We start from the raw sequence: 110,846 nt of genomic DNA, 5'->3' as shown, positions 1-110,846 counted from the left end.
GCCCAGACGCTCGGCAAGATCGTGCGGATCGACCCCGATGGCGCGGTGCCCTCCACCAACCCGTTCGTCGGGCGCAGCGGCGCCAAGGCGGAAATCTGGACGCTGGGCCATCGTAACCCGTACGGCCTGGTCTTTGCCGCCGATGGCCGGTTGTTCGAAAGCGAGCAGGGGCCGGAGGGTGGCGACGAGTTCAACCTGATCGAAGCGGGCCGGAACTATGGCTGGCCGAACGTGTCGGAAGGGAACGACTATGGCGGGGCGCCGATCCCGCGGCATTCGACCAACACCGCCTTTACCGCACCGCTCGTCAGTTGGACGCCGGTGATCGCGCCGGGCGGGATGATCCAGTATACCGGCACGCGCTTTGCCGGCTGGACCAACGATTTCGTGCTGGCCGGGCTGGTCAGCCAGGGACTGGTGCGGGTGCGGGTGAACGGCACGACGGCGAGCGAGGTCGGCCGGCTGGCGCTGGGCGCGCGCATCCGCGAGGTGGAACAGGGCCCGGACGGCACCTTGTGGGTGCTGGAGGACGGCGCACGAGGGCGGCTGGTGCAACTGACCCCGGCGGGGTGATAGGGCCGGTCAGGCGACCGGCACCGCCTCGCGCTCGTCGTCGAACTGGTGCTTGGGCGGCAGCGGCACCGGGCGGGGTTCCTCCTCCGGCTTGAAGTTCGCCTGTCCCCAGGCGGCGACGAGCAGGAAGAAGTGGACGATGCCGACCGAATAGCGCCTGGCGAGGCGCTGCGGCTCGCTGGCCAGGCGATAGGCCCATTCCATGCGCGCGTCGCGCACCCATTGCGGCGCCCGCTGCTTGGCGCCGGTCAGCCATTCGAACAGCGCGCCGACCCCCATGGCGAGCGGCACCTCCAACCGGTCCGCATGGTCGAGGATCCAGCGTTCCTGGAGCGGATTGCCCATGCCGACGATCAGCACGTCGGGTCTCGCATCGCGGATCCGCTCGATCACCGCGTCCTCGTCCTGCCACAGCGAAAAGCCGTCCTGCGTGCCGACGACCTCGGTCGACCAGCTTTCGGCAAAGATGCGCGCTGCCGCCTCGACATTCTCGGGCGTGCCGCCGACCAGGAACAGGCGCAGCTTGCGCCCGAGCCGCTCGAAGAAGAATGGCGTGAAGTCGGTGCCGTTCAGATTTTCGACGAAACCGCGCCCGCTGACCAGCCGCGCGCCGATCTCCGCTCCGATTCCGTCGCTGACCACCAGCACGTCCCGGCGCGACGCCATGCGGCGGCCGATCTTCTGGCATTCGACGACGAAATTCTGATTGGCGAAGAACAGGATCGTCCGCCGCCGGAGCGCGAGACGATGCCGTAGCGCTTCCGCCAGAACATGACGGTCGCAGTTGATGACCGGGAATCCCCCGATCGACCTTTTCGTGCTTGCCCCCTGCATACCTGCCCCCAGGTCCGCTTTCGTTGTGAGGCAAAGCTTAGATGTGGCGCGGGGTTCGGTTCCAGCGCGAAGAGGGGCTAGGCCGGGTGCGGAGATACTACTCCGAAAGAACGGGCTCCGGCCGGCTGATCCGGTAGGTCATGCGGGCGGCCGCGATCGGGCGGTCGCGGTCGTCCTGCCAGGCGATCGCCTCGACATTGGCGATGCGGCGGCCCAGGCGCACGATGCGTGCCGCGGCACGGGTGGTGTGATCGCGCCCGCCGCGCATGAAATCGACGGTGACGGTGACCGGCTTGATCCGGCCCCCGCCCTCCTCCTCCAGCCCGTGCGCCAGCATCGCGATCGCCGCCACCTCCAGCAGCCCCGCGATCGCACCGCCATGGAGAAAACCGGGACGGCCGATGACGTCGTCGGCGAAGGGGAGGACGAGTTCGGGCGCGCCATCAGGCGTGCGTTCGATCGTGCAGCCGAGGAGGTGCGCATAGGGCGGCAGCGTCTGGGGCGGGTTCATGATTGGCGGGTATCGCGCAGGCCGGTGGTCATGAAGGTGCCGGTGACGTGTGCGACGGGATCGTCGGGGTTGCCGTCATGCGCCTGTCCGCGGACAAAGGCGATGGAGTGGGTGACGCGGTAGCATTCGCCGTGGCCGATGACGGTGGCGCCGGGGGTGGCGGGGCGGAGATAGTCGACGCGCAGATCGAGCGTCGCATGGGCCACGAAACGCCCGCGTTTCAGCCAGACCGCCAGGCTGGTCGCCATGTCCATGATGGTGATGATCGGCCCCGATGCGATGACGCCGCTTTCCGGATCGCCGACCAGCGCCGGATCATAGGGCAGCGCCAGTTCCGCCCAGTCGGGCCCATGCGCATGATAGTGCATGCCCAGCCGGCCGCCATGGCCGCCAAAGCCGCCCGCTGCGGCGAAACGGTCGATATCGAACCTCATCGCGACATGCTGTACACCGCTGGGCATGCGGCGCAATCGGCGCCAGGCATGCGTGGAGAGTGGTGATGGAAGACCGGGTGGCGATCACGCTGGCCGATGGCGTTGCCGAGGTGCGGCTGGCCCGCGCCGCCAAGATGAACGCGATCGATGCGCCCATGTTCGCGCAGATCGCCGACACGATCGCGGCGCTGGCAACGCGGGCCGAGGTGCGCGTCGTCATCCTGTCGGGTGAGGGCAATGCGTTTTGCGCCGGGCTGGACATGGCGGCGATGGCGGGCGGCGGATCCGGCCTGTTGACCGAGGAGCGGACGCACGGCGCGGCAAACCTGGTGCAGCAGGCGGCCTGGGGCTGGCGGACCCTGCCGATGCCGGTGATCGCGGCGGTGCACGGCGTCGCCTTCGGCGGCGGGTTCCAGATCATGTCGGGCGCGGACATCCGGCTGGCGCACCCGGCGACGCGCTTCGCCATTCGCGAGATGCACTGGGGACTGGTGCCCGACATGGCGGGCGTCGCCTTGTGGCGGGGCATGGTGCGCGACGACGTGGTGCGCGAGTTGACCTATACCGCACGGGAATTCTCGGCCGAGGAAGCGCAAGCGTTCGGCTTCGTCACCCGCCTGACGGAGGATCCGATGGGGTCGGCGCGCGATCTGGCGCGGGTGATCGCGGCACGCAGCCCCGATGCGGTGCGCGAGGCCAAGGGCCTGCTCGCGGTTGCCGCGGACGGTGATGCCGCCACCATCCTGCGCGCGGAAAGTGCCGCACAGTTGCGGCTGATGCGAGGGGCGAACCAGCGGGAGGCGGTGATGGCGAATCTGGAGAAGCGGGCGGCGCGGTTTCTTGATTGAGTAAAGTTTGGTTCACGCGAAGCCGCGAAGCCGCGAAGAAGATCTGATATTCGCGCGGAGGCGCGGAGGCGCGGAGGGGATTCGTTGGGGGCATTTGTTGCGTCCCCATCGATTGAGTGAGCGGTGAAGCGCTTTGCGCTTCGATAGGTGTATGTGCGCACAGGTGGAGGCGTCTCTGCGTTCTCTGCGCGCATGATAATTTGATGACGCTTCGCGTCGTGTGCCGGTTGGCGAAGCGTCAATTGCAGGCGTTACAGCACCAAGGTTTGCGGTTTCGGCTTGGCCTGTTCGATCGCGACCAGGACCATGGCTTCCCAGATGGCGGGATCGCCGGCGGCCGCCATGTGCTGGTCGGGTTCGCGCAGCGTGCGCAGGACGGCAAGCGCGTCGGGCAGGTGATCCCTCCAGTGATCGTCGACCATCGCGGAGGCCGATTCGGTCTCGCCGCCGGCGTTGATGCTGATCCGCTGGCCGCAAAGTACCCGTGCGATACGTTCGGCAGCGGGTGTGTGGGCGATGTCCATGGCATCCTCCTTTTAGGGATCGATGCCGGGACAACGCCCTGACCCTGATGGTTTATCCCTGCCCCTGGCCTTTAGCCCTGGGCGGGCGCGCCGGCGCTGCGGCCACCGCCGCCCCCGCCGCCACGGCGACGCTGACGGCCGCGGGGCCCGCGCGGATCGCTGGGGCGTGCCGCATGCGTCGCCTTGGGTCGCGGCTGCTGGCGCGGCCGGTCGGCGCGCGGGGCGGGGTCCGCGCCGATCGCCTTGACGCGCTGTGCCTTGATCGCCTCGGCCCGCTTCACGAAGTCGGCGGGAAGCGGGGTGACGGGGATCTTCTGGCGCGTCAGCTTCTCGATGTCGCGCAGATAGGGCCGCTCGTCCTCGGCACAGAAGGCGATGGCGATGCCCGAGCGACCGGCACGCGCGGTGCGGCCGATGCGGTGGACATATTGTTCGGGCACGTTGGGCAGCTCGAAATTCACCACATGGCTGACGCCCGAAACGTCGATGCCGCGTGCGGCGATGTCGGTCGCGACCAGGATGCGGACCTCGCCCGACTTGAACGCGCCCAGCGCACGCTCACGCTGTGCCTGGCTCTTGTTGCCGTGGATCGCGTGCGAGGCGATGCCGTTGCCCGCCAGCAGCTTCACCACGCGGTCCGCGCCGTGCTTGGTACGGGTGAAGACCAGCGCACGGTCGATCGCCGGATCGCCCAGCACGATCGTCAGCAGCGCCTGCTTCTCCGTCTGGGTGACGAAGGTGACATATTGCTCGACCCGCTCGGCGGTGGTCGCGACGGGCGTGACCGAGACGGTCGCCGGATCGTCGAGGAACTTGTCCGCCAGCTCGCGGATCTGGGTCGGCATGGTGGCCGAGAAGAACAGCGACTGGCGCTTCTTCGGCAGCATCTTCACGATGCGGCGCAGCGCATGGATGAAGCCCAGGTCGAGCATCTGGTCCGCCTCGTCGAGGACCAGGATCTCGATCATCGACAGGTTCAGGAGCTGTTGCTCGACCAGATCGATCAGGCGGCCGGGCGTGGCGACGAGGATGTCGACGCCGCGCGACAGGTCGTTCTTGTTCTTGGCGATGCTGGTGCCGCCGAAGACGGTGGCGACGGTCAGCTTCGAGAACTTGCCGTAGCCGCGCGCATTGTCGGCGATTTGGCTGGCGAGTTCACGCGTCGGGGCGAGCACCAGCATGCGGCAATGCGTCGGCAGCACGCGCTTGTTGGCGGCGACCAGACGCTGGATCGAGGGCAGCACAAAGGCCGCGGTCTTGCCGGTGCCGGTCTGGGCGATGCCCAGCAGGTCGCGACCCTCCAGCAGGGTCGGGATCGAATCGCGCTGGATCGGGGTGGGCTCGGCATAGCCCTTGGCTTCGAGCGCGCGGACGAGCGGCTCCGACAAACCGAGTTCGGAAAAGGACATGAGAATAGCCTTGGCAGCGGGCGCAGCCGCGATCGGCCGGCGCACCGGGGGGAAGAATGATGCCCCGCGTGACAAGGACAGCCTTTGATCGAAATATCGCGCCGGCGCCGGGACCAGGGTCCGTTCACGCTTGCCATGAACCGGCACGATCGGCGGCTCCCTTGGCTTGCAAATGTGAAAAAGTCAAGCCGCCCGACGGTTGCGTCGCGGGGTTGATCCGCGCTCCCGCTTCCGGCACGCCTGTGCCAAACAACGGAGAGGAACGCCCATGAAGCTTGCCAGCCTGAAGGGGGGTCGCGACGGCCGCCTCGTCGTCGTGTCGGACGATCTGGCCTGGTATGCCGATGCCGCGCACATCGCGCCGACATTGCAGGCGGCGCTGGACGATTGGGACCGGCTGGCGCCCGACCTCGCCAATCTGGCGACCGACCTGGCGCATGACGCGATCCCCAAGGGACGCTTTCACGAACATGATGCCGCCGCCCCGTTGCCGCGCGCCTATCAATGGGCGGACGGGTCGGCTTACGTGAACCATGTCGCGCTGGTGCGGCAGGCGCGGGGCGCCGAGATGCCCGACAGTTTCTGGCATGATCCGCTGATGTATCAGGGTGGTTCGGACGGGTTTCTGGGCCCGCGCGATCCGATCCCGCTGGCCGACGAAAGCTGGGGCTGCGACCTGGAGGCCGAGGTGGTGGTGGTGACCGGCGACGTGGCCATGGGCGCCAGCCGCGACGAGGCGCTGGCGGCCGTCCGGCTGGTCGGGCTGACCAACGACGTATCGCTGCGCGGGCTTATCCCGGGCGAACTGGCCAAGGGGTTCGGCTTCTTCCAGTCGAAGCCGGCCTCTGCCTTTTCGCCGGTGTTCGTGACGCCGGACTCGCTTGGCGACTGGTGGCGGGACGGCAAGCTGCACCGCCGGTTGATGGTCGACCTGAACGGCAAGCCGTTCGGCCGCGCCGAGGCAGGCGAGGACATGACCTTCGATTTCGGCACGCTGATCGCGCATGCGGCGAAGACGCGCGCGCTGGGGGCGGGGACGATCATCGGATCGGGCACCGTATCCAACCGGGATGCGGATGGCGGGCCGGGCAAGCCGATCGCGGAGGGCGGGGTCGGCTATTCGTGCCTCGCAGAGCTGCGCACGGTGGAGACGATCCGGGACGGCGCGGCCAGGACGCCGTTCCTGAAGGCGGGCGACACGGTGCGGATCTGGGCCGAGGACGACCGGCATCACCCGGTGTTCGGCGTGATCGAACAGGTGGTGGGCGGCTGATGCTGCTGCTGGCGGTGCTGGCGGTAGCGGCACAGTCGGGTCCGCCCGTCGATGCGCCGGGTGCGATCCTGCAGCAGATGGGGGCGTGGGATGCACAGCGTGCCGCCCCGCTGCCGCCGCTGGAGCCCGCCGTGGTGGCGGCGGGCCGGGCGGCGCTGGACGGGCCCTATGCCGCCGATCGCCTGTCGCCGCGGCCGACCGATGAGCAGCTTGCCGCGGCCTGGAAGGCGGGCGGCGAGGATGTGGCGGCGGGCACGTTGCGGGCCAATGGGTGCCGGCTGTCGTCACGCGAGCATCTGGTGTTCGTGTGCGGCTATGAACGGCGCGGCACGGACGGCATCTGGAAACCGGGCGTGGCGGCGATGACGATCGCGCAGGACCGGTGGCGGATCGTGGCGCGGCCGTAAGGGCGCGTGCCTGGCCCTATCCGTCCGACAGCTTCATCAGGACCAGGCCGGAGACGATAAGGACCGCCGCGCCGATCCGCATGGGATGCGCCGATTCGCCAAGGATCAGCACGCCCAGCACGAAGGCGCCCACCGCGCCGATGCCGGTCCATACCGTATAGGCGGTACCCAGCGGCAGGCTGCGCATCGCAAGCGAGAGCAGGCCGAAGCTGATGAACATGCCGGCAAAGGTGATGACCGAGGGCCATAGCCGGGTGAAGCCGTGCGATTGCTTCATCGCATAGGCCCAGACGACCTCGAACAGACCGGCGATGGCAAGGATGATCCAGGGCATGGGGCAGCGTCCTTCAAAGGCTTGCTGCCGGGCCGTCCCGGTCTTGAACACCCATAAGAGGCGGGAACGTGGTCGCCGCCCGCGCCAGATAGGCGAGCCGGCGGTTCGCGGCAAGACGGGGACGAAAAGCATCGCGGGGGCTTGAAATTTTATAACAGGCGGTTGAAACGAGTGATCGACCCGAAAAACGGGCGCCACTGAATGGAGAGAGCATGGCCGGACATTCCCGCGCCAATCTGCCGCCGCTGAGCCTGCATGTGCCCGAACCGCGTTTCCGGCCGGGCGATGCGGTCGATTTCAACGGATTCGACGTGCCGCCCGCGGGCGCGGCGCGGCGCCCCGATACCGGCGATGCGCCGGCCGATTTTCATGAATTGTCCTATGGTCTGGTGCGGGTGCTGGACGATGAGGGCCACGCCGTCGGCCCCTGGGACCCGAAGCTGTCGCCGGACCTGTTGCGCCGGATGCTGCGCAGCATGGTGTTGCTGCGCGCGTTCGACGAGCGGATGTTCCGGGCGCAGCGGCAGGGCAAGACCAGCTTCTACATGAAGGCGCGGGGCGAGGAGGCGGTGGCGGTCGCGGCGGCCTATGCGCTGGACGCCGACGACATGTGCTTTCCGTCGTACCGGCAACAGGGGCTGCTGATCGCGCGCGGCTGTCCGCTGGTCGACATGATGAACCAGATCTATTCGAACACCGGCGACAAGCTGGGCGGCAAGCAGCTGCCCATCATGTATTCCGAAAAGCGGTTCGGCTTCTTCTCGATCTCCGGCAATCTGACGACGCAATATCCGCAGGCGGTGGGCTGGGCGATGGCCTCCGCGGCGAAGGGCGACAACCGGATCGCGGCGGTATGGTGCGGCGAAGGGTCGACCGCGGAGGGCGACTTCCACTCCGCCTGTACCTTTGCCGCGGTGTACCGGGCGCCGGTCATCATGAACGTCGTCAACAACCAATGGGCGATCTCCAGCTTTTCGGGTTTCGCGGGGGCGGAGGCGACGACCTTTGCCGCGCGCGCGATCGGATACGGGATCGCCGGCTTGCGGGTCGACGGCAACGACGCGCTGGCCGTCTATGCCGCGACGATGTGGGCGGCCGAGCGCGCGCGGCTGAACCAGGGATCGACGCTGATCGAGCTGTTCACCTATCGCGCGGAGGGGCACTCCACCTCCGACGATCCGACCCAGTATCGCTCCGCCGAAGAATCGGGCGCGTGGCCGCTGGGGGATCCGGTGGTACGGTTGAAGGATCATCTGATCGCGCTTGGCGAGTGGAGCGAGGAACAGCACGCCGAGCAGGACAAGGCGTGTGCCGAGGAGGTGCGCGCCGCGCAAAAGGCGGCGGAGGCGAACGGCATATTGGGCCACGGGCTGCACCAGCCGCTCGATTCGCTGTTCGACGGGGTGTTCGAGGAGATGCCCTGGCACCTGCAGGAACAGCGCCAGCAGATGCTGGACGAGGAAGAAGCGAGCGGGCGGCCGTGGGCGAGGAAGTGATGGGGGGCGAGGAAGCGATGACGGCAGACACCCAGCCCGAAACCGCTCGGATGACGATGATCCAGGCGATCAACTCCGCGCTGGACGTGGTGATGGCGCGCGACCCGGACGTGCTCGTGATGGGCGAGGATGTCGGCTATTTCGGCGGCGTGTTCCGCGCGACCGCGGGGTTGCAGGCGAAATACGGCAAGACGCGCGTGTTCGACACGCCGATCACCGAAACCGGCATCATCGGCGTCGCGATCGGCATGGGCGCCTATGGCCTGCGGCCGGTGCCCGAGATCCAGTTCGCCGACTATATCTACCCCGCGCTCGACCAGTTGGTCAGCGAGGCGGCACGGCTGCGCTATCGCTCGGCGGGCGAGTTCACCGCACCGATCACGGTCCGCTCGCCCTTTGGCGGCGGCATCTTCGGCGGGCAGACGCACTCGCAGAGCCCGGAGGGCATCTTCACCCATGTCTCCGGCATCAAGACGGTGATCCCGTCGACGCCGTACGATGCCAAGGGGCTGCTGATCGCAGCGATCGAGGACAACGACCCCGTCCTCTTCTTCGAGCCCAAGCGCATCTATAACGGCCCGTTCAACGGGCACTGGGATCGCCCCGCGTCGAACTGGTCGCAGCATCCCGGTGGTGCGGTGCCGACCGGATATTACAAGGTCGAGCTGGGCAAGGCCGCGGTGGTGCGCGAGGGCGAGGGCGTGACGGTCCTGTGCTACGGCACGATGGTCCATGTCGTCGCCAACACCGTGGCCGACATGGGGGTGGATGCGGAGATCATCGACCTGCGCACGCTGGTGCCGCTGGACATCGACACGATCGAGGCGTCGGTGAAGAAGACCGGGCGCTGCATGATCGTGCACGAGGCGACACGCACCGGCGGCTACGGTGCCGAACTGTCCGCGCTGGTGCAGGAGCGCTGCTTCTACCATCTGGAAGCGCCGATCGAGCGGGTGACGGGGTTCGACACGCCGTATCCGCACAGCCTGGAATGGGCATATTTCCCGGGGCCAGTCCGCATCGGACAGGCGCTCAAGAAGATCATGAAGGACGCTTGAGGATGGCGCGTTTCACCTTTCGCCTGCCCGATATCGGCGAGGGCATTGCCGAGGCGGAGATCGTCGCATGGCATGTCGCCGTGGGGGATCGTGTGGAGGAGGACCAGAACCTTGCCGACATGATGACTGACAAGGCGACCGTGGAGATGGAATCGCCGGTGTCGGGCACGATCGTCGAGGTGGCGGGCGAGGTCGGCGAGATGGTGCCGATCGGCGCGGCGCTGGTGGTGATCGAGACCGAGGCGGCGGAGGCGGTCGGCTCGGACGAGGTGGCCGAGCAGATCGAGGCGGAAAATCCGGGGGTCGAGGAGGTTGCCGCGCCGGTTCCGGCTCCGGCTGCGGCTGCGACTGCGGCTGCGGCTCAGGAGAAGGTGGCAGCTCAGAGCGTGCCGCCTGTGGCGGCCCCTCACCCCGGCCCTCTCCCCGGAGGGGAGAGGGAGGTGCGGGCGGCTCCGGTTTCGCGTGAGCATCGAGCGCTGGCCTCGCCGGCGGTGCGGGCGCGGGCCAAGGAACTAGGCGTCGATCTGTCGCAGGTGCGGGCGGCGGAGGGGGACCGTATCCGCCACGCCGATCTGGACGCGTATCTGCGCTACGGTTCGGCGCAGGGCTATACATCCGATGCCCCGCGCGCCTGGGCGGACGAGAGCGTGCGGGTAATCGGCATGCGGCGGCGGATCGCCGAGAACATGGCCGCCGCCAAGCGCAACATTCCCCACTTCACCTATGTCGACGAGATCGACGTGACCGCGCTGGAGGCGATGCGCGGCGACCTGAACGCGCATCGCGGCGATCGGCCGAAGCTGACGCTGCTGCCGTTCCTGATCGTCGCGATGTGCCGCACCCTGCCCGACTTCCCGATGCTGAACGCGCGCTATGACGACGAGGCGGGTGTGGTGACGCGGTCGGGGCGGGTGCATTGCGGGATGGCGACGCAGACCCCGGCCGGGCTGACCGTGCCGGTGATCCGCGACGCACAGGATCGCAACGTCTGGCAGCTCGCCGCCGAGATCACGCGGCTGGCCGAGGCGGCACGGGCCGGCACGATCCGCAGCGAGGAAATGGGGGGCGGCACGATCACCGTCACCTCGCTGGGGCCGCTGGGTGGCATCGCGACGACGCCGGTGATCAACCGTCCGGAAGTGGCGATCGTCGGGCCGAACAAGATCGTCGAGCGCCCGGTGTTCCGGGGCGACGATATCGTGCGCGCCAAGCTGATGAACCTGTCGATCAGTTGCGACCACCGGGTGGTCGACGGCTGGGACGCGGCCAGCTTCGTCCAGGCGCTGCGGACCTATCTGGAGACGCCGGTGTTGTTGTTCGCATCCTGATCGGAGGAACGGCGATGCGCGGGATGCATGGTGGCGACGTGACGGTGGACCGGGACGGGACGTTCCGGGGCATGGTGATGGGGGACCTGACCGTGGCGTCCGGATGCACGGTGGATGTCGCCGCGATGGTCCAGGGCGACGTGGTGGTCGGCGCGGGTGCGGACGTTTGCGTGACCGGCATGGTGATGGGACGCGTCGTCAACCGCGGTGGGCGCGTCAGGGTGGAGGGGATGGTTTCGGGCTAGGCAGTGACCATGTTGCCTTAGGCCACGGTCGCGCCGGCTTTGGGGAGCTGCTTCGTGTGCCAACCTGTTTCTCGATACACCGCCTCGATACGCGGCTGCGCCGCTACTCGACGGTTACTCGAGACGAACGGATCGGGCGGGGCTGGCTTTGGGGAGCTGCTTCGTGTGCCAGCCTGTCTCTCGATACACCGCCTCGATACGCGGCTGCGCCGCTACTCGACGGTTACTCGAGACGAACGGATCGGGCGGGGCTGGCTTTGGGGAGTCGCTTCGTGCGCCAACTTGTCTCGCGATACGCCGCCTTGATACGCGGCTGCGCCGCCACTCGGCGGTTACTCGAAACGAACGGATCGGGGCGGGGCTGGCTTTGGGGAGCCGCTTCATGCGCCAAGCTGCCTTTCGATACACCGCTTCGATATGCGGCTGCACCGCTCCTTGGTAGTTACGTGAGACGAACGGGTAGCGCGGGGTAACGTCAGCAGTTGCGGACTCTCCGGGCGGCCGGGCGCCATAGGCGCTTGCCAATCATGCTGCGCTGCAGGACAGGGCGGTTCATGACCGCCACCGCTTCTCCCGCCCGTACCGGCCTGATCCTGGGCATCGGCGCCTATGTGACCTGGGGGCTGTTGCCGCTGTACCTGAAGCTGTTGGCGGGAGTGCCGGCGTTTCAGGTGGTGGCGCATCGCATCCTGTGGTCGGTGGCGCTGTTGTTGCTGGTAGTGCTGGCCATGCGGCGGGGGGCGGCGATCCGGGCGGCGGCGCGGGGGCGGACGCTGTTGCTGCTGTGCGGGAGCGCGGGCCTGATCGCGGTCAACTGGCTGGTCTATATCTGGGCGGTGCAGCATGCACATGTGCTGGAGGCGAGTCTGGGTTATTTCATCAACCCGCTGGTCAACGTCGCGCTGGGCGTCGCGGTGCTGGGCGAGCGCGTGCGGCGCGGGCAGGCGGTGGCGATCGGGATCGCGGCGGTGGGCGTGCTGCTGCTCGCGGTGTCGGGCGGCGGCGCGCTGTGGATCTCGCTGACGCTGGCGGTGACGTTCGGCGTCTATGGCCTGCTGCGCAAGGTGGCGGCGATCGATGCGCTGGGCGGCCTGACGGTAGAGACGCTGCTGCTCTCGCCCTTCGCGGCGATCTTCATCGCGCAGGCGCAGATGGCGGGGACGGGGGCGTTCGGGCAGTCCATCCGCCTGGACGTGCTGCTGGTGCTGGCGGGCGCGGTGACGACGGCGCCGCTGCTGATGTTCGCGGCGGCGGCGCGGCGGATGCGCTATGCCACGCTGGGGCTGCTCCAGTATCTGGCGCCGACCTTGCAGTTCCTGCAGGCGGTGCTGCTCTTCGGCGAGACGCTGAAGCCCGTCCACATCGCGACCTTTACCCTGATCTGGGCGGGATGTGCGCTCTACGCCTATGACAGCGTGCGCGGCAGCCGGACGCCGGCGACGCGCGCCTGATGCCCCTCAGCCCATCCAGCCGCCGCTGAACCCGGCGCGTTCCAGGCCGCGGCGCAGGTGCGGATTGCGCTTCATGGTGTTCCAGACGAGGCCGGTGCGATGGTTCTCGATCATCGCGACGATCGGGCCCTGATCGATGCCGAGATGGTCGGTCGCGACCCAGCCGGTGCCGGGGACGATGGAGCCGTGCTGCAACCGGTGGTCGGTCTGTTTCAGCGTCAGGTTGAAGCTGTCGCGAAAGCCGTATTCATCATAGATGCCGGGGTAGCGCGCGATCATCGCCTGGGCGGTGGGAATGACGATTTCGGGTGCGAAGGCGATCGAGCCGAAGGCGGCGGTGGGCGCGATCGTGCCGTCGTCGCGGTCCCCGGGCCCGCGGGCGGAATAGCTGAAGAATTCGCGGTTGCGCCCGTCGATCTCCTGCACGAAGTCGCCGGGCCCGTCGCAGGCGGTGAAGCCCCAGACATCTTCGCCATAGCCGACCCAGTTGCCCGGATTGGCAATGGCATAGCGTTGCTGCGCATAGGTGGCGCGGCGACTGTTCTCGAAATAATCGATGCCGCGGCGGCGCGAATAGGCATCGGTCATGCCGCGGAAATCGACCCACACCTGGCTGTACTGATGGCCGAACAGCGGCGGGAAGGCGGTATAGGCATCGACGTAACTGGCATCCCATGAGGGATCAAAGGTGTCAGTCCAGCGCGTCCAGGTGTCGGCAGGCAAGGGGTGGCTGGGGGAGCCGAGCGCCAGCAGGTAAAGGATCAGGCTTTCGTTGTAGATGTTCCAGTCGCTGGAGATGAAGCCGCTTTCCGGCATCCAGCCCATCGACACGAAGGGCGCGCGCGGGGTGATCCAGGTCCATTCGACCGCGGTGTAGAGTTGCTCGGCAAGCGCGCGGATCTCGGATTCGCGAATATCCTCGGCATCGAACCAGCTTTGCACGAACAACACGCCCGCCATCATCAACGCGGTGTCGATTGTCGACAGCTCGCATTTGGCGAAGCGATGCCCCTTCGTCATGCCGAGGAAGTGATAGAAGAAGCCTTTATACCCGGAAAAACCAGTGGGTTGATCGCCCTGCGGGGCGGCGGCGAGGAAGCGCAGGGTGGCCAGGGTGCGGGTGCGGGCCTGGTCGCGGGTGATCCAGCCATTGGCGGCGCCGATGGGGTAGGCGGTGAGGGCGAAGCCGATGGCGGCGATCGAGGCGAAGGAGGGGGTGGGCCAGCGATCGGGCGCAAGGCCGGTTGCGGGGTCGGTCGAGTCCCAGAAATAGCGGAAGGTGCGCTGCTGAATGTCCTTGAGGAGCGCATCGGGCGCAGAGATTGGCGGCCCGAAGGGGGCGACCAGGATCGGCGGCGGGCTGACGCGGGCGGGGGTACAGGCGGTGACGATACCGGCGGTTCCGGCGGCGAGCAGGCTGCGGCGGGTCAGGGTCGACATGGGATCGGAAACGCCCGCCGCCTGCAAGCGGATGCATTGCAGGCGGCCGGGCCGCGGGTCAGAAGCGATAGCCGAGGCGGAACTGCACGCGGCGCGGCAGGGTCAGCACGCGCGTGGCGTTGGCCGCATCGGCGGGGCGCAGCGTATCGGGCGGGGTGGCGGACAGGTTGATACCTTCGTCGAAGCCGGCGAAATTCTTGTTGTTGAAGGCGTTCAGCACGTCGACTGCGGCCTCGAAGCTGTCGCTGTTGCCGAAGATCGAGAAGCGCTTGGCCAGCGTCAGGTTGACTTCGCAAAAGGCGAACAGCCCCTTGATGCAGTTCTTTTCCGGATAGCCGACGCGGAACGCGCGCTGGCCCGGCTCGGTACCGTTGGTGGTATCGACGATATTGTAGGCCGAGCCGCTGCCCAGCGTCGTGATCGTCGAGAATTTGAAGCCGAGCGGCAGATCGACGATGCCGGACAGGACAACGCGGTGGCGCTCGTCACCGACCGAGGGGCGCCAGCCATAGGCGTCGGGCACGACCTCATCGAGGCTGAACAGGTCGAACACGTCGTTCGCGCCGTTCTTCTCCGCCTTGCCAAGCGTATAGGCGATGTTGAGGCCCCAGCCCGATGCCTCGGTATAGGTCTTGTCGAGGGTGAAGAAGAGCGCCTTGTAGCGGGTGTCGAGCCCGTCATAGCCGATCAGCACGTTCTGATAGCCGAGTGCGCGGACGGTGGAGAGCAGCGCCGGATCGTTGGGCGCGCCCAGGCCGCCATTCTGCCGCGTGGCGAACAGATAGGTATAGCCGTTGCGACCCCGCTGGTACGATCCGGAAAGCGAGGCCTGGAACGGCCCGACGCGCTGGCGGATGCCGAACGAGACCTGATCGTTGACCGGCGGCTTCGTGTTGTTCTTGGTCGCCAGCAGTTCGGGCAGGCCGGTTTCGGGCTGCGTCGAGAGCAGGGTCAGCAGGCCGTCGCGGGTCAGGTAGCTGGGGTTCCAGGCGACGGTGGGCAGGCCGCGGCGCGGCGTGCCGGTCGGCGAGAAGCGGAACACGCCGACCGGGTTGATCGTGCGGCTGAGTTCGTCGACCGTGTTGTTGAAGTTGTTGCGGTCATAATAGCGGCCGGCGCCGCCGAAGATCACCGTCGACTGGTCGTCCTTGATATCCCACGAAAAGCCGAAGCGCGGCGCGATGGCGCCGGCGAACGGCTTGCGGTTGTTACCCGTCGATATGTAGTTTTCGGGATCGAAGTAGAAGGTGCTGGGCAGCGCGCGCAGCGCGGCGGCGGCATTGTCGGGGGTGCGGAAATTGTTGTTCTTGGCGTTGGTCTCGTAATCCCAGCGCACGCCGATGTTGAGTTGCAGCCGGCCGGTGACGTCCCAGTCGTCCTGCGCATAGACACCGACCTGCGTGTTGGAGCCGTAGATGCGGCCATTGCCGAGGCCGAGGCGCGCCTCGGACGGAAAGGCGAAGGTCAGGTCGTCGCTGGTGTCGTTGGGCGTGCCGGCATTGTCGGCGCGGTTGAAGGTGTAGCGCGGCTGGATATAGGCGTTGTTGATGAATTCGATATCGGTGATCTCGACGCGGCCGCCGACCTTGAACACATGGGTGTCGAGGCCGGTATAGGTCAGGTCGTTACGGAAGGTGTAGCTTTGCTGCACCTCGCGCCTGGTCGAATCCTTGCCGCCGAAGACCAGCACGCCGGCATAGTCGAAAGAGGGCAGGTCCGGGTTCAGCGAGGTCGGATTGAAGATGTAGCTGAGATAGTTGGCGTTGAATTCGTTGACGAAGCTGTCGCCGGTATAGGTCCATTTGAACAGATAGGTGTCGACCGTGTTGATCTTGTTCTCGGCGCTTTCATAGCTGACATTGCCGTCGAAGCCCTGGATGTCGGTTTCCTGACGGCGGCTGAACGACAGGTCGAACACCTGGCGCTCGTCCGGGGTCAGGGTCAGCTTGCCGAAATAGAAATCCTGGCGGAACGGGCTGACAAAGGCGCCCTCGAACTCGCTCAGGCGGCGGCCGGAGAATTGCTCGAACTCGTTGATCGCGGCCTGTTCGCCGCTGGAATTGACGATCAGCGCGCGGTCCTGATCGTTGCCCTCATAGGCGCCGAAGAAGAACAGCTTGTCCTTAATGATCGGGCCGCCGAGCGAGGCGCCGTACTGCTTGCGTTCAAAGGCGGGCTTGGGATCGCCGCGGCGGCGGACGATGTAGTCGGTCTGGCTGAGCGAGCGGTCGGTATATTGGCCGAAGACCTCGCCGTGGAATTCGTTGGTGCCCGACTTCGTCACCGAGGTGATGATCGCCGAGCCGGCCTGCTCATATTCCGCCTTGTAGTTCTGCGTCAGGACGCGGAATTCCTGCACCGCGAGCTGGCCGAAGGGATTGCCGCGGCTGTTCTGTTGCCCCGCGACGCCGCCCTCACGCAGCTTGTTCTTCAGGCTGACGCCGTCGATGAAGACGTTGACCTGGCTAGCCGCCGAGGCGCCGGCCTGAAACCCCTTGTTCGTCTCGGAATCATTGTAGCGGACGCCGGGGGCAAGCGCGGCGAAGCTGAGGAAGTTGCGGTCGGTCTGCGGCAGGGTGCGGATCTGTTCCTGGGTGATGTTGGTCGCGATCTCGCTGGTCTTCACCTCGACGAGGCGGTTGCCGGTGACGACGATCTCGCCGCCATCGCCGCCGCCGGGGGCGGCCGGCGGCGTGCCGTCGATCGTGGTTTCGGTCCCGGTCCCCGGCGCCGGGGTCGGCGCGGGCGCGGCGAGGCGGATGTCGAGCGTCGCGGACTGGCCGATCGACACGATGACGAGGCGTTCGGCGGTCTCTCCGCTGGTGGCGGTGGTGGTGATGCGGTACTGGCCGGGACGCAGGCCGTTGAGGACAAAGGCGCCATTCCCGTCGGCGGTGCTGCGCTGCGTCTGGTTGGTGCCGGTGTTGACCGCGGTCACCGCGGCGCCGGCGGCGGGCGCGCCGTCCGGCCCGGTCACCTGGCCGCGGATCGAGGCGGTCGTCGTCTGCGCGGCGGCGGGCGCGGACAGGATCGTAGCGCTTCCTAAAATGGTGGTGGTGGCCAGCGTGGCGCGCAGTGCGGCCGTCATCATCGTCTTCATCACGTCGTTCCCCATGGGCCGGACCCGATCGGGCCCGTGCCGGTCCTGCCTGTCGGGCTGCCGGCGCCGTGGGGCCCCCGTCGCCGCCGGTTCTACCGGCCGGGACGTAAGGCTGGGCGGGGATGACCCGCCATCGGCAATCCTCTCCGTAACGGAGCCGTGCGCAACCCTGATGCCGTCGCCGCCGGGTGCGGGAGAGCCGCCCCTGCTTGTCGTTGCAGCAGAGCCGAACTGCTAATCCCGATCGCTTGTGTACGCCAAGCGACCTTATGGTGGAGCGTGTTGCATTCAGGGCCCGATGTGGCGCGGCCGCCACGCGGCAGGAGGGCGGGGCGGCCGGTACGGGCCGGCAGGGCAAAAATCGCCCGGCACCAGGAACCTTCCCGCGGGTGATGCGTGGGCGCACACCCGCGGGAGCATCAGGTCAACGCATCAGGACGAGTTCCTCGGCCATGGTCGGGTGCAGGGCGACAGTGGCGTCGAACTGCGCCTTGGTCAGACCCGCCTTTACCGCGATCGCCGCGGCCTGCAGGATTTCGGGTACGTCGGGGCCGATCATGTGCAGGCCGAGGATGCGATCCGTCTCGCTGTCGCACACCATCTTGTAGAGGGCGCGCTCGTCACGCCCGGCCAGCACGTTCTTCATCGGGCGGAAGTCCGACGAATAGACCTTGACCGATCCCAGCTTCGACTTGGCCTCCGCCTCCGTCATGCCGACGCCGGCAATGGGAGGATGGCTGAATACGGCAGAGGGGATGCAGTCATAGTCGACGCTGGTCGGCTTGTTGCCGAACACGGTGTCGGCAAAGGCCTGACCCTCGCGGATCGCCACCGGCGTGAGTTGGACGCGGTTGGTGACATCGCCGACGGCATAGATGCTGTCGCAGGTGGAGCGGTTCGCCTCGTCCACCTTGATCGCGCCCTTGTCGTCCAGTTCCACGCCGGCGCTTTCCAGGCCGAGGCCATGGGTGTTGGGCACGCGGCCGGTGGCGAACATCACGCAATCGACCACCACGGGTTCGTGGTTCGCCATGCTGACCTGCAGGCAGCCATCGTTGAGCTTCTCGATCCCCTGGAAGGTGGCGTCAAAGCGGAACTCGATCCCCTTCATCATCGAGATCTGAAGCAGGCGGTCGCGGATCGCCAGTTCATAGCCGCGCAGGATCTCCTTGCTGCGGTTCATCAGGATGACATGGGCGCCAAGCTGGTGAAAGATGCCGGCGAATTCATTGGCGATATAGCCGGCACCGGCGATCAGGATGCGCCTGGGCACGGCGGGCAGGTGGAACGCCTCGTTGGAGGTGATGCCGAGTTCATGGCCTTCGCATTCTGGCACGGCGGGGTGGGCGCCGACCGCGATCAGGATCTTGCCAGCGGTCTTTTCCGTGCCGTCGGCGAGGCGGACGCTGTTCGGGCCGGTCACGACGGCGCGCTGGTTGATGATGTCGACCCCGTGGCTTTCCAGCGTATTGGTATAGGCGCCGTTGATCCGGTCGACCTCGGCCAGCACATTGTCGCGCAGCGTCGGCCAGGAAAATTCGCACTGGTCGGGCACCTGCCAGCCGAAGCGCTTGGCATCGCTCAGATCCTCGGCGAAATGCGCACCGATCGCGAGCAGCTTCTTGGGCACGCAGCCACGGATGACGCAGGTGCCGCCGACGCGGTATTCCTCGGCCACCGCGACCCTGGCGCCATGGGCCGCGGCAACCCGGCTGGCGCGCGTGCCGCCCGACCCGGCGCCGATGACGAACAGGTCATAATCAAAGTCGGACATCAATTCACTCCGGATGCGGGTTCCAGCACCGGGATCAGCCCCAGATGCCGTACGAAAGGGTCGAAGTCCCGGTCACTGTAAAGCAACGGGGTGCCATCAAGGATGCAGCGCGTGGCGATGAGCGTGTCGATGGTCTTGCGGATGGTGATGCCAAGCGTGCGCAGGGTACGGTAGTGGCGAGCGGCTTCCACGGCGCATCGCTCCCCTCCGACCGGCACCACCGGATACACCGTCATCCTGCCGTGCAGCCGCCTGTATTCCGCGTCCGTCCGGCAGCCCTGCAGAACCTCCGTAAGTACCAGATCGGGAATGCCGATCGGCCTTTTATCAAGAATGGTATCGAGGTGATCGGCCTGGCGCGACGGGCGGCCGGTCAGATAATCGATCCAGACACTGGAATCGACGAGGATCAATCGCGCCTCATCGCGTCGAGGTCGCCGATCCATTCCACCTTGCCGCGCAACTCGCGGATGCCGGCCTGACGTTTCAACTGCACCAGTTGACGAAGGGCGGCCTCGACTGCCTCCTTCTTTGTACGTGCGCCGGTCGCCTCCATGGCTTCGGCCATGAGCGCATCATCGATCTCGATATTGGTCCGCATGTGTATGGCTCCCAGGAGCCATACACATAAGGAGCGCCGCGGCGTCAGTCGAGGCCGGCGCGGGCGATCAGGTCGGTGGTGGAGGGGTCGAAATCACCGCCGCCCTTCTCCGCCGCCTTGGCCATTTCCTTGCCGAGTTCGACGCCGAACTGGTCGAAGGAGTTGATGCCGAGCAGTACGCCGTTCACGAAGACGCGCTGTTCGTAGAAGGCGATGAGGGCGCCGAGCGTGCGGGCGTCGACCGTGTCGAGCAGCAGGGTGGATGAGGGGCGGTCGCCCGAGTAGCTGCGCGCCGGGTCGTCCGCCTGCTTGCCCTTCATGAGTGCCGCCCCTTGCGCGAAGGCGTTGAGGAGCAGTTGGCGGTGATGCTCTTCGGCGAGGGTGTCGCCGGGTTCGATGGAGGCGATGAACTCGACGGGGACGAGGTGGGTGCCCTGGTGGAGGAGCTGGAAGACGGCGTGTTGCGCGTCGGTGCCGACGCCGCCCCAGGTGATGGCGGCGGTGGGGCGTCCGACGGGCTGTCCGTCGATGGTGACGCCCTTGCCGTTCGATTCCATTTCGAGTTGCTGGAGGTAGCTGGGGAGGAGGCGCAGGCGCTCGTCATAGGCGAAGGGGGCGCGGGTCTCGGCGCCGCGGACCTGGGTGTAGTAGAGGTCGGCAAAGGCAGCGAGGGCGGGGGCGTTCTCGTGGAGCGCGGTGAGGCGGAAATGGCGGTCCATCTCGGCTGCACCCTCCAGCAATTCCTCGAACTGGTCCCAGCCGAGCGCGAGCGCGGCGGGAAAGCCGATCGAGGACCAGAGCGAGTAGCGCCCGCCGACCGATTCCGAGAAGGGCAGCACGCGCGTCTCGTCCACGCCCCATTCCACCGCCTTGTCCGGGCTGGCGGTGAGCGCGATCACGCGGCCATACGGATCCTCGACGCCGTGTTCGGTCATCCATTGCAGGACCGAGGTGGCGTTCAGCATCGTCTCGGTCGTGGTGAAGGTCTTGGAGGCGACGACGAGCAGCGTGGTCGCAGGGTCGAAGCGCTTGAACGCTTCCTCCAGCGCGACGCCGTCGACGTTGGAGACGATCGCCACGTCGTAGCGATCGCTTTCGCGGCCGAGCGCGTCGACCAGCAGATCGGGCCCGAGCGCGGAGCCGCCGATGCCGACGTGCAGGATGGAGCGGACGGGGCCGAGCGCCTCCGCCTCGATCGCGTCGATCAGCGCGCGCATCCGGTCGTGGAAACCGCGCGAGCGGGCGACGCTTTCGGGATTGCCTTCGCCGCGCTCGGCGGTGTGCTCGACCGCGCGGCCCTCGGTGACGTTGACCACCTCGCCGCCGAACAGCGCGTCGCGCTTGGCGGCAAGCCCCTGCGCCTTGGCGAGTTCGGCGAAGGCGGCGACCGCGTCACGCGTCAGGTGCGTCTTGGACCAGTCGAAATGGATGCCCGCGACGTCGAGGCTGAACGTCTTCAGCCGGTCGGGGTCCTCGGCGAAAAGCTGGAGAAGCGGCGTCCGGGGAAGCGCTTCGATCGTCGACCAGTCGGCAGCCATGGGTATATGTCCTTTGCATAAGGGGCCGTTATCCTGTCGGGGGTATGACAAGGCGACGGCGAAAGCCAAGCCCGAACGTTTCGCACCTGCGAAGGGATGCAGACGACCTGCCGCTTGACGCCGCCCAAGCGTTGCGCGAACCGATGACGCATGGCCGATACACCACCGCCCGCCGCCGCCCCGAAGGCGCAACCCGACAGCCCCAAGCGTTCGGAAGCGGAGGAGACGTTGCGCTTCCTGTTGAAGCTGGCGCTGTTCGTGTTCGTTATCCGCAGCTTCCTGTTCGCGCCCTATTCGATCCCGTCGGAATCGATGCTGCCGCGCCTGCTGATCGGCGACTATCTGTTCGTGACCAAGTGGAATTACGGCTATTCGCGCTGGTCGCTGCCCTGGGGCCTGCCGCTGATCCCGGGGCGTATCCTGGCGAGCGACCCGGCGCGCGGCGACGTGGTGGTGTTCCGCAGCCCCGACCCGGCGCCCGGCGATACCGACCCGGCGCATGACGATCACGACGTCATCAAGCGGGTGATCGGCCTGCCCGGCGACACGGTGCAGGTGCGCGGCGGGCAGGTGATCCTGAACGGCAAGCCGATCCCCAAGGCGCGGGTCGCCGACTTCACCCTGCCGCTGAGCCCGAATTTCGATGCGGAGAAATGCGGCGCCGATCATCTGGACGTGGTCGGCGGCACGCAGATCTGCCGCTATCGCCGCTATCGCGAGACGCTGCCCGGCGGGCGCAGCTACGACGTGCTGGATCAGGGCGACTTTCCCGATCGCGACGACACCGACGTCTATACCGTGCCCGCGGGCAACGTGTTCCTGATGGGCGACAATCGCGACGATTCGGCGGACAGCCGCTTCCCCGCACCGTTCGGCATGGGATACATCCCGATGGAGCGGCTGGAAGGCAAGGCGGCGATCACCTTCTTCTCGACCGATGGCAGCGCATCGTGGCTGTTGCCATGGACCTGGTTCCAGGCGGCACGGCCGGCGCGGATTGGAGAAGGGTTTTGAACGTGCCTTCGGAATGGCTGGCCAGCGTTTTCGGTCGGGTGCCGAGGGACGCCGCGCCCTTCGCCCGCGCGCTGACCCATGGCAGCCAGGCGGCGGAGAATTACGAGCGGCTGGAGTTTCTGGGCGACCGGGTACTCGGCCTCGTCATGGCCGAATGGCTGTGGGAGCAGTTTCCGGATGAGCCCGAGGGGCAATTGTCCAAGCGGCTGAACGCGCTGGTGACGGGTGCGGTGTGCGCCGACGTGGCGCGCGAACTGGGCGTGCGCGATCATCTGCGGCTGGGCAAGCAGGCGCGCGACGACGGCGCATCGGAAAGCGACAATGTGCTGGGCGACGTGATGGAGGCGCTGATCGGTGCCTGGTACCGCGAAGCCGGGCTGGAGGCGGTGCGCGCCTTCATCCACCAGGCCTGGGGCGACCGGGTGCATGCCCATGCCAAGGCGCCGCAGCATCCCAAATCGGCGCTGCAGGAATGGGCCGCGGCGAGCAATCGCAAGCCGCCCGAATATGAAGTAACCGACCGGTCGGGGCCGCAGCATGCGCCGCGCTTTACGGTGACGGTGCGGGTCGGCAAATCGGCCGAGGCGACGGCGAGCGGAGCGAACAAGCAGGAGGCCGAGACGGCGGCAGCCAAGGCGTTGCTGGCGAAGGTGCGGGGGTAAGGGAGCAGCGGCGATTTCGTCCTCGGCCGGTTCGTGTCTGGAGCGGGTGACGAGGCCGCGTTTCGTGCGCCAACCTGTCGCTCGATACACCGTTTCGATACGCGGCTGCGCCGCTACTCGACGGTTACTCGATACGAACGGGGAAGGGGGGATCACGCCGGTCCGGCTTGGGACGAGCCGCTTATTCTCTAACCGGCCGATTTCTGCTAACGGGGCGGCATCTCTTCCCCCGGAAAGCCTAGAATGACTCAACATTGCGGCCTCGTCGCCGTCGTCGGTGCACCCAATGCCGGCAAGTCCACGCTGGTGAATGCGCTGGTCGGCCAGAAGGTCGCGATCGTCAGCCCCAAGGCGCAGACGACGCGCGCCAAGTTGCTGGGTGTCGCAATCGAGGGCGATGCGCAGATCCTGCTGGTCGACACGCCCGGCATCTTCGAGCCGAAGCGGCGGCTGGACCGGGCGATGGTGGCCGCGGCCTGGGGCGGGGCGGAGGGTGCCGACATCCTGGCGCTGGTGGTCGACGGCAAGGGCGGTTTGGGGTCCAAGGTGACCGACATCGCCGAGGCGATCGCCGACCGGCCGGAGCCCAAGCACCTGATCCTGAACAAGGTCGATCTGGCGGACAAGGCCAAGCTGCTGGTCCATGCCGAAAAGCTGAACGCGCTGGTCCCCTTTGCCGAGACGTGGTTCGTCAGCGCGGCGACGGGCGACGGCGTGGCCGAGTTGAAGCGTGCATTCGCCAAACTGGTCCCGGAAGGGCCGTGGCATTATCCGGAGGACCAGGTGTCCGACGCGACCGAGCGCGCGCTGGCTGCCGAGGTGACGCGCGAGCAGCTTTACCTGCAACTCCATGCCGAATTGCCCTATGCCAGCGCGGTCGAGACCGAGGCGTACAAGGAGCGCGAGGACGGGTCGGTCGAGATCCACCAGCAGATCTTGGTCGAGCGGCCGACGCAGCGCGCGATCGTGCTGGGCAAGAGCGGCGCCCGGATCAAGGAGATCGGCGCGCGCGCCCGCACCGAACTGGCGCAGTTGCTGGGCCATCCGGTGCACCTTTACCTGCACGTGAAGGTCCGCCCCGGCTGGGACGAGGACCGCGACGTGTATCGCGACCTGGGGCTCGACTGGGTGGAGTGACCCGTCAGCCGAGCAGCGAATCGACCCAGTCGGGGACGAGCACGCTTGCCGGCCCCAATCGGCTTTCGGCGAACCGGTCGCTGCCGGCCGAGCGTTCGAGATTGAGTTCCAGCGTGTCCGCGCCGTACGCGCAGGCAAGCTGGACGAAGCCGGCGGCGGGATAGACCGCGCCCGACGTGCCGATCGACACGAACAGGTCCGCGCCCGCCAGAGCCGCCTCGATCCGGTCCATCGCATAGGGCATCTCGCCAAAGAACACGATGTCGGGCCGCAGCGCCGGGGCGCCGCAGGCGGGGCAGGAGGTGCCGGGTGGCAGATCGCCCTGCCAGTCGCTGCGTTCGTCGCAGGCGGCACACAGCGCCGAGCGCAGCGCGCCATGCATGTGGACGAGCCGGCGTGTTCCTGCGCGTTCGTGCAGGTCGTCGACATTCTGCGTGACGATGAACAGGTCGCCCGGCCATGCCGCGTCGAGCCGGGCGAGCGCGCGGTGTGCGGCATTGGGTGCGGCCTCGCCAAGGGCGGCGCGGCGCGCATCGTAGAAGCCGTGCACGAGCGCGGGATCGCGGGCCAGCGCCTCGGGCGTGCAGACGTCCTCGATCGTATAGCTTTGCGGCACGCCGAAGCGGTCGCGCACGTCCCAATAGGTGACGCCGGCGGTGGAGTGGAAGGTGGGAATGCCCGATTCGGCGGACAGCCCGGCCCCGGTCAGAACGACAAGCGATGGCGTGGTCATGGGAGGAGGATATCCGGGTCGCGACCGCGGGGAAAACGGGAATGCAGCCTGATTTCAGCCCATTGTACGATTTCGTACATACCCCTTGGCTGTGCCGCTTTGGTGCAGGGACTGTGACCTGGTTCATTGCTGCGCGTCGGTGCGGTGGATAAGCCCGCGCCAGATTTTGCCGCCTTTGTTGCTTGTTCGCGGAGTTTTGCATGAACCCCTATTCCGAAGCGCAGTCGCTGCTGATCCGCGCACGTGAGCTGATGGACGGTGCCGGTGACACGCTGGTCGCCGCACAGATCGAATTGCCGCTGGAGTCGCTGGACCGGCGGCTGGAAGCCGAAGCCGGCGACGTGGCGCGCGGCTGAAAGCCGGCTGGCCGATACTCTCGCCCCCTTGCGCGGGCGCCGCGTTCTGGCAGAGCGGGGACATGACCGATCATCCCATACCGTCAGTCGCCCGTGCACCCCGGTGGGAGCGTCGGGCATGACCGCGATCGGCATCTATGGCAGCGCCGGGCGGATGGGCCGTGCGATCGCCGACCTGATCGAAGTGGAAGGCGCGACGCTGGCCGGTGGGGCCGATTCGCGTGACGACCCCTTGCCGCTAGCCCTCGCCGCCGATGTGCTGGTCGATTTTTCCACCGCCGGTGCGCTCGACGCGCATCTGGCGGCGGCGCGCACCGCCGGGACCGCGATCGTGATCGGCACGACGGGGCTGAGCGCGCAGCAGCATGCCGCGATCGATGCGGCGGCGGCCGAGATCGCGGTGCTGCAGACCGGCAATACCTCGCTGGGCGTCACGCTGTTGTCGACCCTGGTGCGCGAGGCCGCGGCGCGGCTGGGTGCGGACTGGGACATCGAGGTGCTGGAAATGCACCACCGCCACAAGGTGGATGCGCCGTCGGGTACCGCGCTGCTGCTGGGCGAGGCGGCGGCGGCGGGGCGGGGCACGAGCTTGAGCGAACTGCGCGTCGACGGGCGTGCGGGACTAGTCGGCGCTCGCACCGAGGGGACGATCGGCATGGCGTCGCTGCGCGGGGGATCGGTGGTCGGCGATCACAGCGTGATCTTCGCCAGCGAGGGCGAGCGGATCGAACTGAACCACCGTGCCGATGCGCGCTCGATCTTTGCCAAGGGCGCGGTGCGCGCCGCACTGTGGCTGGCAGGGCAGGCGCCGGGGCGGTATCGCATGGGCGACGTGCTGGGCTTGTGAAAAAGGGCGACGTCGTCGAATTCTACGCGCGGCTGGCGGAGGCGAACCCGCATCCCGAGACCGAGCTGGAGTTCGTCAATCCCTACACGCTGGTCGTCGCGGTCGCGCTGTCCGCGCAGGCGACCGATGCGGGGGTGAACCGTGCGACGCGCGGCCTGTTCGCCACCGTCGATACGCCGGCCCGGATGCTGGAACTGGGCGAGGCGGGGTTGAAGGAGCAGATCAAGACGATCGGCCTGTTCAACACCAAGGCCAAGAACGTCATCGCGCTGTCGCAGATGCTGGTCGACGACTATGGCGGCGAGGTGCCGGCGGACCGCGATGCGCTGGAACGGTTGCCCGGCGTCGGGCGCAAGACCGCGAACGTGGTGATGAACGTGGCGTTCGGGGCGGAAACCTTTGCGGTGGACACGCATATCTTTCGCGTCGGCAACCGCACCGGGCTGGCGCGCGGCAAGACGCCGCTGGCGGTAGAGCTGAAGCTGGACAAGGCGACGCCGCAGCCCTTTCGCCTGCACGCGCATCACTGGCTGATCCTGCACGGCCGCTATGTGTGCAAGGCGCGGCGGCCGGAATGCTGGCGCTGCATCGTCGCCGACCTGTGCGCGTACAAGCCCAAGACGCCGGCGCCGGAGGCGGCCGGCACGAAATCGGCATGAGCGAGGATGACGGCATGGTGAAGCTGACCCGCCGGGGCTTTCTGGGTGCGGCCGGCGCGGTGGCGGTGCCCGGCTGGGCGCAATCGGTGTCGGCGGGGATCGCCGCGCCCTTGCCCGAAGTGTCGAGCGAGGCGATCACCCTGACGGTCGCGCACCAGATGATGCGGGTCGACGAACGCGCCATGCACGGCATCGGCATCAACGGCAGCGTGCCGGCGCCGCTGATCCGGTTGCGGCAGGGGCAGACGGCGCGGCTGACCGTGGACAACCGGCTGGACGAGGAAACCTCGCTGCACTGGCACGGGCTGCTGGTGCCGTTCCAGATGGACGGGGTGCCGGGGATCAGCTTTCCCGGCATTCCGGCACGCAGCCGCTTCACCTACGAATTTCCCGTCATCCAGGCGGGCACATACTGGTATCACAGCCATTCGGGGTTGCAGGAGCAGATGGGGCTGTACGGCCCGATCGTGATCGATCCCGAAGGGGCGGACCCGGTCGCGTTCGACCGCGAACATGTGATCGTGCTGTCCGACCATAGCGCGATGCATCCGCATGCGATCTTCGCCAGGCTGAAGGCGCAAGGGGGGTATTTCAACTATCAGAAGCAGACGCTGGCCGGGCTGATTGCGGGACGCGACCAGTCGGCGGGCGAGCGGTGGATGTGGGGCGGGATGCGCATGGACCCCAGCGACGTGTCCGACGTGACGGGGTCGACCTACACCTATCTGGTCAACGGCCATGGACCGGCGGACAACTGGACCGCGCTGTTTTCGCGCGGGGAGCGGGTGCGGCTGCGCATCGTGAACGCCAGCGCGATGACGATCTTCAACGTGCGCATCCCCGGGCTGAAGCTGACCGTGGTGCAGGCGGACGGGCAGGATGTGCGCCCCGTCGCGGTGGACGAGTTCCAGATCGCGGTGGCCGAGACCTATGACGTGATCGTCGAGCCGGATGCGGCGATGGCCTATACGCTGGTGGCCGAAGCGTGGGACCGGTCCGGCATGGCGCGGGCGACGCTGGCGCCGCGGGTGGGCATGGCGGCGGCGGTGCCGGCGCTGCGCCGGCGGCCGCTGGCGACGATGAAGGACATGGGGATGGGCATGGATCACGCGGCGTCCGCGGCGCCCTGCGCCCCCGAGCATGCGGCGATGGGGCACTGCGCAGGTGGAGATGGCGCGGGTGGGCATGGCGCCCCTGCGCCGATGCGCCATGCGATGCGCGACTTCGCCAACGCGCCCGAACTGCCGCGCACGCCGACGGTGCAGACGGTGGCGCCGATGCCGGTGGACCGCACGGGCGAGCCGCCACAGGGGCTGGCGGATGTGGAGCACCGGGTGCTGGTCTATCGCGATCTGGTCGCGCTGGCGCGCAATCCGGACGTGCGGGTGCCCTCGCGCACGCTGCGCATCCACCTGACCGGCAACATGGAACGCTATATGTGGGCGTTCGACGGGGTGAAGCTGAACGAGGTCAAGGCGCCGATCCCGTTCCGGCATGGCGAACGGGTGCGGGTGACACTGGTCAACGACACGATGATGGCGCACCCCATCCACCTGCACGGCCATTTCTTCGAACTGGTCACGGGGCACGGCGACCATGCTCCGCGCAAGCATACGGTGAACGTGGCGCCGGGGGGCACTGTGACCTTCGACCTGACCGCGGATGCGGTGGGCGACTGGGCGTTCCACTGCCACCTGCTCTACCACATGCATGCCGGCATGATGCAGGTGGTGACGGTTCGTCATGATGCCACGATGGAGCATGGCGCGTGAGCGTGGTGCTGCTGGGCCTGCTGATGGCCGTGCCGCAGGATTGTTCGCCGGAACATGCGGCGATGGGGCATTGCAAGGCCGCGCCTGCCACGCCCGCGCCGGCCGCGACCGAGCCATGTTCGCCGGAACACGCCGCAATGGGGCATTGCAAGGCGGCACCGGCCGTGCCTGCCCCACCCGCCGCGCCCTGCGCGCCCGAGCATGCGGCGATGGGACATTGCACGCCTGCCCCTGTCCGCTCAGGCGGCCACGGCGCGATGGATCATGGCGCGATGGGGCATGATGCGGGCGCCCAGATGCCGCCGGTAGTGGGCGATGCACCGCCGCCGCCGGTACCGACGACACGCGCGGCGGATGCCTTTTACGATCCCGTCGCGATGGCGCGCGCGGAGCGGCGGATGCGGCGCGAGCATGGCGGCATGGCGATGCATCAGGTGATCCTGAACATCGCCGAGGTTCAGGTGCGGAACGGCCGCGACGGCTATCGCTGGGACGGCGAGGGCTGGTTCGGTGGGGATATCCACCGGCTGGTGGTGAAGAGCGAGGGCGAGGGGGATTTCGGGCGCCGCGTCGATGCGGCCGAGGTGCAGGCGCTGTATGCACGCGCGGTCGATCCGTACTGGAACCTGCAGGCGGGCGTGCGGCAGGATGTCGGCGCGGGGGCACGGCGGACCTATGCGGTGCTGGGGGTCGAGGGGCTGGCGCCCTATTGGTTCGATGTCGAGGGCGCGCTGTTCCTGTCCGATCGGGGCGACGTGCTGGCGCGGGGCGAGGCATGGTATGACCAGCGCATCACGCAGCGGCTGATCGCGCAGCCGCGGGTGGAGTTCAACCTGGCCGCGCAGGACGTGCCTGCCAGCCGGATCGGCGCCGGGCTGTCGAGCGCGGAAGCGGGCCTGCGCCTTCGCTACGAGATCGCGCGCGAGTTCGCGCCCTATGTCGGCGTGTCGTGGGAGCGGCGTTACGGGGCGACGGCGCGGTATGCGCGTCGCGATGGCGACGGCACGGGCGGCTTTGCGCTCGCGCTGGGGGTGCGGGCCTGGTTCTAGGCGCGGTGGCGGCGATCTGCTAAAGGCGGAGCCGGACTCGATCAGCGCGAAGGAGGGCGACGATGACCAATCCGTATCCGTCCGTGCCCGGCGTTCGACGTGGCGGGTGTTTCGCACACCCCTGACGCCTGCGGCTCGCGCGCGCGCCGCCATTCCGTTCCGCTGATCCAGGGACCGCGCCGATGGGTGCGGAATTATCATGACTGATGAAGACGATGACCTGTTTCCGCGCGCGTCGGTGTTGCGGCGCGTGCTGGGGTTCACCTTTGCGTTGTGGCGGCGGGCGCCGCGGCTGGCGGCGGCATGTGCGCTGGCGATGATGCTGGGCACGCTGACCGAGGTGTTCGTGCCGCTGTTCGCCGGGCGGATGATCGATGCGGTGGGGCAGGGCGCGCGAGGGGCGGCGATGTCGGCCTTTGCCGCGATCGTCGCGCTGGGCGGGGCGATGGTCGTTTTCCGTCATCTGGGATGGTGGGCGATCACGCCCCTGACGCTGAACATGATGCGCGACGTGACGGTGGAAGCGTTTGCGCGCGTCCAGCGGCTGTCGAGCGACTGGCATGCCAATGCCTTTTCCGGGTCGACGGTGCGGCGGATCACGCGCGGCATGTGGGCGCTGGATACGCTGAACGACGTGCTGCTCCTGTCGCTCCTCCCCTCGGTAACGGTGCTGGCGGGAACGGTGCTGCTGCTGGGGCTGCACTGGCCGGTGCTGGGCGCGGTGATGGGCGTGGGCGCGGTTGCCTATATCGCGCTGACGGTCGGATTGGCGACGCGGGTGCTGGCGCCGATCGCGCGGCTGTCGAACCAGTGGGATACGCGGATCGGCGGCGTGCTGGCCGATGCGATCGGCACCAATGCGGTAGTCAAGGCCTTTGGCGGCGAGGCGCGCGAGGAGGAACGGCTGGCACACACCGTCGCCAAATGGCGGCGGCGCACGCGCCGGACCTGGATGGCGTTCACCTGGGCGGGATCGGGGCAACTGGCGCTGTTGTGGGTGATCCGCGTCGCGGTGACGGGCGTGGCGCTGTGGCTGTGGGGGCAGGACCGGGCGAGCGCGGGCGACGTCGCCTATGTGCTGACCAGCTATCTGGTGCTGAACGGCTATCTGCGCGACATCGGCCAGCACATCCATCAGTTGCAACGGTCGGTGAACGAGATGGAGGAACTGGTGCAGCTCCATGACGAGCCCGCAGGCGTTGCCGACCGGGTGGGGGCGCAGCCGATCCGGGTGAGCGACGGCGCGATCCGGTTCGAGGGGGTGACGTTCCGCTATGCCGGGCAGGACAAGCCGCTCTATGCCGCGCTGGACGTGGCGATCCCGGCGGGGCAGCGCGTCGGGCTGGTGGGGCCGTCGGGATCGGGCAAGACCAGCTTCGTCAAGCTGATCCAGCGATTGTACGACGTGGATGCGGGGCGCATCACCATCGACGGGCAGGATATCGCGCACGCCACGCAAGGGTCGCTGCGCGGCCAAGTGGCGATCGTGCCGCAGGAGCCGGTGCTGTTCCACCGGACGCTGGCGGAGAATATCGGTTACGGCCGGCCCGAGGCGAGCATGGCCGAGATCGAGGAGGCGGCGCGGCTGGCCAACGCGCACGACTTCATCATGCGACTGCCCAAGGGATACCGGACGCCGGTCGGCGAGCGCGGGGTGAAGCTGTCGGGCGGCGAGCGGCAGCGGGTGGCGATCGCCCGCGCCTTCCTGGCGGATGCGCCGATCCTGGTGCTGGACGAGGCGACGTCGAGCCTGGATTCGGAGAGCGAGGCGGCGATCCAGCAGGCGATGGAGCGGCTGATGGTGGGACGCACCGCGATCGTGATCGCACACCGACTGTCGACCGTCAGGGCGCTAGACCGCATTCTGGTGTTCGATCACGGGCGGATCGTCGAGGACGGGCCGCATGAGGCGCTGATCGCGGCCGAGGACGGGCGGTATCGGCGGTTGTTCGAGCGGCAGGCCGGCGCGGGGGTGGCGGAGATTGTGGGGTAGGGGGGTGTTGGGGATGCAGCGCCCTCTCCCCCATGGGGAGCATCAGGTGAACAGCGCCCCGCGCTGTTCAGCCCATGCCGGGGGCATGGGCGACCTGATGCTGGAGGGGCCCGCCGCGTAGCGGTGGGAGGGAGAGGGGGCGCCACAAACGGAGCACTGCTTGTCTGCCCCTCACCCTTCCCCCTGCCTTCGGCAGTGGGCCCCTTCCCTCTCCCCGGAGGGGAGAGGGGATTATGTTAGAAGGGGGGATCTTCGTCGGGTGCGGCGGCTTTGGCGGCCGTTTTCTTTGCCGCTGGTTTCCTGGCTGCCGGCTTCTTCTCCGCCGTCTTCTTGGCCGCAGCCTTTTTCGGCGCGGCCTTTTTCTTCTTGGGCGGCGCGGCGGCGGCGCGGGCGTCGATCAGCTGGGCGGCTTCCTCCAGCGTGAGCTGGTCCTTGTCGACGGTCTTGGGGATCGTCGCGTTGGTTTCGCCGTCGGTGACGTAAGGACCGTAGCGGCCCTCCATCAGCTTGATCTCGGTCTCGGTGCGCGGATGCTTGCCCAGGATCTTCAGCGGTTCGCGCGCGGCGCCGCGGGCGGGGCGACCGCCACCGGCCGCCGCATCCGCCAGCTTGGCGACGGCGGCGTTCATGCCGGTTTCGAACACCTCGGCGGTGGACTGAAGCCGGGCATATTTGCCGCTGTGTGCCAGATAAGGGCCGTAGCGGCCGATCGAGGCGGTGATCGGCTCCCCCGTTTCCGGGTGGTTGCCGATGGTACGCGGCAGGCTGAGCAGCTTGAGCGCCCATTCCAGATCGAGATCGACATCCTTGGGGATGGAGGCGCGCTTGGCCTCCTTGCCCTCGCCGAGTTGGATATAGGGGCCGAAACGTCCCGACTTGCGCTCCACCGGCAGGTCGGTTTCGGGGTCCTTGCCGAGCGTCTCGGGGCCGGTGTCCTCACCGGCCGCCTCGCCCCCTTGCGCGAAGCGGCGGGTGTATTTGCATTCGGGATAGTTGGAGCAGGCGATGAACGCGCCGAAGCGGCCGCCGCGCAGCGCCAGCTTGCCCTCGCCGCAATTGGGGCAGAGACGCGGGTCCGAGCCGTCCGCCTTTTCCGGAAAGAGATAGGGGGCGAGGAACTGGTCCAGTTCGGCGGTGATCGCCGAGGGCTGCTGTTCCATCACCTCGTTGGTGCGCGGCTTGAAGTCGCGCCAGAACGCTTCCAGCACCGCCTGCCACTGCGCGCGGCCGCCCGAGACGTCGTCCAGTTCCTCTTCGAGTTCGGCGGTATAGTCGAAGCCGACATAACGCTCGAAAAAGCGTTCAAGGAAGGCGGTGACGAGCCGGCCGCTTTCCTCCGCGAAGAAGCGGTTCTTCTCGACGCGCACATAGGCGCGGTCCTTCAGCGTCTTGATGATCGAGGCATAGGTGGAGGGGCGACCGATGCCGAGTTCCTCCATGCGCTTGACCAGCGAGGCTTCGGAGAAGCGCGGCGGCGGCTGGGTGAAGTGCTGCTCGGCCTTTACGTCCTTCTTTGCGGGCGCATCGCCGTCGCGCAGGCGGGGCAAGCGGCGCGATTCCTCGTCCGCGGCATCGTCCTGACCCTCTTCGTAGAGCGCGAGATAGCCGGGAAAGAGCACGACCTGTCCGGTCGCGCGCAGCACGTGGCGGCCGGTGCCGTCGGCCATGTCGATGGTGGTGCGCTCCATGCGGGCGGATGCCATCTGGCTGGCGAGCGCGCGCTTCCAGATCAGGTCGTACAGGCGGCCATGATCGCCCGAGCCGGCCCGGTCGCGGGAGAAGTCGGTGGGGCGGATCGCCTCGTGCGCTTCCTGTGCGTTCTTCGCCTTGGACTGATATTGCCGCGGCTTGTCCGGCACATAGCTGGCGTCGTAGCGCTCGGCGACGGCCTTGCGCGCGGCCGAGATGGCGCTGCCGTCCATCTGCACGCCGTCGGTACGCATATAGGTGATCGCGCCGTCCTCATAGAGTTGCTGCGCGATCCGCATCGTGTGGTCGGCGGAGAAGCCGAGCTTGCGCGCCGCCTCCTGCTGGAGCGTCGAGGTGGTGAAGGGGGGCGGCGGGTTGCGCGTCGCGGGCTTGGTCTCGACCGACTGGACGGAGAAGCGGCCCGCCTCGACATCGGCCTTCGCGCGCGTCGCATCGCCCTCGTTGCCGATCGACAGGCGGTCGAGCTTCCTACCCTCCCACTGGACCAGGCGCGCGGTGAAGGGGGTACCGTCCTGCTCCATTTCGGCGGTGACGGACCAGTATTCCTGGGGGCGGAACGCCTCGATCTCGCGCTCGCGCCCGACGATCAGGCGCAGCGCCACCGACTGGACGCGGCCCGCCGACTTGGCGCCGGGCAGCTTGCGCCACAGCACCGGCGACAGGGTGAAGCCGACCAGATAATCGAGCGCGCGGCGGGCGCGATAGGCGTCGATCAGGTCGGTATCGAGTTCGCGCGGATTCTGCATCGCGTGCAGGATCGCGGGCTTGGTGATCGCATTGAAGGTGACGCGCTCCACCGCCTTGGGCAGCGCCTTGCGGTTCTTCAGCACCTCGCGCACGTGCCACGAAATCGCCTCGCCCTCGCGATCGGGGTCGGTGGCGAGGATCAGGCGGTCGGCCTTCTTCGCCTCGTCGGCGATCGCCTTGAGCTGCTTGGCCTTGTCGGCGTAATTTTCCCATTCCATCGCGAACCCTTCATCGGGGTTCACCGAGCCGTCCTTGGGCGGCAGGTCGCGGACGTGACCATAGCTGGCGAGGACGCGGTAATCGCCGCCGAGATATTTCTCGATGGTTTTCGCCTTGGCGGGGGATTCGACGATGACGAGCTGCATAAGCGGGGCGTGGTGTCCTTACGTGTACGCGCGAGGATGGGGAGGGGGAGACGGTGGCGTCAAGTCGTGGCGGCGCGGGCGGTTCCCGTCATGACCGGACAGGCACCACGCGGAAGTGGACACTACATCCCCCCACCCGTGTCCACTTCCGATCGCGGCGGGAGCGGCCCGGACGAAGAGGGGTAGTGCGGACCGGGTTCGTTTCATGCGCACCATATAAGATGAAGCGGGGCTTGTAGGACAGCGCCGATCGATCCGGTGCGGGGCATGACAGATGTGACTGGGATCGTTAGCGTCCCCGGCATGGCGTATCTTTACCTGTTCATCGCGATCCTGGCGGAGGTGACCGGCACTTCCTTCATGAAGCTGTCGGAAGGATTTACCCGGCCGGTGCCGTCGCTGGTGACGGCCTTGGGCTATGCGATCGCCTTTTACTTCCTGTCGCTGACGCTGAAGACGATCCCGACGGGCATCGCCTATGCGATCTGGTCGGGGGTGGGGATCGTGCTGATCTCGGCGGTGGCGTGGGTGTTCCAGGGGCAGAAGCTGGATGCGCCGGCGATGATCGGCATGGCGCTGATCATCGCCGGGGTGGTGGTGATGAACGCCTTTTCGCGCGCCGGGGGGCATTGAGGAGTTGCCTTCTCCCAGGGGGAGAGGGCGTTTTAGAGTTGCAGGCTGACGCGGGCGCCGGCGTGGCGTTCCAGGCGGCCGGCGAGTTCCAGTTCGAGCAGCACCGTCTGGACGATGGCGGGGGCCGCGTTCGCCTGGCGGATGAGTTCGTCGATCGCGACGGGGACGGGGCCGAGCAGCGCGGTGACGGCGCGGCGGTCGGCGTCGCTGGCGTCCTGCGGCGGCGGGCCGGTGTAGCGGCTGGTGGGCGCTTCGACCATGCGGGGATCGAGGGGGCGGATCTGTTCGAGGATGTCGGCGGCGGACTGGATGAGGATGGCGCCGTCACGGATCAGGAGGTTGCAGCCTTGCGCGCGGGGGTCGAGGGGGCTGCCGGGGACGGCCATGACGTCACGGCCCATCTCGGTGGCGAGGCGGGCGGTGATGAGCGAGCCGGACTTCGGCGCGGCCTCCACGACGACGGTGCCGGTGGCGAGGCCGGCGATGATGCGGTTGCGCGAGGGGAAGTGGCGGGCGCGCGGCTCGGTGCCGGGGGGCTGTTCGGCCAGGAGGAGCCCGCGGGTCGCAACCGCTTGTTGCAGGTCGGCATTTTCGGGCGGGAAGGCGATGTCGATGCCGCTGGCGATGACGCCCACGGTGCCGGTGTCGATGCTGCCGGCATGGGCGGCGGTGTCGATGCCGCGGGCGAGGCCGGAGACGATCGTGACACCCTCCTGCCCCAGCGCGAGCGCCAGTTGGCGCGCGAAGCGGCAGGCGGCGGCCGACGCATTGCGCGCGCCGACGATCGCGACGCAGGGGCGGCGCGCGAGCGACAGGTCGCCGCGGACGATGAGCGCGGGTGGCGCGGTGTCGATATGGGCGAGCAGGCGCGGATAATCGGGGTCGCCGAGGAAGAGGTGGCGCGCGCCGAGCCGGCTGACCTCCACGATCTCGCGCTCAACCTGCGCCAGCGGGGGCGGGACGGGGGCGGCACCCCCGCCGCGGCGGGCAAGGGTGGGAAGCGCGTCGAGCGCCGCCTGCGCGCTGCCGAAGCGGGCGATCAGCTGCGCATAGGTGACCGGGCCGATGCCGGCGGTGCGGATGAGGCGGAGGCGGGCCCCGACCTCGTCAGCCACGCGCGCGGCGGCCGATGCGCGGCTCCGTACCGGCGAGCAGGCGCTCGATATTGGCGCCGTGCTTCCACACGACGATGAGCGCGAGCGCGATCAGCAGCATGACCAGATCAAAGCGGCCGAAAATGGCGGCCGCGACCGGCGCGCTGATCGCCGCCGCCATGCCGGCGACTGCGGAGATGCGCAGCGTGGCGAGCAGGCCGAGCCAGACACAGGCGAAGACGAGGCCGATCGGCCAGTGGAGCGCGAGCACGACGCCCATCAGCGTCGCCACGCCCTTGCCCCCGCGAAAGCGCAGCCAGACCGGGTAGCAATGGCCGATGAACGCGGCGGCGGCGGCGAGTGGCGCGTCACCGGGCGAGACATGCGCGACGATCGCGACGGCCGCGAACCCCTTGACGAGATCGAGCAGCAGCGTGGCGGCGGCCAGCCCCTTGCGGCCGGTGCGCAGCACGTTGGTGGCGCCGATATTGCCCGATCCAATCTGGCGCAGGTCGCCCGCGCCGGCGAGCCGCGTGAGGATGATTCCAAAGGGGATCGACCCCAGCAGGTAGCCGAACAGCAAGGCCAGCACGGGCGGAGCCCAGACGATTTCGGTTGGCAACGATACCTCTCTTCCGATGCCGGAGCATAAGGGGGCCGGTCGGCGCTGTCCAACAACCTCCATCAGAATGGCGGCGATCTTGCCGGGCGGCCGCGCGAGCCGGTAGGAGCGGCGGCCATGAGCGATGCGCGGCCGATCCTGTTCTTCGATTCCGGTGTGGGTGGATTGTCGGTGGTGGCGCCGACGACCGAGCTGCTGCCGCGTGCGCCGATCGTCTATGCGGCGGATTCGGCGGGCTTTCCGTACGGCACCAAAAGCGAGGCGGAAATCGCGGCGCGCGTGCCTGCGCTGCTGGGGCGGCTGGTGGAGCGGTATCGCCCGCGGCTGGTGGTGATCGCGTGCAACACCGCGTCCACCATCGCGCTCCCCGCGGTGCGCGCCGCGCTCGACGTGCCCGTGGTGGGGACGGTGCCGGCGATCAAGCCGGCCGCGGCAATGAGCGAAAGCCGCGTCATCGGCGTGCTGGGCACTGAGGCGACGGTGCGCCAGCCCTATGTCGACGATCTGGCGGCGCGCTTTGCGGGTGATTGCACCGTGCTGCGCCATGGATCGGCGGCGCTGGTGATGCTGGCGGAGGGCGCACTGGCGGGCGTGGCGCCGTCGCTGGACGCCGTGGCGACGGAGTTGCAGGGCTTGTTCGGGCAGCCGGGCGGCGAGCGGATCGACGTGATCGTCAACGCCTGTACGCACTTCCCGCTGCTGGAAGGAGACATGGCGGCGGTGGCGCCGGCGGGGGTACGCTTCGTGGATGGCGGGCCGGGAATCGCGCGGCGGATCGCGTATCTGACGGACGGGCAGGACTGGCCGGCGGTGCCGGTGCCGGGACGGCTGGTATTTACCCGACTCGGGGAACGCGAGCGGGCGATCGCGGCGACGTTGGCGACCCGTGGTTTCCCCGTGCTGGAGGCACTGTAGCGCGGCCTTGTTGAAAACTCGCGAAAGAGCAAGTTTCGAGGCGGCGCCAGCCCGCTCCCCCACCCGGCCACCCACACAGTATCCTTGATGGGTGGCCGGGTGGGGGAGCGGGCTGGCGCCGTCAAACGCGCCCCGGCGCGTTTCAAACGACCCCTTGGGACAATTTGTCCATGCGATTCGGCCCGGCTCGATCACTGTGGCCGGGTCTATGCGCTGGCCTTGTTAACCGCGGTCGCTTACATGTCGGTTCATGAGCATCGACGGCACGGACGTGCGCGTGGACTATTCGCGCGTTTTTACCCAGGCGATCGACCGGCTGCACGCCGAGGGACGCTACCGCGTCTTTATCGACATCCTGCGCAACAAGGGTGCGTTCCCGAATGCGCGCTGCTTTGCCGGGCATAACGGGCCGAAGCCGATCACGGTATGGTGCTCCAACGACTATCTGGCGATGGGGCAGCATCCCAAGGTGATCGCCGCGATGGAGGAAGCACTGCACGATGTCGGCGCAGGCTCGGGGGGCACGCGTAACATCGGCGGCAACACGCATTATCATGTCGATCTGGAGGCCGAACTGGCCGACCTGCACGGCAAGGAGGCGGCGCTGCTGTTTACCAGCGGATACGTCTCCAACGAGGCGACGCTGGCGACGATCGCCAAGATCCTGCCGGGCTGCATCATCTTTTCGGACGAACTGAACCACGCATCGATGATCGCGGGCATCCGCAATTCGGGATGCGAGAAGCGGGTGTTCCGCCACAACGACGTCGCGCATCTGGAGGAACTGCTGCGCGAGGCCGATCCGGCGGCGCCCAAGCTGATCGCGTTCGAGAGCGTCTATTCGATGGAAGGCGACGTCGCACCGATCGCGGCGATCTGCGACCTGGCGGACACGTACAACGCGCTGACCTATCTGGACGAGGTGCATGCGGTGGGCATGTACGGCGCGCGCGGCGGCGGCATTTCCGAGCGTGACGAGGTGGCGGACCGGCTGACCATCATCGAGGGGACGCTGGGCAAGGCGTTCGGGGTGATGGGCGGATATATCGCGGCGGACCGGATGATCGTGGACGTGATCCGCTCCTATGCGCCGGGGTTCATCTTCACGACCTCGCTGTCGCCAGTGCTGGTTGCGGGCGTGCTGGCCAGCGTGCGGCACCTGAAATCCTCCAGCGTCGAGCGCGAGGGACAGCAGGCATCCGCCCGCATGCTGAAGGCGATGATGCGCGAGGCCGGCCTGCCGGTGATGCTGGGCGACACGCATATTGTGCCGGTGATGGTGGGCGATCCGGTCAAGGCCAAGAAGATCAGCGATATCCTGCTGGCCGAATACGGCGTCTATGTGCAGCCGATCAATTATCCAACGGTGCCGCGCGGCACCGAGCGGCTGCGCTTCACCCCCGGGCCGGCGCATACGCCGGCGATGATGCGCGAACTGACCGATGCACTGGTGGAGATCTGGGGGCGGCTGGAATTGCGGATGGCGGCCTGATTCTTCTCGGGCTTGAGAGAAGCTTTTCGCGCGGAAGCGCGGAGGTGTTCCGCCGAGGGCAATCATACCGTCACATCGTCGGGTCGTGATGATGGGGGTGCGCTTGTGCGCACGAGACACCTCTGCGTCCTCCTGCGCGAACATCATTTCTGCTTCGCTTTGTGCGCCCTCTCCTGCCGGGGAGGGATTGGGTCAGCGGGTCAGCAGCGCCATCAGGATCGTCAGGGTGCCGAGGCCGAGCGACAAGGGGATGCGCAAGCCCATCCAGCCGTTGGGGGCTTCGCCGGTGGTCGCCAGATGGCGGTCGACCAGCAGGGTCAGGAACACCGCGCTGCCGAGCAGGACCAGCGGCCATGTCGTCGACAGGCGGAAGACGGCGAGCAGGAACAGCGCAAAGGCGACGAGCGAGGGCGTGACCGCGGCGAGCAGCAGCGGCGTCTGCCGCGTTTCGCGACCGAGCGCGAGCGTCCACCACAGGCCGCCCAGGAAGCTGAAGATCAACGCGGTATAGGCGAAGGTGACGATCGGCCAAGCGGGGTCGGGGATGACGATCTGCGCGAGCACCAGGGCCAGCGGCGGGAGCAGGCCGGAAAAGCCGAGCAGGCGTGCCGGGGCGGAAACACGTGCCATCAGCCGAGCGTAACCTGTGCATCGGTGCCGGGCACGGGCAGCGGCGCGCCGAATCGGACGGTGCGGATGTCCGCATAATCGCCGTCGATCGGCTCTGCATGGATGTGGACAACCGCGCGGGCACCGTCGACCACCCAATAAATGGGGATGCCGGCCGCGGCGTAGAGCAGGCGCTTCAGGCTGAGGTCGCGGGCCTGTGTCGTTTCCGATACCTCGACCACCAGCAGCAGCACATCGGGGCGGGCGGGTTCCCTGTCGCCCAGCGGACGGCGCGCCAGGGCGGCATCACATGCGACAATCGTGGTGTCGTCGACCTGCACACTGGTTTCGGCCAGAACGGTCAGGGTGCTGCCGCGTGCCGCCTGCCACAAGGCACCGATCACCATGGCCTGCCGGGTGCTGTGACCGCCCAAAGGAGGATTCATCCGTTCCAACTCTCCCGCGACCAGTTCGACCTTCATGCCCTCGAAGGCGCCGGCTTCGCCCATGCGCAGGAACTCCGCCGCGGTGAAGCGGGCGCGGGTATCGGGGGCAAGGCGGACGGGCAGGTTCACGGGGTGCGATCCTATCGCAGCAGGCGGATGCGGCAATAGCCTTCACCGGGCTTGACCGTCAGGCATTCCTTTTGCCCGGCAAGCCATTTCAGGCCGGTCGCGTCGCCATCGGTGGGGCGCAGCATCAGATCCTCGCCATTGCGGGTAAAGGCAATGCCATCGTCCTTTGCCAAGCCGGCGAACTTGCCCTTGTTGTCGAGGTCCCACTGCATCTCCAGCCGGTATTTGCCGGGCGAGGTGCCGTGGCGGACGACGAGGTACATGCCCTCCACACCCCTGTAGCGGCCGACCAGATCGGCCTGATGCGTCTCGACGCTGTTGCGCGGCGAGCCGGAGAAGGTGGTGGAGTCGCCCGCCGGCGTGCGCGTCTTGGGCTGAACGGTGCCGGACGCGGTGATGTTGGTGGCGGCTTCGTTGTCCGCGGCGGGACCGGAACAGGCGGCACCGGCACAGACGGCGGGGACCAGCAGGGAAAGGGAAAGCAGGCGAAGGATCATGGCGGGGCAACCCGTGACGGGGGCGTACCGTTCCCGGGCATGACTTCGCGGTGGCAATATGCGCGCGGGGGGCGTAAAGGCGCGCGCATTCCATTTTCGCTGTCGCCCGGAGCCTTTCGACCCATGCGCATCGCCATCGCTTCCGATCATGCCGCTGCCGGGTTGAAGGCGGTGTTGGCGGGATGGTTGCGGGAGCGGGGGCATGACGTGATCGACCTGGGGGCCGATGGCAGGGCCAGCGTGGATTATCCGGATTATGGCTATGCGGTGGCCGAGGCGCTGGCCGAGGGACGGGCCGAGCGCGGGGTCGCGCTGTGCGGGTCGGGCATCGGTATCTCGATCGCCGCCAACCGGCACCCCGCCTGCCGCTGCGCGCTCGTCTCCGAGCCGCTGACCGCCGCCCTGTCGCGCCAGCATAACGACGCCAACGCGATCGCCATGGGCGCGCGCCTGATCGGCGAGGAGATGGCCAAGGCCTGCCTCGACGCTTTCCTGTCCACCCCCTTCGAGGGTGGACGCCACCAGCACCGTGTCGACAAGCTGTCGAAGGAGTTCGCATGAGCACGCAGCCCCAAGATATCGCCGCCGTCCAGCCTGATGGCTTCTTCACCCGCAGCCTGGCCAAGGCGGATGCCGCGGTGTTCGCCGGCGTGCGCCACGAGCTGGAGCGCGAGCAGACGCAGATCGAGCTGATCGCGTCGGAAAATATCGTCTCCAAGGCGGTGATGGAGGCGCAAGGCTCGGTCTTCACCAACAAATATGCCGAGGGTTATCCGGGCAAGCGCTATTACCAGGGCTGCGCGCCGTCGGACGAGGTCGAGCAACTGGCGATCGACCGCGCCAGGCAGCTGTTCGGCTGCGACTTCGTCAACGTGCAGCCGCATTCGGGCGCGCAGGCGAACGGCGCCGTGATGCTGGCGCTGGCCAAGCCCGGCGACACGATCATGGGCCTGAGCCTGGATGCCGGCGGCCACCTGACCCACGGGGCGCGCGCCGCGATGTCGGGCAAGTGGTTCAACGCGGTGCAGTACGGCGTCGACCCCGAGACGCATCTGATCGATTACGAGCAGGTCGCCCGCCTGGCGCGCGAGACGAGCCCCAAGATCATCATCGCAGGCGGCTCCGCCTATCCGCGGGTGATCGACTTTGCGAAGTTCCGCGCGATCGCGGACGAGGTCGGCGCGTATTTCATGGTCGACATGGCGCACTTTGCCGGGATCGTCGCGGGCGGGCTGCACCCGACCCCCTTCGGCCATGCGCATGTGGTGACGACGACCACGCACAAGACGCTGCGGGGCCCGCGTGGCGGCATGATCATGACCAATGACGAGGCGATCGCCAAGAAGATCAACTCGGCGGTGTTCCCCGGGCTTCAGGGCGGGCCGCTGATGCACGTGATCGCGGCCAAGGCGGTGGCCTTTGGCGAGGCGCTGCGCCCCGATTTCAAGACCTACATCGCCGCGGTGGTGGAGAACGCCAAGGTGCTGGCCGCGACGCTGCAGGAGCGCGGCGCGAACCTGGTGGCGGGCGGCACCGACACGCATCTGGCGCTGGTCGACCTGACGCCGCTGGGCATCACCGGCCGCGACGCGGACGAGGCGCTGGAGCGCGCGGGCATCACCTGCAACAAGAACGGCATTCCCAACGACCCGCTGCCCCCGGTGAAGACCAGCGGCATCCGCGTCGGCAGCCCGGCGGGCACGACCCGCGGCTTCGGCCCGGCCGAGTTCCGCGAGATCGGCCACATGGTCGCCGACGTGCTCGACGGATTGAAGGCCAGGGGCGAACATGGGGACCCGGAGGTCGAGGCGGACGTTCGTACCCGCGTGCGCGCCCTTTGCGCACGGTTCCCGATCTATCAGGGGTAAGAGAATGGCCGATTTCGACAACAAGGCACGTCAGGTTCAGGACCGGGTGAAGAACACGCCGGGTCTGGGCAAGAGCATGGCGAAATGGGGTGCGCTGGGCGCCGTGGTGGCGATCCCGATCCCGTTCGTCGGCCCGCTGCTGGGCGCCGCCGCGGGTGCCGGCTATGCCTATATCAAGGCGACGAAGAAGGGCTGACGATCCGCGATGCGCTGCCCCTTTTGCGGCCATGAAGACAGCCAGGTGAAGGACAGCCGCCCCACCGAAGACGGGGCGGCGATCCGGCGTCGGCGGCAGTGCGAGGGGTGCGCAGCGCGGTTCACCACATTCGAGCGCATCCAGTTGCGCGAACTGGCGGTGTTGAAGAGCGAGCACCGGCGCGAACCGTTCGATCGCGAAAAGCTGCTCCGGTCGATCTCGATCGCGGCGCGCAAGCGGCCGATCGAGCCGGTGCGACTGGAAAAGCTGGTATCCGGCATCCAGCGGCAACTGGAGACGAGCGGGGACGGCGAGGTGTCGTCCAAGCGGATCGGCGAGATGGTGATGGAAGGGCTGAAGGGCCTCGATTCGGTCGCCTATATCCGGTTTGCGAGTGTGTACCGCGAGTTTGGCGAGGCGAAGGATTTCGAGGCGTTCGCGGGGACGGTGGAAGAGGTGGCGCGGGGGGAGTGAGGGCCTTGCCGAGCATGTCTCCACCGCGGTCCGTGCGTCGGCAGCTCGCATAGCCGCGAAGAAATGGATCGAGCCGCCCCAGGGCGGTCAGCCTGTCTCTCGATGCGCAGCCTCGCTGCTACGCGATGGCTGCTCGAGACGGACGGGGAGGGATCGGGACGGCCTTGAACATATGATGATCGTTTCGAGCCAGCGTTGAATACGGATATCCCAGGACTGCCGCAAAACTCCGTTCGTCTCGAGTAGTCATCGAGCTTGTCGAGATGGCGTATCGAGAGATAGGGCCTGCGCGATGACCTTCTGGACCTATATCCTTCGCTGTGCCGATGGCAGCTATTACACCGGGCATAGCGATAACCTCGAAGCGCGGATCGGCCAGCATGAGGCTGGTGAGATACCGGGCTACACGCAGAGCCGGCGGCCTGTGACCCTGATGTGGTCGCAAGAATTCCCGTCGCGAAGTGAGGCTTTGGCGGCAGAGATGCAGGTCAAGGATTGGTCGCGCGCGAAAAAGGAAGCATTGTTCCAGGGAGATTGGGCGACCGTGTCCCGTCTGGCGCGCAAATCACCGGCGGGCGATGTCTCTCGATACGCCGTCTCGACAAGCTCGACGCCTACTCGAGACGAACGGGATGGGGGAGACGAGATGCAGGAAGAAGAACGCATGACCACCCCGCCCCCGTCATCGTGCTGGTGCGGCCGCAGCTGGGCGAGAATATCGGCAAGGCGGCGCGGGCGATGTTGAATTTCGGGCTCTTGGAGATGCGGCTGGTGGCGCCGCGGGACGGGTGGCCCAACCCGGCGGCGGGGCCGGCGGCGTCGGGGGCGGACGTGGTGCTGGAGCAGGCGCGGGTCTATGAGAGCGTGGCCGACGCGGTGGCGGATTGCTCGCAGGTCTATGCCACCACGGTGCGCAAGCGCGGCGTGACCAAGCCCGTCGTGACGCCGGAGGTCGCGGCCGGGGAAATCCATGCCGGGCCGGGACGCTCGGCGATCCTGTTCGGGCCGGAGCGATCGGGGCTGGAAACCGACGACGTGGCGGTGGCGCGGACGATCATCACCGTGCCGATCAATCCGGAATTCGGCAGCCTCAATCTCGCGCAGGCGGTGATCCTGGTGGCGTATGAGTGGTCGAAGGGCGTGGCGCTGGCGCAGCCGCCGGAAACCGAATTGCCGCCGGTCGCACCGCAGGGCGAGCTGGACGGGATGATCGGACAGCTGGAGGAGATGCTGGAGGGCGTGGGGTATTTCTTCCCGCCGGACCGGGTGCCGGCGACGAAGCGGACGCTGCGCACGCTGCTGACCAAGCCGGGCTGGTCGAGTCAGGAGGTGCGGACGCTGCGGGGGGTGTTGTCGACGCTGGCGCGGCCGCGGGGGCGGTAGAGCCAGATGACATGAGGTTGAACCCTCTATCCGTTCGTCTCGAGTAGCCGTCGAGTAGCGGCAAAGCCGCGTATCGAGACGGTGTATCGAGAGATGGGTGGGCGCGCGGGGCGGTCTCTCGATGCGTCATCTCGATACGCTGCCTGATGGCAGCTACTCGATGACTACTCGAGACGAACGGGGTGAGTTGGTGGAGGCTATCAACGGCGGTCGAAGGCGGCGAGTTCGTAGGCGATCGAGGCTTCGACCAGCGTTTCCCATAGCGCGGCGACGACCTGTTCGGGAACGCCGAGCCGTACCGCCTCGGCACGGGCCTGGTCGATCACCTGGGCCTTGCGCGCCTCGTCGCGGACATGGCCGCGCTCGGGCTTGATGCGGGCGGCGGCGTCCATATAGGCGAAGCGGCGGGCAAGCAGCGCGACCAGATCGCGGTCGAGCCGGTCCACGCCGGCGCGGACCTCCGCCATGGTGGTGCAGTCGGGGCCGGAAAGGATCGTGGTCATGGCCGCGCGCTGTGAAGCGTGGCGGCGGCGCTGTCCATTCTTGACTCTCGGGCAGCCAGCGGCTAGGCGCGCGCCTTCGCAATCGCCCCCGCACCCCGGTGAAGCGGAGGGCCCGCGCGTGTCTGCATCGTCAGGTTCGTACGGCGCGATCTACCGGGAATACCGTTGTTAGCTGTTGCCAAGGAATACACATGTCGAAGCGTCATAGCGCAAAGTACAAGCTCGACCGCCGGATGGGCGAGAACATCTGGGGTCGCCCGAAGAGCCCGGTCAACAAGCGCGAATACGGCCCCGGCCAGCACGGCCAGCGCCGCAAGGGCAAGATGTCGGACTTCGGCATCCAGCTGCGCGCCAAGCAGAAGCTGAAGGGCTATTACGGCGACGTCACCGAGAAGCAGTTCAAGGCGTCGTACATCGAGGCCGCCCGTATGAAGGGCGACACCGGCCAGAACCTGATCGGCCTGCTGGAGCAGCGCCTGGACATGATCGTGTACCGCGCCAAGTTCGCGCCGACGATCTGGGCCGCGCGCCAGCTGGTCAGCCATGGTCACATCCGCGTCAACGGCGTGAAGTGCAACGTCGCGTCGCGCCGCTGCTTCGTCGGCGACGAGATCACGCTGGGTTCCAAGGCGCAGGAAATGGCGCTGGTGATGGAAGCGCAGCAGCTCGCCGAGCGTGAAGTGCCCGATTACGTCGCCGCCGACGGCACCGCCAAGGTGACCTTCGTTCGCGTGCCGACGCTGGACGAGGTGCCTTATCCGGTGAAGATGGAGCCGAACCTGGTCGTCGAGTTCTACTCGCGCTAAGCTTCGGACAATCCGGACGGAATATGGAAGGGCGGTCCCGCTGGGGCCGCCCTTTTCCTTTGGGCGGAGTGCTGGACGCGTACGCGGCGGGTTGGCAAGAAGGGCGCCGATAATCCGATACGGGGGTCCCGCATGCGCCAAGCCATTCTTGCCACGTTGCTTTTGTCCGCCGCCGGGGTGGCGACCGCGCAGACCAAACCGGCGATTTCGGTGGAAACGCTGAAGACGGTGACGCAGACGCTGGCGTCCGACGCCTATGAAGGGCGCGCCCCGACCACGCCGGGCGAGGACAAGACGGTTGCCTATATCGTCGAGCGCTTCAAGGCGGCGGGGCTGAAGCCGGGCAACAAGGGAAGCTGGTTCCAGGACGTGCCGATGGTGGAGATCACCGCCACCGACGTGCAGCCGATGACCTTTACCGGCGGCAAGACGCCGCTGTCGCTGGCGTATCGCACCGACATGGTGGCCGGCACGTACCGCGTGACGCCGGGAATCGCGGTCAAGGACAGCGAGGTCGTCTTCGTCGGATACGGCATCACCGCGCCGGAAAAGGGCTGGGACGATTATGCCGGCGTCGATGTGCGCGGCAAGACGGTGGTGATCCTGGTCAACGATGCCGACTGGCAGGTGCAAGGGCGCGAGGGGCCGTTCGAGGGGCGCGCGATGACCTGGTACGGGCGCTGGCCGTACAAGTTCGAGAATGCCGCCAAACATGGTGCCGCGGCGGCGATCATCGTTCATCAGACCGAGCCGGCGGCCTACCCCTGGGCGGTGGTGCAATCGTCCTGGACGGGGCCGCAACTGGAACTGGACGAAGCGGGCGACCACATGGACCAGAGCCAGGTGATCGGCTGGATCCAGCAGGCCTCCGCTCAGGCGCTGTTCCGCTCGGCGGGCAAGGATCTCGGGGCGCTGACCAAGGCGGCGCAGGCCAAGGGGTTCAGGGCGGTGCCGCTGGGCGTCAAGATGTCGACCGGCTTTGCCAACACGATCCGGCGGCAGGCGTCGAAGAACGTCATCGGCGTGCTGCCGGGGACCACCGCACCGGGGGAGACGGTGCTGTATTCGGGGCATTGGGACCATCTGGGCCGCTGCGACGCGGTGGACGGCGACGATATCTGCAATGGCGCGGCCGACAATGCGACGGGGATCGCCGGGCTGGTCGCGCTGGCCGAAGCGCAGGTGAAGGCGGGGCCGGCGAAGCGGTCGATCGCGTTCCTGGCGGTGACGGCGGAGGAAAGCGGGCTGCTCGGCTCGCGCTATTATGCCGAGCATCCGGTCTTTCCGCTGGGCCGGACCGTGGGCGGGGTGAACATGGACGTGCTGAACGTCGTGGGGCCGGTGAAGGACTTCGTGCTGACGGGTGCGGGCAAGTCGGAGATCGAGGACCTTGCCAAGCCCCTGGTCGCGGCGCAGGGGCGCACGATCAGTCCGGAGGCCAATCCGGAGCGGGGCAGCTATTACCGGTCGGACCATTTCTCCTTTGCCAAGCTGGGCGTGCCGATGCTGTCGGGCGGATCGGGGCAGGATCAGGTGGAGGGCGGGGTCGCCGCCGGCCATGCCGCGCGCGAGGATTATGTCGCCAACCGGTACCACAAGCCGTCGGACGAATATGATTCCAACTGGAACTGGGGTGGTGCGATCCAGGACCTGAACGTCTATTACGCGCTCGGCCGCAAGCTGGCGGACGATACGGGCCTGTGGCCCAACTGGTATCCGACCGCCGAATTCCGCGCCATCCGTGACCAGAGCAGGGCAAAGACCAAGTGACCACCACGACACCGCCACCCGCCGAATGGGCACCGCATGCCGCCGTCTGGATCGGCTTTCCCAGCCATGCCGAGCTTTGGCAGGAGGATCTGGAACAGGCGCGACAGGAAGTCGTCGCCTTTGCCACCGCCGTTCATGCCGACGGGCGCGGCGAGACGGTGATCCTGGTCGCCGCGGACGGCGGGGCGGCGGAGGCGGCGCGCGCGCTGGCGCCGTTCGCCGAGGTGGTGGTGCAGCCGTTCGGCGACATCTGGCTGCGCGATACCGGGCCGATCCTGTTGGGTGACGGATCGGCGCGGCTGTTCGGCTTCAACGGCTGGGGCGGCAAGTACGACCTGCCCGGTGACGACACGGTCGGCGAGCGGCTGGCCGAGGATCGCGGGCTTGGCGCGACGCGCTGCGACTGGATTTTGGAGGGCGGTGCGATCGACGGCGACGGCACCGGCACGGTGGTGACGACGCGCCAGTGCCTGCTGAACCCCAATCGCAACCCCGAACTGACGCAGGAGGGCATCGAGCGGCGGCTGGCGGACGATCTGGGGCTGACCCGCGTGGTGTGGCTGGGCGACGGGCTGCTCAACGACCATACCGACGGGCATGTCGACAATCTGGCGCGCTTCGTGGGCGAGAATCGCGTGGCGATCCCGGAAGCGTCGGAGAATGACCCCAACTGGCAGGTGTATAACGCTGCACGTCGCGACGCGGCGGCGGCGGGGCTGGAGGTGGTCGCGGTGCCGTCGGCGGGCCGTGTCCTGCGCGACGGGGAGGTGATCCCGGCGAGCTACATGAACTTCTATATCGGCAATGCCGCGGTGGTGGTGCCGGTCTACGGTACCGAGAACGACGCGGCGGGCGTGGCGGCGATCCAGGCTCTTTTCCCGGACCGCGAGGTCGTGGGGTTGCGGGCGGATGCTATTCTGACCGGGGGTGGCAGCTTCCACTGCATCTCGCAGCAGGTGCCTCGCTGAATTTGTTCACGCGAAGACGCGAAGGCGCGAAGATGTGGCGGCGCTGGCGAGCGGGAGACATGTTTGCTGCGTTGCTGAAGGCAGGCCGGGCCGCTCTCGCAACCTCTTTGCGGCTTCGCGGCTTCGCGTGAGTCTTCTTTCGTTTTGATTCACGCGGAGACGCGGAGGCGCGGAGGATGTTGCGTGAGCCATGCGGTTTCGCTTTTGCCATTGGTCGGGATTGTCTTCCGGCCGAGAGGGCGTGGTCGGGGGCGGCGAGCGCAACTCTCCGCGTCTCGGCGTGAACAAATAGCCGATCGGCACGCGGGCGGATGACGAATCGGGTCGCGGCCCTTATGTGGGCGGCCATGACTGAGATCTCCGTCGCTGCGCTGCAGCTCGCCTTCTCCGACGATATCGATGCCAACATCGCCAACGTGTCGCGCCTGGTGCGCGAGGCGGCGGGGCGGGGGGCGCAGGTGATCCTGCCGCCCGAACTGTTCGAGGGCGAATATTTCTGCCGCGTCGAGGACGAGGGGCTGTTCGCCAACGCCAAGCCCGTGGGCGAGCACAAGGCGGTGCTGGCGATGCAGGCGCTGGCGGCCGAACTGAAGGTGCATATCCCGACCAGCTTCTTCGAGGCGGACGGGCCGCATCATTACAACTCGCTGGCGATGATCGGGCCGGACGGCCGCGTTGCGGGCATTTATCGCAAGAGTCATATCCCGGACGGGCCGGGATATGAGGAGAAATTCTATTTCCGCCCCGGTAATACCGGCTTCAAGGTGTGGGACGGGCCGGGCGCGACGCTGGGCGTGGGCGTGTGCTGGGACCAGTGGTATCCCGAAACCGCGCGTGCGATGATGCTGATGGGCGCGCAGCTGCTGTTCTACCCCACCGCGATCGGCAGCGAGCCGCATGACACCTCGCTGGATACCGCGCGGCTGTGGCGGCGCGCGATGGTGGGACATGCGGTGTCCAACGTCGTGCCGATCATCGCGGCCAACCGGGTGGGCACAGAGCACGGCCAGACTTTTTACGGCACCAGCTTCATCTGCGACGAGCGTGGCGACATCCTGGCCGAACTGGACCGCGAGGAAGAGGGCGTCATCACCGCGACGCTGGATCTGGACCGGGTGAAGCGGCACCGCGCCGCCTTTGGCTTCTTCCGCGACCGGCGGCCCGAACTCTATGGACGGCTGGTTCAGGATATCTGATTGCGGCCGATGTCCACGGCGCGGGCGAATACCGCGTCGAACATTTCAGGGGTCAGACGGCCGGTATTCTGGTTGTACCGGGAGCAGTGATAGCTGTCGATCAGCACCATGCCGCTGGGCATGCGGTGTTCCGCCAGATGCCCGAAGCGGGCCTTGGGCAGGCGGCCGCCGAGCGCCTTGACCGCGGACTGGTGCGCGATCTGGCCGAGCGCGATCACCACGCGCAGGTTGGATAGCGCCGCGACCTGGTCTTCCAGAAAAGTGCGGCAGGTACGGACCTCGTCGGGGCTGGGCTTGTTCTCGGGCGGCAGGCATTTGACCGCGTTGAGGATGATCGCGCCGGTCAGGCCGAAACCGTCATCGACATGGCCGGCAAAGGTGCCGGTCGTCAGCCCGTGCCGGGCCATGGTGTCATAGAGCAGCGGCCCGGCGCCATCGCCGGTAAAGGGGCGGCCGGTGCGGTTGGCACCCTGCCTGCCCGGCGCGAGACCGACCACGCCCAGCCACGCGCCCGGATCGCCGAAGGCGGGGACCGGGGCGTTCCACCAGTCGGGATGTTCGGCGCGAAGGTCTTCGCGCACGCTCACGAGGCGGGGGCAGCGCGGGCAATCGTGCGGCGGCTCGGTCTGCGGGAGTGCGGCGGCGGGCGGGGTGGGATAGGGATCGGACATGGTGACCACAACCTATGCCATCGCGCTCGGCTCCAATCGACCCGGCCGTCACGGAATGCCGGCCGACGAGGTCCGTGCGGCGGTGGCGGCGCTGGGGGATGGTGTGCGCGGCGTGTCGGCGATCATCACCACCGCGCCGCTGGGGCCGTCGATACGGGCTTTTGCCAATGCGGTGGTGCTGGTGGAGAGTGCAATGGCGCCGCCGGCGATGCTGCGGCACCTGAAGGCGATCGAGCGGGCGTTCGGGCGGCGGCGGGGGCGGCGCTGGGGCGCGCGGGTGATCGATCTGGACATCGTGCTGTGGTCGGGGGGGCGCTGGCGGTCGGCGGGGCTGGTGGTGCCGCATGCCGCCTATGCGACGCGGGACTTCGTGCTCAGGCCGCTGGAGCAGGTGGCGGGGGCGTGGCGCGCGCCGGGTACGGGGCGGCGCGTCCGCCATCTGGCACATATGGTTGACCGCAGGCGTCCACGCCCCTAACTGCGCTGGCACCCGATGGGGGTCCGTAGCTCAGTCGGTAGAGCAAGCGACTTTTAATCGAGAGGTCCCGGGTTCGAGCCCCGGCGGACCCACCACGGGTAAGGGGTGCATCGGCAGATGAACGGCGAGCGCAACTACGACATCGTGATCGTCGGCGGCGGGCATGGCGGCGCACAGGCCGCGATCGCGCTGCGCCAGGCCAAGTTCGAGGGCAGCATCGCGGTCGTCGGCGATGAGCCCGACCTGCCCTATGAGCGACCGCCGCTGTCCAAGGAATATCTGTCCGGCGAGCGCGCGTTCGAGCGCATGTTGCTGCGCCAGCCGCAATTCTGGGACGAACGCGCGGTGACGATGATCCCGGGGCAGCGGGTCGTCGGCGTCGATGCGGGCGGCCACCGCGTGACCACCGCGGGTGGCGTCAGCATCGGTTATGGCCGGCTGATCTGGGCGGCGGGCGGCGCGGCGCGGACGCTGACCTGTCCGGGAGCCGATCTGGCCGGGGTATATGGCATCCGCACGCGCGGGGATGTCGACCGGATCCGGGAGGCGCTGGATGGGGTGACACGCGTCTGCGTCGTGGGCGGCGGCTATATCGGGCTGGAAGCGGCGGCGGCCCTGGTCAAGTTCGGCAAGCAGGTGACGGTGCTGGAGGCGCTGCCCCGCGTGCTGGCGCGGGTGGCCGGCGAGCCGTTGTCGCGCTTCTACGAGGCGGAACACCGTGCGCACGGCGTCGACCTGCGGCTGAACGCGGGCGTGGCGGAGATCGTCGGCGAGGACGGCCGGGTGCGCGGCGTGCGGCTGGCGTCGGGCGAGGCGATCGCGTGCGAGATGGTGATCGTCGGCATCGGCATCGCGCCGGCGGTCGCGCCACTTCTCGCGGCGGGTGCCGCGGGCGGCAACGGCGTGGATGTGGATGCGACCTGCCACACCACCCTGCCCGATATCTATGCGATCGGAGACTGTGCGGCACATGCCAACGCCTTTGCGGCGGGCGCGCAGATCCGGCTGGAGTCGGTGCAGAATGCCACCGACCAGGCCAATGTCGCGGCGCAGGCGATCATGGGTATGCCGGTCGCGTATCACGCGGTGCCGTGGTTCTGGTCCAACCAATATGATCTGCGGTTGCAGACGGTGGGATTGTCGACCGGATATGATCTGGCGGTGGTGCGCGGCGACACGGCGTCACGCAGCTTCTCGGTCGTCTACTTGCGCGGCGGGCGGGTGATCGCGCTCGACTGCGTCAATGCGACACGGGATTATGTGCAGGGCCGCAAGCTGGTGGCGGCGGGGGCGGCGGTGCCGGCGGCACGATTGGCCGACGCAAGCTCGCCGCTAAAGGATATCGTCGTCGCCGCGTGAAGGCGGCAACCGGACAGGAATTGCGTGGGGCGCGCCGGGCGCGGCCCCCACGGCAATTGGACAGGGTTCAGGCGGCGCGCGAAACGGCGGCGGTACGAACGTCGTCGTTGGCAGCGGTAACGAGCGGCGCAACGGTCGCGACCTGGGTACCCAGAACCGCATTGCGGCGAGCGGCGAAAAGCAGAGCGATCAGGCTGAACATAATGGCCTCCATGGAGAAATGCTGCGATGCAGCGTGCTGCCTCCATGTGGCGCGGGTGGGCGATTGCAGCAAATGCAAGCTTTGCCGGTGCAGTTGCAAGAATCGAAGTTAAGCAGCTGGTAAGGCTGTCGGGGTGCTTGTCGATCGGGCGTGGCACCACGTCGCCCCGTTCGTATGCAGACAGCGCCGCACGATCTCGCTCCGCGGCATTGCCGCTACTCGGCGACTGTTCGGGACGAACGGGGGTGGGTGAGAAACAGCCTTATAAGGTCAGACCCTAGCGCGCGGTGTTGCGACCCTGCAGCGAAGCGCCGGCCGCCTGCTGATTGGCTTCATCCACGGCGGCCCATTCGGCGGCGGTGCGGCAGACGCGCTTGCTCAAGCGCGATCCGACCGGCGTTTCACGGCGGCAGATCTTCTTTTCCGCCGGTGCCGGGTCCTTGGCGGGGGCGGCGGCATCCTGCGGTGCCGAGAACATGGCGAGGGCCAGAAACATCACGGTCATCATCGATCTCCCATCGAACTGAAGCCGCAGGATCGTTCGCTTTACCCCATTGTGCAACCCGCTGGTCGGCCAGGGCACCTGCGCACTGATCGCGATCAGTGTATTTGTCGGGAAACGTACAAAGCGTGGGTCGTTACCGCTCAATAATAAACGTGGAAGATCAGCATGTTAACCCAGGTAAACGTTGTTGTTGATCCCGACGCCACGCAAGGGGAGGTGGCCTGGTTCTCACCCGAGCGCAGCGCCGCATTGCTGGCGCTGCTGCGCGCGCTGGACGCGCGTGACTATCGCTTCGTAACGGCAACGCCCGCGACGCATGCCCGCGTGCTGAAGCGCCCGGCGCGCCGGATCGCCGGATCGCTGCGCGACATATTGGGCTGGAGCCTGCCGTTCACGCGCGACGTGGTGGATGCCGACATGATGGCGCTGCTGGAGGCGGCGGGCGCGGTTCGGCCGCTGGGTGGGGAGCGTTATGCCCCGACCCTGCGTGCGTCGACGGTGGAGGGACATCTGTTCCTGCATTCCGCCTATCCGACCCTTGCTGAGGATTCGGTGTTCCTGGGGCCGGACAGCCACCGTTTCGCGCAGTTCATCGCGGCCGGCATGGCGCCCGATGCGCGACGGGTGCTGGATTATGGGGCCGGGGCGGGCGTGGGCGGGATCACCGCCGCGGCGCGGACCCGGGACGGGCACCTGACGCTGGCGGACATCAATCCCAAGGCGCTGTTCCTGGCGGGCATCAATGCGGAGCATGCCGGGTTACGACATGCCTGCATGCAGGTGCAGGCGCCGCGCGATCTGGATGCCGGATATGACCTGATCGTCACCCATCCGCCGTTCATGATCGACGAAGGCCGACGCGCCTATCGCGATGGCGGCGACCTGTACGGGGCACGGCTGTCACTGGAATGGGTGATCCAGGGCAGCGCGCTGCTGGCACCGGGCGGGCGCCTGATCCTGCATACCGGTGTGTCGATCGTGGCAGGGCGCGACGTGCTGCTGGATGCGCTGCGCGAGCGCCTGCCGGCGACGGGGTTCGAACTCGACTATCGCGAACTGGACCCGGACATCTTCAGCGAGGATCTGGACCAGCCCGGCTATGGCGAGGTGGAGCGCATCTCGGCGGTCGGGCTGATCCTGTACCGGACGGCGTGACGGCTGCCGCCCTCCCGGATGCGGGAGGGCGGCAACGGGTCAGGCGGTGACGGCGCGCGAGCGGGCGGCGAAGCTCTTGCGCAGCTTTTGCAGCTTGGGCGGGATCACCGCCATGCAATACGGGTTCGAACGTCCCGAGGTTTCCCAATAGTCCTGATGGTAATCCTCCGCCGGATACCACTCGGCCATCGGTTCGATGGTGGTGACGATGGGCTTGGGCTGGTCAGCCTGGTTCCGCTCAATCGCCGCCTTCATCGCCGCTTCCTGTTCGGGCGAGGCGGGGAACATCGCCGAGCGATACTGGGTGCCGACATCATTGCCCTGACGGTTCAGCTGCGTCGGATCGTGGGTGGCGAAATAGATGTCGAGCAGATCGTCGAGGGCAAGCTGTTCGGGATCGAAGCCGATGCGGATCGCCTCGGCATGGCCGGTATCGCCGCCGCACACCTGCTTGTAGGTCGGGTTGGCGACGCTGCCGCCGATATAGCCGCTTTCGACCGACTCTACGCCGATCACGTCCTTGAACACCGCCTCGGTACACCAGAAACAGCCGCCGGCGAGTGTCACATAGTCGGTCATGGAATAACTCCTTGGTCTTTGCGCTTAGATAAGAAGCCGCTACCGCGAGGCAATCCATGGACGGCCAAGGGAGTGACGGGCGGATGAGCGACACGCGGTTGAGCGGCAAGGTGATGGTCACCGGCGGCGCAGGCTATATCGGCAGCCATGCGGTGCTGGCGCTGGCCGATGCCGGCTACGACGTGGTGGTGGTCGACAATCTGGTCACCGGCTTTGCCTGGGCGGTCGATTCCCGCGCGACGCTGGTCGAGGCCGACGTGTCCGACATCGAGACGATCCGCACCACGATCCGCGAGCACGGCGTGCGTGCGATCATGCACTTCGCCGGGTCGGTGGTGGTGCCCGAGTCGGTCAGCGATCCGCTGAAATATTACCGCAACAACACCGCGGCGAGCCGCGCGCTGATCGAGGCGGCGGTGGCCGAGGGCGTGCCGCATTTCATCTTCTCGTCGACGGCGGCGACCTATGGCACGCCGGAGCGGGTGCCGGTGCAGGAGGGCGATCCCAAGGCGCCGATCAATCCGTACGGCATGTCGAAGCTGATGACGGAGATCATGCTGAAGGACATCGCGGCCGCGCATCCGATCAACTATTGCGCGCTGCGCTACTTCAACGTGGCGGGGGCCGATCCGGCGGGCCGTTCGGGGCAGTCGACGGTGGGGGCGACGCACCTCATCAAGATCGCGGTCGAGGCGGCGACGGGCAAGCGCGGCCATGTCGGCGTGTACGGCACCGATTTCGCGACGCGCGACGGGACGGGCGTGCGCGATTACATCCACGTATCGGACCTGGCGGCGGCGCATGTCGCGGCGCTGGAACTGCTGGTGGCCGAGCCGGGCGAGAGCCATACGCTGAACTGCGGCTATGGTCGCGGCTTCTCGGTGCTGGAGGTGCTGGACGCGGTCGACCGGGTGACCAACATGACGATCGAGCGCCGCATGGAAGGGCGCCGCGCGGGCGATCCGGCGGAACTGGTCGCCGACAACGGCGCGATCCTGGCGGCGCTGCCCTGGCGGCCGGAGCGCGACGATCTGGACGGGATCGTCCGCGATGCGCTGGCCTGGGAGCGCAAGCTGGCCGAGATGGGCAAGTAAGATGCGGCTGCGCTCGCTGTTGTTCGTGCCCGGCGATCGCCCCGATCGCATGGCCAAGGCGTGCAACAGCGGCGCGGACGCGCTGATCCTGGACCTGGAGGATGCGGTCGCTCCCGCCGCCAAGCCGGCGGCGCGGGAGGCGGTGGCGGCGTTCCTGCGCGAACCGCGCGATGGCCGGCCGGCGCTGTTCGTGCGGATCAATCCGCTGGACGGCGAACTGGCGGAGGATGACCTGGCCGCGATTTTGCCGGCGCGGCCGGGCGGGCTGGTGCTGCCCAAGGCGGAGGGTGCGCGAACGCTGGCGGCGCTGGATGCGCGGCTGAGCGGCGAGGTGGCGATCCTGCCCATCGCGACCGAGACGCCGGCGGCGATCTTTCAACTGGGCAGCTATGCCGGGGTGACGCCGCGGCTGGCGGGGCTGACCTGGGGCGCCGAGGACCTGCCCGCCGCGATCGGGGCGGCGACCTCGCGCGAGGCGGATGGCGGCTATACCGCGCCCTATCAGATGGCGCGGTCGCTGACCCTGTTCGGGGCGCATGCCGCGGGCGTGCCGGCGATCGAGACGGTGTATCCGGACTTTCGCGACCTGGACGGGCTGGCGGCCTATGCCGCGCGGGGGCGGCGCGACGGCTTTACCGGCATGATGGCGATCCATCCGGCGCAGGTGGCGGTGATCAACGCCGCCTTTACCCCGAGTGCGGAGGAACTGGCGGCGGCGCAGGCGATCGTCGATCTGTTCGCCGCCAATCCGGGGGCGGGCGCGCTGCAACTGAACGGGCGGATGGTGGATGCGCCGCACCTGAAGGCGGCGCGCGCGCTGCTAGCGCTCGCCGCCGATTGAGGCGCGGGCACGCTCGGTCGCCCACCACCAGGCGAGCGCCCACAGCGTGCCAAACGACCAGCCGGCGAGCACGTCGGTCGGCCAGTGAACACCCAGATAGATGCGGCTGAGCCCGATCGCGCCGACGAGCAGCACGGCGACTACGACGGTGTAGGTGCGCGCCGCCGACTGGCGCAGCACCTGTGTCGAGAGCGCGGCGACCGTCAGATAGACGGTGGCGCTGTTGGCGGCGTGGCCGCTGGGGAAGCTGGCATTGGTCACGGTGACGAGATGGTCGACCAGATCGGGGCGGGCGCGACCGGCCCATGCCTTGATCGCATCCACCGCCATGCCGCCGCTGATCGAGGCGGCGAGCACCGCAAGGGCGGTCAGCCACAGACGCTGCACGAGCAACAGCCCGGTGACCGCGATCACCACGAGCGTGAGGATCACGCCGCCGCCAAGCGCGGTGACGTCCTTTGCGACGCGCGGCAGCCATGACGGTCCGCCCCATGCCCGCAAGGAGACGAGGATCGCGTGATCGAAGGCAAAGGACCAGCGATCCACCGCCAGCCCGACCAGAAGAACGAGGCCGAGCGCGACGGCGGCGGCGGCGATGCCGGTCAGGGCGGGGGGCAGGGTGCGGGCGCGGCGGATCATGCGGCTCCAACCCCCGTTCCGTGCGTTGAGTATGCAATCATGACAGGAGAGCGATCATGGCCGATCCCCAGTTCCCAGCCGATGACGACCAGACCACAGGCGAGAATGTCGCGAGCAAGAACGAACCCGCTGAGCGCGAAGGCGGCGAATCGCTGGAAGAACAATTGACCGAGGATCTGAGCGTGCAGGGGGGCGAGTGATGGCGCCTCCGACCCGGCCCAACGACGATGACGGCGAACGCGCGGTGACCGGTGCGCCGATCGGCAGCGGCGCGGGATCGCGCGAAGTGGTGACGGGCGACGATCAGGGACCGGGCGAGGTCGGCGGAACGGACGACTATCCCGCGGATGGCAGCACGCCGGCGCGGGGCGACTCGGTGCCGCGCAACGATTGACGATCACGGATGCGCGGCGCGGCGCAGGCGGTCGTTGATCGCCTCGCCGATGCCGTCCACCGGGATGGGCGCAACCGCGATGCGCATCGATGCGGCGGCGTCCGCGCGGTGGAGTGCAGCGAACAGATTGGCCGCGGCCTCCAGCGGGTCGCCAGTGGCCGACAGCGTTTCATCGCCACCGACCGGACCATAGCCGATCAACCATTCGTCCGCGTCGGCCCCGACCGCGTTCAGGCGGAGCGGCTTGGCAGGGGCGTAGTGGCTGGCGAGCTGGCCGGGCGCGGTGATGACGGCGGGATGCTCGGCGCCGCGGCTGACGCTGCCCAGCACGCTTTCCAGCATGGCGGCGGTGACGGGGCCGGGGCGCAGGATGGTGCGGCCGGCGACGATGGTGGATTCCAGGCCGGCGGGGGTGGCGCCGTCGTCGAGGATCAGGGCGGCAGCGCCCAGGCTGGCGGCGACGTGTTCGGCGGTGGTGGGGCTGATGCCGCCGCTGGCGTTGGCGGAAGGGGCGGCAAGGGGGACGCCGCAATGTTCGAGCAGCGATTGCATCGCCCGGTGGCGGGGGACGCGCAGCGCCACCGTGTCGAGCCCGGCCGTCACCAGCGCGGACAGCGGCCCGCCGGCCCTGAGCGGGCAGACCAGAGTGAGCGGGCCGGGCCAGAAGGCGGTGGCGAGCGCATGCGCCTCTTCATCGAAATCGGCGAGGGTTTCGGCGGTGGCGAGATCGGGGACGTGGACGATCAGCGGGTTAAAGGAGGGTCGCCCCTTGGCCGCATAGATGCGCGCGACCGCGGCGCCGTCGGTGGCGTTGGCGGCAAGGCCGTAGACCGTCTCGGTCGGCACCGCCACCAGCCCGCCGGCCGCGACGACTCGGGCGGCCTCGGCCAGGGCGGCCATGCCGTAGGGTAAGATGCTGGGATTTGGAGAGGCCATGGCGGGCGGCTATATCGAGTTCCAACCAGAGCGATAAGAGGATGCCGATGCCCTTCACCCCGATCACCGCCGAGCAGCGGTTCGTGCTGGACCATGTCGTGCGGGTGGGCGAGCTGGCCGCGACCGAGCGGTTCGCGGCGGCGAGCGACGATGTGATCGATGCCGTGCTGGAAGGGGTGGGCGCGTTCGCCGCGGGCGAATGGGCGCCGCTGCTGCGTGCAGGCGACACGGTGGGCGCACGCTGGACGCCCGAAGGAGTGCGGATGCCGGACGGCTATGCCCAGGCCTACCGCGATTATGTGGACGGCGGCTGGGGCACGATCGGAGTGCCCGAAGCGCATGGCGGCCAGGGCCTGCCCTTTGCGATCCAGACCGCGGTGCTGGACACGCTGGGCACCGCCAACATGGCGTTCGCGCTGTGCCCGACGCTGACGGTGGGCGCGATCGAGGCGCTGGCGCATCATGGCAGCGCGGAGCAGCAGCGGCTGTACCTGCCGCATCTGGCGACGGGGGCATGGACGGGAACGATGAACCTCACCGAGCCGCAGGCGGGATCGGACGTGGGCGCGCTGCGCACCACCGCCACCCCGCGCGGCGACGGAACATGGCGCATCAAGGGCACCAAGATCTTTATCTCGTTCGGCGACCACGACATGGCCGAGAACATCGTCCATCTGGTGCTGGCGCGGACGCCCGATGCGCCGGTGGGCACCAAGGGGATCAGCCTGTTCCTGGTGCCCAAGTTCCGGCTGGACGCGGACGGCCGGTCGGGTGCGGCCAACGACGTGCGGGTGGTGTCGATCGAACACAAGATGGGGCTGCATGCATCCCCCACCTGCGTGCTGTCGTTCGGCGACCATGACGACTGCGTGGGCGAGCTGATCGGGCCGGAGCATGGCGGCATGCGCGCGATGTTCACGATGATGAACAATGCGCGGCTGAACGTCGGATTGCAGGGCGTGCAGGCGGCGGAAGCGGCGACGCAGGCCGCCGTCACCTATGCGCTGGAGCGGGTGCAATCGGCCCGCGCGGGCGGCACCTCGCGCGATGCGGTGCGGATCGTGGAGCATCCCGACGTGCGGCGCATGCTGATGCGGATGAAGGCGCAGACGCAGGCGGCCCGCGCGCTGGTCTATTATGCCGCGGGGCAGGTGGACCGGGCGGGAGCGGGCGATGCGCGGGCGCGGGGCCGGCTGGAGCTGGTGACGCCGCTGGCCAAGGCGCATGGCACGGACCTGGGCAACGAGGTCGCCTCGCTGGGCATCCAGGTGCATGGCGGCATGGGTTACATCGAGGAAACCGGGGCGGCGCAGTTCTTCCGCGACGTGCGCATCACCTCGATCTACGAGGGCACCAACGGCATCCAGGCAGCGGATCTGGTCGGGCGCAAGCTGGCGCTGGGGCGCGAGGCGAGCGGGGGCGGGGTTTTCGCCGAACTGATCGCGGACATGCGCGACGAGGCGCAGGACGCACGGCTGATCGCCCTGATCGATGCGTGCGAGGCGACAGGGCAGGCACTGGCCGACGCGTCTGCCGACGATCGGCTGGCGGCAAGCTATCCCTTCCTGACCATGGTGTCGGTTGCGACCTGCGGCTGGCTGATGGAGCGGCAGGGGCGGGCGGCGACCAGCGATGCGCCGTTCCTGCGGATGAAGCGGGCGTGCGTGCGCTTCTATCTGGAGCAGATCGTGCCCGAAGCACTGGGGCTGGTCGCGGCGGCGCAGGCTCCGGCCGATGTGCTTTATGCCGTGGAGGCGGAGCTTTTTGCGGAATAACAGATAGATAGACATCCGAAACTGGGTAAGTCTTGATCGAGTTTAGTTCTTAACGGCTAGTCCGGTTGCGCGATTTGGCGGCCGGGTGAAACGGCATAGCGTGGCCCCTGCAAAGGTTTTCGAACAATCGATGCGGGGAGTGCAGATGAAGGTCGTCCTGTTCTGCGGGGGGATGGGCACGCGGATGCGCGATTTCGCGCCGACGACGCCCAAGCCCCTGGTCCATATCGGCGAGCGGCCGCTCCTGTGGTACATCATGAACTATTATGCCCATCACGGGCACCGCGAGTTCGTGTTGTGCCTGGGATACGGGGTCGAGGCGTTCCTGACCTATTTCCGGCAGTCGGGGGCGGTGCCGATGCCGACGGTGGCGGGCGATGCGGTGGGCCATACGTTCCGGCTGGTCGACGAATGGGGCGACGTGCTGACGGTATCGCTGGTCGATACCGGGCCGCTGACCAGCATCGGGCAGCGGCTGAAGGCGGTGCAGCGCTATGTCGCCGGCGAACCGGTGTTCCTGGCCAACTATGCCGACGGCCTGTCGGACGCGCCGTTGCCCGATATCGTGCGGGTGCTGGAGGGGCGCGCCGATACGGTGGGCGTGATGATCGCGGTGCGCCCGACGCAGAGCTTTCATTACCTGCACCACGACCATGACGGCGTGGTGACCGGGATCGAGGCGGGAACCGGGATCGACGTGCGCATCAATGGCGGCTTTTTCGCGTTTCGCGCCGAAATCTTCGATTATCTGGGCGATGACGACGATCTGGTGGAAGGGGCGTTCGACCGGTTGATCGGCGAGCGGCGGCTGCTGGCGTTTCCTTATGACGGTTTCTGGCGGGCGTGCGACACGTTCAAGGACGTGATGGCGCTGGAGGCGGCGCGGCTGCCGGAACCAGCGCCCTGGGAGGTGTGGCGCGGGGAAGCGACGGCGGACCGGCGGGAAGCGGTGGGCTGACCATGCTGGGCCTGGCGCTGGGCGCGGACCCGGCCGCACCGTTGCGGGTGCTGTGCCTGGGGGCGCATTCGGACGATATCGAGATCGGTTGCGGCGGCCTGTTGCTCACGCTGGCGGCGCGGCGGCGGGCGCTGTCGGTGCGGTGCGTGGTGTTCAGCGGCGGCGACGACCGTGCGGCGGAAGCGCGGGCGAGCATCGGCGACCTGCTGGGCCAAGCCGCCGTGGTGGAGCCGCATGCCTTTGCCGACGGGTTGTTCGCGCACCGGGCGCCCGCGATCAAGGCGGTGTTCGAGGCGATCAAGCGCGAGGCGGCGCCCGACCTGATCCTGACGCATCATGTCGGCGACCTGCACCAGGACCATGCGCTGATCGGCACGATGACGCGCAATACTTTCCGCGATCACCTGATCCTGGGCTATGAAGTGCCGAAATATGATGCCGACCTGCATCCGACCAACGCCTATCTTCCGCTGAGCGCACAGGTGGCGGAGCGCAAGGCGGCGCATATCCATGCATCCTTCCCCAGCCAGCAGGGCCGGCGATGGTTCCGGCCGGAGACGTTCCTGTCGCTGGCGCGGCTGCGCGGCATCGAGTGCAATGCGCCGGAAGGCTTTGCCGAGGGCTATCATGTGCCAAAGGCGGTGCTGGCGGTGTAGGGCGCGACGGCTGCCGGATTTGCTTTCGACAAGTGCGGCGGGGCGCGCTACCGGCAGGGCATGTTCGATCTCGACGCTTATCTCGCCCGGATCGGCCTGCCTTCGCGGGTCACGCTCGATGTGGAGGGGCTGGCGCGGTTGCAGCGCGCGCATCGCCTGTCGATCCCGTTCGAAAATCTGGACGTCGTGCTGGGCCGCGCAATCGCCATCGACAGCGACGGCGTGTTCGCCAAGCTGGTGACCGGGGGGCGCGGCGGATATTGTTTCGAGCAGAACCGCCTGTTCCTGGATGCGCTGGCGGCGCTGGGCTTTGCCGCCCGGCCGCTGCTGGCGCGGGTGTGGCTGGGCGCGGGAGAGGTGCCGCCGCTGACCCACACGTTCAGCCTGGTGACGATCGGCGAGCAGGAGTGGATCGCCGACCCCGGTTTTGGCGGCAGCTATGCGCCGCCGCTGCCGTTGGTGGAAGGCGCGGAAGGGATCGCGCCCGATGGCGCACGGTTCCGGCTGGTGCGCGACGTGCAGCATGGCTGGATGCTGCTGCGCGACGGCGATGCCGCGACCACCGACGGGCGCGGGGGTGGCGAGGGGTTCCAGCCGCAATACAGCTTCACCACCGAGCGGGTGTGGGACGCCGACCTGGCGATGGGCAACCACTGGGCATCGACCGCGCCGGGCAGCCGGTTCACCAGCCTGCGGATCGCCAGCATCGTGCTGCCGCATGGTTTCGCGTCGTTGACCGACCTGCATTATCGGCGGCGGGCGGGCACCGAGCAGGCCGAAGGGGCGATCACCGACCTGCGCGTGTATCGCATGCGGTTGAGCCTGATGTTCGGGATCAACCTGGGTGCCGACGACGTGGCGGCGCTGTTTCCGGGGTGAGCGGTAATACGCCCTCTCCCCTCCGGGGAGAGGGTATTTATGCCCGTTCGCGCTCCATCAGGTCGTTCAGGTCCAGGCCGAGCAGCGTGATGTGGTCGCGGATGCGGGGCCACTGGGTGTTGACAAAGGTGTCGCGCTCGGCGGCGCGCAGGCGCTCAGCCGCGCCCGCCAGCACGAACATGCCGACGCCGCGCCGGACCTCGACATAGCCGTCGTCCTGAAAGCTTTGATAGGCCTTGGCGACGGTGAGCGGGTTCGCGCCGTTCGCGGCGGCGAAGGCGCGGACCGACGGCAACTGGTCCCCCGTGCGATAGGTGCCGTTGAGGATGCCGGCGGCAATGGTGCCGCGCAGGCGGATATAGACCGGGCTGTCCTCGCCGCTAAGTGCTGTCATGCTGAGTTAATACAGCATGCGAGCGGGTGAGTCGACGGTCAATCACCCCATTGTGAGACGAGGCGTTCCATATCGGGGCGGGGGCGTTCGTCGAGCGGGCGTCCGGGGGTGCCGATGAAGAAGAAGCCGACGATGCGCTCGGGCGCCTGGCCGAAGGCGTCGCGCACCACCGCCGAAAAGGCCGGCCAGCCGGTCAGCCAGCCGGCGCCGTAGCCGAGCGCGTTCGCCGCATGGAGCAGGTTCATGCCGACCGCACCGGCGGACAGTTCCTGTTCCCATATCGGGATATGGCTGTCGGGCCGGGGGGCGGAGAGCAGCACGACGAGCGTGGGTGCCTGATGCGCGAACTGGTCGAGGGCGGCGATTTCGGTGGCGGACGCCTGCGGCCGCTCGGCCCGGTAGGCGGTGGTGATGACCTGCGACAGCCGGGCGCGCTGGTCGTCGCCAACGATGACGAAGCGCCAGGGGGCGAGCTTGCCGTGATCGGGGGTGCGTGCGGCGATCGCCAGCATCTGCGCAAGGTCGGCGGCATTGGGGCCGGGGCCGATAAGGTCGCGCGGCTTGGCCGAGCGGCGCGTGGCGAGAAAGGCGATGGGGTGCGAGCGGTCGTTGAGCATGTCACATCCTTACCGATCTACGCACGATGTTTACAGGCGCGGCTTTGCCGGCAGGTTTACAGGCGCGGCTTTGCCGCTAGGGTTCGGGCGTCCGGCGCGTGGGGAGCGTGCCACCTGAATGGAGTGATCGCCCGTATGGCGAGTGCGTATGTGGCCGCAAGCCGCGGCAAGACGTTTCTGGGCCACCCACGCGGCCTGTTCCTGCTGTTCTTCACCGAAATGTGGGAGCGCTTTTCCTATTATGGCATGCGCGCCATCCTGGTCTTCTACCTGACCAAGCATTTCCTGTTCACCGACGAACCTGCCTTCGGCATCTACGCGGCCTATACCTCGCTGGTGTACGTCACGCCGGTGATCGGCGGCTATCTGGCGGATCGCTATCTGGGCGCCAGACGCGCGGTGCTGGCGGGCGGGATATTCATCGCCTTCGGCCATATCCTGATCGCGCTGGTCGAAGGGCCGCAGGGCGCGCAAGGGGGCTATCTCAACGGCTTCTACCTGGCGCTCGCCTCGATCGTGGTGGGCACCGGCTTTCTGAAGGCCAATATTTCGGTGCTGGTCGGGCAGCTTTATGCGCGCGACGACGCCAGGCGCGATCCCGCTTTCTCGATCTTCTACATGGGGATCAATGTCGGCGGGTCACTGGGGCCGATCGTGTGCGGCGTGCTGGGCGAGACCGTGGGCTGGGCTTGGGGCTTCGGTGCCGCGGGTGTCGGCATGGTGCTGGGCCTGGTCGCGTTCATCTCGCTGAAGCACGAACTGCACGGCGCGGGCGAGGCGCCGTCGCTGCCGGTGCTGAAGGAGCGGGCGGTGCTGGGGCTGAGCCGCGAATGGGCGATCTACGCCGTCGGCATCCTGGCGGTGCTCGGGCTGTGGGTGCTGATCCGCTATCAGGAGGCGGTGGGCACGCTGCTGCTGGTGTTCGCGGCCGGCACGGTGGCGTTCATCCTCTACAAGGCGGTGTTCACGCTGGACAAGGTGGACCGCGACCGCATCTTCGGCGCGCTGTTCCTGATCGCGCTGTGTCCGCTGTTCTGGGCGCTGTTCGAGCAGGCGGGGTCGTCGCTGAACGTTTATACCGACCGGTCGGTGGATCGCACGATCCTGGGCTGGGAGGTGCCGGCATCGGCCTTCCAGTCGGTCAACGGCATCTTCATCATCCTGCTGGCGCCGGTCTTCGCCTGGCTGTGGACGGTGCTTGCCAAGCGGCGGCTGGACCCGAGCGCGCCGCTGAAATTCGGCATCGGCCTGATCGGGGTGGGTGCGGGCTTCCTGGTGCTGGTGGCGGGTGCCGCGGCCTATGCGGGCGCGCCGACGCCGGTGATCTTCATCTTCCTGGTCTATCTGATCCACACCATGGCGGAGCTGTGCTTCTCGCCGGTCGGGCTGGCGGCGATGACGCGGCTGTCGCTGCCCAGCATGACCGGGCTGATGATGGGTACCTGGTTCCTGGCGACGGCGGCGGGCAACTTCATCGCCGGCCTGATCGCGCAGGCGAGCGGCGGCGAGGGGGCCGGACCGGAAAAGGTGCTGGAGGTCTACGGTCGGATCGGCTGGTTCTCGATCGGGGTCGGCGTGGTCGTGCTGGTGATCTCGCCACTGGTCGCGCGGCTGATGCATCTCGATCTGTTGAAGGAGGATGCCGGGCACGGACTGGCCGGCGAGGACGCGCTGGCCGAGCCGGCGGCGGCGGGGATCGATACGCGGGTGGAGAAGGCGCCGCGGCGGTAAGGCGGGGGGGTGGGGCATGGCGCCCCACCCCGCGAACCGTCAGAGCCGGGTCATCGACAGGGCTTTTTCGCCGTAGCGGGGGCCCGCGGTGCCGCCGCGAGGGGCGGCCTCTTCGAGGCGTTGCAGGTCTTCGGCCGAAAGCGTGAGTTCGGCGGCGGCCATCGAATCCTCCATCGTCCGGCGCTGCTTGGCACCGGGAATGGGGACGATGTCGTCACCTTGTGCGAGCAGCCAGGCGAGCGCGACCTGTGCCGGGCTGGCGCCGTGGGCGTCGGCGATGCTGCGCGCGACATCGACGATCTTCAGGTTCTGCCCAAAATTCTCGTCCGAATAGCGGGGGTCGTTGCGGCGATAATCCCCCTCGGGCAGGTCGTCGCGCGTCTTGATCTGGCCGGTCAGGAAGCCCCGACCGAGCGGGCTGTAGGGTACGAACCCGATGCCGAGTTCGCGCAGGACGGGCAGGATGTCGCCCTCCACATCGCGCTCCCACAGCGAGTATTCGGATTGGACCGCGGCGATCGGGTGGACGGCGGCGGCGCGGCGGATGGTGTCCGCACCCGCCTCCGACAGGCCGAGGCGGCGGACCTTTCCTTCCTCGACCAGTCGCGCCATCGCGCCCACCGTGTCCTCGATGGGGACGTTCGGGTCGACGCGGTGCTGGTAGAAGAGATCGATCGTCTCGACGCCGAGGCGGCGCAACGAGCCCTCGCAGGCGCGGCGGACATTGTCGGGGGTGGAATCGACCCCGGTCATGCCGTTCTCGTCATAGCGGAAGCCGAATTTGGTCGCGATGACGACACGGTCGCGCCGGCCGCGGACGGCGCGGCCGAGCAGTTCCTCGTTGACGAGGGGGCCGTAGATTTCGGCGGTGTCGAACAGGGTGACGCCGAGATCGATCGCACGCTGGATCGTCGCGATGCCCTCGTCAGCATTCGCCTCGCCATACATGCCGCGACCGATGCCGGCCATCGGCATGCAGCCGAGGCCGAGTGCCGACACCTCGAATTCCGGGCCAAGGCTGCGATATTTCATGGATGTCCCTCATGGTCGGTCGTGCCGCTGAGGTGCGAAACGGTTGCGGTGGCGGCGAGGTCCATGCTGACATTGCCGAGCGTGCGGAAGATGTCCGGAAAGGTCTCGATCGCGATGAGCAGCCCCAATGGTGCGATGGGCACGCCGAGCGCCTGACAGACGGGGGCGACCGAGGCGTAGAAGGTGATCTGCGCCGGCAGGCTGACCGAGCCGAGCGAGACCAGCACGCCGACGAACACCGCCGAGGCGAGCGCGCCCGGGGTGATCGCGATGCCGAACCAGTGCGCGATATAGACGGCGATGCCGATGTTCATCGCCGGCTGCGTGCCGCGCAGGATCGCGACCGCGAGCGGCAGCACCATGCCCGCAGTGGACTCCGCAATGCCGAGGCGCCGGGCGCCCTGAAGCATCGCCGGCAGGCTGGCGAGGGAAGATTGCGTGCTGATCGCCACCGCCTGCGCCGGCGCCAGCGCACGGGCGAAGCGGACGATACCGATGCGACCGCCGACCAGCGCCAGGGCATAGGCCATCAGCATGACGAGCACACCGATCGCCGAGACGATCAGGACATAGTGCGCCAGCGCACCGAAGGCAGCGGTGCCGGCGCGGGCGCCGACGACGAGGGCGAGCGCGAAGACGCCGATGGGGGCGAGGCGGAGGACCCATTCGATCAGGATCAGCATGGCGTCGCGGATCGCGGTGAAGAAGTCGATCAGGCGCGCGCGCGGCGCTTCGTCGAGGCGGGTGATCGCAAAGGCGAAGGCGAGGGTGAAGACGATCAGCGACAGAAAGGCGTTGTTCGCCGCGGCGCTGACCACGTTGGTCGGCACGATCGATGCGATGAACTCGCCCAACGGTGGCGGCGGCGCGACGGAGGCTGCATCGGTGAGAGCGGCGCGCAAGGCTGCGGCGGCGGCCTGCGGCACCGGGAACAGGTCGAGGAGGAGGGGGCCGGCGAGGGCGGCCATGGTGCCGGTGGCGGTGACGGTCGCGACGAACAGGATGATCGCGCGCGCCGCGATCCGGCCGGCGCGGGCCGCCTGCGCGGTGGCGGCAACACCGGTGACGAGCAGCGAGACGACAAGGGGCACGACCGTCATCTGGAGCGCGTTGAGCCACAGCGTGCCGAGCGGCTGGCCGATCGCGACGGCATAACCCGCGGCAACGGGTGAGAGGCCGGCGATGGCGACGCCCGAAAGCAGGCCGATGACGAGGCAGAGAAGGATCAGGGGGGCTCGCGACATGCTCGCTCTTTGCAGGATTGGCGGCTAACGCACCGCAACGAGGATCAACCCCTAGCTCCGCGGACGGGAGGCGGCATGGCAAGAAAATATTTCGGCACCGATGGTATTCGCGGGGCGACCAACAGCGGCGCGATGACCGCGGCGATGGCGATGAAGGTCGGCATGGCGGCCGGCGCCTATTTCCTGCGCGGCGACCACCGCCACCGGGTGCTGATCGGCAAGGATACGCGCCTGTCCGGCTATATGCTGGAATCCGCGCTGGTCGCGGGCTTCACCAGCGTCGGCATGGACGTGATCATGGTCGGCCCGCTGCCGACCCCTGCGGTCGCGATGCTGACCCAGTCGATGCGCGCGGATATCGGCGTGATGATCTCCGCCAGTCATAACCCCTTTGCCGACAACGGTTTGAAGCTGTTCGGGCCGGATGGCTACAAGTTGTCGGACGAGGCCGAGGAGGCGATCGAGGCGATGATCGACGGCGAGGTGCCGCTGGTGCCGTCGAGCCAGATCGGGCGGGCGCAGCGCATCGACGACGCGCAAGGGCGCTATATCCATTTCGCCAAGTCGACCTTCCCCGAAAAGCTGCGGCTGGACGGTTTGCGCGTGGTGATCGATTGCGCGAACGGTGCGGCGTACAAGGTGGCGCCGGCCGCCCTGTGGGAACTGGGCGCGGACGTGGTGGCGATCGGCGTCAGCCCCAACGGCACCAACATCAATGCCGGCGTCGGATCGACCGCACCCGCGACGCTGGCCGAGACGGTGGTGGCGAGCGGCGCGGACATCGGCATCGCGCTGGATGGCGATGCGGACCGGCTGATCGTGGTGGACGAACAGGGCCGGGTGGTGGACGGCGACCAGTTGATGGCGACGATCGCCACCAGCTATGCGCGCGCCGGGCGGCTGGCCGGCGGCGGGCTGGTCGCCACGGTGATGTCGAACCTGGGGCTGGAGCGGCATCTGGCGGCGCAGGGGCTGGGGCTGGTGCGTACCAAGGTCGGCGACCGGCACGTGCTGGAGGCGATGCGCGCGCGCGGCTTCAACGTCGGCGGCGAGCAGTCCGGGCATATCATCCTGTCCGACTATGCGACCACCGGCGACGGCTTGGTCGCGGCGTTGCAGGTGCTGGCCGAGGTGAAGCGCGCGGGCGCGCCGGCAAGCGAGGTGCTGCACCGGTTCGAGCCGTTGCCGCAGCTGTTGAAGAATGTCCGCTTCGCCGGGGGCAAGCCGCTGGAGGCGGACAGCGTGAAGGCGGTGATCGCCGAGGCGGAGGCCGAGTTGCAGGGTCGCGGCCGGCTGGTGATCCGGCCATCGGGCACCGAACCGGTCATCCGCGTGATGGCCGAAGGCGACGACCGTGCGCAGGTGGAGCGCGTGGTGGACCGTATCTGCGATGCGGTGCGCGTGGCGGCGGGCTGAGGCGCCTGCCGCTTGCGGGCGGGATGGGGGAAGGGCATGGCGGGAAACATGATCTCCGCTGCGTCCCTTCCCCGCATCCTCGTCGTCGCCGGGTCCGATTCCGGCGGGGGCGCCGGTATTCAGGCGGATATCAAGACGATCACGATGCTGGGCGGTCATGCGATGACCGCGATCACCGCGATCACCGCACAGAATACGGTCGGCGTGCAGGACGTGCATCCCGTGCCCGCCGACATGGTGGTGCGGCAGATGCGATCGGTGCTGAACGATCTGGGCGCGGATGCGGTGAAGATCGGGATGATCGGGTCGGCCGCGACCGTGCATGCGGTGGCCGACGTGCTGGAGCCGCTGAACCTGCCGGTCGTGTTCGATCCCGTGATGATCGCGACCAGCGGATCGGTGCTGGCCGATGCCGAGACGATCGCGGCGTTCGCCCGCCTGATGCGCCTCGCCGCGCTGGTGACGCCCAACCTGCCCGAACTGGCGGCGCTGGGCGGCGAGGCGGCGGTGCGCGCAAGCGGCGCGGCGGTGCTGGTAAAGGGCGGGCACGGCGAGGGACCGGTGATCGAGGACCGGCTGGTCGCCGCCGATGGCGCGGAGACGCGCTGGACGCACCCGCGGATCGATACGCGGCATACGCACGGCACGGGATGCACGCTGGCGAGCGGCATCTCGGCCGGGCTGGCCGCCGGGCTGGCGCTGGACCGGGCGTGCGACCGGGCCATCGCGTTCGTGCAGGCCGCGCTGGCCGCGGCACCGGGGCTGGGCGCGGGACATGGGCCGATGGGGCATGCGCTGGGCACCGTACCCTTTGACGCGGTAGGGCCGCGCTGATGCCCAAGCGCAACCATGATGCGGCGTGGGGGCCCCTGGTCGCCGGCGTCGACGAGGCCGGGCGCGGGCCGCTGGCCGGGCCGGTGGTGGCGGCGGCGGTGATCCTGCCGGCCAAGGGCGTGCCGCGCGGGCTGGACGATTCCAAGAAGCTGACGGCCAAGGTACGCGCCGAGTTGAGTGCGCGGCTGCACGAATGTGCGCGGGTGGGGATCGGCATCGTCGAGCCCGAGGAGATCGACCGGCTGAACATCTATTGGGCGACGATGAAGGCGATGACGCTGGCGGTGGACGCGTTGTGCGCGGATGGCGGCTGCGCGCCCGGCCATGTGCTGGTGGATGGCAACCGCCTGCCGCGCTGGAGCTATGTCGCGACCGCGATCGTCGGCGGCGACGCGAAATCGCCGGCGATCGCCGCGGCCTCGATCGTCGCCAAGCACCGGCGCGACACGATCATGATCGCCGCGTCCGAATCACATCCCGAGTATAACTGGCACTCGAACAAGGGGTACGGCTGCCGCCATCACATGGCGGCGCTGCGGGAATATGGGCCGACGCCGCTGCACCGGCGCAGCTTTGCGCCCGTGGCGCAAGCTTCTCTGCCGCTTTGAGTCCGTAGCGACACACCCCCATCGGTTGGGGTGACGGCCAAAGCCTGACTCAACATGTGGCCCCAAACACCTTTCGTTCCGTCGCGACTCGCGCGAATCCGCCGAGTCGCGCATTGAATCAGCGCTTGACGGATGACTCTGCAAAGGTCGATCTGACCTCAGTTGAAAGGGGTAACCATGGGTTTGGTGCAGGCGATCGCACGGCCGAAGAGGCGCGAAGAGGCCGACGTGCAGGTGCTGCCGCTGGACCAGATCCTGATGGGCGACTGCATCGCGGCGATGCGATCATTGCCGGCGAAGTCGGTCGACATGATCTTCGCCGACCCGCCCTATAACCTGCAACTGGGTGGCGAGCTGTTCCGCCCCGACGGCAGCCATGTCGATGCGGTGACCGACGATTGGGACAAGTTCGACACCTTCGCCGCCTATGACGCGTTCACCCGCGCCTGGCTGGCCGAGGCGCACCGCATCCTGAAGGATAACGGTACGATCTGGGTGATCGGCAGCTATCACAACATCTTCCGCGTCGGCACCGCGGTGCAGGATCTGGGCTACTGGATCCTGAACGACATCGTGTGGCGCAAGGCCAACCCGATGCCCAATTTCAAGGGCACGCGCTTCACCAACGCGCATGAAACGCTGATCTGGGCGTCGAAGGGCGAGAAGGCGAAATACACCTTCAACTATCGCAGCATGAAGACGCTGAACGACGAGATCCAGATGCGGTCGGATTGGGAGTTCCCGATCTGCGGCGGCGGCGAGCGATTGAAGCGGGACGGGGTGAAGGTGCACCCGACGCAAAAGCCCGAGGCGCTGATCTACCGCATCCTGCTGGCCTGCACCAAGCCGGGCGATGTGGTGCTCGACCCGTTTTTCGGCACCGGCACGACCGGCGCGGTGGCCAAGCGGCTGGGGCGGCGCTGGATCGGGATCGAGCGCGAACCGGGCTATTGCGCCGCCGCCGTCGCGCGCATCGCGGCGGCGCTGCCGCTGGACGAAAGCGCGCTGGCGACGATGCAGAGCCCCAAGGCCAAGCCGCGCGTGGCGTTCGGCGTGCTAGTCGAGAATGGCTATCTGACGGCGGGTACGGTGCTGACCGATCACAAGCGGCGGTTCCGCGTGACGGTGCGTGCCGACGGATCGCTGCTGAGTGCGTGCGGGCGCGAGGGATCGATCCACCGGCTGGGATCGGCGTTGCAGGAAACGCCGGCGTGCAACGGCTGGACCTTCTGGCATTATGAGGACGGCGACGTGCTGAAGCCGATCGACACGCTGCGCCAGACCTATCTGCTGGCGACGCAGCCATAAGCGCAAGCATTGCGCCGGCGACGTTCGCCGGGCAGTATGACCCGATGCAGTCGAGCATGACCTTGCGAATTACCGGGCGGCGATATGGCGCCGACCGTCTTGTCGCGCGCCCGGATCGCCGCCGCACCTAGCGTCGCCTCGCATCCCGGCCGTGATCGCCGAACCTTTGCGGGGCCCAGCGTCAAGCTTCTTCAAAGGTCGCTCATGTCCCTTCCGTTATGCGCCGAACGCGCGTCCCTGCCTGTCCGTTATCCCGACGATACGCTGCTGACGATCACCGGGCTCACCATCGCCTGCCCCTCCACCTTGCTGCGCGTGCTGGACGCGGTCGTCGTGCTGGGCGGGGTGCCGACCGAGATCCGGGTGCGGCGGGGCCGCGCATCCTTCCGGCTTCATCTGCTGGTGGCGATCCATGTCGGCGGCGAGCGGATGCGCGATCGCCTGGCTGCCATCGTCGGCGTCCGCTGCGTCAGCGTGGCGCGAGGTTTCCATTGTTCGCGCTTTGTGGAAAGCGCAAAACCATGACCAGCCTGCACCTGCGCCCCATCCAGTTCGTCGATACGCCGATCGGCCATGACGGCCGGGTGGCGCGTCTGGCCGGTGGATTGCAGTGGTTTGCCGCCTATGAAGTGCGCGAGGGCGGCGGGCGGCGGGTGGTTCCGGTGGCCGACTTCGCAGCGGAACTGGGCGGGGATGCGCGGGCGGCGAGGCTACATGCCGCGATCACCGCGCCGCGCGCGCCGCTGGTGCTGGGAACACGGACACTGCGTTTCGACCAGCCGCAGGTCGCCGCGATCCTGAACGTCACGCCAGACAGTTTTTCGGATGGGGGTCGGCATCATGACGATCCGGGGGAAGCGGCGGCCAGCGGGGTGGCGATGGCGGCCGCGGGGGCGGCGCTGATCGATCTGGGCGGCGAATCGACGCGGCCGGGGGCGACCACGGTGTGGGAGGGAGACGAGACCCGGCGCGTCGTGCCGGTGGTGGAGCGGCTGGCGCGTGCGGGCACGCTGGTGTCGATCGACACACGCAAGGCCGGGGTGATGGAGGCGGCGCTGGCGGCGGGGGCGGGGATCGTCAACGACGTGTCGGCGCTGCTCTGGGACGACCGCGCGCTGGAGGTGGTGGCGAAGAGCGGTGCGCCCGTCATCCTGATGCACTCGCCCGATCCGGAAAAGGGCGGGCATGGCCGCCCCGGATACCGCGACGTGGTGACCGAGGTGTTCGACTGGCTGGAGGCGCGGATCGCGGCGGTGACGGCGGCGGGTGTCGACCGCGCCCGGATCCTGGTCGATCCCGGCATCGGCTTCGGCAAGTCGCTGGCGGAGAATCTGGCGCTGGTGAACGGGCTGGCGATGCTGCACGGACTGGGATGCCCGATCATGCTGGGGGCCAGCCGCAAGCGGATGATCGGCGCCCTGTCCAACGAGGCGCCGGTGACCGAGCGGCTGGGTGGCAGCGTCGCGCTGGCGCTGAAGGGCGCGGAACTGGGCGCGCAGCTGATCCGGGTGCATGACGTGGCGGAGACGGTTCAGGCCTTGCGCATCTGGCGGGGTTTGCGCGATCAGGCGCTCGTCGGCGGATAAATCGCCGATAACCTGCATCAATTCGGGGTGGCGTGCGTTGCCCCGGCTTCAACGAAAGGAAATCGCCCTTGATCGTCGATGCCGTTCCACGCGTACGCGTCATCATTACCGAAGTCTGGCGTCCGCTGCTCGGCCTGTTCGTCTGGGACGTGATCGTAACGGCGGCCTATTATCTGATGCCGATCAAGGCGCCGTCGCTGCCGTTGACGCTGTTCGGTTCGGCCCTGGCGCTGTTCCTGGGCTTCCGCACCAACTCGGCCTATGCGCGCTGGTGGGAGGGCCGGGGCCTGTGGGGGCTGATGATCAACGCATCGCGCAACATCGCGCGCTCGACCCGCAACTTCATGCCCGATCCCGAGGCGCGCGACCTGAAGCGGTCGATCGTGCTGCGCCAGATCGCCTATGTGAACGCGCTGCGCTGCCAGTTGCGCAAGCAGCCGGTGGACGAGGCGGTGCTGAAGTTCCTGTCGCAGGGCGAGGCGGAGCCGGCGCTGGCCCGCGTCAATACCGCCAACGGCCTGCTCGACGGCACCGGCCGCCGCATCGCGGACGCCCGGGCCAAGGGCTGGATCGACACCATCCAGCAGACGCAGATGGAGGCCGTGCTGGTCGACATCGCGAACGCGCAAGGCGGCATGGAGCGGTTGAAGAACACCCCGCTGCCCAATCAGTACCGGTTCATGCCGACCTTCTTCACGCGGCTGTTCTGCGTGCTGCTGCCGATCGGTCTGGTCGAGACGCTGGGCTTCGCCACGCCGATCGGGTCGACGATCGCGGGCCTGATGTTCCTGGCGACGCTGCAGATCGGCGACGATCTGGTCGATCCGTTTGCGGATACCGTCCACGACCTGCCGCTGAACGCGATGTGCCGCACGATCGAGATCGACCTGCTGCAATCCATCGGCGAGGAAGCGCCCGAGCCGATGAAGCCGGTGCACGGCATTCTCTGGTAAGGGACGGCGCCCGAAGCATCGGGCGCGCTATCCGGCTCACCACGGTTCGCTCAGCGCGAACGGGGAGGGGGCGCATGCCGGCGGGTGAGCAGTCCGCTCAGGCGGCGTGGTCGATGCCGAGTTCGCCGAGCTTGCGGTACAACGTCGAGCGGCCGATGCCGAGGCGGCGGGCGACCTCGGTCATGCGGCCGCGATAATGGCTGATGGCGAGGCGGATGACATCGGCCTCGATCTCGTCGAGCGGGCGCAGGTTGCCGTCGGGATGGAACAGGCTGATGCCGCCGCTGGTCACCCCGGACTGGGGCGCGGCGGGGCGGCGTTCGCCCAGGCTGGCGATCTGCGGGAAATCGGCGCGGGTGAGCATGTCGCCTTCGCACACCACCGCGGCGCGGAACAATGCGTTCTGCAATTGGCGTACATTGCCGGGCCAGTCATAGCGTGCGAGCAGCGCCAGCGCGTCGTCGGTGATGCCGAGCGCGGGCAGACCGGGTTGCTGGGCGATGCGGGCGAGCAGATGGCGAGTAAGCGCCGGAATGTCGTCGACCCGGTCGCGCAGCGGCGGGATGGTGACCTGTACCGCGTTCAGCCGGTAATAAAGATCCTCGCGAAAGCGTGATGCCTCCACCGCGTCGAGCAGGCGCGCATCGGCCGCGGCGATCACCCGGACATCGACGATGCGCGGGTGGCGACCGCCCATCGCATGGACCTCGCCGGTTTGCAGGAAATGCATCAGCCGCGCCTGCGCCTCCAGCGGCATTTCGCCGATATCGTCCAGGAACAGCGTGCCGCCATCGGCCTCGATGAACTTGCCGATCTTGCGCGAAAAGGCGCCGGTGAATGCGCCTTCCTCATGCCCGAACAGCTCGCTTTCGACCAGATTGGCGGAAATCACGCCGCAGTCGACGGTGATCATCGGCGTGTTCGCACGCGGGCTGGCGGCGTGCACCGCCTCTGCCACCACCGCCTTGCCGACGCCGCTTTCCCCTTCGAGGAGGACGGGGACGCGGGCGCGCGCCGCCTTGGCCGCGATGGCGAGCGCGGCGCGGAATTCCGGCGCGGCGCCGACGATCTCGTCAAAGGCGAGCAGCGCCGGGATCTTCTCGGTCAGCGGACGAAGCTCGCCGCCGGTGGTCGCGGCGACCGCGGCGTCGAGCGCGGCCAGCAGCCGTTCGGGAGCAAGCGGCTTGACCAGAAAGTCGGTGGCGCCGGCCCGCATCGCATCCACCGCCTGCGTAACCGAACCGTTGGCGGTCAGCATCAGGATCGGCAGCGTCGGGCGATGACGGCGCAGTTCGGTGATGAAGGGCGCCGCATCGGTATCGTCCGACCAGTCCATCAGGATCGCATCGAGCTGCATCCCTTCCTGCGTGCCGAGCGTGGCCAGCGCCATGTCGGCATCGGCCGCGAAGATCGCCCGCCAGCCGCGACGCTGGGCAAGGGCCGCCACCAGCCGGCGCTGGGCCGGCTCGTCGTCGATCAGGAGTAGCAGGCGCTGTCCGTTGCGCGTCATGATCGATCCCGTATCCCGTTGGTGGAGCCCCGAACTAGGGGTCAGCCTTTAAAACCGCCTTAAATCGGGACAGTCTACCCTTAAAAAACGCTTGCGGACGTACGGTACGGATATGTGCCGGGTCTTGAGGCGCGGCGATGGTCTGGTTAAGCTGGCCTTCGGCGACATAAAATAACGGGATGAGGCCATGGCCGGCAACGGAGACATGAAGGCGCACGTCGGGACCTATCATGCGATGATCGGCCTGTTGAAATGGGGTTCGGTGGGTGTGGCGATCCTCGTCGCGCTCGTGATCTGGCTGATCTCCTGATGAACGCCCCCGCCGGGGGCTCCCCGAAGATCGCGGTACTGCGCGAGCGGGCCGAGGGCGAGACGCGCGTGGCCGCGACGCCCGAGACGGTGAAGAAGCTGGTCGCGCTTGGCGCACGCGTGGCGGTCGAAACCGGTGCGGGTGCCGGAGCGACCCTGGCCGACACCGCCTATGCCGAGGCCGGGGCGGAGATCGGCGAGGCCGGGGCGGTGGTCGCGGGCGCGGACATCGTGCTGGGCGTCCAGGGGCCCGATCCGGCGCTGCTGACGGGTGCGGCGCCCGGTGCCTGGGTCGTGGCGGCGCATGATCCGTTCGGCGCGCGGGCGCGGCTGGATGGCTATGGCGCGGCCGGGCTGGAGGCGCTGGCGATGGAGTTCATGCCGCGCATCACGCGCGCGCAATCGATGGATATCCTGTCGTCCCAGTCGAACCTGGCGGGGTACAAGGCGGTGCTGGAGGCGGCGAACGCCTATGGCCGAGCCTTTCCGATGATGATGACCGCGGCGGGCACGGTGGCGGCGGCGCGCGTGTTCGTGATGGGCGTCGGCGTGGCGGGATTGCAGGCGATCGCCACCGCGCGGCGGCTGGGCGCGCAGGTGTCCGCCACCGACGTGCGCGCCGCGACGCGCGAGCAGATCCAGTCGCTGGGCGCGAAACCGATCTTTGTCGAGCAGGTGGCCGGGATCGAGGGCGAGGGCACCGGCGGCTATGCCGGCGAGATGAGCCCGGAATACCAGGCCGCGCAGGCCGAACTGGTGTCCGGCCATATTGCCAAGCAGGATGTGGTCATCACCACCGCGCTGATCCCCGGCCGCCCGGCACCCCGGCTGGTGAGCGACGCGCAGGTGGCGAGCATGCGGGCCGGATCGGTGATCGTCGACCTGGCGGTGGAGCAGGGCGGCAATGTCGAGGGCGCGGTCGCCGGCGAGGTGGTGGTGCGCCACGGCGTGTCGATCATCGGCTATCCGGCCCTGGCGCGGCGCCTGCCGGCGGATGCCTCCGCGCTGTTCTCGCGCAACCTGTTCAATTTCCTGTCCGCCTTCTGGGACAAGGAAGCGGGGCGGCCGGTGCTGCCCGATGGCGACGAGATCGGCGACGCGATCCGCCTTACGCGGGGCGGCCGGGTGGTGCACCCGAGGCTGGTGTCGTGATCCTCCCCGAGCCGGGGAGGGGGACCGCGCCCACAGGGCGTGGTGGAGGGGGAGGGCCGCACACGCGCCGCCCAGAGGTTTCGGTAGCCCGCAGGTTGCGGCGCGCAATGACGCTGCCGGAGGTGCTGCTGTGGGAGCAACTACGTGGTAGGCGGTGCGGTCTTCGCTTTCGACGGCAGCATCCCGTCGGTCCGTATGTTGCGGATTTCTGCTGTCTGGCCGAGCGCCTGATCGTCGAGGTGGACGGTGAAGCGCACGGCCGGGGGGATCGGCCCTGTTGTGATCGTACGCGCGACAGGTTTCTGGAAGAGAACGGGTTTCGGGTATTGAGGATTGCGGCCGCGGATGTGCAGCGGGACGTGGAGGCGGTTGTCGCTTCGATCGTTGCGTATGCGGGCCGCCCCCTCCACCACCAGCCTTTGGCTGGCGGTCCCCCTCCCCGTTCCGGGGAGGAATAGATGGACTTCATCTCGATCGTGTCGGTGTTCGTGCTGGCCTGTTTCGTCGGCTATTATGTGGTGTGGTCGGTCACGCCGGCGCTGCATACGCCATTGATGGCGGTGACCAACGCCATTTCCTCCGTCATCATCGTCGGCGCGCTGATCGCGGGGGCCGCGGCGGGATCGCCCGGTGCGAAATGGCTGGGGCTGGCGGCGGTGGTGCTGGCGAGCATCAACATCTTTGGCGGCTTTGCAGTGACGCAACGGATGCTGGCCATGTACCGCAAGAAGGAAAAGGCGGGCGCGAAGTGAGCGGGCTCGGCATGGGGGGCGGCATGGGCGAACGCGCGGTGCACGACCTGGCGGCGAACCCCTGGGTGTCGCTGGCCTATCTGGTCGCCGGGGTCTGCTTCATCCTGGCGCTGCGTGGCCTGTCCAGTCCGGAAACCAGCCGGCAGGGCAACCGGCTGGGCATGATCGGCATGGGGATCGCCGTCGTCACCACGCTGGTGACGCACGAACTGGCCAGCCTGCCCGAGATACTGGCGGCGATCGCGATCGGTGGCGGTATCGGCTTCGTGGTGGCGCGGCGCATCGCGATGACGGCGATGCCCCAACTGGTCGCGGCATTTCACTCGCTGGTGGGTCTTGCGGCGGTGCTGGTCGCGGCGGCGGCCTATCTGAACCCGCAGGCGTTCGGCATCGCCGATCTGGTGGTGCCGCTGATCGGGCAGCCCTTTGCCGTCATCCATCCGGTCAGCCGGATCGAGATGGGGCTGGGCGTGGCGATCGGCGCGATCACCTTTTCGGGATCGATCATCGCCTTCCTCAAGCTGAACGGCAATATGGGCGGCAAGCCGATCCTGCTGCCGGGGCGTCATGTCATCAACCTGGCGCTGCTGGGCGGGACCCTGGCGCTGATCGCGACCTTTGTCGGCGACCAGAGCCCGTGGATCTTCTGGACGATCACCGCGCTGTCGTTCGTGCTGGGCTTCCTGCTGATCGTGCCGATCGGGGGCGCGGACATGCCGGTGGTGGTGTCGATGCTGAACAGCTATTCGGGCTGGGCGGCGGCCGCGATGGGCTTCACGCTGCACAACACCGCGATGATCGTGACGGGCGCGCTGGTCGGGTCGTCGGGCGCGATCCTGTCCTATATCATGTGCCGGGCGATGAACCGCAGCTTCGTCAGCGTGATCGCGGGCGGCTTTGGTGCGACCGCGGCGAGCGGCGGCGATGCGGGCGCGATCGACCGGCCGTGGAAGCGGGGCAGCGCGGAGGATGCGGCCTTCCTGATGGCCCAGGCGGAGCAGGTCATCATCGTGCCCGGATACGGCATGGCGGTGGCGCAGGCGCAGCACGCGCTGCGCGAGATGGGCGACCTGCTGAAAAAGGAGGGGGTGCGCGTCAAATATGCGATCCACCCCGTCGCGGGCCGCATGCCGGGGCATATGAACGTGCTGCTGGCCGAGGCGAACGTGCCCTATGACGAAGTGTTCGAACTAGAGGACATCAACGCCGAATTCGCCCAGACCGACGTCGCCTTCGTGATCGGTGCGAACGACGTGACCAATCCGGCGGCCAAGACGGACAGGACCTCGCCCATCTACGGCATGCCGGTGCTGGACGTGGAGCGGGCCAAGACGGTGCTGTTCGTGAAGCGGTCGATGGGCGGCGTCGGCTATGCCGGTGTAGACAACGAGGTCTTCTACCGCGACAATACGATGATGCTGCTGGCCGATGCCAAGAAGATGGTCGAGGAGATCGTCAAGGCCCTGGGATAGCAGCGGCACGGACGCGGCATCGTCTCCCGGATGCCGGCGACCGTCAGGCGATGCGCCGGCCCGCATGATCCATGCGGGGGCGTGGGCGAAGGCGCGCGGTTGCGTGGTCGAGCGGGGGTGACGTGCAGGACGAGATGGGGTTTGACGGCGGGTTTGCCGTGGTGGTGGTGGGCGCTGGTGCGCGCGGGCATGAGATCGAGGAGGCGATCGGGCTGGCGGGCGGGCGGATGCTGCGGCGGATCGCGTGGGAGGCGATGCCGGCCGAACTGATGCGGCAGGTGGCGCAGCCGGTCCTGGTCGCCGATGCCCGCGGGGTGGGCGAGGACCTGCTGGCCGCGATGCTGCCGCGGCTGGAGGCGACCGCGGCGGCGCTGGACCTGCCGGTGATCGTCTGCCTGGATGTGGCAGAGATCGACGTGGTCGCCGCCGCGCTGCTGGGCGTGCAGGCGCAGTTGCTGTGCGGGCCGAGCGTCGCCGACCTGATCGGCGCGCTGGTGCTGGCGCGCGGATCGGGATCGACGCCGATGCTCAATGCCTATGCGCGCGAGGGCGAAGGCGAGCGGCTGCGGCGTCTGAACGCCGAAGTGGCGCGGATCGCCCAGGCGCTGGCCGAGCTTGCCCGGCGCGAGGCGGATGCGCCGGCCGGCGGGGCGGCGGACGTGGAGGATCGCCACAGCGCCTTTCGGGCGGAGCCGGCACGTCCTGCCTCGCGGGCCGATCCGGGGGACGCGGCGGCGGTGCGCGCGATCATCCGGCGGCGGCGGATGCGCGACGCGCTGTTCCCCGGCAATCTGTTCGAAGACCCGGCCTGGGACATGCTGCTGGACCTGTATGCGGCGCGACTCGAGGGGCGGCGCGTGTCGGTATCGAGCCTGTGCATTGCCGCTGCGGTGGCGCCGACCACGGCGCTGCGCTGGATCGGCAAGCTGTCCGAGGCCGGATTGTTCGTGCGCAAGCCCGATCCCGCGGACCGGCGGCGCGCGTTCATGGCGTTGTCCGACGCGGCGGCGGCGAAGATGCACGATTATCTGGCCGCTGCCAACGGGTCCGATCCGGTCTGATCCCCCCTCCCACGCCGAAGAATGACTTGGAGGTGGCTTTGTCGGGGCGGTGACAAGCATGATGTAAACACAACATCGCTGCGTCTTTTCTTGTGTAGTGTTGTTGTTGAGAGTGTATCGCAGCCTTAGTTCTTCTGCTGCAAATTCTTATCAAGAAGAAAGACTGTGATAGTCATTATCAACTACCATGATAATGGATCGCAACTGTTGATTTTGCTTGTTGCAGGGAACGAAACGGGCGTAACGATCATTTCAGCAACAACGACATCGTGACAGGAGCTTATCATGCCGCTCACCACTGCCGGCGCCGCAGCCTGCGCCAAGTGCAAGTTCTTCGACACCGACTCCGCCCGTTCGGACGCGTCGCTGGGCCTGTGCCGCTACAACCCGCCGATCAGCCAGCCGAGCGGTGAAGCCGCTGGCGTCTGGCCGAAGGTGGAAGCCAGCGACTGGTGCGGTCACTTCGAGGCGGTCGCCGCCTGAACGGCGCGATTACGCTGAATTGATCGACGGATGACGCCGGTCGCGACTTTGGTCGCGGCCGGCGTTGTCGTGTCTGGGGGGCTGACCGGAAATAATGTGGCGGTGTTGCCGTGCCGGGGGGGGGGGGCAGGAACACCGTGTTCGCGGGATACTCGTCGGGGCGCCCACCACAACCCGGCATCGGGACAATCCGCATATCGTCGCAGGAACTTGAACAGCGAGGGGTGGGGCTTCATGCCCTGCATCCGGACCTGCCCTGCAACGCCGCGTCCGGGGCCGGAACCCAGAGCCTGATGACAATTGTAACCGTTCGCGGCGAATAGAGATTGCGTAGTTCCGCAGGACCGGATCGAAGTGAGCCGGTGAACATGCTGGACTCATCGTATCGAGCTACCGTCCCACGTGCCAACGTGTCTCTCGATACACCGTCTCGATACGCGGCTTTGCCGCTACTCGACGGCTATTCGAGACGAACGGATAAGGGATCGGTCCGATGTCATCGCGGGCTGGCGGATCGGCGATCGGATCATCTCTGCGTCCTCCGCGCCTCCGCGCGAGCATCATTCTTCGCGTCTTCGCGTCTTCGCGTGAAACCACGTAATCTGCATTTACGAAAGACGGCCCGGCCTTGCCGATCATGCTGCGGGGCAGCATAAACGGCACCATGCGGATCGCGATCATCGATACCAGTACGACGCGCGCCGCGATCATTTCCGATGGTCTGCGCGAGGCGGGGCTGACCGATCTGGCGGTGATCGATCCGCGCGGGCCGCTGGTGGCGCAGGTGGAGGCGGCCCGGCCCGAGGTGGTGCTGATCAACCTGGAAAATCCCAGCCGCGACATGCTGGAGGATTTTTTCGCCATGTCGCGCGCGCTGGCGCGGCCGATCGCGATGTTCGTCGACCAGTCCGATGCGGAGGCGACGATGGCGGCGGTGGATGCGGGCGTGTCGGCCTATATCGTCGACGGGCTGGCCAAGGCGCGGATCAAGCCGATCCTGGATCTGGCGGTGCGGCGGTTCCAGGCATTCTCGCGATTGCAGGACGAGCTGGCCGAGGCGAAGAGCGCGCTGGCCGACCGCGCCGCGATCGACAAGGCCAAGGCGATCCTGATGAAGCGGCGCGGGATCGACGAGCCGGCGGCCTATGCGCTGCTGCGTGGGCATGCCATGTCGTCCAACCGGCGCATCGCCGAGGTGGCGGATGCGATCATCACCTCTGACGCGCTGATGGGAGAGTTGCCGTGACGCCGACGCCCGTGCGCATCGGGTTCCTGCCGCTGGTCGATGCCGCGCTGCCCATTTTGGCGCGCGAGCGGGGCTTTGCCGAGGCGGAAGGCCTGGCGATCGATCTGGTCCGCGACGCGACCTGGGCGGCGGTGCGCGACCGGTTGCTTTACGGACATAGCGACGCGGCGCATCTGGTCGCGCCGCTCGCCATCGCGACGGCGCTGGGGCGGGACCGGCCGGCGGTGCCGATGGCGGTGCCGTTCGTCCTGGGACTGAACGGCAATGCGGTGACCTTTTCCACCCGGCTGGCGGACGAGGTGGAGCTGGGCGACACGCTGGGCGATCCACACGCGATCGGCGCGGTGTTAAAGGGGGTGGCGGGGACGCGGCGGCTGCGCTTCGGCGTGGTGCATCGCCATTCCAGTCACAACTACATGCTGCGCTATTGGCTGGCGGGGGTCGGCATCCGGCCGGATACGGATGTGGACATCGTGGTGACCAGCCCGTTGTTCGCCGCCGATGCGCTGGCGGCGGGGGATGTGGACGGCATCTGCGTCGGCGAGCCGTGGAATTCGATCGCGGTGGATCGCGGCGTCGGGCGGATCGCGCTGGCGACGGCGCAGATCTGGCGGCGGGGCGTGGAAAAGGTGCTGGCGATGCGGGCCGATACCGCCGAGCGCGATCCCGACAGGGTGGCGCGGCTGATCCGCGCGCTGCACGCCGCGGCCGAATATTTCGTGCGCCCCGACACGGTGGAGGACACCGCCGCGCTGCTGGCGCAGCCGCGCTATCTGGATGCGCCGGCCGATGCGGTGCTGCGCGCGATCACCGATCGTATCCGCCTGTCGCCGGGGGCCGAGCCGGTGCGTTACCCCGACTTCATGTTCCAGCACCGCGAAGCGGCGAACTTCCCGTGGCGCAGCCAGGCGGCGTGGCTCTACAGCCAGATGGTGCGGTGGGAGGGTATCGCGTTCGATGAGCGCGATGCGGCGGTGGCGGCGGGGACGTTCCGGCCGGACCTGTACCGTGCGGCACTGGCCGGGTCGGGGGCGGTGTTGCCCGGGGCAAGCTCCAAGCTGGAGGGGGCGCTGGCCGAGCCGATCGGGGCGGGCGCGACGCAGGGGCGGTTGATGCTGGGGCGCGACGGCTTCTTTGACGGGCGGGCGTTCGATCCAGATGACGTGGCGGGGTATCTGCGGTCGTTGCCCTGAGGCGCGAGCGTCGGAAGATTTCTGTTCACGCGGAGGCGCGGAGGCGCGGAGGACGCGGAGATCATCATCCAGCCGCTGCGGCTCGCCCGTAGCGGGGGCTGGAGCAGGAGCGCGAAGGATGCCCCCTGCGCGAAACCTCTGCGTTCTCCGCGCCTCCGCGTGAACATCGTTTCTTCCCTTTTGCGGTTCGGCGCTTGCGAGGCTGTGAACTTCACTTTGATCCGTTCGTGCTCAACCTGTCTCTCGATACGCCGTCTCGGTACGCGGCTTCGCCGCTACTCGACGGCTACTCGAGACGAACGGATAAAGGTTCGACCTTAGCGGCGTTTCATTATCCGGAAGCGGGACGGCAATGCTGCGACTGCGAAAGGGACTTGCGCTGCCTCGGCGAATCAGGCACCTTCCTGTCGTCCGGCAATGGCGTCGGGCACGAAATCACCACGCGATGCCGCCTCCAACGTCGGGGGGGCCGCGTGACGGCGGAGCCGGCCTAGCCGATCCGCCTAACGGCAACGAAGCCGCCAGGATGCGCCAGCGATGGCCGCCGTCCTGGCGGCTTTTTCTTTGTCCTCGGCACAAGGGGAAGCGCGCATGGCGACGGCATATTGGAAGGACGATAAGGCGAAACAGGCAGCGGGGGCCGGGGGCTTCTGGGCCAGTGGGCACACGCCGACGCTGATCGCGGCGTTCCTGTATTTCGATCTGGCGTTCATGGTCTGGGTGTTGCTGGGGCCGTTGGCGCCGGAGATTGCGCGGTCGCTGATGCTGACGCCGGCCGAGAAGGGGCTGATGGTGGCGACGCCGACGCTGGCGGGGGCGATCCTGCGGGTGGTGAACGGCCTGCTGGTCGACCGGATCGGGCCGAAGCGGGCAGGCGCGATCAGCCAGGTGATCGTGATCGTCGGGCTGGCGATGGCCTGGGCCTTTGGCGTGACGAGCTTTGCCGGCACGCTGGCGCTGGGCGTGGTGCTCGGGTTTGCGGGCGCGAGCTTTGCCATCGCCTTGCCGCTGGCCAGCCGCTGGTATCCGCCCGAGCATCAGGGCAAGGCGATGGGGCTGGCAGGCATGGGCAATTCGGGCACGGTGCTGGCTGCGCTGTTCGCGCCCGCGCTGGCCGGGTTGTTCGGCTGGAACGCGGTGCTGGGCCTTGCCTGCATCCCGCTGTCGATCGTGCTGGTCGTCTATCTGCTGATGGCCCAGGATGCGCCGAACGCACCGCCGCCGCGCACCCTGGTCGAATATATGAGTCCGTTGCGGCAGGCGGATGCGTGGTGGCTGATGGGCTTCTACGCGGTGACGTTCGGCGGGTTCGTGGGACTGGCCGCCAGCCTGCCGATCTACTTCACCGACGCCTTCGGGTTGAGCACGGTGCAGGCCGGATATGCGACCGCGGGGTGCGTGTTTGCAGGGTCGCTGGTGCGGCCGATGGGCGGGGCGATGGCCGATGCGATCGGCGGCGTGAAGGCGCTGACCGGGGTGTTCGCGGTGGCCGCCCTGGCGCTGGTCGGCGTGGCGCTGGCGGGCAGCTTTACCGCGGCGCTGGCCTGTTTCGTGCTGGGGATGCTGGCGCTGGGCACCGGCAACGGCGCGGTCTTCCAACTGGTGCCGCAGCGCTTTGCCGCGGAGATCGGGGTGATGACCGGGCTGGTCGGCATGGCGGGCGGGGTGGGCGGTTTCTACCTCGCCTCGTCGCTGGGGCTGGCCAAGCAGATGACGGGCAGTTTCGCCCCCGGTTTCCTCGTCTTCGCCGCGCTGGCGGTGGCGGCGCTCGCCGGGCTGACGCTGGTCAAGCGCGGCTGGCGGGCCAGCTGGGGCACCGCCGCCGGCGTGCGGATCTGACCGACTTTTCGAGGATGGATGCGATGGAATATTCTCCTGTAGTGGCCGCGCCCACCGAATTGCGCGAACATCTGCCAGAGGGCGGAGCCCGAGAACATCTGGTCGTCATTGGCAACGGCATGGCCGGGTGCCGGGCGGTCGAGGAAGTGCTGGCGCGCGATCCGGACCGGTACCGGGTGACGATCTTCGGCGCCGAGCCGCTGGTGAACTATAACCGGATCATGCTGTCGCCGGTGCTGGCGGGCGAGAAGACGTTCGACGAGATCGTCATCAACGGGGCCGACTGGTACGCGGATAACGGCATTACACTGATATCGGGCGACCCCGTCACCGCGATCGACCGGGAGGCGCGCACCGTGACCTCGCAAGGCGGCGTGACGGTGGATTATGACCGGTTGCTGATCGCGACCGGGTCGGACCCCTTCATCATCCCGGTGCCGGGCCGCGACCTGCCCGGCGTCATCAGCTTTCGCGACATGAAGGATGTGGATCACATGCTGGCGGCCGCTGCGCGCGGCGGCAGTGCGGTGGTGATCGGCGGGGGCTTGCTGGGGCTGGAGGCGGCGCACGGCTTGTCCCTGCGTGGCATGAAGGTGACGGTGCTGCACATCATGCCGACGCTGATGGAGCGGCAGCTGGACGAGGCGGCGGGCTGGCTGCTGAAGCAGGCGCTGGAGGCGCGCGGGCAGGTGGTGCTGACGGGGGCGGATACCGCGGCGATCCTGGGCGATACCCATGTCACCGGCGTCGCGCTGAAGGACGGGACGGAGATCCCGGCCGACCTCGTCGTCATGGCCGTGGGCATTCGGCCGTGCACCGCGCTGGCCCGCGAGGCGGGGTTGGACGTGGGTCGTGGGATCCGGGTGGACGACCATATGGTCACATCCGACCCCCGCGTGCTGGCGGTGGGCGAATGCGTCGAGCATGACGGGCAGGTCTATGGCCTCGTCGCGCCCTTGTGGGACATGTGCCGGGCGCTGGCCGACGGGTTGACCGATGCGCATAGCGGCTATCGGCCGTCCGCGACCTCCACCAAGCTGAAGGTGGCCGGGCTGGACGTGTTTTCCGCGGGCGATTTCTCGGGCGGCGACGGGGCGGAGGACATCGTCCTGCGCGATGCGGCGCGCGGCATCTACAAGCGCGTCGTGGTGCGCGACGACCGCATCGTCGGCGCGGTGCTGTACGGCGATACCGCGGACGGGAACTGGTATTTCGACCTGTTGAAGCGGCAAGAGGATGTGGCCGACATCCGCGACGCGCTGATCTTCGGCCAGGCCTTCGCCTCGGGAGGGGGGCAGGCGGACCCTAGGGCGGCCGTTGCGGCGCTTTCCGACGATGCGGAAATCTGCGGCTGCAACGGCGTGACCAAGGGCAAGGTGGTGGCCTGCATCGCGGCCGGTGCGCACAGCGTGGATGCGGTGCGCGGCACCTGCAAGGCGTCGGCAAGCTGCGGATCGTGCACCAACATCGTCGAAAGCCTGCTGGCGCTGACGCTGGGCGAGGGCGCGGTCGAGGCGGGGCCGAAGACCATGTGCAAATGCACCAGCTTCGGCCATGACGATGTGCGGCGCGAGATCGTGGCGCAGGGCATGCGATCGATCCCCGAGGTGATGCACAAGCTGCACTGGTCGACGCCCGATGGCTGTTCGTCGTGCCGGCCGGCGCTGAACTATTATCTGCTCTGTGCGCTGCCGGGTGAATATAAGGACGACCAGCAGAGCCGCTTCGTCAACGAGCGGATGCACGCCAACATCCAGAAGGACGGCACCTATTCGGTGGTGCCGCGCATGTGGGGCGGGCTGACCAACCCCCGCGAGCTGCGCGCGATCGCCGATGTCGTGGAGAAGTACGACGCGCCGATGGTCAAGGTGACCGGCGGGCAGCGGCTGGATATCTTCGGGATCAAGAAGGAGGACCTGCCCGCGGTGTGGGCGGACCTGAATGCGGCGGGGATGGTTTCGGGCCATGCCTATGGCAAGTCGCTGCGCACGGTGAAGACCTGTGTGGGCAGCGAATGGTGCCGGTTCGGCACGCAGGATTCGACCGGCTTCGGCGTGAAGATCGAGCGGGCGACCTGGGGGTCGTGGATGCCGCACAAGTTCAAGATCGCGGTGTCGGGATGCCCGCGCAACTGCGCCGAGGCGACGATCAAGGACTTCGGCGTGGTGTGCGTCGACAGCGGTTACGAATGCCATGTCGGCGGCAATGGCGGGATCAAGGTGCGCGCCACCGACCTGCTGTGCAAGGTCGCGACGGAAGCCGAGGCGATGGAGATGTGCGCCGCCTTTATCCAGCTCTACCGCGAGGAGGCACGCTATCTGGAGCGGACCGCGCCATGGATCGAACGGGTGGGCCTTGCCTATGTCCAGTCGCGGCTGCTGCCCGATGCGGGCGCGCGCGGCGAACTGGCGGCGCGGTTCTTCTACTCGCAGAGCTTTTCGCAGGACGATCCCTGGGCCGCGCGCGTCGAGGGGGCCGAGCGCGAGATCCATGCGCCGATGGCGCGCTTCACCCCCGTTCCCGTGCTGGAGGAAATGGCATGATTGGCGAATGGCTCGATATCGGCTGGGTCGACGAGATTCCGGTGCGGGGAAGCCGCACCGTGCAGGTGGAGGGCGGCGACGACATCGCGGTGTTCCGCACCAGCGAGGGCAAGGTCTTCGCGCTGCTCGACCGGTGTCCGCACAAGCATGGGCGACTCTCCCAAGGCATCGTGCATGGCAGGGCGGTGGCGTGTCCGCTGCACAACTGGCGGATTTCGCTGGTGACCGGCGAGGCGTTGGGCGAGGACCGGGGGTGTACGCCGGTCGTGCCAGTGAAGGTTTCCGGGGGGCGGGTTTTGATTTGTCGGGCCGCTACGTTGAAGGCGGCGGCGTGAGCAACCGCCTTGCAGGGTGCCGCCCGTGACGGCCCCTCACCCTCCCATCGCTGGCGCGACGGGCCCCTCCCTCTCCCCGGAGGGGAGGGGGGTCAGGACCACCTGCGCTTATTGCGGGGTGGGGTGTGGGATCGTGGCCACCGTTACCGGCGATAGGCAAGTCGCCATTGCGGGCGATCCGGAGCATCCGGCCAATCGCGGGCGGCTGTGTTCCAAGGGGACGCATCTGGGGGAGACGGTGGGGCTGGAGGGGCGGTTGCTCGCGCCGATGATCGGCAGGCGGCGGGCGTCTTGGGACAAGGCGCTGGATCTGGTCGCGCGACGGTTTCGCGAGACGATCGCGCGGCACGGGCCGAACAGCGTCGCCTTCTACGTCTCGGGCCAGTTGCTGACCGAGGATTATTATGTTGCCAACAAGCTGATGAAGGGATTCATCGGATCGGCGAACATCGACACCAATTCCAGGCTGTGCATGTCGAGCGCGGTGGCCGGGCACAGCCGCGCGTTCGGCGAGGACGTGGTACCGGCCAGCTATGACGATCTGGACGCGGCCGAGCTGATCGTGCTGGTCGGATCGAACACGGCATGGTGCCACCCGATCGTCTATCAACGTATCCGCAGTGCCTGCGAGGCGGGTGCGAAGCTGGTGGTGATCGATCCGCGTCGGACCGAGACGGCGGAGGAGGCGGACCTGCACCTCGCCATCCGGCCGGGCAGCGACGTCGCCTTGATGAACGGCCTGCTCCACTGGTGCCGTGAAGCGGCCGTGGTGGACGCCGCCTATCTGGCTGCGCATGTCGCGGTGCCCGAGGATTTCTGGGATCGGACCGGAGAGGGCAGCGATTTGTGGTCGGTGGCGCGCACCTGCGATGTGGCGCCGGCCGACCTTCGGCGCTTCTTCGAGATGTTCGCCGCGACACCGCGGACGGTGACGATGTTCAGCCAGGGGGTGAACCAAGCGCTGGCGGGCACCGATCAGGTGAATGCGATCCTGAACGTGCATCTGGCGACGGGGCGGATCGGCAAGCCGGGGGCGGCGCCGTTCTCGATCACCGGCCAGCCCAATGCGATGGGCGGGCGCGAAGTTGGGGGGCTGGCCTCGACGCTGGCGGCGCACCGCGACTTTGCGGAGGCGAACCGGGCGGCCGTGCAGCGTTTCTGGGCGTCGCCGACGATTGCGGAGAAGCCGGGGCTGAAGGCGGTCGACCTGTTTCGCGAACTGGGCAATGGCCGGATCAAGGCGTTGTGGGTGATGGCGACCAACCCAGCGGTGTCGATGCCCGATGCGGGTGCGGTGCGCGCGGCGCTGGCGGCGTGCCCGTTCGTGGTGGTGAGCGACGTGGTGGCGGAAACCGACACCAGCGTGCACGCGCATGTCCGCCTGCCCGCCGCCGCCTGGGGCGAGAAGGATGGCACCGTCACCAATTCGGATCGCACGATCAGCCGGCAGCGCGCGCTGTTCCCGCTGCCCGGCGAGGCGAAGCCCGATTGGTGGATCGTCAAGGAGGTCGCGCGGCGCATGGGGTGGGGGACGGCCTTCGCCTATGACCGGCCCGCCGAGATCTGGCGCGAGCATTGCCGGCTGTCGACCTATGCGCCCGGTGACCAGCGGCTGTTCGCGCTGCCGGGACAGGCGGCGAAGGGCAATGCCGATTATGAGGCGATGGCACCGTTCCGCTGGGGCGGCACGCCCTTTGCCGATGGGTGCTATCCGACGCCGGACGGTCGCGCGCGGCTGGTGCCGGTGGTGCAGAAGGCGGTGGCGCCGCCGCTGAAGGACTGGCCGTTGACGCTCAATACCGGGCGTTACCGGGACCAGTGGCATACGATGACGCGTACCGGGCTGTCGCCAAAGCTGGCGCGGCACCGGGAGGAGCCGTTGGTGGAAGTGCATGGCGACGATGCCGCGCGCGAAGGGCTGGTGGATGGCGGGCTGGCGCGTGTCAGCACGCCGCAGGGGGAGAGCCTGTACCGGGTGCGGGTGAGCGAGGCGCAGCGGCCGGGCGAGATCTTCGTGCCGATCCACTGGACCGACCGGACGGCGAGCGGCGGGCGCACCGGGCTGCTGCCGCGGCCGCTGGTCGATCCGGTGTCGGGGCAGCCGGGGTTCAAGGCGTCACCGGCGGCGATCGCGGCGGTGGCGTGCCGGTGGCGGGGCTTTCTGATCGTTGCGGGCGAGGGCGCGCGGCCGGAGTGTCTGTGGGCGACGCGGGTGGCGGTGCCGGCGGGGGTGCTGTGGGAGTTGGCGGGGGACGGTGATCCGGCGGTGCTGGAGGCGGTGTTGCCGAAGGGGGCGCGGATCGAGGCGGCGGATGCCAGCCGGGGCACGAAGCGGGTCGCGGTGCTGGTCGACGGGCGGCTGGTCGCGGCGCTGTTCGTGACGGAGACCGGGCTGTTGCCGTCGCGCGACTGGCTGATCGAACAACTCGGCGCGGCGCAGGCGGCACCCACCGTGCTGGCCGGGCGGGCGCCGGGTGTGGCGGTCGATCGCGGGCCGATCGTGTGCGCCTGTTTCGACGTGGGATTGAAGACGATCGTCTCGGCGATCGCGGCCCAAGGGCTCGCCGATGTCGCCGCGATCGGCGCGGCGCTGGGCGCGGGCACCAATTGCGGGTCCTGCCGCCCCGCCATTGCCAGGATATTGAGCCAAGGAGCGACGCATGCCGCATGACGATTTCACCCCCGGCACCGTCTGGCTGGTCGGGGCCGGGCCGGGCGATCCGGACCTGTTGACCCGCAAGGCGGAGCGGCTGATCGAGCGCGCCGATATCGTGTTCTTCGACGCGTTGGTCGGGCCGGCTGTGCTGGATCTGGTGCCCCCCGGCGTCGAACGGGTGAGCGTCGGCAAGCGATCGGGGCGGCATTCGAAGGATCAGGGCACGATCGACGAACTGATCGTGGCGGCGGCGCGGGGGGCCAAGCGGGTGGTGCGGCTGAAGGGCGGCGATCCGTCGATCTTCGGACGGTCGACCGAGGAGATCACGGCGTGCCGGGCGGCGGGGGTCGCGGTCAGGGTATGCCCCGGCATCACCGCGGCGAGCGCGGCGGCGGCCTCTGGCGTCGCCTCGCTGACCCTGCGTGGGCTGGCGCGGCAACTGACCTTTGTCACGGCGCACGCAAAGGCGGGCGAGGCGCTGGACCTGGACTGGGCGGGGCTGGCGGGGGCGGACCGGACGCTGGCGGTGTATATGGGGCGTGCGGCGGCGGCCGAGGTGTCACGCTCGCTGATCGCGGCGGGGCGGGCGGCGGACACGCCGGTGATGATCGCGGTGAACGTGTCGCTGCCCGACGAGCGGATCATCCGCGGGCGGCTGGATGCGCTGGCGTTCCTGGCGGCGGCGATCAGCGACCGCGATCCGGCCCTGTTGTTGATCGGGGAGGCGGTGGCGGGAACGGCTGTGACGACGCACGTGGAATATGAAGTGGCATAGTCGCCCTCACCCTTTCCCTCCCCCGGCGAGAAGGAGGGAGCGGCAAACCGCGGACGGGTGAGGGCGGGGGGGAGGCTACAGTCCCAATGCCTTCAGTATCTTTTCCCAGCTGACATATTTGAAGTTCTGGGTTTCGGGCGCGTTGTCGCCGTCCTGTGCCACGAACAGGCCGCGGGGATAGTCGGGTCCGAAGTCGCCGAGCGCGAGTTCGATGCCGTCGGTCTCGCTGGTGCCGTCTATGGCGCCGCCGTCGATGCGGAAGCGGCCGGCATAGGTGACGCCGGGCAGGCGGTAGAGCGTATAGGCGTTGTCGCCCTGGCTGGAGGCGACGAGATAACCGCCGTTGCGCCCCTGCGGTGCCAGCGCCAGCCCCTCGGCATCGGCGAACAGCGTCCTGCCATCGACGTGCGCGATGGGCGTGCCGGTGACGGGCGCCGCCGGATCGGCGGCAAAGCGCCACAGGCCGACATCCTCCTCCGCGACGTAGAGAAGGCCGGTGCGGTCGTCGACGACGCAACCCTCCGCCTGGGTGGCGACCTTCATGCTGCGCACCGTTTTTACCTGGGGGGTGGCGCCGGCGGTGTCGATCGCGACCTGGTCGATGCGGCCATCCTTCAGGACGACGAAGCCGAACAGCGCCTTGTCGCTGGCCCTCGTCCACAGGCACATGCCGTACGCTTCGCCGGTGCCCACCGGATAGCGGCCCAGCGGTTGCAGGCGGGCGGCGGCGGTGTCGAGCAGGAACAGCGACACATGCGCGGTCGCCACGTCCGCACGGTCGCTGGCGGCGACGACGACGCGGCCCCCCAGGTCGCGCAGATCGACATTGTTGAGGCGCGCGGCGGGGGTGAAGGACAGGCGTTTGCCCTTCATGTCGTAGACGTGGATACCCGCCTTCTTGTCGGTGCCGATGACCAGGCTTTTCGCCGGATCGGCGGCGTTGCGCCAGATGGCGGGGTCGTCGGCGGCGTCGGCGGCGGTATCGACCGGATCGGTTTCCGCGGTGGCGGGAACGTTCGGAGCGACATCGCCGGCCGGCGGCACGGTGGCGCAGCCGGCGAGCAGCCCGGCGAGAAGCAGCGCCCTCACAGCTTCACCCGCACGCCGCCGAAGATCGTGTAACCGAACTTCTCATATTCATAGACGCGCTGGCGATTGCCGTAATAGCGCACGCCCGGCGAGTTGGTCAGGTTCTTGCCCTCCACGAACAGGTTGAGCGCTTCGTTGAGCTGGATGCTGCCCGTCGCGTCGAGCTGGCCGCGACCCTCCCAATAGAGGTCGAGTTCGGGGGCGTCGGCGTTGATCTCGTCCAGATAGTCCGAACGCTTGGTGTAGGCGACGCGCAGGTTGACGGGGCCGCGCTCGTAGAAGAGCGAGGCGTTCCACATGTGTTTGGACTGGCCCGGCAAGCGGAAGACGCGGCGGCCGGCATAGGCCTGCGCCAGTTCCGCCTCGCCCTGGGTATAGGTGTAGTTGGCGAAGATGCCGAAGCCGCCGAGGACGCCGGGGAGGAAGGCGAACTGCTGCTGCCAGTTGACCTCGACGCCGTAGAGATGGCCGTCGGGGGCGTTTTCGGGGGTGGTGATGAAGGCGCTGGGGGCATCGCCGAAGGGGCCGCGGCGGGTGACGGTGTAGCGATAGTCGGTCAGGTCCTTGTAGAAGCCGTTGACCGCGATGATGCCGAGCGGGCGGATGTAATATTCGAGGCCGGCATCGATATTGTTGGCGAGGACCGGGCGCAGGTTCGGGTTGCCGGCCTCGACACGCACGGTGTTCCCCTCCGTCTCGTTGAGGAGGCGGGGCGCGATCTCCGGGAAGTTCGGGCGGTTGATCGCGCGGGTGAGCGCGAGGCGGCCGATGACGTTGGGGGTGAAGGCCTGGCGCAGCGTCAGGTTCGGGAAGAAGTCGGTATAGCCGTTCTTGCCGATCGCGGCGCTGGCCGGGGTGGTTGCGCGAAAATCGGTGGTCTCGACGCGCAGGCCGGCGATCAGTGTGGTCGGGCCGAACTCGAACTTGCCCATGCCAAACACGCCCATGATCTTTTCATTGGCGCGGTAGTCGGCCGCGATCGAGTCAGGCAGGCGGCGCTGCGAGGCGGCCTTGGTCCGGTCGAAATAGGCGTCTGCGGCGCCGGTATCGATGCGGTTGCCCAGCACATAGTCGAAGTTGCGCGATTCCTCGTCGGACAGGAGGCCGGTCAGCGTCTCGGTCGGGACGGCCGTGGCGCGGCGGTCGCGGAAGCGTTCCTCGTCGGCACTGATGTTGCGTTCGCGGTACTTGCCGCCGGTGCTGAGCGTCGCGACGCCGTCGCCCATCGGTACCGGCAGGTCGAAGCGGGCCGAGGCGCTGAACTGGTCGTTCTTCGTCGTGTTCGACCGGTAGGTGTTCTCGTAGAAGCTGTAGCGGTCGGTTTGCAGATGCTCGTTCGAGGTGAACAGCGAATAGCTCGGCAGATCGGCATTGTTGCCGAAATCATAGGAAAGCCGCGGACGCAGCGACGAGCGGAACAGCAGCTCGTCACGGCGCGGATAGGTTTGGGCGGATTCGGTATAGGCCGCGTCGAAGCGGAAGGTGCCGTCGCCCAGCCGCTGTTCGCCGCCGGTGGTGACCGACCAGATTTCGTTCACCTGCACGCGGTGGCGTACCTGCTTGGTCAGGCGCGTGTTGGTAAAGGTGGCGGCGGTGTCGGTCGAGCCGGGTTGCAGCGTGCCATCGGTCCAGATGATGCCCAGGCGATCGCGAAACTCGTCGTCCTTAAACCGGGCATAGGAGCCGCGGATCCACAGGCGGGTGGCGTCGGACGGGCGCCATTCGAACGCGCCGGTGCCGGCGATCCGCTCCCGCTTGGTGTCGTAATCCTTGAACAGCGTCTCGGTGACGCGCAGCAGGTCACCGACATAGTCCCAGCCATTCTCGACATTGTCGGGGCGGCGATGGGTGCGCGAATAGCTGCCCGAGACGAGCACGCCGAACTGCTTGTCCGCGCCGAACCGGTCGCTGACCGATCCGGAGGCGCGGTAGTCGCTGCCCTTGCCGAACTGGTTGTAGCTGGCGCCGGCCATGCCGGTGAGCGCGAAGCCGCGGCGGTCGAAGGGCGAACGGGTGGTGATGTTGACCGCGCCGGCGATCGAGTCCGCTTCCTGATCGGGGAGCAGCGACTTGGACACTTCGAGATTGGCGACGATGTCGGAGGGCAGGGTGTCGAGATCGACCGCACGGGTGCTGGGATCGACCGAGGCGATCTGCACGCCGTCCACCGAAATGGCCGACCATTCGCTGGGCGCGCCGCGGACGTTGATGTAGCGGCCCTCGCCCTGATCGCGCTCGATGCCGACGCCGGGCGCGCGTTGCAGCGCCTCGGCGATGTTGGGATCGGGGAAGCGGCCGATCGCGTCCGCCGAGATGATGGTGACGGTGTTGTCCGCTTGACGCTGCTGGTTGAGCGCGCGGGCGGTGTTGTCGAGCAGCGAGGCGCCGACGACGACGATCTCGTTATCGGCGGTGCCGGCGGCGGGCAGCGTGACCTCGACCCGGGCGCCGCGATCGGCGGGGGTGATGAGGCGCGTCTGGCGGGGGCGGCCGAGATAATCGATCAGCAGCGTCACGTCGCCCTCGGCGGGCACGGAGACGGTGAATTCCCCCTGCAGGCTGGTCGTCGCCTCGATCCCGGTGCCCTCCACGACGATGCGCGCGCCGGGCAGGGCGACGCCGGCGGCGTCATAGACACGGCCCGAGATGGTGGGGCCGGCAACGGGCGCGGCGGCGGCGACGGGCGTCGCATCCGGCGCGGCCCGAGCCGGTGCGGCGGCCAGGGTGATGGCGAGAAGCGAGGCACCCGCAAGCATGCGGATACCGGGCGTGGCGGCGTTCATGATGTCCCCCCTGGGCGCTTGATCGTGAGTGCCGGCGCGTCGGGCGCCGGTCGCTGAAGGGGGGCTTTGGGGGAGCGATGTTACAGGGGCGCGCCAATTTGGTGACGGGTCGGTGATGGATTCGTGACGGGGGTGTTACGGGCGCTCGAAGCCCTCTCTCCCTCGGGGAAAGGGGGCGGCGATGAGCGCCTGCTGGTAGTTGCAGAACCCCCCTCTCCCCGTGGGGGAGAGGGAGTAAAATCACGCCAGCTTGATCTGGCGGCCTTCGCGGGCGGAGCGGTAGATCGCCTCGATCAGGCGGAGGTCGGCCAGGCCTTCCTCGCCCGCGACGATCGGCTGGCGGCCGGTCAGCGCGCATTCGGACAGGTGATCGAGTTGGCCGACGAACTGGTTGACCGGGCCGGGGGGCACGTCGCGCACCGCTTCCTTGCCGTCCTTGCGGATGCGCATGCGCTGCCCCTCGTAGGAGGTGGCGGGTTCCAGGTCGATCCAGCCATCGGTGCCGACGACGCGGTAGCGATTATGGTTCGAGCTGTAGCTGGACACGCAATCGGCGATCGCGCCGGAGGGGAAGCGCAGCATGAAGTTGATCTGATCCTCCACGGTGCGGAAGCGTGGATCGCTCTTGTCGGTGGATTCGACCGCGGTGACCGAGACGGGTTCCTCGCCCATGAGGTAGCGCGCGGCGTTCAGGCTGTAGATGCCGATATCCATCAGCGACCCGCCGCCCGCCAGCGCCTTGTCCAGCCGCCACTGGTTCGGCTGGGCGTTGAAGCCGTGTTCGGCGGTGACGATGCGGGTGCGCCCGACATGCGCCTGCCTGGCCAGCTGGATCGCAAGAACGTTGTGCGGCTCGAACCGGGAGCGGTAGCCGATCATCAGCTTGCGGTTGGCGCGTTTGGCGGCGGCGATCATCGCCTCGCACTCGGCGGCGCTGACCGCCATCGGCTTTTCGCACATGACGTGCTTGCCCGCCTGGCTGGCGCGGATCGAGTATTCGGCATGCATGTTGTTGGGCAGGACGACATAGACGATGTCGATATCGGGATTGTCGCGGATGCGATCGTAGTTCGCGTAGCTGTAGCGGTGCGTCTTGGGGATGCCGTATTCGTCGCCGTAGCGGGCGAGCTTTTCCGGCGTGCCGCTGACCAGGGCGACGAGGCGCGAGGACCGGCAATTCCTGAACTGCGGCATGATCTGGCGCGTGGCATAGCCGCCCAGGCCGACAATGGCGTAGCCGAGCTTGCGACCGGGGGCCTGGGCCAGGGCGCCGGATGCTGCGCCCGCCAGGCCGAGGCCCATCAGATTGAGCGCGGCGCGCCGATTAAAATCCTCTCCGATCATGGACTTGTCTCCCATTTTCCCACCCGTGCACAGCCTGCACGGGTGGGGGGAGCTTGTCCATTGGCAAGGGCGGGTCAGCCCAGGTCTTCGACCTGATCGAGATAGTCGCCATATCCCTGCGCCTCCATCTCCTCGCGGGGCACGAAGCGCAGCGCGGCGGAGTTGATGCAGTAGCGCAGGCCGCCCCGGTCGCGCGGGCCGTCGGGGAAGACATGGCCGAGATGGCTGTCGCCATGCGCCGAGCGGACCTCGGTGCGGACCATGCCGTGGCTGCGGTCGTGCAGTTCGGTGACATGGGCGGGCTCGATCGGCTTGGTGAAGCTGGGCCAGCCGCAGCCGGACTCATATTTGTCCGACGAGGCGAAGAGCGGTTCGCCGGACACCACATCGACATAGATGCCGGGCTTCTTGTTACCCAGCAGCGCGCCGGTGCCGGGGCGTTCGGTGCCGCTCTGCTGGGTGACGTAGAATTCTTCGGGGGTCAGCCGGGCGATCGCCTCTTCGGTGCGGGCATAGCGGGTCATACGAACGTCTCCTGTTCCTACGGTTCGAGCATCGCGAGCAACGCGGGGCTCAGCCATTCGTCCCATGCCCCGCGCCGCCGCATCACCAGCCGCGCGGCAAGCGCGTGGCGGATGGCGCAGGCGGCGCCTGCGTCCGGGCCCAGCACGGTCAGCGCGGTGGCGAACGCATCCGCCTCCATCGCGCTGGGGTGGATCACGCTGGCGGCGACGACGCCGTGCGCGGCCGGGCGGCCGGTGCGGGGGTCGAGATTATGGTCGCCACGGATGTAGGTGCCCGAGGTGGCGACCGCCAGATCGTGGAGTGCGATGCGCAAGGGGGCAAGGGGCGCGCCGGGCGGGTTTTCGAGATCGACCCACCAGGGGTCGCCATCGGGGCGGATGCCGGTGCCGCGGAGTTCGCCGCCGATTTCGACAAGGGCATGGCCGATCGGCAAGCGACGCAGGACGTTTGCGAGCGCGTCGACGGCGTGGCCCTTGGCGATGCCGGACAGGTCGAGCGCGAGGCCGCCGGGCTGGCGGAGGCGGCGGGCGGCGGCGTCCCAGGCAAGGTGTTGCCAGCCGTTGGAGGGGCCGGACGCCCGGGTGGGGCCGTGGCCATGGGCGTTGACGAGATGTCCGATGGCAGGGTCGAAGGCGCCGTCGCTCGACCCGGCGATGCGCAGGGCGGCGGCGATGACATGGGCGAAGTCGGGGGGCAGGTCGATCCAGTGGCCGGCGGGCGCGCGGTTGAAGCGGGACAGGACCGAGTCCGCGTCCCAGTGGCTCATTTCGACAACGATGCGCGCCAGGGTCTGCGTGATCGCCGCGGCGATCGGGGCGGGGTCGGCATGACCGGCATAGAGGACGCGCCAGCGGGTGCCCATGGTCGGGCCCTCCAGCGTGACGATCGGTGCGGATGCGTCACGCGTGGCGAAGGCGGCGGGGTCGATACGGGTGGGGAGGGCGATGCGCATGTCGACCGTCGCCCTGCCCCATCCGCGCCTTACGGTGCCATCACTTCCAGCGTGGTGACATAGCCCAGCCGACGCTCGGTGGCGCGCGGCGTGGTGGTGTTGTTGTCGGTCGCGGTGGCGTTCAGCCAATACATGCCCGCGGCCGGCCAGGTCACGGTCAGCAACCCTTGCGCATCGGTGGTCAGGTCCATCGCGTTTTCGGAGTCGCGGTAGCGCTTGCCGCCGGGAATGACGGTGACCTTGAGGTTGGCGGCCGGCTTGCCGTCGACGAGGAAGCGGAACTTCGCCGGCTCGCCCGCGACCAGCTCGTCCGGGTGGGTGACGGGGGACAGTTCCAGACCCTTGTTGGTCGGCTTGAACACGGTCGTGGTGGGCGCGCCGGCGGTGACAAAGATCTCGTTGCGGTTGACGATCTCCGTCAGCTTCACGTCGGTCGCATTCGCCGGGATATCGGCGACAGTCAGCGGCCGCGGCATGTCGGGGCGGGGCGGGCCGCGGCGGCCGATGCGCTTTTCCTCGCCATTCACCTTGAAGCTACCCATGACGGCACTGTTCTCGCTGCCGATCTTCCAGGTGCCGGGCTTGTCCAGCTTCACGTCGAAGACCGAGCGGTAGCGGCCGGTGGAACCGTTCTGAAGCTGGCCGGGGGTGCCGTCCGGTTGCCAGACCTTCATCGCATCGAGCCGCATCGGCTGGTGATCGAAGAAGAACAGGTCGTTCGACACCGCCGCATCGACCGTCACCCAACTATCGGTGCCGGAGAAGATCGTGCCCGACGGGAGCAGCCAGCCGCGATGTGCGGACACGGCGGCGGGGATGGACAGCAGCGCGGTGGCGACAAGCAGGAAGCGCTTCATGGACAACTCCTTTAGCGGGCGGAGACGGCGACGGCGCCGAGTTCGGACGTGCCGCTTTTCTGCGCGGTGCCGTTCGGCACGGTGACGGGGATGCTGACCAGTTCGCGGCCACCGGTTTCGCGCGCGGCCTCGACGTTCAGGACATATTGGCCGGGCTTCAGATCGGCGGGCAACGGGATGCGATACTGGCCGGGGGCACGGGTGGGCCCGCTGACGCCGTTTGCGGGCATCGCCATGCTGCGCCCGCCCTTGCGCCACCAGGACCGCAGATCGGCGAGCCATTTGGTACCGGGCTCGTTGCCGCCCTTCTTCACGTCATACCATAGCGCCACCGTGCGCGCGGGGCCGCCGGCGGCCGGCTCCAGCCAGACCGCGACATAGGGCTTGTGATATTCGGCGACGTTCAGGCGCGGAATGGTGACGGTGACCGTACCGGCGGTGGCCGGCGCGGCGACCATGCCGATGCCGAGCAGAAGCGGCGATGGACGCATGGAAAAACCCCCTCAGTGGATGAACAGGATGGCGAGAAGCGCCGGCACGACCAGCCCGGCGGCGACCAGCGGCCAGGTGGACGGCCGGTGGCGGGCATGGAGCTGAAGCAGCAGCAGCCCGGTCAGCGTGAACAGGATACAGGCGACGGCAAAGACATCGATGAACCAGAACCAGGCGGCGCCGGCGTTGCGCCCCTTGTGCAGGTCGTTGAGGTAGGAGATCCAGCCGCGATCGGTGATCTCCGCCGTGATCCGGCCGCTGGCGCGGTCGATCGACAGCCAGGCGTCGCCGCCGGGGCGGGGGAGGGCGACATAAACCTCTGCATCCGACCATTCGGCGGCGTGGCCGGCGGGATCGAGGCCGACCGCGCGCTTGGCGGCAGCAGCGACCTTTGTGGGGAGCGGCGCGTCCGGTGCCGGGGGCGGCACCGCCAGCGCGCGCACGATCAGCGGCGGCAGCGGTGCATTCCGGGTGGTGACCACCGGCGTCGCGGCGATCGAGGCGGCGTGGTTGAGCGTGATGCCGGTGATCGCGAACAACAGCATCGCGACCAGCGACACGGCGGCGCTGATCCAGTGCCAGGTATGAAGCTGTTTGAGCCACCAGCCGCGCCATTTGCGCTTCGCCGGGCGGGACGCGCGGGCCGCCGGTTGGGGAGCGGGGGAAGGGGAAAGGCGAAGCTGATCCACGCCGCCTGCCTAAGCCGCGGCATGGTGCAATGCAAGGCTAATGCGAGTGATTATCATGATAATGCAATCGTGGCGCATGCTTGCCCATCGGCGTCGATACGGAGCGATTATGCGCTTTCCGCTAGGCCACTACTTGAATGCACCCATGTTGCGGTGCAACATAAGGGATTGTTCGAGGAGGCGTCATGGGCGTGCAGGAAACGATCATGGCGGTGGCATTGGTGTCGGTGGGCAGCATGCTGATGTGGCTGGAAGCCGCGTGGCGCAAGCGTTCGTAACATTCGCAACAGTAAAGAGGCTGGACTTCCGACTTGATTCAGGTCATGAGCGACACTCGCATTTTGGGAGTTCTAATCATGTTCGGTAAGATCCTTACCGCTGCTGCCGCAACCGTGCTCGTCGCGGCTCCGGTTGCAGCCGCTCCGGCCAACTCGGCCGCCAGCCTGTCGGTTGCCAAGTCGGCTCGCGCCGCTGCTCCGGCTGCCAAGAAGAACGAGCTCGCCGGTGGTGGCGTGATCGTTGCCGTGCTCGCCGCTGCTGCGGTCGTTGCCGGCATCGTGATCGTTGCCGACAGCGACGACGACTCGGACAGCAACTGAGCTGTTCCGCGCGGGCGGGCCTCCCGCTTCCAAGACGCTGAGCCGCCGCGCGGTCGATGGGGAGTCCTTCGGGGCTCCCCATTTTCGTTTGGGGGTCATTTCGTTTGGGGCCGGGGCTCATGCGATTGGTCGGCCGTGGGCTTCGACTTCGATGCAGAGCGTGAAAGCGTGATGCGCGGGATCTAATCCATCCCCGTTCGGCATGAGCCCTTCGACAAGCTCAGGATGAACGGAGGTGGTCGGACTCGTCTGCACCCGCGTCAGCGGGTCGCGACCAGTCTGATCGGCTCTGCACGCCTCGGCACAGGCGGAGTCGCCGCCTGACCAAGCTGGAAGCGGGCGACCTCGCGAGCCAGTGCGTCGGCTTCGGCGGCGAGATCGCGGGCGGCGGCGGCGGCGTGTTCGACCATCGCCGCATTCTGCTGCGTGACGCCGTCCATTTCCGCCACCGCGGTGTTCACCTGCGCCAGCCCCTGCGCCTGTTGTCCCGCCGCCTCGGTGATCTGGGCGACCAGCGTGTCGACATCGGCGATATGGGCGATGATGCGCTCCAGCGCCTCGCCGGTGCTGTTGACCCGGTCGACGCCGACACGCACCTGTGCCGAGGCGCCGGTGATCCGTGCCTTTACGTCCTTGGCCGCGTCGGCCGAGCGTTGTGCCAGCGCGCGCACCTCCGATGCCACCACCGCAAAGCCGCGGCCGGCCTCTCCGGCGCGTGCCGCCTCGACCCCGGCGTTGAGCGCGAGCAGGTTGGTCTGGAAGGCGATGCCGTCGATCACCGCGATGATGTCGACGATCTCGGCCGAGGCGCGGGCGATGCCGTCCATCGCGGCCATCGCCTCGCGCACGATCGTGCCACTGGTCTGTGCCTCGCCGCGGGCTTGGCCGACCGCGCCGTTGGCGCGTGCGGCGTCCTCGGCGGTGCGGCGGACGGTGCTGGTGATCTGGTCCATCGCCGCGGCGGTTTCCTCCAGGCTGGCGGCCTGTTGCTCGGTGCGCTGGGACAGCGTGTCGGATGCGCCGCTGACTCCGGAGGAGCCGGTGTTGATGCGGGCAGCGGCATCCGCGACTTGGCCGAGCGTGGCGGAGAAGCGGGTGCGCATCGATTCGAAATCGGCGGCGAGCGCTTCGTAGCCGGGGGGCAGGTCATCCAGCGTGGCGGTGAAATCGCCGCCCGCCAGCCGTTCGAGCACGCGGCCGACCTGTGCGATCACCGCCTCGCGCCGGGCTTCCTCGGCCTGGAAATAGGCGGACAGGGCGACGTCCATGTCGAGCAGCGACGCCTTCACCAGCGTGGTCGCGGTGCGCGACGCGGCAAGCGGGTTGAGCATGCCGCGGCGCAGGATCCTGGGCAGGATGTCTTCGAGGATGCGGGCATAGCCGCTGATGTACCAGGTGGGGGACAGGCCGATGCGGGCGTGGACGCTGCCGATGCGTTCGGCGCGGATGCGGTACTGGTCGTCCAGCGGGCCGGAGAAGAGGGTGAGCCAGTGGTCGAGCTGCTTGTCACGGGCATGGTCCATCGCGGCGGGCGAGCCGAAAAAGGCGGCTGCCCTGGGCGTCGCGCGGATATGGTCGTACAGGCGGCGCAGCGCGGCGGGGGCGTGGCGCGCGACGATCTTGCGGACCGCCGGAAAGGCGCGGTAGCTGCCCGGCGTATAGCCGAAGGCAGCGAGTTTTTCCGTAAAGCTGGTGATCGGCTCGGACATGGTTCCTCCTGCCCGCACCGCTAGGCGCAAGAGGTGAAATCCAAGATAATAGAGCGCGTTGTTCCGGTTCTATCGGGCCAGAGACGCACCCATTTCGGATCGATGGGCCATGGGGAGCGGGCGGCGCCACCGCGGACGTGCGGCCGCGGCCCGGGCCTGGAAGATCGTGTAGCCGCACAGGAAACCGTACAGGCCCAGCCCCTCCACCTGCCAGAAGGGCATGGTCGCCATGTTGAGCAGGAAGAAGGCGAAGTGGGCGGCGACCAGCTTGATGCGCTCGCCCGCGGCGCGAAAGGCGGCGGCGGCCATGACGATCCACAGCAGCACCATCGCGGCGACCCCGAACAGGCCGAGTTCGTAGAGCGTGCCGACCAGCGTGTTGTGCGGATAGACCTTGAACAGCCCTTCCCAGCTTTCCGGGCCGAAGCCGACAAGTGTCTGGACGGCGCCGCCCTCCTTCCACGCGTACAGATAGCTGCTCCAGATCAGCGGGCGGGCCGACATGACCTGGCGGTCGGCATAGTCGAATTCGCGGGGGGGTTTGATGAGCTGGCCGGGGTGGGAGAGGAAGGTGACGAGGTCGGCGAACTTGTCGGCATAGAGGATGGCGGCGAGGGACAGGACGACGGTGCCGCCGACAAGTGCGCTCGTTGCCATGAAGGCGCGCTGTTCGCGCCGGACGCTGACCGTCATGCCCATGAAGAAGGTGGCGGCGGCGAGCGGGGCGAGGGCGAGGATCGAGGTGCGGTATCCGGCGAGCTGGATGCCGATCAGGGTGACGAAGAGGAAGGCGATGCGGATGGCGGGGCGGACCGAGCGGGCGAAGCAGCCGACGGTGAAGCCCGCCACCAGCGCGACCGAAAAGGCGCCCTCGTGGTTATAGCCGCCGATCCAGACCAGTCCGTCGCCGGTTTCCGACCCCTTGGGCAGATGCAGCACCACCGACAGCGCCTGGAAGACGAGCAGCGGCAGGAAGGCGACCAGCGCCCAGCCGATGAAGCGCCCCTCCGGATCGAGGCGCAGCGCCTGGAACACGGCAACCGCGATGACGATCAGATAGGCGTATTTGACCGCGGTGTTGATGCCGCCGGCGGGATCGTGGTTGAGCACCGCGCTGACCATCGCGACGGCGATGATGAGATAGATCGGCAGCAATTGCCGGATCGCGAGATTGGCGGGGCGGACGATGAAGGCGAGCCCGATCGCGGTGACGCCGATCGACAAGAGCGCATTGCCCGACAGCCCGGCGCCGAGCCGCTTGAACATGTAGATGTGATAGGCGCCCGCAATGTAGCGGAGCCAGAGCGCGATGATGACGAACTTGCCCGGCACGCTGGCCGTGTTGCGGATCGCCATGACCAGCGGCACGATGAGCAGCAGCGTGACGGGGATGAGGACGCCGAGGCCGAAGGCGGGGCCGTAGCTGGAGAGGGTGGCGTTCATGGGTGATGTTTCCCCCTCTCCCCTCCGGGGAGAGGGAAGGGGCTCGCTGCCGTTAGGCAGGGGGAAGCGTGAGGGGTTGCCAAGCAGTGCCGCGTTTGGGGCGGCCCCTCACCCTCCCCACGGCTGCGCCGCGGGTCCCCTCCAGCATCAGGTCGCCCATGCCCCCGGCATGGGCTGATCAGCGCGGGGCGCTGTTCACCTGATGCTCCCCGGAGGGGAGAGGGATTTGCTGCCTCACCCCGCATAATAGCTGCTGTATTCGCGCAGATAGTAGCTGGCGTCGCCGAAGCCGGAGCGGGCGTGGTCGCGCATGTCGATCAGGGTCATGGCGACGCCCAGGACGTTGGCCTGGACGTCGTGGAGTTGGCGCAGCGCGATGCCGGCGGCCTTGGCGGGGGTATTGCGCCAGCGGACGAGGAAGACGACGCCGTCGGCCATGCTGGCCAGGACGCGGGCCTCGTCGACCGGCAGGACGGGGGGCGTGTCGAGCAGGATGAGGTCGTAGCGTTCGCGCAAGACTTCGAGCAGGTCCGCGAAGCGGGTGGTGTCCGACAGGCTGATGCCATCGGCGTTCGGGCGCTGGGGCAGCAGGTCGGCGTTGGTCAGCGCATCCTTGATGATCGCCTGATCCAGCGTGGCGTTGCCGTCGATCACCTCGTCCAGCCCGACCTCGACCCGCTCGGCGAATTCGCGGCTGAAGGCGCGGCGGCGGGCGTCGCAGTCGATGAGGAGGACGCGTGCGCCGGCACTGGCGGCGGCGCGGGCGAGCGCCATGGCGGTGGTCGTCTTGCCCTCGCCCGGCACCGAGGAGGTGATCGCGACGACGCGCATCGGCGAGCCGGACTGGGCGAACTGGATCGAGGTGCGCAGCGTCCGGAACGCCTCGGCAAAGACCGATTGCGGGCGTTTCAGCAGCAATTCCGCCGGCGGCGCGGGCAGGCCGCCCTTGCGATAGGCGGGCAGCGTGCGCGCATCGGGGATGGAGGCGAGCGTGGGCAGGCCCAGCGTCCGTTCCACCGCCTCGCCGGTTTCCAGCCCGCGTTCGAGCAGTTGCAGGAGAAGGACGAGCAGGGCGGCGACACCGAGGCCGCCGACGATCGCCATGGCGGCATACATCAGCGCCTTGGGGCTGCTGGGCCCACCGGGAACGCGCGCCTTGCTGACCACATAGGAGTCGGAGCGTTCGAGGCCCGCCTGCGCCACCGTCTGGCGATACCGGTCGAGAAAGGCCTGGTAGAGCGTGCGCGCGGATTCGGCATTGCGCTCCAGCTCGTTCAGCCGCACCGAGGCTTCGTTGTCGCCGGCCAGGCGGCCGCGCGCCGCGGCGATCGATCCGGACAGCGAGGCGGCGCGCTGTGCCGCGATCGTTGCCTGGTTCGAGACGTTGGCGACGACGCGGCCGACCTCCGCCTTGATCTGTTCGTCGGTGGAGGCGAGTTCGCCGCGCGCCCGCACCAGTTCGGGATGGATCGGGCCGTAGCGCTTTTCCAGTGCGGCGACCTCGCGCGCGGCCTGGGCGCGTTGCGAGCGAAGCGCGCTGACCACGGGCGAATCGAGCGACTCGCCCAGTTCCTCGCCGCTGCGGCCGCGCGCCAGTTGCGCGCGCGCGGTGGACAGGCGTGCCTGGGCGGCGGCGTTCTCGGCCTGGGCCTGGGCGAGCTGGGTGGACAGGTTGGACATCTCCTCCTGCGTCACCGTGCTGGCGCTGGAGAGGGCGAACAGGTTGTGCGAGGCGCGGTAGTCGGCGACCGCGCGTTCGGCACCGAGCACCTGGACGCGCAGTTGCTGGAGCCGCTGTTCGAGGAAGGTGCGGGCGCGGGCGGTGGCCTGGGTCTTCACCCCGGTCTGGCCGGCGACATATTCCTCGATGATCGCGTTCGTCACCTTGGCGGTCTGGATCGCCTCGTCCCCCTCGAAGGTGACGCTGATCGCGTAGGACAGGCCGTCACGCTTCACCAGCAGGTTGCCGAGGATGGTGCCGATCGCGCGCTGGCGGCCGATCAGGTCGGGCTGGCCGGGAGGGGGTGCGGGCTGATCCTCCAGCGCCTTGTTGAAATTGGGGTCGCGTTCGAGATGCAGCCGGTCGACGACGCGGCCGATCAGCTCGGGCGAGCGCAGGATCTGCACCTCGGTATCCACCGCCGCCGAGTCGGGATCGACCGTGGGGGTGATCGCATCGACGTTGATGACCTTTTCACGGCTGCGATCCAGCGCCACCTGCGCGGTGGCGGTGTAGCGCGGCTCCGCCGTCAGATAGGCGACGGTGGCAAGGACGATGGCCGCCAGCACCGAGGCTGCGATCACCATCCAGCGGCGCCGGATGATGCCGAAGATGCGATGCAGGTCGATCAGCGCGGCCCGATCCACCTGCGGATCGGGGGCGTCGTGGCGGGGACCCTGGGGCCGGCGGACCATCGCGTCCATGGGGCCTTACGCCGCCGTCGCCATGAAGGCGCGGACCGCAGGCGCGATATCCGGCCGCTGGAGCGCCAGCGCGATCGTCGCGGTCACGAAACCGGCCTTGTCGCCGCAGTCATAGCGCGTGCCGCGAAAGGTGACGCCGTGGAATGCCTGTTGCCCGATCAGGCGGGCGAGCGCGTCGGTCAGCTGGATCTCGCCGCCCGCACCCTCTTCCTGGCCGGCGAGGATGTCCATGACCTCGGGCTGGAGGATGTAGCGGCCGATGACGCCGAGATTGGAGGGCGCATCGGCGGGGGCGGGCTTTTCGACCAGCCCCTTCACCTCGGTCACTGCGCCGAAGCGCTCGCCCGGCGTGACGATGCCGTATTTGGCGGTATCCTGGGGTGCGACCTCCTCGGTGCAGATCAGGTTGCCGCCGCGTTCGTTATAGGCCTCCACCATCTGCTTCAGGCAGCCGGGCCGACCGACCATGAGATCGTCGGGGAGCAGTACCGCGAAAGGCTCGTCGCCGACGACGCGGCGGGCGCACCAGACGGCGTGGCCGAGGCCGAGCGGTTCCTGTTGCCGGATGACGGTGATGTCGCCGGGCGAGATGCGGGTATCGTCCAGCACGCCAAGCGACTTGCCGCGGCGGCTCATCGTTTCCTCAAGCTCGAAGGCGTGGTCGAAATGATCCTCGATCATTCCCTTGCCGCGGCTGGTGACGAAGATGAACTGTTCGATCCCCGCCTCGCGCGCCTCGTCCACCGCATATTGGATCAACGGGCGATCGACGACGGGCAGCATCTCCTTGGGCATCGACTTGGTCGCGGGCAGGAAGCGCGTTCCCATTCCGCCGATCGGGAAGACCGCCTTGCGTAGCTTTCGCATGTTCCACCCTCTTCATGATTGCGCCGTGCCCGAGCGCGGGGGCGCGGGGGCACGGGCGGGAAACCAGCGTCGGAAACGGGGAGATGACTGACGCGGACACCGGGCCGGATCGGCGCGCGGCAACCGCTCTTCATGCCATGTCCTCGTCTGACACGGCCATGCTGCGCCGCTGCGCTGCATCGCAGCAAGAAGCCGGCGTTGAACTGTGTGCAAAGCGCGCCCGGAAGAATAATCTTCAGGTAATTCAAAGGCGAGGCGGCGCACCGGCAAATTGAATGCCACCGGCGACACCGGCTTTACCCTGACGACGGACGAGTGGCGTACCCTTTGGCACCTGGATATCATGCGTGCCGATGACGAGGCGGACCGGTCCGTCATGCACGTCGAAAACGGGGTACCCCGTCGTGCTGCGCACCACCAGATGGTCGATACGGATCACCGGCGGCTCGGCACCGGGCGACTTGGCGCCCATCAGCATGAAGTGGACGGTGTCGCCGATGCCGCCGGTCTTGCGCGGTTCGATGCTGGTCAGCCGGGTGGCATGAATGCTGGACCACAGCCGGTAGTTGCGCGCGTTGCGCCCGCTGACGCAGTCGTCGAGCAGGGTTTCGGTGGATTTCAGGTCGAAGCCGCCATCGCTATTGTCCCAGGCGGCGCATTTGCGGAAGATCAGCCGGGCATTGCCGCGTTCCGACGAGAAGCCGTCGCCATTCCAGTAGCGCTTCTCGCCACGCTGCCAGCAGAAGCCGCGCATCGTGCAGCGTTCCAGCCGGAAATCATGCGCTTCGCCCATGAAGGCGATGCCGACGGGCAGGTCGTGCGCGCCGGTGGTGCGGATGCCGCTGGCCTGCACATCCTCGAACACGCCGTGATGGCTGTTGTAACGGATCCGCGCGAAGCTGCGTGTCAGGCCGGTGGCGCGGGCGCCGCGGACGTGGAGGCCGACGCAATCGGCGCGCGCATCGCGGCTGATGGCGCCGTTTTCGATGACGCGGTAGCCGCCGGTGACCGCGATATCCTCGATCCGCACATTGCTGACGGGATCGCGAAAGACGAACAGGCCGTTGCCGACATCGCTGGCGTGGGTGCCGACGAACCGCTGGCCGGAGCGGACGATATAAACGGGTTCGCCGTCCGCCATGATGCGGGGGCCGGAGCTGCGGCGAAGGACCGGATCGGGCATGACTGGCGCCTCATCATGGCATAGCCGTGCGATGCCAGTGGCTTGCGCCGAGCCGTGGATGGATCAGGGCAGGGCGGGCTGGCCCCCGAATCCCATATCCTCGCGCGCGCGCGCGATATCCAGAAGCGGCGGGCGGCAGACGCGGCGGGTCTGGCTCATCCGGCGGAATGCCGCCTCGCCATGCTCGCCCGCCAGCGTCAGGCCGACGGCGGCAGCGACGCGGCCGGGCAGGGCGGGGCCGTTGATCGCGATCGCCGACGATATGGTGCGCGCGAGCACCTGTTGCCGCTCGGCGGTGTCGCGGCCGAAATAGCAGATGGCGAGCGGCTGGCGCCTTTGCGTCTCGGCGATCGCCTCGTCGATCGGGGCATAGTTGCGCATCGGCAGGACGGGGCCGGCAATCTCCTCGCGCAGGATCGCCATGTCGTCGCTGGCATGGCGGACGATGTGGAGCGGCGCGCGGCCCGCGCGGGGGGCGGACACGGTCAGCACGTCGCCGCCACGGGCGCGGGCATCCGCCAGCAGCGCGTCGATGCGAGCGGTTTCCGCAGGGGTGAGCCGGCTGTCGCCGGCCTGGTCGCCGATGCGCGGGAACAGGTGGGCGGCGGCCCGGCACAGCCAGTTGCCGACCATCTCCTCCTGTTCCGCGGGCACGAGCAGGTAATCGGGGGTGAGCGGCACGCGGCCGGCCCGGACCAGCTTGGCCGCGACGATCCGCTCGGCCGCGCGGGCGAAATCGGTGGAGCGGCCGAGGATCACCGGCGTCTTGCCCGACCGGTGGATGGTGACGGCGTCGGCGCCGTCATGCCCGGCGCCATGGCCGTGCCGACTCGCCGGGCTGCTGACCACCAGGCGGTCGAAGCGCATCGCGGCAAACGCGTCGGCACCGGCGGCGATGGTCAGTTCGGCCGGGTCGAAGGCGGTTGCGACCGCGGCCGCGACCCGTTGCGCCAGATGCGGCGTGGCCGGGTCGAACCGGATCACGACGCGGTTGCCCGCCGCCAGCGCACCGGCAAGCAGGCCCATGGTGCGGCTGAGCGGCAGCGTATGCGAGGCGGCGAGGCCGACCACCCCCAAAGGCTGATAGGCGATATAGTCGTCGCCGCGCGTCATCCGGCCAAGCCAGCCGCCGGCACGCGCGGGGCGCATCCAGTCGCCGACCGAGCGTGCGGCATCCCGCAGCGTGGCGAAGGCGGGCGCGACATCGGCATGCAGCGCGGCGGTGACGTCGGGGTGGCGGCCATCGGCGACCAGCGCATGGCACAAGGCCTCCGCCTGTCCCTCCACGATGGCGGCGGCACGGGCGAGCCGGTCCTGTCGCATGGCCAGCGACACGGGCAATTCGGCAAGAAATGCAGCACGTTGTGCAAGGGTCATGATGGAGGCCGACGAGAGTGCACGCTTCTTTTACCTTAACGGCCGAACGAGGCAACATCGGGACGAGCCGTTGCACATCCTTGCCATGTTGCGTCGCAACGTTCATCTTCCCGCAAGGATTACTCCGCCGGGTTGTTGCTGACCCAGCGGTCAATAGTGTGGTTGCGTTCTCAACATCTTGAGTAATTGAGTAAAAACTTCGTTTCGCCGCCGGATTCACTCGGCTCGAAGCTACTACGTTGACGGTACGGCCCGGCACGCCGACTGTTCGCAAGCGCAGCAGAGAATACCATCTCCGAACGAGGGAGCAGACGATATGCGGATCGTGATGATCGGATCGGGTTATGTGGGCCTGGTGTCCGGCGCGTGCTTTGCCGATTTCGGCCACGACGTGGTGTGCGTCGACAAGGACGCGGCCAAGATCATGAAGCTGAAGGCCGGTGGCATTCCCATCTACGAGCCCGGCTTGGAGGATCTGGTATCCAAGAACGTGGCGGCGGGCCGGCTGTCCTTCACCACC

The 110,846-nt window shown here is 68.1% G+C and carries 111 protein-coding genes and 1 tRNA gene (2 of these 112 only partly in view); 67 read left to right on the top strand and 45 right to left on the bottom strand.

Annotation, left to right across the window (positions count from 1 at the left end; all coding sequences use genetic code 11):
* Positions 1–573 carry the final stretch of a PQQ-dependent sugar dehydrogenase gene (locus NPJ82_RS15275; RefSeq protein WP_342657885.1) on the top strand. It extends 609 nt beyond the left edge of the window, so 573 of the gene's 1,182 nt are visible here — the last part of the coding sequence; the start codon falls outside the window, past its left edge; its stop codon occupies positions 571–573.
* Between the two features lie 9 nt (positions 574–582).
* Here the strand turns inward: NPJ82_RS15275 and NPJ82_RS15270 are convergent, their stop codons facing one another.
* From NPJ82_RS15270 to NPJ82_RS15260, 3 genes are all read right to left on the bottom strand, one after another.
* On the bottom strand, positions 583–1,407 hold the full coding sequence (locus NPJ82_RS15270; RefSeq protein WP_149681245.1) for a WecB/TagA/CpsF family glycosyltransferase: 825 nt from the start codon (positions 1,405–1,407) through the stop codon (positions 583–585).
* 97 nt (positions 1,408–1,504) lie between these two features.
* On the bottom strand, positions 1,505–1,918 hold the full coding sequence (locus NPJ82_RS15265) for a PaaI family thioesterase (protein WP_112381574.1): 414 nt from the start codon (positions 1,916–1,918) through the stop codon (positions 1,505–1,507).
* Entirely contained in the window at positions 1,915–2,352 is a 438-nt protein-coding gene (locus NPJ82_RS15260) for a PaaI family thioesterase (protein ID WP_342657884.1), read from the bottom strand. The genes NPJ82_RS15265 and NPJ82_RS15260 overlap by 4 nt, the downstream gene beginning before the upstream one ends.
* Positions 2,353–2,417: 65 nt before the next feature.
* On the opposite strand from NPJ82_RS15260, the gene NPJ82_RS15255 reads away from it, so the two are divergent.
* Positions 2,418–3,200 carry a crotonase/enoyl-CoA hydratase family protein gene (locus tag NPJ82_RS15255; RefSeq protein ID WP_342657883.1) on the top strand — a complete coding sequence of 261 codons (783 nt, stop codon included), beginning with the start codon at positions 2,418–2,420 and terminating at the stop codon, positions 3,198–3,200.
* Positions 3,201–3,451: 251 nt separating this feature from the next.
* Here the strand turns inward: NPJ82_RS15255 and NPJ82_RS15250 are convergent, their stop codons facing one another.
* Both NPJ82_RS15250 and NPJ82_RS15245 read right to left on the bottom strand, forming a co-directional pair.
* Complete coding sequence (locus tag NPJ82_RS15250) at positions 3,452–3,724, bottom strand: hypothetical protein (protein WP_342657882.1); 273 nt, start codon at positions 3,722–3,724, stop codon at positions 3,452–3,454.
* Between the two features lie 71 nt (positions 3,725–3,795).
* Positions 3,796–5,133 (bottom strand): DEAD/DEAH box helicase, encoded by a 1,338-nt coding sequence (locus NPJ82_RS15245; RefSeq protein WP_149681241.1) that lies wholly within the window; start codon positions 5,131–5,133, stop codon positions 3,796–3,798.
* A gap of 268 nt (positions 5,134–5,401) precedes the next feature.
* On the opposite strand from NPJ82_RS15245, the gene NPJ82_RS15240 reads away from it, so the two are divergent.
* Both NPJ82_RS15240 and NPJ82_RS15235 read left to right on the top strand, forming a co-directional pair.
* Positions 5,402–6,406: a fumarylacetoacetate hydrolase family protein gene (locus tag NPJ82_RS15240; protein WP_342657881.1), complete on the top strand. Its 1,005-nt coding sequence runs from the start codon at positions 5,402–5,404 to the stop codon at positions 6,404–6,406.
* Positions 6,406–6,813: a hypothetical protein gene (locus NPJ82_RS15235; RefSeq protein ID WP_342657880.1), complete on the top strand. Its 408-nt coding sequence runs from the start codon at positions 6,406–6,408 to the stop codon at positions 6,811–6,813. The genes NPJ82_RS15240 and NPJ82_RS15235 overlap by 1 nt, the downstream gene beginning before the upstream one ends.
* 16 nt (positions 6,814–6,829) lie before the next feature.
* Here the strand turns inward: NPJ82_RS15235 and sugE are convergent, their stop codons facing one another.
* Complete coding sequence (sugE, locus tag NPJ82_RS15230) at positions 6,830–7,147, bottom strand: quaternary ammonium compound efflux SMR transporter SugE (protein WP_112381568.1); 318 nt, start codon at positions 7,145–7,147, stop codon at positions 6,830–6,832.
* A 212-nt stretch (positions 7,148–7,359) separates the two neighbouring features.
* Between sugE and NPJ82_RS15225 the strand changes: the two genes are divergently transcribed.
* The 5 genes from NPJ82_RS15225 to rarD all read left to right on the top strand — a co-directional run bounded on the left by NPJ82_RS15225 (position 7,360) and on the right by rarD (position 12,725).
* Positions 7,360–8,643, top strand: a complete 1,284-nt coding sequence (locus NPJ82_RS15225; RefSeq protein ID WP_342657879.1) for a 3-methyl-2-oxobutanoate dehydrogenase (2-methylpropanoyl-transferring) subunit alpha — start codon at positions 7,360–7,362, stop codon at positions 8,641–8,643.
* A 50-nt stretch (positions 8,644–8,693) separates the two neighbouring features.
* Entirely contained in the window at positions 8,694–9,701 is a 1,008-nt protein-coding gene (locus tag NPJ82_RS15220; protein WP_112381803.1) for an alpha-ketoacid dehydrogenase subunit beta, read from the top strand.
* Positions 9,702–9,703: 2 nt separating this feature from the next.
* Positions 9,704–11,029, top strand: a complete 1,326-nt coding sequence (locus tag NPJ82_RS15215; RefSeq protein WP_342657878.1) for a dihydrolipoamide acetyltransferase family protein — start codon at positions 9,704–9,706, stop codon at positions 11,027–11,029.
* A 14-nt stretch (positions 11,030–11,043) separates the two neighbouring features.
* Positions 11,044–11,274: a hypothetical protein gene (locus NPJ82_RS15210; RefSeq protein ID WP_112381565.1), complete on the top strand. Its 231-nt coding sequence runs from the start codon at positions 11,044–11,046 to the stop codon at positions 11,272–11,274.
* Positions 11,275–11,828: 554 nt separating this feature from the next.
* Positions 11,829–12,725: an EamA family transporter RarD gene (rarD, locus tag NPJ82_RS15205; RefSeq protein ID WP_342657877.1), complete on the top strand. Its 897-nt coding sequence runs from the start codon at positions 11,829–11,831 to the stop codon at positions 12,723–12,725.
* A 6-nt stretch (positions 12,726–12,731) separates the two neighbouring features.
* Here rarD and NPJ82_RS15200 read toward each other — a convergent pair whose 3' ends face one another.
* The 6 genes from NPJ82_RS15200 to pgi form a co-directional block, all read right to left on the bottom strand.
* Complete coding sequence (locus NPJ82_RS15200; protein ID WP_342657876.1) at positions 12,732–14,165, bottom strand: glucoamylase family protein; 1,434 nt, start codon at positions 14,163–14,165, stop codon at positions 12,732–12,734.
* Between the two features lie 58 nt (positions 14,166–14,223).
* Positions 14,224–17,265: a TonB-dependent receptor gene (locus NPJ82_RS15195; RefSeq protein ID WP_342657875.1), complete on the bottom strand. Its 3,042-nt coding sequence runs from the start codon at positions 17,263–17,265 to the stop codon at positions 14,224–14,226.
* A 424-nt stretch (positions 17,266–17,689) separates the two neighbouring features.
* Positions 17,690–19,039 carry a glutathione-disulfide reductase gene (gene gorA, locus NPJ82_RS15190; protein WP_342657874.1) on the bottom strand — a complete coding sequence of 450 codons (1,350 nt, stop codon included), beginning with the start codon at positions 19,037–19,039 and terminating at the stop codon, positions 17,690–17,692.
* Entirely contained in the window at positions 19,039–19,452 is a 414-nt protein-coding gene (locus NPJ82_RS15185) for a PIN domain nuclease (RefSeq protein WP_342657873.1), read from the bottom strand. The genes gorA and NPJ82_RS15185 overlap by 1 nt, the downstream gene beginning before the upstream one ends.
* Complete coding sequence (locus tag NPJ82_RS15180; RefSeq protein ID WP_342657872.1) at positions 19,449–19,640, bottom strand: type II toxin-antitoxin system VapB family antitoxin; 192 nt, start codon at positions 19,638–19,640, stop codon at positions 19,449–19,451. The genes NPJ82_RS15185 and NPJ82_RS15180 overlap by 4 nt, the downstream gene beginning before the upstream one ends.
* A gap of 44 nt (positions 19,641–19,684) precedes the next feature.
* The gene (gene pgi, locus NPJ82_RS15175) at positions 19,685–21,178 is read right to left on the bottom strand and encodes a glucose-6-phosphate isomerase (RefSeq protein ID WP_342657871.1); all 1,494 of its coding nucleotides are present in this window, start codon (positions 21,176–21,178) and stop codon (positions 19,685–19,687) included.
* A gap of 150 nt (positions 21,179–21,328) precedes the next feature.
* Between pgi and lepB the strand changes: the two genes are divergently transcribed.
* The 3 genes from lepB to era all read left to right on the top strand — a co-directional run bounded on the left by lepB (position 21,329) and on the right by era (position 23,991).
* Entirely contained in the window at positions 21,329–22,192 is an 864-nt protein-coding gene (gene lepB / locus NPJ82_RS15170) for a signal peptidase I (RefSeq protein ID WP_342657870.1), read from the top strand.
* Positions 22,189–22,854, top strand: coding sequence for a ribonuclease III (gene rnc / locus NPJ82_RS15165; RefSeq protein WP_342657869.1), 666 nt, complete (start codon positions 22,189–22,191; stop codon positions 22,852–22,854). Before lepB ends, rnc begins: the two co-directional genes overlap by 4 nt.
* A gap of 243 nt (positions 22,855–23,097) precedes the next feature.
* Positions 23,098–23,991, top strand: a complete 894-nt coding sequence (era, locus tag NPJ82_RS15160; protein ID WP_342657868.1) for a GTPase Era — start codon at positions 23,098–23,100, stop codon at positions 23,989–23,991.
* A 4-nt stretch (positions 23,992–23,995) separates the two neighbouring features.
* On the opposite strand, the gene NPJ82_RS15155 is transcribed toward era, so the two are convergent.
* Positions 23,996–24,724, bottom strand: coding sequence for an NAD-dependent deacylase (locus NPJ82_RS15155; RefSeq protein ID WP_342657867.1), 729 nt, complete (start codon positions 24,722–24,724; stop codon positions 23,996–23,998).
* A gap of 200 nt (positions 24,725–24,924) precedes the next feature.
* On the opposite strand from NPJ82_RS15155, the gene NPJ82_RS15150 reads away from it, so the two are divergent.
* The 6 genes from NPJ82_RS15150 (at position 24,925) to NPJ82_RS15125 (ending at position 31,400) form a co-directional block, all read left to right on the top strand.
* Complete coding sequence (locus NPJ82_RS15150) at positions 24,925–25,080, top strand: hypothetical protein (protein WP_160146731.1); 156 nt, start codon at positions 24,925–24,927, stop codon at positions 25,078–25,080.
* 118 nt (positions 25,081–25,198) lie between these two features.
* The gene (gene dapB / locus NPJ82_RS15145) at positions 25,199–25,927 is read left to right on the top strand and encodes a 4-hydroxy-tetrahydrodipicolinate reductase (RefSeq protein ID WP_342657866.1); all 729 of its coding nucleotides are present in this window, start codon (positions 25,199–25,201) and stop codon (positions 25,925–25,927) included.
* Positions 25,924–26,586: an endonuclease III gene (gene nth / locus NPJ82_RS15140; protein WP_342657865.1), complete on the top strand. Its 663-nt coding sequence runs from the start codon at positions 25,924–25,926 to the stop codon at positions 26,584–26,586. Before dapB ends, nth begins: the two co-directional genes overlap by 4 nt.
* A gap of 14 nt (positions 26,587–26,600) precedes the next feature.
* Complete coding sequence (locus tag NPJ82_RS15135) at positions 26,601–28,358, top strand: copper resistance system multicopper oxidase (RefSeq protein WP_342659035.1); 1,758 nt, start codon at positions 26,601–26,603, stop codon at positions 28,356–28,358.
* Entirely contained in the window at positions 28,355–29,407 is a 1,053-nt protein-coding gene (locus tag NPJ82_RS15130) for a copper resistance protein B (RefSeq protein ID WP_342657864.1), read from the top strand. The genes NPJ82_RS15135 and NPJ82_RS15130 overlap by 4 nt, the downstream gene beginning before the upstream one ends.
* Positions 29,408–29,606: 199 nt before the next feature.
* Entirely contained in the window at positions 29,607–31,400 is a 1,794-nt protein-coding gene (locus NPJ82_RS15125) for an ABC transporter ATP-binding protein (RefSeq protein ID WP_342657863.1), read from the top strand.
* A gap of 236 nt (positions 31,401–31,636) precedes the next feature.
* On the opposite strand, the gene topA is transcribed toward NPJ82_RS15125, so the two are convergent.
* Complete coding sequence (gene topA / locus NPJ82_RS15120; protein WP_342657862.1) at positions 31,637–34,222, bottom strand: type I DNA topoisomerase; 2,586 nt, start codon at positions 34,220–34,222, stop codon at positions 31,637–31,639.
* A gap of 303 nt (positions 34,223–34,525) precedes the next feature.
* Between topA and NPJ82_RS15115 the strand changes: the two genes are divergently transcribed.
* On the top strand, positions 34,526–34,855 hold the full coding sequence (locus tag NPJ82_RS15115) for an SMR family transporter (RefSeq protein ID WP_112381550.1): 330 nt from the start codon (positions 34,526–34,528) through the stop codon (positions 34,853–34,855).
* Between the two features lie 32 nt (positions 34,856–34,887).
* Here NPJ82_RS15115 and dprA read toward each other — a convergent pair whose 3' ends face one another.
* Together dprA and plsY are read right to left on the bottom strand one after the other, a co-directional pair.
* Positions 34,888–35,970 carry a DNA-processing protein DprA gene (gene dprA / locus NPJ82_RS15110; RefSeq protein WP_342657861.1) on the bottom strand — a complete coding sequence of 361 codons (1,083 nt, stop codon included), beginning with the start codon at positions 35,968–35,970 and terminating at the stop codon, positions 34,888–34,890.
* A complete protein-coding gene (gene plsY / locus NPJ82_RS15105) occupies positions 35,963–36,571 on the bottom strand; it encodes a glycerol-3-phosphate 1-O-acyltransferase PlsY (RefSeq protein ID WP_240313384.1) in 609 nt (202 codons plus the stop codon). The genes dprA and plsY overlap by 8 nt, the downstream gene beginning before the upstream one ends.
* A gap of 117 nt (positions 36,572–36,688) precedes the next feature.
* Between plsY and murI the strand changes: the two genes are divergently transcribed.
* The gene (murI, locus tag NPJ82_RS15100) at positions 36,689–37,486 is read left to right on the top strand and encodes a glutamate racemase (protein ID WP_342657860.1); all 798 of its coding nucleotides are present in this window, start codon (positions 36,689–36,691) and stop codon (positions 37,484–37,486) included.
* Positions 37,487–37,736: 250 nt separating this feature from the next.
* Entirely contained in the window at positions 37,737–38,978 is a 1,242-nt protein-coding gene (gene hemA / locus NPJ82_RS15095; protein ID WP_342657859.1) for a 5-aminolevulinate synthase, read from the top strand.
* A 192-nt stretch (positions 38,979–39,170) separates the two neighbouring features.
* Here the strand turns inward: hemA and NPJ82_RS15090 are convergent, their stop codons facing one another.
* The 3 genes from NPJ82_RS15090 to NPJ82_RS15080 are packed head-to-tail and all read right to left on the bottom strand — an operon-like array spanning position 39,171 to position 40,659.
* Complete coding sequence (locus tag NPJ82_RS15090) at positions 39,171–39,608, bottom strand: DUF3429 domain-containing protein (protein WP_342657858.1); 438 nt, start codon at positions 39,606–39,608, stop codon at positions 39,171–39,173.
* On the bottom strand, positions 39,608–40,162 hold the full coding sequence (locus NPJ82_RS15085) for a Uma2 family endonuclease (RefSeq protein ID WP_342657857.1): 555 nt from the start codon (positions 40,160–40,162) through the stop codon (positions 39,608–39,610). The genes NPJ82_RS15090 and NPJ82_RS15085 overlap by 1 nt, the downstream gene beginning before the upstream one ends.
* Before the next feature lie 11 nt (positions 40,163–40,173).
* Positions 40,174–40,659, bottom strand: coding sequence for a hypothetical protein (locus NPJ82_RS15080; RefSeq protein WP_342657856.1), 486 nt, complete (start codon positions 40,657–40,659; stop codon positions 40,174–40,176).
* Positions 40,660–40,782: 123 nt separating this feature from the next.
* Here NPJ82_RS15080 and rpiB point away from each other — a divergent pair, with 123 nt between their 5' ends.
* The 6 genes from rpiB (at position 40,783) to NPJ82_RS15050 (ending at position 44,580) form a co-directional block, all read left to right on the top strand.
* Positions 40,783–41,220: a ribose 5-phosphate isomerase B gene (rpiB, locus tag NPJ82_RS15075; RefSeq protein WP_342657855.1), complete on the top strand. Its 438-nt coding sequence runs from the start codon at positions 40,783–40,785 to the stop codon at positions 41,218–41,220.
* Positions 41,217–42,527: a serine hydroxymethyltransferase gene (glyA, locus tag NPJ82_RS15070; RefSeq protein ID WP_342657854.1), complete on the top strand. Its 1,311-nt coding sequence runs from the start codon at positions 41,217–41,219 to the stop codon at positions 42,525–42,527. The genes rpiB and glyA overlap by 4 nt, the downstream gene beginning before the upstream one ends.
* A 4-nt stretch (positions 42,528–42,531) precedes the next feature.
* Positions 42,532–42,723 carry a hypothetical protein gene (locus tag NPJ82_RS15065; protein ID WP_112381540.1) on the top strand — a complete coding sequence of 64 codons (192 nt, stop codon included), beginning with the start codon at positions 42,532–42,534 and terminating at the stop codon, positions 42,721–42,723.
* A gap of 9 nt (positions 42,724–42,732) precedes the next feature.
* The gene (gene nrdR / locus NPJ82_RS15060) at positions 42,733–43,197 is read left to right on the top strand and encodes a transcriptional regulator NrdR (protein WP_112381539.1); all 465 of its coding nucleotides are present in this window, start codon (positions 42,733–42,735) and stop codon (positions 43,195–43,197) included.
* A gap of 292 nt (positions 43,198–43,489) precedes the next feature.
* Positions 43,490–43,942 carry a GIY-YIG nuclease family protein gene (locus NPJ82_RS15055; RefSeq protein ID WP_342657853.1) on the top strand — a complete coding sequence of 151 codons (453 nt, stop codon included), beginning with the start codon at positions 43,490–43,492 and terminating at the stop codon, positions 43,940–43,942.
* Positions 43,936–44,580 carry a TrmH family RNA methyltransferase gene (locus NPJ82_RS15050; RefSeq protein ID WP_342659034.1) on the top strand — a complete coding sequence of 215 codons (645 nt, stop codon included), beginning with the start codon at positions 43,936–43,938 and terminating at the stop codon, positions 44,578–44,580. Before NPJ82_RS15055 ends, NPJ82_RS15050 begins: the two co-directional genes overlap by 7 nt.
* A 200-nt stretch (positions 44,581–44,780) precedes the next feature.
* Here NPJ82_RS15050 and NPJ82_RS15045 read toward each other — a convergent pair whose 3' ends face one another.
* Positions 44,781–45,083, bottom strand: a complete 303-nt coding sequence (locus NPJ82_RS15045) for a chorismate mutase (RefSeq protein WP_342657852.1) — start codon at positions 45,081–45,083, stop codon at positions 44,781–44,783.
* A gap of 191 nt (positions 45,084–45,274) precedes the next feature.
* Between NPJ82_RS15045 and rpsD the strand changes: the two genes are divergently transcribed.
* The 4 genes from rpsD (at position 45,275) to aguB (ending at position 49,823) form a co-directional block, all read left to right on the top strand.
* Positions 45,275–45,889 (top strand): 30S ribosomal protein S4, encoded by a 615-nt coding sequence (gene rpsD, locus NPJ82_RS15040; protein WP_112381535.1) that lies wholly within the window; start codon positions 45,275–45,277, stop codon positions 45,887–45,889.
* A gap of 132 nt (positions 45,890–46,021) precedes the next feature.
* Positions 46,022–47,659: a M28 family peptidase gene (locus NPJ82_RS15035; RefSeq protein ID WP_342657851.1), complete on the top strand. Its 1,638-nt coding sequence runs from the start codon at positions 46,022–46,024 to the stop codon at positions 47,657–47,659.
* On the top strand, positions 47,656–48,627 hold the full coding sequence (locus NPJ82_RS15030) for an agmatine deiminase family protein (RefSeq protein WP_342657850.1): 972 nt from the start codon (positions 47,656–47,658) through the stop codon (positions 48,625–48,627). The genes NPJ82_RS15035 and NPJ82_RS15030 overlap by 4 nt, the downstream gene beginning before the upstream one ends.
* Before the next feature lie 347 nt (positions 48,628–48,974).
* On the top strand, positions 48,975–49,823 hold the full coding sequence (aguB, locus tag NPJ82_RS15025) for an N-carbamoylputrescine amidase (RefSeq protein ID WP_112381799.1): 849 nt from the start codon (positions 48,975–48,977) through the stop codon (positions 49,821–49,823).
* Here the strand turns inward: aguB and NPJ82_RS15020 are convergent.
* Positions 49,811–50,494: a uracil-DNA glycosylase gene (locus NPJ82_RS15020; protein ID WP_342657849.1), complete on the bottom strand. Its 684-nt coding sequence runs from the start codon at positions 50,492–50,494 to the stop codon at positions 49,811–49,813. The two genes, aguB and NPJ82_RS15020, sit on opposite strands and share 13 nt — an antisense overlap.
* Between NPJ82_RS15020 and folK the strand changes: the two genes are divergently transcribed.
* From folK to NPJ82_RS15005, 3 genes are all read left to right on the top strand, one after another.
* Complete coding sequence (gene folK, locus NPJ82_RS15015; protein ID WP_342657848.1) at positions 50,493–50,972, top strand: 2-amino-4-hydroxy-6-hydroxymethyldihydropteridine diphosphokinase; 480 nt, start codon at positions 50,493–50,495, stop codon at positions 50,970–50,972. The two genes, NPJ82_RS15020 and folK, sit on opposite strands and share 2 nt — an antisense overlap.
* Before the next feature lie 19 nt (positions 50,973–50,991).
* Positions 50,992–51,067, top strand: a tRNA-Lys gene (locus NPJ82_RS15010).
* Between the two features lie 22 nt (positions 51,068–51,089).
* Complete coding sequence (locus NPJ82_RS15005) at positions 51,090–52,331, top strand: FAD-dependent oxidoreductase (protein WP_342657847.1); 1,242 nt, start codon at positions 51,090–51,092, stop codon at positions 52,329–52,331.
* Positions 52,332–52,398: 67 nt separating this feature from the next.
* Here NPJ82_RS15005 and NPJ82_RS15000 read toward each other — a convergent pair whose 3' ends face one another.
* Both NPJ82_RS15000 and NPJ82_RS14995 read right to left on the bottom strand, forming a co-directional pair.
* Complete coding sequence (locus NPJ82_RS15000; RefSeq protein ID WP_260173177.1) at positions 52,399–52,533, bottom strand: hypothetical protein; 135 nt, start codon at positions 52,531–52,533, stop codon at positions 52,399–52,401.
* 277 nt (positions 52,534–52,810) lie between these two features.
* A complete protein-coding gene (locus tag NPJ82_RS14995) occupies positions 52,811–53,041 on the bottom strand; it encodes a hypothetical protein (RefSeq protein WP_267347239.1) in 231 nt (76 codons plus the stop codon).
* A 162-nt stretch (positions 53,042–53,203) separates the two neighbouring features.
* Between NPJ82_RS14995 and NPJ82_RS14990 the strand changes: the two genes are divergently transcribed.
* Complete coding sequence (locus NPJ82_RS14990; protein WP_342657846.1) at positions 53,204–54,193, top strand: methyltransferase; 990 nt, start codon at positions 53,204–53,206, stop codon at positions 54,191–54,193.
* Positions 54,194–54,232: 39 nt separating this feature from the next.
* On the opposite strand, the gene msrA is transcribed toward NPJ82_RS14990, so the two are convergent.
* Entirely contained in the window at positions 54,233–54,772 is a 540-nt protein-coding gene (gene msrA, locus NPJ82_RS14985) for a peptide-methionine (S)-S-oxide reductase MsrA (protein WP_112381528.1), read from the bottom strand.
* Between the two features lie 83 nt (positions 54,773–54,855).
* On the opposite strand from msrA, the gene galE reads away from it, so the two are divergent.
* Together galE and NPJ82_RS14975 are read left to right on the top strand one after the other, a co-directional pair.
* The gene (gene galE / locus NPJ82_RS14980) at positions 54,856–55,866 is read left to right on the top strand and encodes a UDP-glucose 4-epimerase GalE (RefSeq protein WP_342657845.1); all 1,011 of its coding nucleotides are present in this window, start codon (positions 54,856–54,858) and stop codon (positions 55,864–55,866) included.
* Position 55,867: 1 nt separating this feature from the next.
* Entirely contained in the window at positions 55,868–56,707 is an 840-nt protein-coding gene (locus NPJ82_RS14975; protein ID WP_112381526.1) for a CoA ester lyase, read from the top strand.
* On the opposite strand, the gene NPJ82_RS14970 is transcribed toward NPJ82_RS14975, so the two are convergent.
* Entirely contained in the window at positions 56,687–57,346 is a 660-nt protein-coding gene (locus NPJ82_RS14970; RefSeq protein ID WP_342657844.1) for a phosphatase PAP2 family protein, read from the bottom strand. The genes NPJ82_RS14975 and NPJ82_RS14970 overlap by 21 nt on opposite strands.
* A gap of 56 nt (positions 57,347–57,402) precedes the next feature.
* Between NPJ82_RS14970 and NPJ82_RS14965 the strand changes: the two genes are divergently transcribed.
* Together NPJ82_RS14965 and NPJ82_RS14960 are read left to right on the top strand one after the other, a co-directional pair.
* Positions 57,403–57,546 carry a hypothetical protein gene (locus NPJ82_RS14965; protein ID WP_342657843.1) on the top strand — a complete coding sequence of 48 codons (144 nt, stop codon included), beginning with the start codon at positions 57,403–57,405 and terminating at the stop codon, positions 57,544–57,546.
* Entirely contained in the window at positions 57,546–57,740 is a 195-nt protein-coding gene (locus tag NPJ82_RS14960; RefSeq protein WP_342657842.1) for a hypothetical protein, read from the top strand. Before NPJ82_RS14965 ends, NPJ82_RS14960 begins: the two co-directional genes overlap by 1 nt.
* Before the next feature lie 3 nt (positions 57,741–57,743).
* Here NPJ82_RS14960 and NPJ82_RS14955 read toward each other — a convergent pair whose 3' ends face one another.
* Positions 57,744–58,640: an L-threonylcarbamoyladenylate synthase gene (locus NPJ82_RS14955; protein WP_342657841.1), complete on the bottom strand. Its 897-nt coding sequence runs from the start codon at positions 58,638–58,640 to the stop codon at positions 57,744–57,746.
* 77 nt (positions 58,641–58,717) lie between these two features.
* Here NPJ82_RS14955 and NPJ82_RS14950 point away from each other — a divergent pair, with 77 nt between their 5' ends.
* The 4 genes from NPJ82_RS14950 to NPJ82_RS14935 all read left to right on the top strand — a co-directional run bounded on the left by NPJ82_RS14950 (position 58,718) and on the right by NPJ82_RS14935 (position 62,944).
* A complete protein-coding gene (locus NPJ82_RS14950) occupies positions 58,718–60,451 on the top strand; it encodes an acyl-CoA dehydrogenase (protein WP_342657840.1) in 1,734 nt (577 codons plus the stop codon).
* 145 nt (positions 60,452–60,596) lie between these two features.
* Positions 60,597–61,409 carry a sugar phosphate nucleotidyltransferase gene (locus NPJ82_RS14945; protein WP_160146729.1) on the top strand — a complete coding sequence of 271 codons (813 nt, stop codon included), beginning with the start codon at positions 60,597–60,599 and terminating at the stop codon, positions 61,407–61,409.
* Between the two features lie 2 nt (positions 61,410–61,411).
* On the top strand, positions 61,412–62,065 hold the full coding sequence (locus NPJ82_RS14940) for a PIG-L family deacetylase (protein WP_342657839.1): 654 nt from the start codon (positions 61,412–61,414) through the stop codon (positions 62,063–62,065).
* 60 nt (positions 62,066–62,125) lie between these two features.
* A complete protein-coding gene (locus NPJ82_RS14935; protein ID WP_342657838.1) occupies positions 62,126–62,944 on the top strand; it encodes an arylamine N-acetyltransferase in 819 nt (272 codons plus the stop codon).
* Positions 62,945–62,981: 37 nt separating this feature from the next.
* Here NPJ82_RS14935 and NPJ82_RS14930 read toward each other — a convergent pair whose 3' ends face one another.
* Positions 62,982–63,338: a GntR family transcriptional regulator gene (locus tag NPJ82_RS14930; protein WP_112381518.1), complete on the bottom strand. Its 357-nt coding sequence runs from the start codon at positions 63,336–63,338 to the stop codon at positions 62,982–62,984.
* 38 nt (positions 63,339–63,376) lie between these two features.
* Entirely contained in the window at positions 63,377–63,955 is a 579-nt protein-coding gene (locus tag NPJ82_RS14925; RefSeq protein WP_342657837.1) for a nitroreductase, read from the bottom strand.
* Between the two features lie 135 nt (positions 63,956–64,090).
* On the opposite strand from NPJ82_RS14925, the gene NPJ82_RS14920 reads away from it, so the two are divergent.
* Positions 64,091–65,686, top strand: a complete 1,596-nt coding sequence (locus NPJ82_RS14920) for a peptide MFS transporter (protein WP_342657836.1) — start codon at positions 64,091–64,093, stop codon at positions 65,684–65,686.
* Between the two features lie 39 nt (positions 65,687–65,725).
* Here the strand turns inward: NPJ82_RS14920 and NPJ82_RS14915 are convergent, their stop codons facing one another.
* Complete coding sequence (locus tag NPJ82_RS14915) at positions 65,726–66,718, bottom strand: aldo/keto reductase (RefSeq protein WP_112381515.1); 993 nt, start codon at positions 66,716–66,718, stop codon at positions 65,726–65,728.
* Complete coding sequence (locus NPJ82_RS14910) at positions 66,715–67,962, bottom strand: cation:dicarboxylase symporter family transporter (RefSeq protein ID WP_342657835.1); 1,248 nt, start codon at positions 67,960–67,962, stop codon at positions 66,715–66,717. The genes NPJ82_RS14915 and NPJ82_RS14910 overlap by 4 nt, the downstream gene beginning before the upstream one ends.
* Before the next feature lie 75 nt (positions 67,963–68,037).
* On the opposite strand from NPJ82_RS14910, the gene glmM reads away from it, so the two are divergent.
* The 7 genes from glmM (at position 68,038) to NPJ82_RS14875 (ending at position 74,667) form a co-directional block, all read left to right on the top strand.
* Positions 68,038–69,378, top strand: a complete 1,341-nt coding sequence (gene glmM, locus NPJ82_RS14905; protein WP_112381513.1) for a phosphoglucosamine mutase — start codon at positions 68,038–68,040, stop codon at positions 69,376–69,378.
* A 48-nt stretch (positions 69,379–69,426) separates the two neighbouring features.
* On the top strand, positions 69,427–70,212 hold the full coding sequence (thiD, locus tag NPJ82_RS14900; RefSeq protein WP_342657834.1) for a bifunctional hydroxymethylpyrimidine kinase/phosphomethylpyrimidine kinase: 786 nt from the start codon (positions 69,427–69,429) through the stop codon (positions 70,210–70,212).
* Complete coding sequence (locus tag NPJ82_RS14895) at positions 70,212–70,820, top strand: ribonuclease HII (protein WP_149681195.1); 609 nt, start codon at positions 70,212–70,214, stop codon at positions 70,818–70,820. Before thiD ends, NPJ82_RS14895 begins: the two co-directional genes overlap by 1 nt.
* Before the next feature lie 177 nt (positions 70,821–70,997).
* Positions 70,998–72,128, top strand: coding sequence for a site-specific DNA-methyltransferase (locus NPJ82_RS14890; protein ID WP_342657833.1), 1,131 nt, complete (start codon positions 70,998–71,000; stop codon positions 72,126–72,128).
* Positions 72,129–72,332: 204 nt separating this feature from the next.
* Complete coding sequence (locus tag NPJ82_RS14885; protein WP_342657832.1) at positions 72,333–72,653, top strand: hypothetical protein; 321 nt, start codon at positions 72,333–72,335, stop codon at positions 72,651–72,653.
* Complete coding sequence (gene folP / locus NPJ82_RS14880; RefSeq protein WP_342657831.1) at positions 72,650–73,714, top strand: dihydropteroate synthase; 1,065 nt, start codon at positions 72,650–72,652, stop codon at positions 73,712–73,714. Before NPJ82_RS14885 ends, folP begins: the two co-directional genes overlap by 4 nt.
* Before the next feature lie 68 nt (positions 73,715–73,782).
* Positions 73,783–74,667, top strand: a complete 885-nt coding sequence (locus tag NPJ82_RS14875) for a bestrophin family ion channel (RefSeq protein ID WP_267347252.1) — start codon at positions 73,783–73,785, stop codon at positions 74,665–74,667.
* Between the two features lie 97 nt (positions 74,668–74,764).
* On the opposite strand, the gene NPJ82_RS14870 is transcribed toward NPJ82_RS14875, so the two are convergent.
* Positions 74,765–76,177, bottom strand: a complete 1,413-nt coding sequence (locus tag NPJ82_RS14870) for a sigma-54 dependent transcriptional regulator (RefSeq protein ID WP_342657830.1) — start codon at positions 76,175–76,177, stop codon at positions 74,765–74,767.
* A gap of 187 nt (positions 76,178–76,364) precedes the next feature.
* On the opposite strand from NPJ82_RS14870, the gene NPJ82_RS14865 reads away from it, so the two are divergent.
* The 14 genes from NPJ82_RS14865 (at position 76,365) to cobA (ending at position 91,993) form a co-directional block, all read left to right on the top strand.
* Entirely contained in the window at positions 76,365–76,487 is a 123-nt protein-coding gene (locus NPJ82_RS14865) for an aa3-type cytochrome c oxidase subunit IV (protein ID WP_235903855.1), read from the top strand.
* Positions 76,487–77,638 (top strand): NAD(P) transhydrogenase subunit alpha, encoded by a 1,152-nt coding sequence (locus tag NPJ82_RS14860; protein ID WP_342657829.1) that lies wholly within the window; start codon positions 76,487–76,489, stop codon positions 77,636–77,638. Before NPJ82_RS14865 ends, NPJ82_RS14860 begins: the two co-directional genes overlap by 1 nt.
* 107 nt (positions 77,639–77,745) lie before the next feature.
* On the top strand, positions 77,746–78,096 hold the full coding sequence (locus NPJ82_RS14855; protein ID WP_342657828.1) for an endonuclease domain-containing protein: 351 nt from the start codon (positions 77,746–77,748) through the stop codon (positions 78,094–78,096).
* On the top strand, positions 78,097–78,390 hold the full coding sequence (locus NPJ82_RS14850; protein WP_112381504.1) for a proton-translocating transhydrogenase family protein: 294 nt from the start codon (positions 78,097–78,099) through the stop codon (positions 78,388–78,390).
* 23 nt (positions 78,391–78,413) lie between these two features.
* Positions 78,414–79,862, top strand: coding sequence for an NAD(P)(+) transhydrogenase (Re/Si-specific) subunit beta (locus tag NPJ82_RS14845; RefSeq protein ID WP_112381797.1), 1,449 nt, complete (start codon positions 78,414–78,416; stop codon positions 79,860–79,862).
* Positions 79,863–79,984: 122 nt separating this feature from the next.
* Entirely contained in the window at positions 79,985–80,923 is a 939-nt protein-coding gene (locus NPJ82_RS14840; RefSeq protein ID WP_342657827.1) for a winged helix DNA-binding protein, read from the top strand.
* Positions 80,924–81,208: 285 nt separating this feature from the next.
* Positions 81,209–81,406: a hypothetical protein gene (locus NPJ82_RS14835; RefSeq protein WP_112381502.1), complete on the top strand. Its 198-nt coding sequence runs from the start codon at positions 81,209–81,211 to the stop codon at positions 81,404–81,406.
* A gap of 664 nt (positions 81,407–82,070) precedes the next feature.
* Positions 82,071–82,652, top strand: coding sequence for an ANTAR domain-containing protein (locus NPJ82_RS14830; protein ID WP_112381501.1), 582 nt, complete (start codon positions 82,071–82,073; stop codon positions 82,650–82,652).
* Entirely contained in the window at positions 82,649–83,845 is a 1,197-nt protein-coding gene (locus NPJ82_RS14825) for a CmpA/NrtA family ABC transporter substrate-binding protein (RefSeq protein WP_342657826.1), read from the top strand. The genes NPJ82_RS14830 and NPJ82_RS14825 overlap by 4 nt, the downstream gene beginning before the upstream one ends.
* Positions 83,846–84,436: 591 nt before the next feature.
* Positions 84,437–85,684, top strand: coding sequence for an MFS transporter (locus NPJ82_RS14820; protein ID WP_342657825.1), 1,248 nt, complete (start codon positions 84,437–84,439; stop codon positions 85,682–85,684).
* Between the two features lie 14 nt (positions 85,685–85,698).
* Entirely contained in the window at positions 85,699–88,227 is a 2,529-nt protein-coding gene (gene nirB, locus NPJ82_RS14815) for a nitrite reductase large subunit NirB (protein ID WP_342657824.1), read from the top strand.
* The gene (nirD, locus tag NPJ82_RS14810; protein ID WP_342657823.1) at positions 88,224–88,562 is read left to right on the top strand and encodes a nitrite reductase small subunit NirD; all 339 of its coding nucleotides are present in this window, start codon (positions 88,224–88,226) and stop codon (positions 88,560–88,562) included. The genes nirB and nirD overlap by 4 nt, the downstream gene beginning before the upstream one ends.
* Positions 88,563–88,695: 133 nt before the next feature.
* A complete protein-coding gene (locus tag NPJ82_RS14805; RefSeq protein ID WP_342657822.1) occupies positions 88,696–91,233 on the top strand; it encodes a molybdopterin-dependent oxidoreductase in 2,538 nt (845 codons plus the stop codon).
* Complete coding sequence (cobA, locus tag NPJ82_RS14800) at positions 91,223–91,993, top strand: uroporphyrinogen-III C-methyltransferase (RefSeq protein ID WP_342657821.1); 771 nt, start codon at positions 91,223–91,225, stop codon at positions 91,991–91,993. The genes NPJ82_RS14805 and cobA overlap by 11 nt, the downstream gene beginning before the upstream one ends.
* Before the next feature lie 75 nt (positions 91,994–92,068).
* On the opposite strand, the gene NPJ82_RS14795 is transcribed toward cobA, so the two are convergent.
* The 8 genes from NPJ82_RS14795 to NPJ82_RS14760 form a co-directional block, all read right to left on the bottom strand.
* Positions 92,069–93,082, bottom strand: coding sequence for a phytase (locus NPJ82_RS14795; RefSeq protein WP_342657820.1), 1,014 nt, complete (start codon positions 93,080–93,082; stop codon positions 92,069–92,071).
* Positions 93,079–95,865 (bottom strand): TonB-dependent receptor, encoded by a 2,787-nt coding sequence (locus tag NPJ82_RS14790; RefSeq protein WP_342657819.1) that lies wholly within the window; start codon positions 95,863–95,865, stop codon positions 93,079–93,081. Before NPJ82_RS14790 ends, NPJ82_RS14795 begins: the two co-directional genes overlap by 4 nt.
* Before the next feature lie 240 nt (positions 95,866–96,105).
* Positions 96,106–97,209, bottom strand: a complete 1,104-nt coding sequence (locus NPJ82_RS14785) for a Gfo/Idh/MocA family oxidoreductase (protein WP_342657818.1) — start codon at positions 97,207–97,209, stop codon at positions 96,106–96,108.
* A gap of 74 nt (positions 97,210–97,283) precedes the next feature.
* On the bottom strand, positions 97,284–97,733 hold the full coding sequence (gene msrB / locus NPJ82_RS14780; protein ID WP_112381493.1) for a peptide-methionine (R)-S-oxide reductase MsrB: 450 nt from the start codon (positions 97,731–97,733) through the stop codon (positions 97,284–97,286).
* A gap of 17 nt (positions 97,734–97,750) precedes the next feature.
* Positions 97,751–98,686: an FAD:protein FMN transferase gene (locus tag NPJ82_RS14775; RefSeq protein ID WP_342657817.1), complete on the bottom strand. Its 936-nt coding sequence runs from the start codon at positions 98,684–98,686 to the stop codon at positions 97,751–97,753.
* 29 nt (positions 98,687–98,715) lie between these two features.
* A complete protein-coding gene (locus tag NPJ82_RS14770) occupies positions 98,716–99,543 on the bottom strand; it encodes a DUF4198 domain-containing protein (RefSeq protein ID WP_342657816.1) in 828 nt (275 codons plus the stop codon).
* A gap of 11 nt (positions 99,544–99,554) precedes the next feature.
* A complete protein-coding gene (locus NPJ82_RS14765) occupies positions 99,555–100,034 on the bottom strand; it encodes a DUF2271 domain-containing protein (RefSeq protein WP_342657815.1) in 480 nt (159 codons plus the stop codon).
* Between the two features lie 12 nt (positions 100,035–100,046).
* A complete protein-coding gene (locus NPJ82_RS14760; protein ID WP_342657814.1) occupies positions 100,047–100,724 on the bottom strand; it encodes a PepSY-associated TM helix domain-containing protein in 678 nt (225 codons plus the stop codon).
* A 356-nt stretch (positions 100,725–101,080) separates the two neighbouring features.
* On the opposite strand from NPJ82_RS14760, the gene NPJ82_RS14755 reads away from it, so the two are divergent.
* Positions 101,081–101,323, top strand: a complete 243-nt coding sequence (locus tag NPJ82_RS14755) for a hypothetical protein (RefSeq protein ID WP_112381793.1) — start codon at positions 101,081–101,083, stop codon at positions 101,321–101,323.
* Positions 101,324–101,583: 260 nt separating this feature from the next.
* On the opposite strand, the gene NPJ82_RS14750 is transcribed toward NPJ82_RS14755, so the two are convergent.
* The 6 genes from NPJ82_RS14750 to NPJ82_RS14725 form a co-directional block, all read right to left on the bottom strand.
* Entirely contained in the window at positions 101,584–103,032 is a 1,449-nt protein-coding gene (locus NPJ82_RS14750) for a methyl-accepting chemotaxis protein (RefSeq protein ID WP_342657813.1), read from the bottom strand.
* Positions 103,033–103,101: 69 nt separating this feature from the next.
* Complete coding sequence (locus NPJ82_RS14745) at positions 103,102–104,475, bottom strand: hypothetical protein (protein ID WP_342657812.1); 1,374 nt, start codon at positions 104,473–104,475, stop codon at positions 103,102–103,104.
* Between the two features lie 234 nt (positions 104,476–104,709).
* On the bottom strand, positions 104,710–106,890 hold the full coding sequence (locus NPJ82_RS14740; protein WP_342657811.1) for a polysaccharide biosynthesis tyrosine autokinase: 2,181 nt from the start codon (positions 106,888–106,890) through the stop codon (positions 104,710–104,712).
* A gap of 15 nt (positions 106,891–106,905) precedes the next feature.
* The gene (locus NPJ82_RS14735) at positions 106,906–107,766 is read right to left on the bottom strand and encodes a UTP--glucose-1-phosphate uridylyltransferase (protein WP_112381486.1); all 861 of its coding nucleotides are present in this window, start codon (positions 107,764–107,766) and stop codon (positions 106,906–106,908) included.
* Positions 107,767–108,010: 244 nt separating this feature from the next.
* Positions 108,011–108,949 carry a hypothetical protein gene (locus NPJ82_RS14730; protein ID WP_342657810.1) on the bottom strand — a complete coding sequence of 313 codons (939 nt, stop codon included), beginning with the start codon at positions 108,947–108,949 and terminating at the stop codon, positions 108,011–108,013.
* Positions 108,950–109,012: 63 nt separating this feature from the next.
* Positions 109,013–110,326: an aldehyde dehydrogenase family protein gene (locus NPJ82_RS14725; RefSeq protein ID WP_342657809.1), complete on the bottom strand. Its 1,314-nt coding sequence runs from the start codon at positions 110,324–110,326 to the stop codon at positions 109,013–109,015.
* Between the two features lie 316 nt (positions 110,327–110,642).
* Between NPJ82_RS14725 and NPJ82_RS14720 the strand changes: the two genes are divergently transcribed.
* Positions 110,643–110,846, top strand: the 5' portion of a protein-coding gene (locus tag NPJ82_RS14720; protein ID WP_112381483.1) for a UDP-glucose/GDP-mannose dehydrogenase family protein. The gene runs 1,149 nt beyond the window's last position; only the first 204 of its 1,353 coding nucleotides appear in the window; its start codon is at positions 110,643–110,645; its stop codon lies beyond the right edge, outside the window.

The organism is Sphingomonas sp. NY01, from assembly GCF_038809135.1.
Taxonomy (GTDB): Bacteria; Pseudomonadota; Alphaproteobacteria; order Sphingomonadales; family Sphingomonadaceae; genus Sphingomonas; species Sphingomonas carotinifaciens.
The sequence above is the reverse complement of the archived record's forward strand: the minus strand, read 5'-3'. Positions and strand labels throughout refer to the sequence as shown.

Bases quoted from the DNA above. Each gene is read 5' to 3' on its own strand.
- NPJ82_RS15265 (WP_112381574.1), bottom strand. From the start codon at position 1,918: ATGAACCCGCCCCAGACGCTGCCGCCCTATGCGCACCTCCTCGGCTGC.
- NPJ82_RS14860 (WP_342657829.1), top strand. From the start codon at position 76,487: ATGAACGCCCCCGCCGGGGGCTCCCCGAAGATCGCGGTACTGCGCGAG.
- NPJ82_RS15065 (WP_112381540.1), top strand. From the start codon at position 42,532: ATGGCCGATTTCGACAACAAGGCACGTCAGGTTCAGGACCGGGTGAAG.
- glmM (WP_112381513.1), top strand. From the start codon at position 68,038: ATGGCAAGAAAATATTTCGGCACCGATGGTATTCGCGGGGCGACCAAC.
- NPJ82_RS15250 (WP_342657882.1), bottom strand. From the start codon at position 3,724: ATGGACATCGCCCACACACCCGCTGCCGAACGTATCGCACGGGTACTT.
- lepB (WP_342657870.1), top strand. From the start codon at position 21,329: ATGGCCGATACACCACCGCCCGCCGCCGCCCCGAAGGCGCAACCCGAC.
- gorA (WP_342657874.1), bottom strand. From the start codon at position 19,039: ATGTCCGACTTTGATTATGACCTGTTCGTCATCGGCGCCGGGTCGGGC.
- NPJ82_RS15210 (WP_112381565.1), top strand. From the start codon at position 11,044: ATGCGCGGGATGCATGGTGGCGACGTGACGGTGGACCGGGACGGGACG.
- NPJ82_RS15135 (WP_342659035.1), top strand. From the start codon at position 26,601: ATGGTGAAGCTGACCCGCCGGGGCTTTCTGGGTGCGGCCGGCGCGGTG.
- cobA (WP_342657821.1), top strand. From the start codon at position 91,223: ATGCCGCATGACGATTTCACCCCCGGCACCGTCTGGCTGGTCGGGGCC.
- NPJ82_RS14970 (WP_342657844.1), bottom strand. From the start codon at position 57,346: ATGATCCGCCGCGCCCGCACCCTGCCCCCCGCCCTGACCGGCATCGCC.
- NPJ82_RS14950 (WP_342657840.1), top strand. From the start codon at position 58,718: ATGCCGATGCCCTTCACCCCGATCACCGCCGAGCAGCGGTTCGTGCTG.
- NPJ82_RS15225 (WP_342657879.1), top strand. From the start codon at position 7,360: ATGGCCGGACATTCCCGCGCCAATCTGCCGCCGCTGAGCCTGCATGTG.
- aguB (WP_112381799.1), top strand. From the start codon at position 48,975: ATGACTGAGATCTCCGTCGCTGCGCTGCAGCTCGCCTTCTCCGACGAT.
- NPJ82_RS15080 (WP_342657856.1), bottom strand. From the start codon at position 40,659: ATGATCCTTCGCCTGCTTTCCCTTTCCCTGCTGGTCCCCGCCGTCTGT.
- nrdR (WP_112381539.1), top strand. From the start codon at position 42,733: ATGCGCTGCCCCTTTTGCGGCCATGAAGACAGCCAGGTGAAGGACAGC.
- NPJ82_RS14930 (WP_112381518.1), bottom strand. From the start codon at position 63,338: ATGACAGCACTTAGCGGCGAGGACAGCCCGGTCTATATCCGCCTGCGC.
- NPJ82_RS15035 (WP_342657851.1), top strand. From the start codon at position 46,022: ATGCGCCAAGCCATTCTTGCCACGTTGCTTTTGTCCGCCGCCGGGGTG.
- NPJ82_RS14820 (WP_342657825.1), top strand. From the start codon at position 84,437: ATGGCGACGGCATATTGGAAGGACGATAAGGCGAAACAGGCAGCGGGG.
- NPJ82_RS15005 (WP_342657847.1), top strand. From the start codon at position 51,090: ATGAACGGCGAGCGCAACTACGACATCGTGATCGTCGGCGGCGGGCAT.
- sugE (WP_112381568.1), bottom strand. From the start codon at position 7,147: ATGCCCTGGATCATCCTTGCCATCGCCGGTCTGTTCGAGGTCGTCTGG.
- NPJ82_RS15245 (WP_149681241.1), bottom strand. From the start codon at position 5,133: ATGTCCTTTTCCGAACTCGGTTTGTCGGAGCCGCTCGTCCGCGCGCTC.
- NPJ82_RS15215 (WP_342657878.1), top strand. From the start codon at position 9,704: ATGGCGCGTTTCACCTTTCGCCTGCCCGATATCGGCGAGGGCATTGCC.
- NPJ82_RS14965 (WP_342657843.1), top strand. From the start codon at position 57,403: ATGGCCGATCCCCAGTTCCCAGCCGATGACGACCAGACCACAGGCGAG.
- dapB (WP_342657866.1), top strand. From the start codon at position 25,199: ATGACCGCGATCGGCATCTATGGCAGCGCCGGGCGGATGGGCCGTGCG.
- NPJ82_RS14740 (WP_342657811.1), bottom strand. From the start codon at position 106,890: ATGGTCCGCCGGCCCCAGGGTCCCCGCCACGACGCCCCCGATCCGCAG.
- NPJ82_RS14870 (WP_342657830.1), bottom strand. From the start codon at position 76,177: ATGACGCGCAACGGACAGCGCCTGCTACTCCTGATCGACGACGAGCCG.
- NPJ82_RS15000 (WP_260173177.1), bottom strand. From the start codon at position 52,533: ATGTTCAGCCTGATCGCTCTGCTTTTCGCCGCTCGCCGCAATGCGGTT.
- NPJ82_RS15270 (WP_149681245.1), bottom strand. From the start codon at position 1,407: ATGCAGGGGGCAAGCACGAAAAGGTCGATCGGGGGATTCCCGGTCATC.
- NPJ82_RS14730 (WP_342657810.1), bottom strand. From the start codon at position 108,949: ATGCCCGATCCGGTCCTTCGCCGCAGCTCCGGCCCCCGCATCATGGCG.
- NPJ82_RS14890 (WP_342657833.1), top strand. From the start codon at position 70,998: ATGGGTTTGGTGCAGGCGATCGCACGGCCGAAGAGGCGCGAAGAGGCC.
- NPJ82_RS14885 (WP_342657832.1), top strand. From the start codon at position 72,333: ATGTCCCTTCCGTTATGCGCCGAACGCGCGTCCCTGCCTGTCCGTTAT.
- nirB (WP_342657824.1), top strand. From the start codon at position 85,699: ATGGATGCGATGGAATATTCTCCTGTAGTGGCCGCGCCCACCGAATTG.
- NPJ82_RS14940 (WP_342657839.1), top strand. From the start codon at position 61,412: ATGCTGGGCCTGGCGCTGGGCGCGGACCCGGCCGCACCGTTGCGGGTG.
- msrB (WP_112381493.1), bottom strand. From the start codon at position 97,733: ATGACCCGCTATGCCCGCACCGAAGAGGCGATCGCCCGGCTGACCCCC.
- NPJ82_RS15150 (WP_160146731.1), top strand. From the start codon at position 24,925: ATGAACCCCTATTCCGAAGCGCAGTCGCTGCTGATCCGCGCACGTGAG.
- NPJ82_RS15200 (WP_342657876.1), bottom strand. From the start codon at position 14,165: ATGTCGACCCTGACCCGCCGCAGCCTGCTCGCCGCCGGAACCGCCGGT.
- NPJ82_RS15090 (WP_342657858.1), bottom strand. From the start codon at position 39,608: ATGGCACGTGTTTCCGCCCCGGCACGCCTGCTCGGCTTTTCCGGCCTG.
- NPJ82_RS14755 (WP_112381793.1), top strand. From the start codon at position 101,081: ATGTTCGGTAAGATCCTTACCGCTGCTGCCGCAACCGTGCTCGTCGCG.
- NPJ82_RS14850 (WP_112381504.1), top strand. From the start codon at position 78,097: ATGGACTTCATCTCGATCGTGTCGGTGTTCGTGCTGGCCTGTTTCGTC.
- NPJ82_RS14750 (WP_342657813.1), bottom strand. From the start codon at position 103,032: ATGTCCGAGCCGATCACCAGCTTTACGGAAAAACTCGCTGCCTTCGGC.
- era (WP_342657868.1), top strand. From the start codon at position 23,098: ATGACTCAACATTGCGGCCTCGTCGCCGTCGTCGGTGCACCCAATGCC.
- rpsD (WP_112381535.1), top strand. From the start codon at position 45,275: ATGTCGAAGCGTCATAGCGCAAAGTACAAGCTCGACCGCCGGATGGGC.
- NPJ82_RS14995 (WP_267347239.1), bottom strand. From the start codon at position 53,041: ATGATGACCGTGATGTTTCTGGCCCTCGCCATGTTCTCGGCACCGCAG.
- NPJ82_RS14895 (WP_149681195.1), top strand. From the start codon at position 70,212: ATGCCCAAGCGCAACCATGATGCGGCGTGGGGGCCCCTGGTCGCCGGC.
- msrA (WP_112381528.1), bottom strand. From the start codon at position 54,772: ATGACCGACTATGTGACACTCGCCGGCGGCTGTTTCTGGTGTACCGAG.
- NPJ82_RS14785 (WP_342657818.1), bottom strand. From the start codon at position 97,209: ATGATCGGAGAGGATTTTAATCGGCGCGCCGCGCTCAATCTGATGGGC.
- NPJ82_RS15240 (WP_342657881.1), top strand. From the start codon at position 5,402: ATGAAGCTTGCCAGCCTGAAGGGGGGTCGCGACGGCCGCCTCGTCGTC.
- NPJ82_RS14830 (WP_112381501.1), top strand. From the start codon at position 82,071: ATGCGGATCGCGATCATCGATACCAGTACGACGCGCGCCGCGATCATT.
- NPJ82_RS14835 (WP_112381502.1), top strand. From the start codon at position 81,209: ATGCCGCTCACCACTGCCGGCGCCGCAGCCTGCGCCAAGTGCAAGTTC.
- topA (WP_342657862.1), bottom strand. From the start codon at position 34,222: ATGCAGCTCGTCATCGTCGAATCCCCCGCCAAGGCGAAAACCATCGAG.
- NPJ82_RS14855 (WP_342657828.1), top strand. From the start codon at position 77,746: ATGACGCTGCCGGAGGTGCTGCTGTGGGAGCAACTACGTGGTAGGCGG.
- NPJ82_RS15235 (WP_342657880.1), top strand. From the start codon at position 6,406: ATGCTGCTGCTGGCGGTGCTGGCGGTAGCGGCACAGTCGGGTCCGCCC.
- NPJ82_RS14765 (WP_342657815.1), bottom strand. From the start codon at position 100,034: ATGCGTCCATCGCCGCTTCTGCTCGGCATCGGCATGGTCGCCGCGCCG.
- NPJ82_RS15180 (WP_342657872.1), bottom strand. From the start codon at position 19,640: ATGCGGACCAATATCGAGATCGATGATGCGCTCATGGCCGAAGCCATG.
- NPJ82_RS14865 (WP_235903855.1), top strand. From the start codon at position 76,365: ATGGCCGGCAACGGAGACATGAAGGCGCACGTCGGGACCTATCATGCG.
- NPJ82_RS15260 (WP_342657884.1), bottom strand. From the start codon at position 2,352: ATGAGGTTCGATATCGACCGTTTCGCCGCAGCGGGCGGCTTTGGCGGC.
- NPJ82_RS15050 (WP_342659034.1), top strand. From the start codon at position 43,936: ATGTTGAATTTCGGGCTCTTGGAGATGCGGCTGGTGGCGCCGCGGGAC.
- rpiB (WP_342657855.1), top strand. From the start codon at position 40,783: ATGCGCATCGCCATCGCTTCCGATCATGCCGCTGCCGGGTTGAAGGCG.
- NPJ82_RS14790 (WP_342657819.1), bottom strand. From the start codon at position 95,865: ATGAACGCCGCCACGCCCGGTATCCGCATGCTTGCGGGTGCCTCGCTT.
- folK (WP_342657848.1), top strand. From the start codon at position 50,493: ATGGTGACCACAACCTATGCCATCGCGCTCGGCTCCAATCGACCCGGC.
- NPJ82_RS14920 (WP_342657836.1), top strand. From the start codon at position 64,091: ATGGCGAGTGCGTATGTGGCCGCAAGCCGCGGCAAGACGTTTCTGGGC.
- NPJ82_RS14925 (WP_342657837.1), bottom strand. From the start codon at position 63,955: ATGCTCAACGACCGCTCGCACCCCATCGCCTTTCTCGCCACGCGCCGC.
- glyA (WP_342657854.1), top strand. From the start codon at position 41,217: ATGAGCACGCAGCCCCAAGATATCGCCGCCGTCCAGCCTGATGGCTTC.
- NPJ82_RS14975 (WP_112381526.1), top strand. From the start codon at position 55,868: ATGCGGCTGCGCTCGCTGTTGTTCGTGCCCGGCGATCGCCCCGATCGC.
- NPJ82_RS14775 (WP_342657817.1), bottom strand. From the start codon at position 98,686: ATGCGCATCGCCCTCCCCACCCGTATCGACCCCGCCGCCTTCGCCACG.
- NPJ82_RS14915 (WP_112381515.1), bottom strand. From the start codon at position 66,718: ATGAAATATCGCAGCCTTGGCCCGGAATTCGAGGTGTCGGCACTCGGC.
- folP (WP_342657831.1), top strand. From the start codon at position 72,650: ATGACCAGCCTGCACCTGCGCCCCATCCAGTTCGTCGATACGCCGATC.
- NPJ82_RS14990 (WP_342657846.1), top strand. From the start codon at position 53,204: ATGTTAACCCAGGTAAACGTTGTTGTTGATCCCGACGCCACGCAAGGG.
- NPJ82_RS14735 (WP_112381486.1), bottom strand. From the start codon at position 107,766: ATGCGAAAGCTACGCAAGGCGGTCTTCCCGATCGGCGGAATGGGAACG.
- murI (WP_342657860.1), top strand. From the start codon at position 36,689: ATGAGCGATGCGCGGCCGATCCTGTTCTTCGATTCCGGTGTGGGTGGA.
- NPJ82_RS14770 (WP_342657816.1), bottom strand. From the start codon at position 99,543: ATGAAGCGCTTCCTGCTTGTCGCCACCGCGCTGCTGTCCATCCCCGCC.
- pgi (WP_342657871.1), bottom strand. From the start codon at position 21,178: ATGGCTGCCGACTGGTCGACGATCGAAGCGCTTCCCCGGACGCCGCTT.
- nirD (WP_342657823.1), top strand. From the start codon at position 88,224: ATGATTGGCGAATGGCTCGATATCGGCTGGGTCGACGAGATTCCGGTG.
- NPJ82_RS14725 (WP_342657809.1), bottom strand. From the start codon at position 110,326: ATGACCCTTGCACAACGTGCTGCATTTCTTGCCGAATTGCCCGTGTCG.
- NPJ82_RS15115 (WP_112381550.1), top strand. From the start codon at position 34,526: ATGGCGTATCTTTACCTGTTCATCGCGATCCTGGCGGAGGTGACCGGC.
- NPJ82_RS15055 (WP_342657853.1), top strand. From the start codon at position 43,490: ATGACCTTCTGGACCTATATCCTTCGCTGTGCCGATGGCAGCTATTAC.
- NPJ82_RS15255 (WP_342657883.1), top strand. From the start codon at position 2,418: ATGGAAGACCGGGTGGCGATCACGCTGGCCGATGGCGTTGCCGAGGTG.
- NPJ82_RS15195 (WP_342657875.1), bottom strand. From the start codon at position 17,265: ATGAAGACGATGATGACGGCCGCACTGCGCGCCACGCTGGCCACCACC.
- NPJ82_RS14935 (WP_342657838.1), top strand. From the start codon at position 62,126: ATGTTCGATCTCGACGCTTATCTCGCCCGGATCGGCCTGCCTTCGCGG.
- rarD (WP_342657877.1), top strand. From the start codon at position 11,829: ATGACCGCCACCGCTTCTCCCGCCCGTACCGGCCTGATCCTGGGCATC.
- NPJ82_RS14955 (WP_342657841.1), bottom strand. From the start codon at position 58,640: ATGGCCGCCCTGGCCGAGGCCGCCCGAGTCGTCGCGGCCGGCGGGCTG.
- NPJ82_RS15045 (WP_342657852.1), bottom strand. From the start codon at position 45,083: ATGACCACGATCCTTTCCGGCCCCGACTGCACCACCATGGCGGAGGTC.
- NPJ82_RS14845 (WP_112381797.1), top strand. From the start codon at position 78,414: ATGGGCGAACGCGCGGTGCACGACCTGGCGGCGAACCCCTGGGTGTCG.
- hemA (WP_342657859.1), top strand. From the start codon at position 37,737: ATGAGCATCGACGGCACGGACGTGCGCGTGGACTATTCGCGCGTTTTT.
- NPJ82_RS15020 (WP_342657849.1), bottom strand. From the start codon at position 50,494: ATGTCCGATCCCTATCCCACCCCGCCCGCCGCCGCACTCCCGCAGACC.
- NPJ82_RS14745 (WP_342657812.1), bottom strand. From the start codon at position 104,475: ATGAACGCCACCCTCTCCAGCTACGGCCCCGCCTTCGGCCTCGGCGTC.
- NPJ82_RS15220 (WP_112381803.1), top strand. From the start codon at position 8,694: ATGACGATGATCCAGGCGATCAACTCCGCGCTGGACGTGGTGATGGCG.
- NPJ82_RS14945 (WP_160146729.1), top strand. From the start codon at position 60,597: ATGAAGGTCGTCCTGTTCTGCGGGGGGATGGGCACGCGGATGCGCGAT.
- NPJ82_RS14910 (WP_342657835.1), bottom strand. From the start codon at position 67,962: ATGTCGCGAGCCCCCCTGATCCTTCTCTGCCTCGTCATCGGCCTGCTT.
- NPJ82_RS15155 (WP_342657867.1), bottom strand. From the start codon at position 24,724: ATGACCACGCCATCGCTTGTCGTTCTGACCGGGGCCGGGCTGTCCGCC.
- galE (WP_342657845.1), top strand. From the start codon at position 54,856: ATGAGCGACACGCGGTTGAGCGGCAAGGTGATGGTCACCGGCGGCGCA.
- NPJ82_RS15125 (WP_342657863.1), top strand. From the start codon at position 29,607: ATGACTGATGAAGACGATGACCTGTTTCCGCGCGCGTCGGTGTTGCGG.
- thiD (WP_342657834.1), top strand. From the start codon at position 69,427: ATGATCTCCGCTGCGTCCCTTCCCCGCATCCTCGTCGTCGCCGGGTCC.
- NPJ82_RS14960 (WP_342657842.1), top strand. From the start codon at position 57,546: ATGGCGCCTCCGACCCGGCCCAACGACGATGACGGCGAACGCGCGGTG.